This window comes from Janibacter terrae (assembly GCF_039636765.1).
GTDB lineage: Bacteria > Actinomycetota > Actinomycetes > Actinomycetales > Dermatophilaceae > Janibacter > Janibacter terrae.
In genome coordinates, this window is record NZ_CP144167.1 from 1,857,675 (window position 1) to 1,972,580 (window position 114,906).

The window sequence follows — 114,906 nt, forward strand, 5'->3', positions numbered from 1 at the left end:
TACCACGCGGAGCTGTCCATGGACTACGTCATGGCGAACCCTCCCTTCAACATCAAGGACTGGCACCGCGCCGAGCAGGACCCCCGCTGGGTCTACGGAGTGCCGCCGAAGAACAACGCCAACTACGCTTGGATCCAGCACATCCTGTCCAAGTTGGCACCGGGTGGGCAGGCCGGCGTGGTCATGGCCAACGGGTCGATGTCGTCCAACACTGGTGGCGAAGGGGAGATCCGCGCCCGGATCGTCGAGGCGGACATGGTCTCGTGCATGGTCGCGCTGCCGACCCAGCTCTTCCGATCCACCGGGATCCCGGTGTGCGTGTGGTTCTTCGCCAAGGACAAGAGCGCCGGGACGAAGGGGGCGACTGACCGCACCGGGCAGGTGCTCTTCATCGACGCCCGGGAGCTCGGGTTCATGGTCGACCGCGCCGAACGGTCGCTGGCGCCTGGGGACATTGCGCGGATTGCCGAGACCTTCCACGCGTGGCGGGGTTCGGCGTCAGCCGTCGCGAAGGGGCTGGAGTACGAGGACATCCCTGGGTTCTGCGCGACGAAGACTCTCGCGGAGATCAAGGCCTCGGACTATGCGCTCACGCCTGGGCGGTATGTCGGGGCGCCGGAGCTGGAGGACGACGGCGAGCCGGTGGAGGGCAAGATCGAGCGCCTAACAACTGAACTGTTTGCGCAGTTTGATGAGTCGACACGGCTGGAGCAGGTTGTGCGCGAGCAGTTGGGGAGGTTCTGATGGCGCGAGCAACGAAGACAGGAGGGCGCGACGCGACTCAAGGCGTCATCCTGGGCAGGTTCGCCATCAGCGTGGGGAAGCCTGATGGCGTCACGCCGGAGGGCTTCTCTTGGGTCCCTCTGTCCGACGTCGCTCGGTTGGAGAGTGGCCACACTCCTAGTCGCCGAGTGGAGGAGTACTGGGACGGCGGCGTGCCGTGGATCGGTATTCGTGACGCAACTGGCAATCACGGTCGAACGATCTACGACACCGAACAGCATGTGACTCAAGCCGGTCTGGACAATTCATCGGCGCGACTCCTTCCGGCTGGCACCGTGTGCCTGTCACGAACAGCGTCTGTTGGGTACGTCGTGTCCATGGGCGTGCCGATGGCGACCAGCCAAGACTTCGTGAACTGGGTGTGTGGATCGGAGCTCAACTCCAAGTACCTTCACTACGCCTTGGTTCTTGAGCAGGAAAGCATTCGTCGCTTCTCGCACGGGTCAACCCATCAGACGATGTATTACCCAGAAGCGAAGGCGCTCCACTTGTTGGCACCGGGACGGGCGAAGCAGGACGCGATCGTAGAGGTGCTGGAGGCGCTCGACGACAAGATCGCCGCTAATACCCGTCTCGTGACGACCCTTGGACAACTGGCGGATGCGTACTTTGTTGATGCCGGGGTGCAGTCGTCCGTCTCGGACCTGACGTTCGCTGACGTCGCTGACGTCGGTGGCGGGGGCACCCCGAAGACGAAGATTGCGGAGTACTGGGGCGGCGAGATCAACTGGGCAACGCCGACGGATGTGACGGCCCTACACGGGCCCTACCTCACGTCAACCAGTCGTCGGATCACGCAAGCAGGTCTCGACAACTGTCCATCGGTGCTGTACCCGACTGGGTCCATCCTCATGACATCCCGAGCGACGATCGGCGCGTTCGCAGTGGCGCAGAAACCGATGGCGGTCAACCAGGGATTCATCGTCGTGAACTCCAAGGGCGACGTGCCGCAGTGGTGGCTCTTCCACGAGATGCGACGACGGGTGCCCGAGTTCGTGAGCCACGCCAACGGTGCCACGTTCTTGGAGCTCAGTCGCGGCAAGTTCAAGAACTTCCACATTCACCTGGCTTCGAGCGACATCATGCAGAACTTCGCCGACACTGCCGACGCCTTGCACCGGCGGGCAGAGGCCGCAGAAAGGGAATCTGCATCGCTTGCGGATACGCGCGATGCGTTGCTCCCGCTCCTCATGTCGGGCAGGGTCACCGTCAATGATGCGGAATCAGTGGTCGAGGGGGTGGCGTGATGGTCCAAGTGGCCAGTTTCACGGAGGACGCGTGGGAGCAGCTCGCGCTGGAGGCGCTGGCCGAGCACGAGTGGCCGGCGCTGCCGGGCACGGCGGTCGCGCCGGGCTCGGGGGAGCGGGCCACGTGGGACGACCCGGTCATCCCTTCGCGCCTGATGGCCGCCCTGACCCGCCTCAACCCCACCGTGCCCACCGAGTACCTGCAGCAGGCGATGGCCGACGTCCTCGCGCCGAAGTCGCAGGACGCGATCACGGAGAACTTCCGCTTCCACCGCTACCTCGTCGACGGGTACCGCGGCGTGAGCTACCTCGACGCCGACGGCCAGGAGGAGAACCCGACGATCCGACTCGTCGGCGCACGGGTCGAGGACAACGACTACCTCGCCGTCAACCAGGTGACCGTCCGCTCGGGGGAGGTCCAGCGACGCTTCGACGTGGTGCTCTACCTCAACGGTCTGCCGGTCGCGGTCATCGAGCTCAAGCAGGCCGGCGCGGCCAACATCGACATCACCGCCGCCCACGCCCAGCTGACCACCTACGTGCGTGACCTGCCGATGGCCTTCCGCACCGTGGTGATGACAGTGGCCAGTGACGGGCTCTCGGCGAGGTACGGAACCCCCTTCACCCCGCTCAACCACTACTCACCGTGGAACGTCGACGACGACGGTGCGCCGATCACCCTCGGCGTCGTACATGAGGACAGTCACTATGGCACCGGTCTGGAGCACCTCATCGACGGGGTCTTCAACCTTGAGCGGTTCCTGCAGCTCATGCGGGACTTCACCGCCTTCGACTCCGACGCCAGTGGGCTGCTGAAGCGCATCGCGAAGCCGCACCAGTACTTCGCGGTGAGCAAGGCCGTCGGCACCACGGTGCAGGCGGTGCAGAGCAACGGCAAGGCGGGCGTCGTCTGGCACACCCAGGGCTCGGGCAAATCGATGGAGATGGAGATCTACGTCAACCGGGTGATGCGCCACCCAAAGCTGCTCAACCCGACAATCGTCGTCGTCACCGACCGCACCGAGCTCGACGGCCAGCTTTTCGAGACCTTCCAGCGCAGCCAGTTGCTGCCGGAGGCGCCGGTGCAGGTCACGCGCCGGGCGCAGCTGCGCGAGGAGCTCGCCTCGCGGATGACCGGAGGCATCTACTTCACGACGCTGCAGAAGTTCGGGCTGAGCAAGGCCGAGCGCGACTCCGGTGCCGACCACCCGATGCTCTCCGACCGGTCCAACATCATCGTCGTCGTCGATGAGGCCCACCGCAGCCACTACGACGACCTCGACGGGTACGCCCGACACCTCAAGGATGCTCTGCCCAAGGCGACCCTCATCGCCTTCACCGGCACCCCGATCTCCTTCACTGACCGCAACACCCGCGAGGTCTTCGGCGACTACATCGACATCTACGACCTGTCCCGCGCGGTGGAGGACGGGGCGACCGTCCCCGTCTACTTCGAGCCGCGACTGATCAAGGTCGGCCTCGCCGAGGGCGTCTCCGAGGACGACATCGACACGGCTGCGGACGAGGCCGCGATCGGGCTCGACCTCGCTGAGCGGGAGCGCATCGAGAAGTCCGTGGCCGTGATCAACGCCCTCTACGGCGCACCCGCACGACTGAAGGCCCTCGCCGCCGACATCGTCGAGCACTGGGAGAACCGCCGCTCCCAGCTGGTCAAGGCCATCGGCGCACCCGGCAAGGCGATGATCGTCGGGGGTACACGCGAGATCTGCGCCAACCTCTACGGCGAGATCATCTCCCTTCGCCCTGACTGGCACTCCGGCGACCTGGAGTCCGGTCGGATCAAGGTCGTCTACTCGGGCAACGCCACCGACCAGCCGCCGGTCTCCGACCACGTGCGCCGCGACTCGGACAACAAGGTCATCAAGCAGCGTCTGCGCGACGTCGACGACGAGCTGGAGATCGTCATCGTCAAGGACATGATGCTCACCGGCTACGACTCGCCGCCGCTTCACACCCTCTACCTTGACCGGCCGCTCAAGGGTGCGCTCCTCATGCAGACGCTTGCTCGGGTCAACCGCACGTACCGGGGCAAGCAGGACGGGCTGCTCGTCGCCTACGCCCCGCTGGCCGAGAACCTTAACGCCGCGCTCGCCGAGTACAGCGCTAGTGATCAGGCGGCCAAGCCGATGGGCCGCCACATCGACGAGGCAGTGACCCTGACCGAGACCCTCGTCGCCCAGGTCGGTGAGCTGTGCGCCGGGTACAACTGGAAGGCGGCGCTCGACGGCGGGCCCACGTCCTGGCTCAAGGCGGCCGTCGGCATGACGGAGCACCTGCGTTCGCCCGCCACGGCCGGAAACCACGATTTGGCCGAAGGGGAGGAGAGCCTGACCGATCGTTTCCGCAAGCTCAGCTCCCAGCTGTCGCGGGCCTGGGCGATCGCGTCCGGGTCGCAGACGCTGGACCACCTGCGTCCTGAGGTGCGCTTCTACGAGGAAGTGCGCGTCTACATGGGCAAATTCGACGCCCAGGAGCGTCAGGCCCGCGGTGAGCCTCTCCCGGATGACATCCAGCGTCTGCTCAGCCGGCTCGTGGCCGAGTCGACGGTGTCCGGCGAGATCATCGACATCTATGAGGCGGCCGGCCTCCCAAAACCGAGCCTGGCGGACCTGGGGCCGGATTTTGTCGAGCAGGCTACGTCCGCGACGAACCCGCACCTGGCCATCGAGGCGCTGCGCGCGATGCTGACCGAGGAGTCGGGCAAGGTGTCGCGGCACAACCTCGTGCGGCAGCGGGCCTTCTCCGAGCGGCTCACCGAGCTGATGAACAAGTACACCAACCAGCAGCTCACCTCCGCCGAGGTCATCGCCGAGCTGATCGAGATGGCCAAGGACATCGCCCACGAAGCGAAGCGTGGGGAGGAGTTCGACCCCGCTCTGGGTGAGGACGAGCTCGCGTTCTTCGACGCGGTGTCGCAGAACGAGTCCGCCGTCGAACTGATGGGTGACGAGGTCCTGGCGAGGATCGCCCGGGAGCTCGTGACGATCATGCAGCGGGACATCAAGACCGACTGGACCTCACGCGACGACGTGCGGGCGAAACTGCGGTCATCTATCAAGCGGTTGCTCGTGCTGAACAAGTACCCGCCGGACAAGCAGCCGGAGGCGATCCGGTTGGTGATCGAGCAGATGGAGGCGATGGCGCCGGGGTATGCAGCCGTGGGATAGGTCGCAGGGAGACGCGCTCCAAGGAGAGCAACTTGCGGGGCGACGCGTGGTGCGCCTAGCGCAGGCTTACAAGAGGCACAGGAGGGGTAGTGCCAGCAGCAAGATACGAACGCTTTCAAATCGAACGGCCAGCTTTTCTCGGAGACGATCATTGGGGTTGCATCGCGGCGGAGCTGGAACGCCTTCATCGCTCGCTGGAGGCGGACGACGACAGCCAAGCTCTTGGTGACGTGAAGTGCTTGGTGGAGTCAGTTGGGCGCGTGGCGTTCGACATTGCGGGAGATCCGGAAAAGCCTGAGGCCGACCTCAAAGGTATTGTCAGTGGAGCGCACCGCCTCCTTGCCGCACAACCTGGACGGGACCTCACTGAGGGGGGCGACTTTGCTCGAATGGCTTCTCAAGCGTCGAAGATGGCGCAAAACCTCGGCGTCATCCGGAACGAGTTCGGAGGCGGTCACGGCAGGGCGCGAAACCCCCGCATCCGTGACGAGATGGTCGACTTGGCGCTCGATGGGGGTTTGACATGGTCGCGGTGGGTTGTTCGTCGCTTGGGAATGTTCTCGGAGGGGAGGCCTGCGTCTCTTATCAGGGATCTCGTGGAGCAGCCAGCCACTTTCCAGGCGGGGGTGCTTCGGCGTCGCCTCGAGGCTGCGAATCTCCCCGCACTCGAGGAGCACCATCAACAGGAACTCGGGGTGGCTGTCGGACAGAGGGTGATGCGGGAGACCTTTGTAGTGAAGTGGGACGGTCTCGATCCGTGTTTGAAGTCCGATGACCTTAATACTTGGCCCGCTGGGTATCGAGTTGGGCTTCTCAGGGGGCTCTGGTTTTCTCCAGAAGGACACCCGACCGTGACAGATGCGTCCATCCGGAACGGGCTGACCGTGCTTGATCCCGTTCCGGACTGTGGGCAGGAGCTTGTTGAACAAGTGATCCGGCTCAGGACGTCTAGCCAGCCCTCCGCCTCACATCAGGAAAATGTGGATCTGGTTGAAACGGCCAGGTGGGTATCGCAGCGTAAGGCCGATCGCCCTAAAAGTGAACGGGCCGCGCTTGAGGAATTGGAGCGCTACCTAACAGATCGTCCCTCCAGCATCTGATCGTCCCCGAACTGACAGTCAGACCTCCAGCAGTCTTGACCAAACGCCTAAGGGGCGTGGCGATAGGACTGTAGGGCAGCCGGGAGGTCAGCCTCCCCAACGTGCCGGGTTCACCACTGACACGACGTCAGCGATCCTCTCCCGAGGCCTGGCACGCGCCATTAGGCGGCCGGCTTGCCGCTCCGAGACCGAGGGCCGTGGTGCGCGAGCACGCTCTTCGTCGAACATGTGCTATCCGCGTCTCGTCCGCCACTTCGTACCTCGCGCGGGGGACCGTGCCGAAGCCGTACCCCGGAGAGTTCCGCGATAATGTGCTTCGAGTCGCGAGGAACCGTGAGCCGGGCGTTCATCTGAAGCGGATCGCTGCCGACTTCGGCATCAGCGAGTCGCAGCTGACGAACTGGATGAAGACCGCCGATGTCGAGGATGGTGTGAAGCCGGGAACGACAGCGAATGAGAAGGCCGAGCTGCGTGAGGCGAAGAAACGGATGTGGCGCCTGAAGCAGGAGAACGCGGTCCTACGCCGCGCGGCGCTACCTGGAGATGCTGCGGGACATCGTCCCTGCGGTCGTCCTCGGTCGACGAGCTGCTGGACGAGACCGCCCGGCTGACCCCCGAGGCCCTGGACCTGCTGTCGATGCAGATCCCTGATGATCCGGCGTGAGTGTGATGCGGTCTCCGGGTACCTCCATCATGGGCGTAGATACGCCAGAGTCGTGGTTCTCCCCGGGCGTAAAGCCCTCTTCTCGCTTACAGCGCTCGCGGGTGTCGCGTAGCCGCCTTTCGCCACTGGAAAGAAGCAAAGAAACTGCAAGCCTCTCCGCTGATGCCTAGTGTCTACACAAACCAGAGGTCTCCTCGTGGTGGGCAAGGCGTTTTCAAACTAACCCTTCGAGAGGAAATCAAGGAATGCCTCGGGCAGTCTCTTGCCGTCGTTATGCAGAAGCCCAAGTTGACCACGGCCTTCAGAGGTTATTTCTACGAGGTCTGAACGACCAAGTGGGGTACGGATCAAGCCGTTCGCCTCTAGGTGTTTGACGAATGCCTTTGCATACTTTGTGTCTGCCGCAGCCGCACCCCTTTGCTCTAGACCTCTGCGCTGTCGATGGCCGCCCTCCAGAATCTTGCTCGAGATCTTCTCCAGGATGGGAAATTTAGGGTGGTGCATCCAGATAAAGTACGGTTCGACCGCATCGGTATTCGCCCCTAGGTAGGTGAGTAGCCCTAGAGCGGGGATTCCTTCGAATCTACGTATCCCATCAGTCGTTTCAGTTAAGATCGAGATGTCGTGGTTTACCCCAAGGAAACTTGCGTTGTCCAGGACTGCGCGCGAAAAATTGACATCGACGAGAACCGCCTCGTCAAAGGTAGCACCCTGCAAATTGGCGTCGTCAAAAGTCACGCTTTCGAGTAGCGATCCACTGAAATCCGATTCTCCCAACTGTCCAGCCTGAAAAGAAACATCAATAAGAACGCAATTACGGAAGATTGCTGAAGCGTAAGAATGCGCCTCGGATCCGCATGACAAGGACATTCCACTCAGCTGCACTCCATCCGCGTGAATGGGGGTGCCCGCAATCCTGTGCAGGCGAGATTCCCCCTGCTCGCCAACGGGAAGCACGTCCCAAACGAGGCTGAGATACGTCCCCACTGCAGGGTGACTAGTAGTGTCTGTCCAAGCCGCTGCTAGTGCGCTTAAGAATGACTCTCCACTGTAACCACTGGATGCGACGAATGCCCGCATAGCATCAGATACCACTGGAGAGGATGTGAGGGCGTGACCCTTACTCAGATCCTCGACCAGCGATTCAGCTACCAGGAATTCCTTGAGTGAATTGTGGGAGAACCGCCAACCGACACTCTCCGCATCCTCGCTTCGCGTAAGCGTGCCTGAGCGCCGAAGGTCCTCGAAAAGGCTGTCGATCTCGGTGACGCGGGCATTTCCTGAGGACCGCCGAATTTGGCGGTCGAATACACGCTCAATAAGCCTACGAAACGCCTCCTCGTCGACTTCCCGTTCGCGGCTCGTGGTCATGTGCACGGCCAGTTTCTGGAGGAATCGTCTACGTTCGTCCATGCCGACACGAGTCGTCTGTTCCAAGTCTCTTAATCCCAATTTATCAACGATAAGCGTATAGACGTGCCACTCGGTCAACTTCACGGCGTCGCTTTCTTGAAGGCTGGTCGCCACTTCAATCAAGTAACTGATAATCACTGGCTTACCCGAGAGGGCAATCTCTGCGCCCTCTCCGGTGGCGCGAAAAACTCGTTGCAGAACATTGTTTACCGTTTCGGCCGCATCTGGCCTGTCCTGTAAAATTCCATTTACGAGTGCTGTCGATTGCTGCGGCGAAAGGTCCTGGAGCGAGCGCTCAAAACGGTCGAGGATGCTGCGCTGAATAAGATTGTCAATTTCACCTTCTCGTGCCACGATCTCGTCGCGGACTTGAACGGCATAGCTCGAGCGAATAGACACCTCCCGATAGAGGTGATCGAAGAGTGACAGTTCCTCGGCCTCTGAGAAGTAGTTCGGACGACTCGTTAGGATGCCACGAACACCGTCTCTCGAGAGCTCGGCCAAGGCCTTCAACGTGCCGCGACGTTCGCGTTGAGAGAGGTACTGCGCCATTTCGTCGTACCCGTCGAGGATCAGCACTACTCTACCGGCCCGAATCAGGGACCAGAAGAATTCAATTGACACGTGGCTAAGGCCGTTGTGGTCTAGGAAATGGTGAAGCAGTCCCTGGGCGTCGAGTTGCTTGGTGAAGTTCCCCAATTCGATCCTGACTGGGATGGGTGCGCTCGGCACTTCCTTGTAATTCTCCAGCCAACGAAGTTGTAGCATACGAGTAAGGGCCGACTTGCCCGTGCCGTACTCACCTACCACTAGTAGCCAAGAACTCTCGACGCTTCCGTGATCGAGCCAATCCTCCATCCACTGCAGTGCATCGTGATCACCATGAGTGTCGGAGAATGTTGGTCGTTCGTACACGCTCGCTAACTGGCGAAGATCATTTGCATGTTTCGATTTCCCTAAGTACAACTCAACGTAAGGCTGGAACTTTTCGAATCGAGCGAAGAGTTCGTCGTATGTTAAAGTCTCAATGCGTGACTCAGACGCGCGCTCACGGACGTCTGCGGTGAAACCCTTGGAACTAATAATAAGACAACTGGCGCCCGGGTCCTTGGCATGGACGAGTGCCAATTTTGTAAGGTCCTTTCCGTACTTTTGGGCGCCAACATACTCGACCGTAACTTCGATATATACATTTGGGGCAAAGGGGTTTCCGATCGGAGTGGCTACCAGATCGATTTCCGCTCCGTGCAGCTTGATTGGTCCTTGGACCAAGTGGTGATTTAGTTCGAAGACCTTAGCGACGGCCAAGGGTAAGGACGTGGGCGTGAATTGAGCCATGTGCGAAGTCTTCCATACCTGTCCGCCCATATGGGTCTAGAGATCTGATCCGGTCTCTTGGTATCGGCGTGCCGCCGCCCGCGGTTCTCTTCATCAACGATGCCGGCCCGCCCAGTCTTCACAGCGGCAGTAGTCCTGTCTCGTCGAGGGCGTCTGCTTGTTCTCGCCCTCGTGCTTCATCGCCCAGAGAAGTTGCATTCTCGTCGCTCCTTGAGTGGGGTCCGATCGGTTAGGGGCTCCGCGGTGCGTCCCCATTCGCCGTGAGCTCAAGGGGCGCCGAGCGGGGACCTCGAGGTCGGCAGACTAGAGCAGCGCTTCTCGATCGGCACTGTGGGCCTATCGCGGAGGTGTCCCGATTGCGGATGGCCCTGTTCGTTTGCTGGCACATGGTCGGGGGAGTACCGCGCCCCGCTTTGGTCCCCGGACGTCGAGCTGTCCGAGGACCCCGTCACGCGGAGCTGGCAGCTGGCCGGGGTCGCCCCGCTGGGCGCCCTCGACCAGCTGGCCCTCCTGCGCTCGTCCTCCGTCGACGAGCTGCTGGAGTGCACAGCGCAGATGACCACCGAGGCGCTGGACCTGCTCCCCTCTGCAGTTCCCCGACGACCCCGTGTGAGCGCACCTCAGGGGTTGGGTGCGGCCCTTCGAGCGGTGGGGCGGGCTGCGCCCGCTCCGTGGGTGCAGGAGATGCGATTGATCTCCGTAACAGACGGTTGCTGCGCAACCTCCTCAGGGACCGTTCGGGGCGGCCCCTTCGAGACGTTGCTGCGCAACCTCCTCAGGGACCGTTGGGTGTGGTCCCTTCGAGACGGTTGCTGCGCAACCTCCTCAGGGACCGTTGGGTGTGGTCCCTTCGAGACGGTTGCTGCGCAACCTCCTCAGGGACCGTTGGGTGTGGTCCCTTCGAGACGGTTGCTGCGCAACCTCCTCAGGGACCGTTGGGTGTGGTCCCTTCGAGACGGCGCTGGCGCCTCCTCAGGGACCGTTGGGGGCATCATGACCCCATGACGACGCTGCCGGACACCCCCTTCGCCCGCGTGGACCGAGCCAAGGTGGCGCGCAACGTCACCCGTCTGCGGGCCCACCTCGGCGACCTGGGCGTGACCTGGCGCCCGCACGTCAAGACGAGCAAGGCGCTCGAGCCGACGGCGATGATCTTCGACGGCGGGACCGGGCCGATCACAGTCTCGACGCTGGCCGAGGCGGAGTTCTTCGCCGACGCGGGCTACACCGACATCCTCTACGCCGTCGGCATCGCGCCCGGCAAGCTCGAACGGGTCGCTCGGCTGCGCCGGCGCGGGGTCGACCTGATGATGCTCCTCGACACCGTGGCGCAAGCGGGGGCGGTCGCGGACTTCGTCGCCGGGCACGGGGAGTCGCTGCCGGTGCTCGTCGAGATCGACACAGACGGGCACCGCGGCGGGGTGCGCCCCGACGACCCGCAGCTCCTCGAGGTCGCCCGGGTCCTCGCCGACGGTGGCGCCGAGGTGCGCGGGGTCATGGCCCACGCGGGCGGGTCGTACTTCGCGACCACGCCGCAGGCCCAGCTTGACGCAGCAGAAGAGGAGCGGCGGGCCACCGTCGAGGCCGCGGAGTGGTTGCGCGCTGCCGGCCACGCCGCCCCCGTAGTGAGCGTCGGCTCGACCCCGACCGCCCACGCCGCGACCGACCTCACCGGGGTGACCGAGGTGCGCGCGGGCAATGTCGTCTTCTTCGACCTCGTCATGGCCGGCATCGGCGTCTGCGCGATCGAGGACCTCGCCCTGTCGGTCGTCGCGACCGTCATCGGCCGCGGGCCGGACGACGCGTCGATCCTCACCGACGCCGGGTGGATGGCCACCTCGAGCGACCGCGGCACCGCCACGCAGGCCGTCGACCAGCACCTCGGTCTCGTCACCACGGACGAAGGGGAGGTCCTGCCCGACCTGCTCATGGTCGGCGCGAGCCAGGAGCACGGCGTGCTCGCGATCCGACCCGGCGTCGAGCGCGACCTGCCCGACCTGCCCGTCGGCACGCGCGTGCGGATCCTGCCGATCCACGCCTGTGCCACCGCCTCCCAGCACGACCACTACGAGGTCGTCGCCGGCGAAGGGGAACCCTGCAGCGAGCGGTGGGAGCGGTGCCGCGGGTGGTGACGTCCGTTCGCTGAGGAGGTTGCGTCCCTTCGAGACGGTTGCTGCGCAACCTCCTCAGGGAGCGGGAGGGCCTCCTCAGCGGGCCGCGAGCGGGAGTCGGCGGGATGCCTCGCCGGAGGCGAGCAGGTCGCCCATCGTCCGCGTGGGGTCGGCGTCCGCGAGGGCGGCCATCTTCGCGTCGTCGACGAGGTGGGCGTCGACGAGCTCACCGACGGCGAACCGCAGCATCGTGCCGTGGGGCAGGCAGTAGTACTTCGCGAAGGTCGGGTCGCTGGCCTGCAGCTCACCGGCGTCGATGTTGCGGATGGCCACCTCCTCCTCGCTGCGCGCGCGGGGCGCGGTGATCCACCAGCCCGAGCGGCGGGTGCCGTCGGCCAGCACCTCGCGGCCGGGCGCGTGGCCCACCCGCTCCATGACGAGCGGCGAGGCGACACCCAGCACGATGTCCTCGAGCGCCGCAGCCTGGATGGCGACCGACTCGTCCGCGCGCGTCGTCTCGCCGGGCACCCCGGACTCCTTGACCGTGAAGGCCTGCAGCACCTGCGTCGCCAGCGGGACGGACAGGTCCGCGGTCGTGCCGCTGCGGTAGTCCTCCGGCGAGGAGAAGTCCGCGCACACGACACGGAGGGTCCCCCCTTCGCCCTGCTCCACGACGAAGGGGGTGTACCCGGACTCGACGCGCGAGCCCACGGCCACCGTCCCCTGCGCGGCGAACTCGTCGAGGACACCCTGCACGAGCGGGGCGAGGTGGGCGGCGGCCTGCGCGGTGAGCGTCACGCCACCGATGGTGGCCGTGAGGGTCTGCAGCGGCTCGGCCGCGCCCGGCACCTCCATCGCGAGGTGACGACCGTCGGCCACCCGCACGACAGAGCCGGTGGGGAGCGTGAGGTAGGGGAGCAGGTAGGGCGCGGTGCCGGCCACGACGCCGGCGATGATCTCGACCTCCTTGTTGCGCAGGAAGGAGCGCTCGGCTGTGCGCACGAGCCAGCCGGAGTCCGTGTCGTCCGCCGGCGGACGGCGCTCGAGGACGAGCTCGTCGGGGCGGCCCTTGTCGACCACGGTCAGCGCCGCCTTGGTGAACATGACCCGGGAGCTGAGGTCGAGGTCGTCGCCCCGCGCACCCGCGCGCTCGGTGGTGTCGGTCTGCGCTGCCTCGATCCACAGCGCGAAGGTCAGGTCATCGGTCGTGACGTCGACGATGTCGTCGCTGGCGTAGTCGGCCGCGGTGAGCCAGTACTCGCCCGGACCCGACTGCCGCAGCCGCCACATCGTGAAGCCGACCATCGTGCGCAGCCCGTCGAGCGGTTCGCCGGCCGCGTGGTACTGCCGGTAGCGCTCGATGACCGGGCGGGCGAAGGGGGCGACCTCGTCGGCGCACCGGTACCGCAGGAGCGCCCCGCCGAGGTCGGCCGCGGGCTGCTCCCCGCGGATGGCATCGGTCGCGGGCAGCGGCAGTGGGGTGCTCGTCATGGGGAGAGTCAAGCGGGGCGAAGGGAGCAGCGCCATGGGGAGCGCTGCCCCCTTCGCCGAGTCCGTCGGCTCAGCCGCGCCGACGACCACGGGCCGGCAGCGAGAACCGGTCCAGGTCCCAGCCGACGGTCACCTGACCGCTGTAACCACGCTGCGCGTCACGGCGCCACTTGCGGATGTCGACCTTGGCGGCGCCGAGGTCGGCGTAGTGCGAGACGACGAGGTGCTTGGCCTCGGCCTCCTGGGCGATCGGGCCCAGCTTGGTGATCTCGACGTGCGACTGGAGCATGTGGTCGAGCGAGGCCTCGCCGATCCCGGCGCCTTCGACCCCGATGGCCTCGTGCACGAGCAGGTCGGTGCCGTGGGCCATCTCGATGAGGTTGTCGGAGTGGCGGGTGTCGCCGCTGAAGGTCACCGACCCGTGCTCGGTGTCGAAGCGGTACGCGTACGCCGGGAAGACCGGGCCGTGCGGCACGAGGGTCGCGTACACCTCGACCTTGTCGTCCGCGAAGATCCGGAAGGGACGCATCCGCGGCGCGGTGTCCTCGTACGTCGCGCCCGTCCCCGCCGGCAGGCCGATCTCGTGCACGTCCATGAGGGTGCGGATGTCCGCGACGTTCATGTCCCGCAGGAAGACGTTCATGCTGTACGCGTACGCGTCGTGCAGCGACTGGGTCATCGCCGCGGTGCCCGGGGTCGGGTTCGCCGGGTTGAGGGTCGGGGCCTCGCCGCCACCGAACTTCGGCTGCAGGCCGCCGGCCGGGCCGGGACCGTAGATCGGGACGGGGCGCTCGATGTGGTCACCCGCCTGGTTCTTGATGTGCCCGCCGAGCATGAAGAAGTTGTAGTAGTCGGCGACGTGGTCCGCGTGCAGGTGGGTGAGGAAGACCCCGGCGATCGACTGGAACTTCAGGCCGGCGGCGGCGAACTGCGTGACCGACGCGCGACCGCAGTCGACGACGTAGGTGCGGCCGTCGACGACGAGGGCGCTGGAGGCGCCGACCTGGTGCAGGTCGACCGGGGGACCGGCGCGGGTGCCGAGGAGGACGAGCTCGACGCCCTTCCCGCGGGGCGGGCGTCCCCCCTTCGCCGTCGTGGCGGGCGCGGCCGCGGCGAGACCGGGGGTGAGGGCGAGCCCGGAGGCCGCCCCGATGCCGGCCATGATCGAGCGGCGCGAGATCCCGAGACCGCGTCGGGCCTCGTCGACGGCTTCCTCGCGCTCGGAGGTGACCGGCTCGTGGGGCAGGTGGTCGCACAGGCACTCGGGACCGTGCTCGGGCAGGTGGGACATGTGGAACTCCTTTGTTCGACGACGTCGCGCGTCAACGTAGGGAGGGCCCGGCGCGCCTGCCGGGGCGTTCGTGAGTGGGGAACGGTTGGGAGATCTACGCCGCCACGGGCACGGAGTCCACCGGCTCCCAGTCGGTCCTGACAGACTCGACGGGATGAGGACCGCCCCTGAGCCCGACGACCTGATGAGCGCCATCCGACAGGGACGTGTCCGGGTGACCGCACGCACCCGGGCGCTCGCGCTGATCCTCCACGGGGGCCGCGCCGTGACACCCCAGCCGCAGCGGCGACGCGACGTCTCCTACCTGCGGATGCTGCCCTTCGCGCCGACGGTCTGGCGCGTCTCCCGGGGGCGGGTGGCTCCGGTGCTCGTCCACAACAGCGACGGCGGGTGGATCGCGGCGTCCGGCAGCGGCGTGGAGCAGACCCGCCTGCTCGCGCGTCGGCTTGTCGAGCGGTACGACCGCCCCGTCGTGCTGCTCGGGCACTCCAGCGGCGGCTGGGCGGCGCTGCGAGCCGGGGGAGAGGACGCGGTCATCGGCAGCGTCGCCCTCGCGCCCTGGGTGGGCGAGCGCGAGCCCGTCGAGCACCTGCGCGACAAGGTCGTGCGCGTCATCCACGGCGAGGCCGATGCCGTGTGCTCCCCGCAGCGGTCGCGCCAGCTCGTCGAGCGCCTGCACGCCCTCGGTGGTGACGCTACCTACCTCGGGATCGAAGGGGGTGGGCACGCCCTGCTGGACGGGCCGTGGCGGTGGCACCAGCTCGCGGCCGGTGCCGTGCTGGAGGTCGTCGAGCGGGCGGAGGGGCTCGGCTGAGCCGGTCGCGCACCGGCGCCGGGCCGTGCTCCAGCGTCTGAGCTCGTTGACCGGGTGCCGGAGGAGGAGGACGCTGGTCGGGTGGCCACCATCACGGCCGACTACGTCGTCGTCGGCGCGGGGGCGATCGGCATGGCCTTCACCGACGCGCTCATCGCCGATGCCGACGTCTCGGTGGCCCTGGTCGACCGGCGCCACGCGCCCGGCGGGCACTGGTTGGAGGCCTACCCCTTCGTGCGGCTGCACCAGGCCTCGGCCTTCTACGGGGTGGCCTCCACGCTCCTCGGCGGGGGGCGGGTGCAGCAGCACGGTCCCGAGCGCGGGCTGCACGAGCGGGCAACCGCCGCCGAGATCCTGGCCTACTACGAGACCGTCCTCACCGAGCGCCTGCTCGCCAGCGGACGGGTCACCTACCTGCCGGGGTGCGAATGGACGGGTGATGGGCGGTGCGTCTCCCGCATCTCGGGGGAGTGGCACGAGCTGCGTGGCCCCGCCCGTATCGTCGACGCCCACTACCTCTCGCCCCGGATCCCGGCCGAGTCGATGCCCCCCTTCGCCGTGGACGTGGGCGCCAGGGTCATCCCCGTGGGTGAGCTCGGGCGGGTGGCGGATGCGCCGTCCGAGTACGTCGTCGTCGGCTCGGGCAAGACCGCGACCGATGCGTGCATCTGGCTGCTCCAGCGCGGGGTCGATCCGGACCGGATCTGCTGGGTGCGCCCCCGTGACCCGTGGATGCTCGACCGCGCCAGGATCCAGCCCGATCCGCAGGTCTTCATCGGGGCCGCCGCCGACGTCATGGAGGTCGCGGCCACCGCGGAGACCGTCGACGACGTCTTCCTCGGACTCGAGGAGCGCGGGGTCCTGCTGCGGATCGACACCAGGGTGATGCCGACGATGGCCAAGACACCGACCCTGGCCCGGTGGGAGCTGGAGCTGCTGCGCTCCGTCGAGCACGTGGTCCGGCTCGGGCACGTCCTCGCCGTCGAGCGGGGTCGCTTGGTGTGCACGGAAGGGACGGTGCCCATAGGCCCCGACGCGGTGGTCGTGCACTGTGCCGGAGCGGGACTCCCGCAGCGGCCGCTGGTACCCATATGGCGGCCCGAGGTGATCACCCTGCAGCCGATCCGCACCGGCTTCCCGTGCTTCGGTGCCGCGCTCGCAGGTCACGCCGAGGCGACGATCACCGAGGATGCGGAGAAGAACCGGCTGTGCCCCCCTTCGCCGTACTCCGACGACCCGACCGACTGGTTGGCGATGCAGGTCATCGGCGCACGGGCCGGGGCCGCCTTCACCAGCGACCCCGACCTGAAGGCGTGGGCGGACACCGTCGCGCTCAACCCGGCCCGCTCTCCCGCGGACTTGGCCGGCACCCCGGCGATGCAGGAGGTGCTGGGGCGGCTCCGCGCGCACGTCGGACCGGCCCTGACCCGGATGGCCGCGCTCTCCGGGGTGACCTGACGGGACCCTCGGGCCAGCGACGGCTGGTGGATCGCGCTGCCGTGCTGCTCAGCTGTAGCGCCACACCCCGTCGAGCGCGCTCTCCCGCACGCGCCCCTGGGCCGCCAGCACCTGCAGGTGCGCGAGGGTCTCGGTCGTCGCGAGCATCTGGTTGAAGGGGTCGAGGTCGTCCAGGTGCCGCTCGTGGCGGGTCCAGCGCAACGCCCGGGCCGCGTCGAAGCCGGTCGAGGCGCCGGCACGCACGACGGCCTCGGTCTGCGCCAGCCGCGTCTCGTGGTGGGACAGCAGCTCCTCGACCCGGCGGTGCAGGCTCCCGCCGGCGGGGCCGTGGGCGGGCAGGAGGACCCGGTCCGGCTCGGCGAGCATCGCCGCGAGTGAGTCGAGGTAGTCGGCGAGCGGCGTGGCCGCCGGCTTGGCCTGGAAGCCGATCGACGGCGTGATGTGGGGCAGCACGTGGTCGCCGGCGAAGACGAGGCCGGCGTCGTCGTCGAAGAAGACGACGTGCCCGCTCGTGTGTCCCGGCGTCGCCTTGACGCGCAGCGAGCGGCCCGCTGCAGCAACGGACTCGTCGTCGACGAGCCACCGATCGGGGTCGGTCCACAGGTCGAGGTCCACGGGCTCGTGCGGCGCCCGCTCGATCTCCTCGAGCACCGAGTCCGCGCCGGCGGCGACCAGCAGCGTGCGCGCCCCCTCCAGGCCGGGGGCCTGGCGGATCGCCTCCAGCTGCGGGGCCTCCCCTTCGCCCAGCGCGACGAGGACGCCCGCGCGCTGGCGCAGGCCCATCGCCATCGTCAGGTGGTCGCGGTGGTGGTGCGTCACGAGGCACTGCTCGACGTCCTGGGTGCTCAGACCCAGGGCGCCCAGGGCCTCGTCCAGCGCACGCTGCGCCACCTCGATCTCCCAGCCGCCGTCGACGAGGGTGGGCCGGTCGTCCCCGATGACCGCGTAGACGTTGACGGCCTTGAGCCCGTCCATGGGGAGGGGAAGGGGGATCCGGTGCACCCCGGGGGCGACCTCCTCGGGTCCCGCGATCGTCCAGTCCTGCTGCGTGGCGCGCTGACTCATGTGCCCCAGTCAAGCACGTCGACCTGATTCCGGATTCACCTATGGTGGAGGCATGATCAACGTCATCGCCCGCATCAGCGTCCAGCCCGAGTCCACCGACGAGTTCGAGACGGCCGTCGCGACAGCCCGTGCCTCCTTCCTCGCCGACGAGGGGTGCCTGCGCTACGACCTCCAGCGCGTCGCCCGCAGCGAGGGGGACTACGTCCTCCTCGAGGCCTACGACTCCAAGGACGCCCTGCGCCGGCACGGCGCGATGGACGAGTTTGCCGCCTTCGGTGAGGCCATCGGCACCCTCGTCCAGGGCCCGCCCGAGGTCACCGTGCTCTCGCCCGTGGGCGACCAGGTGGGCCTGGCGCTCTGAGCGCACCTCGCAGTGGACTCCGGCAGGAACGCCTTCGGCCCTGACTCGTACTGCGAGTCAGGGCCGAAGGGACCAGCAGAGCTGTGTCAGCTGGTGCGCAGGAAGTGCAGCACCTGGTCGGTGAACTCCTGGGCGTGCTCGGTCTGCAGCCAGTGGCCGCAGCCGTTGATGAGGTAGAGCCGGGAGTTGGGCACGAGCGAGGTCAGGCGCAGCGAGTGCTCGAAGTGCACGACGCGGTCGTCGCGGCCGTGGAAGAGCAGGGTCGGCACGCTGATCTCGCGCAGGCGGGCGTGGTCGAGCTCGACGACGGGCTTCTTGCCGGTGCCGTCGATGAAGTTCTGCGCGTGCTCAGGGTGCGCGAGCACGGTGTCGGCGCGGCCCTGGATGAGCTCGTCGGTCGCGTTGGCCGAGTCGAAGGTCATGACCTGCACGAGCTCCTTCATCGTCTCGAAGGAGGGCTGGCGGTAACCCTTCTGCAGGACCTTCAGCCCCTCGGTCAGGCCGGCCGCCCCCATGAGCGTCGGGGCGCCGGAGGAGGAGCCCATGGTGATGAGGCGGTGGACCCGCTCGGGGTGCTCGTAGCCGAAGCGCAGCGTCGTGCCGCCACCCATCGAGTTGCCGATGATCGTCGCCCGCTCGATCTCCAGGGCGTCCATGAGGTCGAGCAGCGCGGTCGAGTGGTCGCGCTCCTGCCAGGTCACGGGGTCCGACTCGCCCCAGCCGGGCATGTCGACGGCGATGACCCGGTAGTGCTCGGCGAGCGCGGGGATGTTCTGCGAGAAGTTGCTCCAGCCGGTCGCGCCCGGGCCGGAGCCGTGCAGCAGGAAGATCGCCTCGTCGTGCTGCGTGCCGGCCTCGTTGATGTGGATCGTCCAGCGGCGGGTGCTGACCATGCGGCTGGTGGACTCGTAGGTCAGCTCGGTGGTCTCGGTGGTGGCGGTCATGCGGTGATCTCCTTGGTGCGTGCGGTCATGACGCCGAAGCCGGCGATGAACTCGCGGATCGGTCGGTAGTACTCGAGCTCGACGGCGTAGTCGCCGACGGCGGACAGGGCGCTGAAGGCGGTGACCCAGGAGCGCACCTCGTGCGAGGAGTTGCCCGCGGTCGCGGCCATCTCGTCGGTGTCGTAGTCGTCGAAGGCGGCGACCTCCCCTTCGCGGCAGACCCGCAGGAACTGCGCGTCCCACTCCGGGTTGAGGTCGAGGATCGTCGCGGTCCCCGCGGCGAAGGCATGCGCCGTGTCGACGACGCGCTGCTCCCGGGCGGCGCGCGCCTGCGGGGTCGGGTTGCGCCCGTCGAGCAGACCCGCGCGCACCTCGGGGGTGGCCGTGGCCCACTGCGGCACCGGCGGGTCGTGGCTCAGGCCGCCGGAGGCGATGACGAGGATGCGCTCGGGACGACCCGCGGCCCAGCGGCCTATCGACTCGCCGAGCGCGCGGATCCGGCGCATCGGGACGAAGGGGGCGGCCACGCCGTTGACGAAGACGGGGATCGTCGGGACGGTGTCGATCGCCCCGAAGATCACCTCGAGCGGCTGCACCGCACCGTGGTCGACGCCCATGGCCCGCGAGATCGTCAGGTCGATGTCCTCGCCCTGGACGTGCCGGGCGAGGTCCTCAGCGATGTCGGCCGGCACGTCGAGCGCGCCCGACGCGGTGCCGTAGTCACCCAGGCCGTAGGCGCCGAGCCCCAGGCAGAAGGGCGGCATCGTGTCGTAGAAGAAGCCGTTGTAGTGGTCCGGCCCGATCGTGATGACCAGCTCCGGGTCGACCTCGGCGACGAAGGCGCGCACGGCCTCGAAGGCACCGTCGACCTCGGCCCGCACCTGCGGGTCCACCTCGACCCGGTGCAGCAGGGGTGTGTGCGACATCGCGACGAGGGAGAGGCTCATGCCGCGACCTCCGCCAGCTGCACCGCCGGGACCGCCGTCGCGCTCATCGCCGTGCGCAGCGCAGCAAGCGCCCGACCCGACTCCTGCGCCAGGCAGGTCGCGCCGACGAAGCGGTCGGGCCGCAGGAAGACGACACCGACGGCGTGCTTGTCGAACCAGCCCTTGAGCGCGCCGTCGACGTCACCGACGACGAGCGTGCCGGACCCCGCGTACTCGGCCTCGGCCCACGGCCGCTGCGTCTCGGACATGAAGGAGACGAAGCGGGCGCCCATGTGCCGCAGCTGTGCCCGCTCCTCGTCGGTGAACAGGCGCGCCGGGTCGTTGCCCCACGCGGCGACCGTCCACCACGTGCCCGTGACGTCGTCGAGACGGGCGCCGGTGTGCTCGGCCGTGTTGACCCGCGGCTGGGGGAACTGCTTGCCGACGGGCGTGGACTTCTCGACCGCGTTCTTCACGGTCATGAAGCCGGAGGTGCGCTTGCGGGGCTGCTCGCCCGCGACCAGCGTGTCCGGGGCGACGACGACCCCCTTCGCGTAGAACGGCATGGGCTTGAAGCGCATGTCGGCGAAGTAGTCCTTGACCCGTGGGCTGAGGTTGAGCGCCCGGGACGCGAGGTCACGCGCCCCGCAGACCACGCGGTTGGTCGGCTTGATGATGTTGCCGAAGGTCATCGACAGGTCGATCATCGCCTTGGCGTGGTCGTGCCGCTCGGTCTCGAAGGTGTCGAGGAGCGAGTCGTGCGCCTGACCGGCAAGGACGGTCGCGAGCTTCCACGAGAGGTTGGTGGCGTCGCGCATGCCGGAGTTCCACCCCTGGCCCATCCACACGGGCATGAGGTGGGCGGCGTCGCCGGCGATGAGGACGCGGCCCTGGCGGAACCGGCTCGCGATCCGGCCGTGGTGGGTGAAGACGCGGCGGCGGATGACGTCGAGCGTCGAGGAGTCCGGGACGTGGTCCTCGAGCAGCGCGGCGACGAACTCGTCGTCCTCGACGCGCTCGCTCGGCTCGTCGTCGAAGAGCATGAACTCCCACCGGCGGATGCCGTGCGGCAGGCCGATCGAGACGTACGGCCGGGCCGGGTCGGCGCCGAGGTAGACGTTGGGCAGGCCGAGCGGGTCGTTGCGCACGTCGATGACGACCCAGCGGGTCGACGGGGAGTGGCCGACGAACTCGACGTCCATGCGCTTGCGGGTCGGCGAGGAACCGCCCTCGCACCCGACGACGTACTGCGCGGTGATCGTCTCCTCGCGCGTCGTGCCGTCGGCGTCGGTGACGGTCGCGACGACCTCGACGTGGTCGCCGAGGTCGCGGGTGTCGGTGACCTGGTGACCGAAGCGCACGTCGATGTCGTCGAAGCGGGCCAGGCCCTCGAAGAGCTGGCGGTCGACGAGCGGCTGGATGAAGCCGAACTTGCGCGGCCAGCCGAAGGGCTCACCCTGCGGCGCGTTGGTGATCATCGTCTCGCCCTTGCCGTTGACGAGGCGCATCACGTGATGCGGGATCGTGTACGGGCGGACGCTCTCGACGAGGTCCATCGTCTGGATCGAACGCATCGACTCGTCGTCCAGGCCCACACCGCGCGGGTAGTCGATGAGGTCGCTGCGGGTCTCGAGCACGATCGCGCTGCGGCCGTAGCGGCCCAGCAGGTTGGCCAGGGCCAGGCCGGTCGGGCCGGCCCCGACGATCACTACTTCGGTCTGCATGTCACCACTCCTTCGGGGTCAATCGGCACACCGTCGCAGCGCGACGCGACCCGCCCCACCCGATGTGCCACCGAGTGGCACGTGCCCGAGATCCCCGACGCTCCCTGAGCCCGAGATCCCTGACGCTCCCTGAGGAGGTCGCGAAGCGACCGTCTCGAAGGGGCTACCGACGCATGGCGGCGCTCGCCCGGGCGCAGACGTCGAGCAGCAGCGGCTCGTAGCCGGCGCGGGCCACGCTCGTGGGCCCGGTGAGGGCGAGGGACGCGACGGCCCGACCGTCCGCGTCGGTGACGACGGAGGCGACGCTGCTCACCCCTTCGACGTACTCGTTGTCGTCCACGCCGATCCGTGAGCGGGCCACGCGGGCGAGCTCCACCCGCAGCTCGTCGCCGTCGGTGATCGTGCGGTCGGTGAAGGCGGTGAGCTCCGAAGCGCACACCAGGTCCGCCGCCTCCCGGTCGAAGGCGAGCAGGACCTTGCCGAGCGAGGTCGCGTGCGCGGGAGCGCGCCCGCCGATCCGCGAGGGGGAGTGGGCGCGGTGCACGCCGTGCAGCTTGTTGAGGAAGACCAGCTCGCCGTCCCGCAGCACACCGAGCTGGCAGGTCTCGCGCGTCTGCTCGTAGAGGACGGAGAGGAAGGGGGTGAGCCGCTCCTGGACCTTGGCGACCAGGGGTTCGTCCGGGAGGACCAGGTGAGAGCCGAAGAGCGGTCCGGTGCGGTAGTGCTCCCCGCGCCGCTCGACGGCACCGCTTGCCTCGAGTGTGTGGAGCAGGCGGAAAGCCGTCGACTTCGGGATGCCGGTGCGGCGCGCCAGCTCGCTGACGCCGAGCCCCTCGCCGCCGAAGTGGTCAACCATCGCCAGGAGCTGGACCGCGCGCTCGACCGAGCTGACCTGCTTGGGCATGCCCCCATCGTGCCACCACGTGGCACGGCCGTTGGTCGCCGGCCGGCGCCGTCCCGCCAATGTACCCAGTACCCCTGACTTGGAGGCCCCCTCTTGATCAACGATGATCTGACCACACCCGCGACGCCCGCGGCCCTCGTGACGACGACCCCGCGCGAGCGGCGCCGCGCGCAGGGTTCGAGCTTCATCGGTTCGGCCGTCGAGTACTACGACTTCCTGCTCTACGCGGCCGCGGCCGGTCTCGTCTTCCCGGAGCTCTTCTTCTCCGACCTGGACCACGGCACCGGGGTCCTGCTCAGCTACCTGACGCTCTTCACGGGCTACGTCTCCCGGCCCATCGGTGGCCTGCTGTTCGGCCACTTCGGCGACAAGATCGGCCGCAAGCGGATGCTCGTCATCACGCTGCTCGTCATGGGCATCGTCTCGATGGCCATCGGTGTCATGCCGACCGCCGCGAGCATCGGCCTGGCCGCGCCGATCCTCCTCGCCGTGCTGCGCCTCGTTCAGGGCCTGGCCGTCGGTGGTGAGTGGGCCGGCGCGATGCTCATGTCCGGCGAGCACAGCTCCTCGAGCACCAAGGGCTTCGGTGCCTCGCTCGCGATGGCCGGCGCCCCCTTCGGCGCCGTCATGGCCACCCTTGTCCTCGCGGTGACCTCCGGGGTGGCCGGCCCGGCCTTCACCGAGTGGGCCTGGCGCATCCCCTTCCTCCTGTCCGCCGTCGTCGTCGCGGTCGGCCTCTACATGCGCACCCGCGTCTCGGAGAGCCCGGAGTTCGAGGCGGCGCGCAAGCGCGGCGAGGTCCACACGGGCCTGCCGATGGCCGTGCTCTTCACGCAGTACCGCTCGACGATCGTGCTCGGCAGCCTCGCGGTCATGGCGCCGCTCTTCATGCAGGGCCTGCTCGCGGTCTTCATGGTCCCCTACGTCGTCGAGGGCGGCGCGATCTCGCGCGAGGCCGCGCTCTACATGCTGACGCTGAGCAACTTCGTGCACATCTTCACCATCCCGGCCTTCGCCGCGCTGAGCGACCGCCTCGGCCGCAAGCAGGTCATGGTCGGCGGTGCCGTCTTCTCCGCGGTCGCCGTGTGGCCGATGTTCATGCTCTTCAGCAGCGGGGACGCCACGCTCATCACCATCGCCTTCCTCGTCGGCAACCCCTTGATCCAGGCCACGATGTACGGCCCGGTCGGCGCGTACCTCTCCGAGCTCTTCGAGCCCACCGCCCGCTACTCCGGTGTGTCGCTGACCTACCAGCTCGGCTCGCTCCTCGGCGCCGGACTGGCCCCGCTCGTCGCGCAGCGCCTCGTGGGCGGGCACGGTGACACGGCCGGCCTGGCGTGGTACATCGGCGCGGCCTACGTCATCAGCGGGATCGCGGTCGTCCTGTCGCGCTCCGCGGCACGGCGCAGCGGGCGAAGGGTGGAGGTCCGGGAGGACGCGCTCGTCGGCTGATCCGCTCAGGCGAGCACGACGACCAGGCACAACGAGGTCCCGGCCGCGAGGAGCGTCGAGATCGTCGCGAGGACCAGCGCCTGTGCCGGCAACGGCCACAGCTCGCGCACCCGGATGCCCAGGCCCAGGCCGTACATCCCACCAGCGAGCAGCAGGGTCGTCACGAGGCTGCCGGCACCGAGCACCGGTGCCGGCAGCCAGCCCGTGGAGCGCACCGCCACGGCCGCGGCGAAGGCCAGGACGAACCACGGGACGAGCGGGGCGGGGGTGCCCGTCGCCCCCTTCGCCAGCAGCGCGGAGATCGGTGCGAGGAGCGCGACGCGACCGAGCTTGACGGTCGTCGCGAGGGCCACGGCGGGCGCCCCGATGAGCGACCCGGCGGCCACCACCTGCGCCACCTCGTGGATGCTGGCGCCGGCCCAGATCGCTGCCTGGTGATCGGTCAGGCCGATGACCCCGGACGCCCACGGGACGAGGACGATCATGCCGGAGCCGAAGATCGTCACGAGGGCCACGGCCAGCGCTACGTAGCGCTCCCGGCCGCGCACGGTGTCCTCGATCGCGGCGATGGCGGCCGCGCCGCAGATCGAGAACCCCGCCGAGAGCAGCACGACGAACCCCTCGTCGAGACCCAGCCGGCGGCCCGCGGCGAGCGTCCCGCGGAAGGTCACCGCGACCGTGACCGCGATGACCGTCAGCCCGGCCGGCCCGATCGCGAGGACCTCGCCGACGGGCAGGCCCAGCCCGAGCCCGGCCACGCCCAGCCGGAGGAGCAGCCGCGTCGCCCGCGCGTGCTGGGCGACGACGGGCACCTCGGCGAGGCGGGAGTTGGCGACGAGCATCCCCGCCGCGAGCGCGAGCAGCAGCGGGCTGAGCAGGGGCACGAAGGGGGAGACCAGCATCGCCAGCGCAGCCGCCACGAGAGGCGGGAGGGCGGTCGGGGTCGTCGTCACCCTCGCAGCGTGCCGCGCGACGGCGCCTGCCGGTAGACCCCGATCCGGTCCCTGGTCATAGGCTGGGTCTATGGCTGATCCTCCCGACGTCGACATCGAGACCCTCCGGCTCGTCGTGGCCGTCGACGACACCGGCAGCCTGAGCGCGGCGGCCCGCCGGCGAGCTCTCAGCCAGCCGTCGGCGAGCGCACGCGTGCGGGCCTTCGAGGCGCGGTGGCAGCTGACCCTCCTCGAGCGCACGCCGCGCGGCTCGACCCTGACCACGGACGGCCGGGCCGTCGTCGCCTGGGCGCGGCAGGTGCTCCACGAGGTGGACACGATGCGCGCGGGCCTGGCCTCGCTCACCGGCAGCAGGCGCGGCGAGGTGCTGGTCGCGGCGAGCCTCACGGTCGCCGAGCACGTCCTGCCGCGGTGGCTCGGCGAGCTGCGGGAGCGCATGGAGGTCCACCCGCAGCTGCACGTCGTCAACAGCGACCGGGTCGTCGACATGGTCCGCACCCGGCTCGCCGACATCGGGTTCATCGAGACCACCGACCGCGCCTCTGGCCTCGACCACCGGGTCGTCGGTACCGACCGGCTCGTCGTCGTGGTCCACCCCGACCACCCGTGGGCCCGGCGGCGGACCCCCCTTCGTCCTGAGGTGCTCGCGCGGGCGGAGTGGGTCCTGCGGGAGGAGGGGAGCGGGAGCCGCAGCACCTTCGAGCGGGCCCTCGGCGTGACGCCGACGATCGCCCTCCAGGCCGGCTCGACCGCCGCACTCCTCGGGGCGGTCCGTGCCGACCTCGGCCCCGCGGTCGTCTCGGAGCGGGCGGTCGCCACCGAGGTGGACGCCGGCCACCTCGTCGTCGTCCCGACGACCCTCGACCTGGCGCGACCGCTGACCGCGGTATGGCGCAGGGGAGCCCGGATGAGCGCGGCGACGTCCGCGCTGCTCCAGGTGGCGCAGGTCAGCCCCGCCGGGCCCGCTCCGCGAAGGAGTCGAGCGCAGCCGTGACCTCCGTGGCCGCCCAGGTCACGTAGCGCTGACGGCCCGTGGCCCGGGTGACGATCCCGGCCTCGCGGAGCCGCACGATGACCTGGTCGGCAGCGGGTTGCGAGAGGCCGAGCTCGTGCTGGAGGAGCGCGGACGTGATGACGGGATGACCCAGCAGCAGGGGAAGTGCCCGCCAGATCGCGGCGTCGCGTCGCGCGCGGATGCGCTCGGTCCACCCGACGTGGATCTCGAGGAGCTCGCGCGCGAGCGCGCGACCGTTGCCGATCGCGGCGAACGTCGCCTCGGTGAAGCGGTCGATGATCGGGTCCACGTCGCCCTCCCGATAGGAGGAGAGCGCGTCGAAGTAGGCCTGCGTGTCGGCGAGCAGGCCGGCGGAGACGGGCACGGTCGCCCGCGTCGTGGCCCCCCCGCGTTGCAGCATCGCGTGCACCAGGGCGCGACCCACGCGGCCGTTGCCGTCGTTGAAGGGGTGGATGGTCTCGAACTGCGCGTGGGCGATCGCGCACTGGGGCAGCAAGGGGATGTCCGGACGGACGACGAAGTCGCACAGGTCCTCGAGCGCCTGCTCGACCCGGGTGTGGGCGGGCGCGACGAAGGAGGCGCCGTGGGGAGATGCGCTGGATCCGCCGATCCACACCTGCTCGGTGCGCCAACGACCGGGAGCGGCATGGGGCTGGTCGTGCATCAGGGCATCGTGGATGGCCAGCAGGGACTGCGGTGTGACGTCCTCGGCGAGCCGGACCGCGCGCCTCATCGCCTTGACGTTGGCGGCCACGAGCTGGGCATTGCTCCCGGCCGGCGCCAGGTCGAGCTCGGCCATGGCCAGTGCGCGCGCGCCCGCGGTCACGTGCTCGATCTGCGACGACGAGGCCGACTCGGTGCGCAGCAGGACGGCGGGCAGCGGCGCCAGCTCCGTGCCCGGCAGCATGGACGAGAGCTCGGCATCGAAGCGAGAGATCTCCCCACGGGCGTCGTCAGCGGCCGCGAGGGTCGCTGGGGAGATGGTCGGCTCGAGCCGGGCGATGCGGGCCGGGACGGCAGCCTCGTAGGTGGAGGAGATCCGGGCGCGCTGACCGCGGGAGAGGGGCCGCCCGGTGTCACGCTCCCACGGCAGTGTCTCCCACGAGACCTGTGTCGTCGCGCGCTGATCCATGCTGCATCCTTACATAAGTCAACGTAGCTGAGCCTATGTCAGCTGTGGCGCCGCAACCTCCTCAGGGGGTCGTGGTGGACGTCCACGCTATGGTTCACCTACTCAACAAGTTGACCAACGGAGTTCGTGATGACCCAGCCCTTCCCGCACCTCCTCGAGCCGATCACGATCGGCTCCACGACCCTGCGCAACCGCGTCATCATGGGCTCGATGCACGTCGGCCTCGAGGAGGCGCCGGACGGCTTCGAGCGGATGGCCGCCTTCTACGCCGAGCGGGCGAAGGGGGGAGCCGGCCTCATCGTCACCGGCGGCATCGCCCCGAACGAGGAGGGCCGGCCGGCGAAGGGGGGCGCGGTCATGATGAGCGCGCGGGACGTCGCCGACCACCGGGTCGTCACCGACGCCGTCCACGCCGAGGGTGGTCGGATCGCCATGCAGATCCTGCACTTCGGGCGCTACGCGTACCACGCCGACCTCGTCGCGCCCTCGCCGCTCCAGGCGCCGATCAGTCCCCACGTGCCGCACGAGCTCACCGACGCCGAGGTCGAGCAGACGATCGAGGACTACGTCCGCTGCGCGCTCCTCGCGCAGGAGGCCGGCTACGACGGCGTCGAGATCATGGGCTCCGAGGGGTACCTCATCAACGAGTTCATCGTGACGCGCACCAACCAGCGCACCGATCGCTGGGGCGGCCCGTACGAGCAGCGGATCCGCTTCCCCCTCGAGATCGTCCGGCGCGTCCGCGCGGCCGTGGGCGAGGACTTCCTCCTGGTCTACCGGCTGTCGATGCTCGACCTCGTGCCGGACGGCTCGACGCTCGAGGAAGTCGTCCACCTCGCCAAGGAGGTGGAGGCGGCCGGCGCCGACGTCATCAACACCGGCATCGGGTGGCACGAGGCGCGCGTCCCCACGATCGCCACGCAGGTGCCGCGTGCTGCGTGGGCCGGGGTGACCCGGCGGGTCATGGGCGAGGTCTCGATCCCGCTCGTCGCCACCAACCGGATCAACACCCCCGAGGTCGCCGAGCAGCTCCTCGCCGACGGCTTCGCCGACATGGTCTCCATGGCGCGGCCCTTCCTCGCGGACCCCGACTTCGTCACCAAGGCGGCGAAGGGGGAGCCGGAGTCGATCAACACGTGCATCGGCTGCAACCAGGCCTGCCTCGACCACACCTTCAGCGGCAGGATCACCTCCTGCCTGGTCAACCCGCGCGCCTGCCACGAGACCGAGCTCGTCATCGGACCCACGCGACTGGCCAAGCGCCTCGCCGTCGTCGGTGCCGGGCCGGCGGGGCTGGCCTTCGCGACGACCGCGGCCGAGCGCGGCCACCACGTCACCCTCTTCGACGCCGCCGACGACATCGGCGGCCAGCTCGACGTCGCCCGGCGCGTCCCGGGCAAGGAGGAGTTCGAGGAGACCCTGCGCTACTTCCGCCACCGCCTCGCCGAGACCGGCGTCGACGTCAAGCTCGGGGCCCGCGTCGAGGCCGACGACCTCACCGGGTACGACGAGGTCGCCATCGCCACCGGCGTCACCCCGCGCATCCCCGAGCTGCCGGGCGTGGACCACCCGAGCGTCGTCGGCTACCTCGACGTGCTGCGCGGCGTGGCCCCGGTGGGGGAGCGGGTCGCGATCCTCGGCGCCGGTGGCATCGGATTCGACGTCGCGGCCTTCGTCACCGACCCGGGTGACGACGCGAGCCTCGACATCGCGGCCTTCCAGCGGACCTGGGGCATCGACGGTGACCTCGCCGCTCGAGGTGGGCTCGTGCCCCCTTCGCACCGGGCGGCGCCTCGTGAGGTGACGCTGCTGCAGCGCAAGGCGAGCAAGGTCGGCGCCGGGCTCGGCAAGACCACCGGCTGGATCCACCGGGCCGAGCTCGCGCAGCGCGGCGTGACGATGCTGCCGGGCGTGGGTTACGAGCGCATCGACGACGACGGCCTGCACATCACGGTCGACGGACGGGCGCAGGTCCTCGCCGTCGACACGGTCGTCCTGTGCACCGGGCAGGAGCCCAACCGCGGCCTGCACGACGAGCTGAGCGCGCGAGGGGTCAGCGTCCACCTCATCGGCGGTGCCGACGTCGCCGCCGAGCTCGACGCCAAGCGCGCCATCGACCAGGGCACCCGGTTGGCGTCGGTGGTGTGACGCTGCGCTACGTCGCGATCGGCGACAGCCTCTCCGAGGGGGTCGGCGACGACCCGTGGCCCGACGGCGCCCTCCGCGGGTGGGCCGACCGCCTCGCGGAGCTGCTCGCCGACCACCACGGCGAGGTGGGCTACGCCAACCTCGCCGTGCGCGGGCTGCGGGCCCAGGAGGTGCTCGACACCCAGGTCGAGGCCGCGCTGGCGATGGAGCCGGACGTGCTGACGCTCACCGCCGGCATGAACGACCTGCTGCGCCCCCGTCTCGACGTCCCGGGCCTGCGGCGCGCCCTGGTGGGCATCGTGGCGCCCTTCACCGCGAAGGGGGTCCGGGTCGCCGTCGTCCCCATCCCCGACATCCGCGCGGTGAGCCCCGCCGGTCGGCTGATCGCTCGTCGGCGGGTGCAGCTCAACGCGATCTACCAGCACCTCGCCGACGAGCACGGCATGCAGCCGCCTGCGAGGACGGCGGGCACGATCTTCGAGGACCGGCGGGCGTGGGCCGACGACCGGCTGCACCTGTCGGCGCTCGGTCACGAGCGGCTCGCCCTGGGCGCCGCCCACGCGCTCGGGCTGCCGGTGGGGGAGACCTGGAGCCAGGTGCCCGACGGGGCACCACCGCGACGGAGCCTGCGCACCGAGACCGACTGGGCTCGGCGGCACGTCGGCCCGTGGCTCGGTCGGCGGCTCACCGGTCGCTCTTCGGGGGACGGGCGGGTGGCCAAGCGGCCGACGCTCACTCCCTTCGAGACGGTCGCCGAGCGACCTCCTCAGGGAGCGGAGCAGCTCGCTGAGCGACCTCCTCAGGGAGCGGAGCAGCTCGCCGAGCGACCTCCTCAGGGAGCGGAGTAGCTCGCTGCCGCCTGCTGGATCTGCGGGAACCGCTCGGCCATCCGCGCCGCGAGGGCCTGGGAGGCCTTGAGCGGGCGGGTCATGACCATGAACTCCACGACCTTGCCCTCCTCGTCGAAGGTGAGGAAGTCGCAGCCGGTGATCTCCAGGCCGTCGACCTTCGCCTCGAAGAGGTAGGCCTCCTCGCGACCGTCCTGCAGCTGGCGCACGTAGCGGAAGTCGTCGAAGACCTCGGCGACCGAGCGCAGGATGGCGTTGGTGATCGCCTTGCCCGGGTACGGGGTGTGCGCCACGGGGCTGCGGAAGACGACGTCGTCGGCGAGGAGCGCCTCGACGGCGTCCATGTCATGGGCTTCGATCGCGGTCCGGAACATGGGTCGAACCTACTCAACTAGATGAGTAACCGCCAGAGGCGAACTACGATCGGCTCATGGCCCTCCAGGACGCGATCCTCACCGCCCTCGCCCACGACGAGTCGTCCGGGTACGACCTGGCCAAGGCCTTCGACGTCTCGGTGGCCAACTACTGGACCGCCAGCCCGCAGCAGCTGTACCGGGAGCTGGACAAGCTCGAGCAGGCCGGCCTGGTGCGCGCGCGGACGGTCGCCCAGTCAAAGCGCCCGGACAAGCGGGTCTTCCGCCTGACCGCCGCCGGACGCGAGGCGCTGCGGGCCCACACCGTGCGCTCGCCCAAGCCGCTCGCCGTGCGCGACGAGCTGCTCGTCCAGGTCGCGGCCCTGGAGTCCGGCGACCCGGCGGCGATCCGCGGGCACGTGCTCGAGCGGCTGGCGGCCTTCGAGGCCAAGCTCGCCACCTATCGGCTCGTGCAGGAGCGCACGCTCGCGGGCCGCAGCGAGGAGGACTACCTCGCGACGAGCGAGCGCGTGGGGCAGTACCTGACGCTACTGCGGGGGATCAGCTTCGAGGAGGAAAACGTCGCGTGGGCTCGTCGGGTCCTCGCGGTGCTCGAGGCGCGCGCCGGCTGAGCGGTCAGCCCTGCGTCTGCTCCCGCAGCGCCCGGGCGGCGCGCTCGGCGACCTCGTCGAGCTGGGCGGGCTGGGACGCCCGGCGCGACCCGCGGCGCGGGGCGGTGTCACCGGACTGGATCTGCGGCAGCAGCTGCGCCATGAGCAGCGTCGACAGCGCGGAGGAGTCGCCGGCGCCGGCGTCGGTGTGCACGATGACCGGCCGCGGGGCGTCCTCGGCGAGGGTCGCGCCCACGTCGAGACGGCGCCGTGCGAGCTCGTAGCCGAGCACCGCACGGTTGTCGCGGTAGGCCGTGGCCAGCTGCTCCTGCGCCTTGGCCTCACCCTGCGCGGCGACGAGGTTGGTGCGGGCACGGGTCTCGATCTCGTAGCGGATCTTCTGCGCCTCGGTCTCGCGCTCCTCGAGCATCTGGGCGACGTCCTTGCGGGCCTCGTTGAGCGACGCCTGGACCTCGACGACCTTGGCGTCACGCACCTTCTTCGACCGCTCGATCTCGAGCAGGAGGGTGTCGATGCGACGCTTGCGCGTCAGCTCCCACTCCTTCTCGTACGCGACGAGCTCCTTGGCGACCCGCTCGCGGGTGGCGAGGTGCTCGCGGTACTGGTCGGGCAGCTGCACGTCGGGGATGTTGCAGCCCATGATCTGCACGCCGTAGCGGGTCAGCTGACGGTTGAGCAGGTCCTGCATGTCCTTGACGTCGCTGCCGCGCAGGTCGTACGCCTGCTCGGTGCGCACCTGGCGGCTGCGCTGCCGAATGGCGTCCTGGACCGAGTTGGACAGCACGAGGTCGAAGTTGCCCGCGCCGATCGTCTGCACGAAGCGGATGGCGTCGACGATGCGGAAGCGCAGGAAGAACTCGATCGACTTCAGCGGCACGTTCTCGTGCGTAGGGGAGCTGAGCACCGGTGCGGTGTAGGGGATCTCGGTGGTCACGTCGACGACGTAGGCGACCCGCGCCCACGGGTGCCAGAGGTAGTGCCGGCCGGGTGAGAGGCCGGGGCCGGAGATGGCGCCGAACTTCGTCAGCACCCCGACCGTGCCCTCCTCGATCTCGACGATCGAGCTGCGCCACCACCACAGCGCCGAGAGCAGGAAGGAGATGATCGCGACGAAGATCGCCAGCCCGCCGAGTGCCCCGTGGTCGGAGGCGGCGAGGAAGACCCCGCTGAGGAGCGCCCACAGGCCGAACCAGATGAGCGCGGTCCAGCGCATGCCGCGCTTGTCCTTGGGGATGACGACGGGGACGAGCGAGCCGGAGTCGCCGCCACGCAGGTAGCGCGCGACATCGCCCCACCCGGAGACGACCTCCTTGATCGAGCTCATGCCCTGACCGCGCGCGGCACGGACCGCCTGCTCCATCATCTGGTCACTCATCGCTGCTCACCCTCGGTCGCGTCGGTCTGGATCATCGTCTCGGTCACCGGTGGCGGCGGGGTGGAGGGGCGGATGCCGCCGCTGCTCACCTCGCCGAGCGTTTCGGTGACGCTCTCGTCGGTGACGGACTGGCGGATCTCGTCGAGCCGTTGCTCGCCCTCGGGATCGGTCTCTGCCTCCGTGGCCGGCAGGATCTCGACGTCCGTTTTCTCGGGGGCCTGCAGCAGGTCGACGATGTCGGCCTCGCGTGCGCTGATGCGGGCGGCGATGTCGCCCTGCCGCGCCCGGATGTCCTCCATGTCCTGGGCGGAGAAGAGCTGCGCGTCCTGGCCGCCCACGAGCTGGCGGGCGATCTGCAGGTAGTCCACGCCCTCGGACTCCTCGCCGATGCGCACGAGCTGCGGGAGGGAGCCGGAGACGCCCTCCATCTTGTCGAGCATGTCCTGCTGGTAGCGGTAGTCGAGGATCTCCGGCGCCAGCGCCGCGCTCAGCGCACGGATGTCGAGGGCCTGGGCCTCGAGCAGGGCCGCGTTGGCGTTGGCATCGGACTCCGACTCGACGAAGCGCTGGCGGGCGACCGCCTCGGCGCGGTTGGTCTCCCGCTCCAGCGCCGTGTCCATCTGCGCCTGGTAGCGGGCGATGTCGGCCTGGATGCCGGAGAGGTTCTCCTTGAGCGAGGCGAGGTCCTTGTTGAGGTCGCCCTCGTTCTGCTCCTTCTTCAGCCCCAGCTCGTAGTCGTACGTGTAGGCCTCCTTGGCGACGCGGATCATCTCCGGGGCCGCGAGGTCCATCCGGTACTCCTGCGCGGACGGCTCGGCGTGCGTGATGTTGGCCGTCGTCAGCTCGACCGCCGGGGCGAACTGCGCGTTGAGCTGGTCGAGCAGCCGCGCGGTGCTTTCACCGACGAGGTCGTAGATGCCGGAGGCCTCCTGCTCGTAGATGAGCGAGCGCGTCGTCTCGGAGATCGCGTTGTTGAGCTTGTCCTGGAAGCCCTGCACCGCGCCGAGGACGAAGACGAACTCGCGGGCGCTGACGATGCGGAACTGGAGGAAGAGGTCGACCGACGCCTGCACGCCGGACTTCGTCGGTGCCGAGCGGATCGGCGCGTTGAAGGGGTACTCGCGCGTGGTGTTGACGATGTAGGAGACGCGCTTCCACGGGTTCCACAGCGTCACCCGGCCGGGGCCGACTTCGGCCTCGACCTTGCCGAAGCGGCTGATGAGGGCGGTGCAGCCCTCCGGGACCATGACCATGCCCTGCCGCCACCACATGAAGGCGGCGACGGCGACCACGAGGACCCAGTAGTGCGGCCCGAAGACCGCCAGGCTCATCCCGTCGAAGGGCAGCAGGAAGATCGATCCGACGACGCCGACGATGACGAGCAGGATGACCGGCAGCATCGCCCGCAGGCGGCGGCCCTTGGGCATGACCATCGGGGTGATGACGTGCACGGGGCCGGTCACGCCCATCTCGTAGCGGCTGCGGCTGAGGGCCTCCGCAGCGTCGTCGAGCGGGACGTGGTCGGCGTTGATCCGCGTGCCGGCGGACCCCCCTTCGCCCCGGGCTGCGGGGAAGTCCCGCGCGTTGAGGTCGAAGCCGGCCCCCTGCGCCTGCTGCATCACCTGGTCGACCGCCCCGCCCATGCCGGTCGCGTCCGCGACCTGCCTGGCCCTGTCCATGAACTGCTGCGCTGGGTTGCTCACCCGTGCCCCTTCGTTCGTTCCCTGAGTTGGCCGCAGTCTCCCACAGGGGAGTTCGGCCGGACACGGGGAGAACTCCCCGTCAGCGCTGCACTCTCGTCCACCGCTGGCTGAGGAGGTCGCTCAGCGACCGTCTCGACGCCGCACCCGCACCAGGGCCAGCGGCAGGGTCAGCACGGCGAAGGCGGCGGTCACGAGGAGCGCGGCCGGGAAGCCGTACCCGACCGCGATCGCGCCGACGACGACGGACCCGAGGGCCGAGCCGAGGTCGAAGCCGACATTCCAGATCGAGCTGGCGAGGCCGATGTGCCGGCGCGTCACGGCGGCGAAGGAGATGACGAGCGTGAGGTTCTGCAGGGCCCCGTAGGCGCTGCCGAGCAGGAGGGCACCGACGAGCAGCAAGGGCACGGACTGGTCGTGGACCGCCCAGGCGATGCCGCCCATGCCGAGCACGGTCAGGAGGACGAAGGGGGCGAGGAACCGCTCGGCGCCGTGACGGTCGGCGAGGTCGCCGATGCGCCACCGGAAGATCGCGGCCATGAGCTCCATGAGGGCGAGCGCAGGGATGACGACCGCTGGGTCGCGGACCATCTGCGGGCCGAAGGTGAGCACCGCGCCGCCGGCGATGGTCACGCCGACGAGCAGGACCATCGGCCGCAGCAGGGTGAGCGCCACCCGCGGCGTGCTAGGGCCGGGCTCGCTGCCGACCGGGGCCTCGTGCGCGGGGAAGGCCTCGAGCACCCGCCCCAGGGCCAGCGCGGCGGGCACGCCGAGCAGCGGCACGGCCCCGACGGCGAAGACGACGCCGAAGTCGAGCGTCTCGGCCACCCAGGAGCCCAGGGGGAGGAGTACCACCTGGGGACCGGCGATGGACAGGCCGTACGCGCCGACGGCCTTGCCGCGGGTCTCGGGCGTGGAGAGCTCGGCGACGGCCGCGCTCCCGGCGACGGTGAGGATGCCGAACCCGACGCCGCGCACCGCGGACAGCGCGAGGACGGCGGCGAGCGCGTCACTGGCGATGAACCCCAGCGACGGCGCGCCGAGCAGCACGAGTCCGGCGGCGAGCACGGGACCCCAGCCGAAGCGCCGCAGCAGCGCGGGGACGGTGAACTGGGTGAGGACGGTGACGGTGAGGAGGACCCCGTTGACGAGACCGGCGCCCCCTTCGTCCGCGCCACCGTGCACGGCCCAGAGCGGGGCGACCGGCATGAGGACCGCGAAGCCGCTGAAGCCCAGGAAGGTCGCCATCAGCAGCGCGGGCATCCCCCGCGCGGTCCACACACTGCTCACTGGCAGCAGTGTCTCACCCTTCACATGCTGCCTGTCTCCAGGAACCGCTCGTGCCAGCTGAGCGCCTCACCCAGGAGGTGCGGGGTGTGCACGGCATCGGGCCGGGCCGCCTGGGCCCGCTCGAAGTAGTCGAGCAGCGCGGGCCGGAAGGCCGGGTCGGCGCAGTTGTTGATGATCCGCCCCGCCCGGTGCCGGGGGGAGAGCCCACGCAGGTCGGCCAGCCCGTGCTCGCTGACGATGACCTGGACGTCGTGCTCGGTGTGGTCGACGTGGCTGGCCATCGGGACGAACGCCGAGACCGTGCCCCCCTTCGCCGTGGACGGGGTGAGGAAGAAGTTGAGGAAGGCGTTGCGGGTGAAGTCGCCGCTGCCGCCGATGCCGTTCATGATCTTGCTGCCGGCGATGTGGGTGGAGTTGACGTTGCCGTAGATGTCGGCCTCGATCATCCCGTTCATCGCGATGACGCCGAGCCGCCGGACCAGCTCGGGGTGGTTGGAGATCTCCTCGCTGCGCAGCAGGATCCGCCCCTTGTAGCTGCTGATGTTGTCGAGGAACCGCTCCACCCCGACGTCCGAGAGCCCGAAGGACGTCGCCGACGCCGCGCGCACCGTGCCGCTGTCGAGCAGGTCGAGCAGCCCGTCCTGGAGCACCTCGGTGAAGGCGACGAGGTCGGTGAACTCGCTGCCGTCCAGCCCCGCGAGGACGGCGTTGGCGACATTGCCGACCCCCGACTGCAGCGGCAGGAGCGAAGGGGGCATCCGCCCGGCCTTCACCTCGGCACGCAGGAAGTCCACGACGTGGCCGGCGATGGCCTGCGAGGTCGCGTCCGGGGGGCTGAAGGGGGAGTTGCGGTCCGGACGGTCGGTCTCGACGACGGCGACGACCTTCGCCGGGTCGACCCGCAGGTAGGGGTCGCCGATGCGCTGCATCGGGTCGGTGAGCTGGATCGGGCGGCGGTCCGGCGGCAGGGCGGCCCCGTAGTAGACGTCGTGGAAGCCCTCGAACTCGCGCGGCTGCCAGTGGTTGACCTCGAGGATGACCCGGTCGGCCTGCTCCAGCCAGGTCTTGTTGTTGCCCACGGAGCTGCCCGGCACGAGCAGGCCGTTGGGCAGGATCGCGGTGACCTCGACGATGGCCACGTCGAGGTTGCCGTAGAACCCGAACCACATGTGCGGCGCGGAGTGGCTCAGGTGGGCATCGACGTAGTCGACCTCGCCGGAGTTGATCAGCTGGCGCATCGTCGGGTCGGAGTTGTACGGCAGCCGGCTCGCCACGCCCCGCGCCTCCGCGAGCACGCCGTCCGCGTCGGGTGCCGTCGAGGCCCCGGTCCACAGACCGACGCGGAAGTCCTCCCCGCGGGCGTGCGCCGCGACCATCCGGTCGTGCAGGGCCGTGGGCAGCGCCTTGGGGTACCCGGCCCCGGTGAAACCGCTCATCCCGATGTTGTCCCCGGGGCGGACGTGCTCCGCCGCGGCCTCGGCGGTGGTGACGCGGGTGCTCAGGACGGGGCAGGTGATGCGGCTCATGCGCTCATGATCTCAGCCGCGCTCACGACCCCTTCGGCCAGTCGTCGGCGACCGTCTGCCCGCCCTCGACCACCGGTTCGTCGGCAGGTGCCTCATCGGACCACGAGTCCTGCGGTCGGTAGCCCAGGTCGAGCATCGTGTTGGTCATCGACCAGCGGCGGTTGGGGTTGTCCGAGATGGCGTAGTAGACACCGTGCTCGACCTTCGCCTCGATCGCGCAGCGCACGACCTGCGCGGCGTCGTCCTCGCTGAGCCACATGGCGTGCAGGACGTCCTCGTCGACGAGGGTCGGGTCACCGGAGACCCAGCCGATGCGCAGCGCGATGAAGGACAGGCCGTGCTCGTCGAAGTAGTACCGGCCGAGCGTCTCGCCGAAGATCTTGGACACGCCGTACAGCGAGTCGGCGCGGGGGAGCGTGTCGGGGTAGACCGGCCACTGCTCCAGGCGGTCGTACATGCCCATCGCGTGGTTGGACGAGGCGAAGACGACCCGCCGCACCCCGGCGACGCGGGCGGCTTCCAGGACATTGCGGGTGCCGATGATGTTGGCCTCGAGCACCGCGTCCCACCCGGACTCCGGTGAGGCGGCGCCGGCGAGGTGGACGACCGTGTCGATGCCGTCCATGAGAGCGAGGACGGCGTCGTAGTCGCCGAGGTCACCCCCCAGGACGAGCGGGTGGGCGGAGGGGTCGGCCTCGAGCCCGTGCCCGATGAGCTCGTACCGGTCGCCCAGTCGCTGCGTGAGGACGGTGCCCACGTTGCCCGTCGAGCCGGTGATGAGGATGCGTCGCTTCGTCATGGTCCCCACTGTGGCACCAGTGGAACGGGGCGTGCTCGCGCTGCCGTGCTGCGCGTCACACCGCCGGTGAATGCATCCAGGTCGGGGGGGGGTAGTGCCCACCTGAGGCGACGTGGCACCGAGAGGCGCTGCCCGTGCGCTCCCTGCGTCGCACGAGGAGGACCGAGTCCCATGGCACACACGCAGATGCTCGAGGCCTACCCGAAGGACCTGGGCGGGATCGACAAGGACACGTGGGCAGACTGCATCGCCGCGTGCTTCGAGTGCGCGCAGGTCTGCACGGCGTGCGCCGATGCCTGCCTGAGCGAGGACATGGTCGCTGATCTGGCGACGTGCATCCGCACCGATCTCGACTGCGCGGATGTCTGCGCCGCCACCGGCAATGTGCTGTCGCGTCATACGGGGTACGACGCGAACCTCACCCGCGCCGTCCTCGAGGCGTGTGCAGCCGCGTGCAAGGCCTGCGGCGACGAGTGCGCTCAGCACGCGCAGATGCACGAGCACTGCAGGATCTGCGCCGAGGCGTGCCGTCGGTGCGAAGCAGCCTGCCGTGCTGTGATCGCCTCTCTCTGACCTGTACTGCCTGTCTCGTGACGCGCCCGAGCAGGCACGTCGAACCACCGTGCAACGAGGAGAAGGGAAGATCCATGGCGCCGCACATCGATCGAATCGCACAACCCTGGGGCACACGGACACCGTACGGACCGGGTACGCACTGGCCGGTTCGCGTCGACAGCCACCTGGAGGGGGGACTCGACCCGGCAGGAGTGGACCGGTGGGTCCAGTCCGCCTCGATCCTGCACTCCAACGGGGACGCGCTGGACATCGCGGTGAAGGACGACCGCATCGTCGGCGTGCGAGGTCGCGCCGTCGACCGCGTCAACCACGGCCGGCTCGGCCCCAAGGACCTCTACGGCTGGCAGGCCAACCACTCCCCGGACCGGCTCACCACGCCCCTCATCCGCCGAGATGGCGAGCTCGTGGAGACCGACTGGGACACGGCCATGGCTGCGGTGGCCGACCGCACGAAGGAGCTCTTGGCCGAGCGCGGCCCGAGCTCCATCGCCTTCTACACCTCGGGCCAGCTCTTCCTGGAGGAGTACTACACCCTCGGGCTGATCGCCCACGGCGGCATCGGGACCAGCCACGTCGACGGCAACACCCGGCTGTGCACGGCAACCGCCGCGGCGGCGCTCAAGGAGTCCTTCGCCTCCGACGGCCAGCCCGGCTCCTACACCGACATCGACCACGCCGACGTGATCGCCCTCTACGGCCATAACATGGCCGAGACCCAGACCGTCCTGTGGACCCGGGTGCTGGACCGGCTCGCCGGCCCCAATCCGCCGGCTGTCATCTGCGTCGACCCACGTCCCACACCGGTCGCGCAGCATGCGAGGGTGCACCTCGCCCCCCGGCCGGGCACCAACGTGATGCTCATGAACGCCCTCCTGCACGAGATGCTCGAGCACGACTGGGTCGACCACGAGTACGTCGACGCCCACGCGGTCGGCTTCGAGGAGCTGACGAAGATGCTCGACGGCTACTCGGTCGAGCGGGCCGCGCAGGTGTGCGATGTCCCCGTCGAGGACCTGCGAGAGGCCGCGCGCCTGATCGGCACCTCCGAGCGCCTGATGTCGACGGTGCTGCAGGGCTTCTACCAGTCCCACCAGGCGACGGCTGCCGCGGTCCAGGTCAACAACATCCACATCCTTCGCGGGATGCTCGGCAGGCCGGGCTGCGGGATCCTGCAGATGAACGGCCAGCCCACGGCCCAGAACACCCGGGAGGCGGGCGCGGACGGCGACCTGCCGGCCTTCCGCAACTGGTCCAACGACGCCCACATCGAGGACCTGGCCAGGGTGTGGAACATCGATCCGATGGACATCCCGCACTACACCGCGCCCACGCACGCGATGCAGATCATGCGCTACATCGAGGACGGCTCGATCCGCTTCCTCTACGTCACGGCGACCAACCCGGCGGTGTCGATGCCGGAGCTGGGCCGGATGCGCAGCATCCTGTCGCAGGAGCGGCTCTTCCTCGTGGTGCAGGACATCTTTCTGTCCGAGACGGCCGAGCTGGCCGACGTCGTGCTGCCAGCGGCGACCTGGGGCGAGAAGACCGGCACCTTCACCAATGTCGATCGCACCGTGCACCTGTCCGACAAGGCGGTGGACCCGCCGGGCGAGGCGCGCAGCGACCTCGACATCCTCGTGGACTACGCGCGCCGCCTCGACCTGCGGGACAAGGACGGCGCCCCGTTGGTCAAGTGGACCACCCCCGAGGAGGCCTTCGAGGGGTGGAAGGAGTGCAGCCGTGGCCGCCCCTGCGACTACAGCGGCCTGACCTACGACAAGCTCCGCGGCGGCAGCGGCATCCAGTGGCCCTGCAACGACGAGCACCCTGACGGCACCGAACGCATCTACGCCGACGGTCAGTTCTGGTCCGACCCCTCGTACTGCGAGAGCTACGGGCGGGACATGGTGACGGGCGCGCCGGTCTCGCCGACGGAGTACAAGGCCCTCAACCCCGAGGGCAAGGCGGTGATCAAGGCGGCCGAGTACCTCCCGCCGCACGAGCTGCCCTCCGAGGACTTCCCCTTCCAGCTGATCACGGGGCGCACGCTCTACCACTTCCACACCCGGACCAAGACGGCTCGCGCGCCGCAGCTGCAGGCGGCGGCGCCCGAGGTGTGGGTGGAGGCCTCCGCCGACGATGCACGGGCTCAGGGCTGGGTCGAGGGCGACGTCCTGGAGATCACGACGCCGCGGGGCGGGGTGACCGCTCGGCTGCGGATCACCGGTATCCGGGCCGGCGTGCTGTTCCTGCCCTTCCACTACGGCTACTGGGACACCCCCGGTGGCGACCACCCCGACGACCACGGCCGTGCGGCCAACGAGCTGACCCTCACCGACTGGGACCCGGCCTCGAAGCAGCCGATCTTCAAGACCGCGGCCGCGGCCGCCACCCGCGTGCGGGCCGCCGACGGCAAGCAGGCTCCGGCCCCGACGACGACGGCGTCCCGCCCGGTCGACGGCGCCTCGGTCCCTCCGACGACGGGCGGACCCGATGCCCTCGCCGACGAGGAGCTGCAGGACGAGGAGGTCGGACGATGAACATCACCGCCACGCTCCGCTCCCTGAACGGCAACAAGGTCGCCGCAGCCATCGAGGAGCTCCACCGGTCCGAGAACCACCTGGCGGGGGCGCTGCTTGGGCTGTCCGACCAGCAGAAGGTCGACCACGAGGTGTTCTACGTCGCGCGCGACATCGCCCGGTGGTCCCAGGAGCACGTGCGCCGGCTGGCCGAGGTCGGGCAGGACTACGGCCTGGACCTCGATCCCAAGCCCGAGGACGAGGCCACGCTCACGGCCCGGCTGAAGCAGAAGGCCTCGGAGCTGACCGGCCGCTTCCACGAGCCGGGGCTCCTGCTCTTGGCCGACCTGCGCCGCCTGCACCAGATGGCGGCCGGGGTCTCCCTGGACTGGGAGGTCCTCGCGCAGACCGCCCAGGCGATGCGTGATCGCGAGCTGCTGTCCGTGGCGCAGGACTGCCATCCCGAGACCCTCCGCCAGCTGCGGTGGGCCAACGCGAAGGTCAAGGAGGCTGCGGCCCAGATCATGGTGACGGGGTGAGGCGCCGGCCCACGCCGCGTGACGCGTGCACAAGAGGTCGTCTCGGTGCGCGACCTGGCTGAATCCGCCACGAGATGCACCAGGACGACCTTTTGTGCACACACCGACGAAGGGCGGGGCCCCCGTGATCGGGGGTCCCGCCCTTCGTCTGCCGCGTGGCTTCGAGACGGTTGCCGCGCAACCTCCTCAGCCGGCGTGGGCTCTAGATGTCACGGAGTTCATATTTCGACATCTGACCCGGACCTCGCTGATGCTCGGTTCGATCAGATGTCGTAGTACTGACTGACTGACCCATGCTGACCTGCGCAAACTCCGATTCGTTCAGGCGATTTGTATCCCGTTTGTAACAGCCGAGCGATTGTCGGCCCTTCAGGGGCGTTCAACTACGAAGACGTCCTCGTCCTCAAACTACCGCCTCGGTGCCGTTGGGCGCGTTGGGGACGTCGCGGGTGCCTCGGCGAGGCGGGTCCGAGCTGCGATGACGTTAACGCTGTCTGGGTGTTGAAACTGTGCGTGAACTCGCGGAGGGTGGCGCGCACTTCGCTGGCGGCTCGGAGCGGGCACCTCTCGATGCTTGGCCGTCTTGTGCTGGCCGATGCGATCCGAAGAAGCGACGAGCTCAAACCCAGCTACACCCACCGAGCCAAGTCACATGTAGTAGGCGTATCGCGGCGCCGGGCGTTCATTCGGGCCGAGGTGCTTCAGGATCCGGCCGATCGAGTCAGCTGTGCGCAGCGTGATGGGCAACCGGCCGTCGAGTTGGGTGGCGTTCCAGTTCATCTTGGAGAGCGCGAGCAGCTCAGTCGCGATCTCGGCCGCGCTCGACTGCACGTCGGCAAGGCGGAAGGGGAGTGCCGACGGCACGTACATCCCTGGGTAAGTCCGGTAGAACGGAACGCTCCCACGGGTGTAGAGCAGGTGCCGGGTGTCAGTGAGCGACAGGAGCGTGCCTCGTAGGGTCGTCTGCTCGCCTTGCCGAAACAGCCGGGGGGAGTCCTCGCGTGGGATCCAGACGAGTTCGAGCATGGCCAGGCGCTCCGCCTCGGCGGCAGCCCGGAAGCCCTCCAACTCTTCAGGCGTGAACGAAGAGGTCTTGTGCAGCATGACGCGTGCGGGTGCCGTCTTGTGCTCGATGCGGTAACGGGCCAGCGACTGCTCAAGGAGGTCCTTGGCGTCGTCGCCGGTGAGGTGTGGCTGTCGGTCGTCCTTCGACTGAGTGGCCTGGGCGCCACGGACGATCACGCCGTCGCCGCGCTCGTTGAAAACCTGCGCCACGCTCGTCTGCAGTGTTTCGTTGTCGGTGCTCCGGTAGAAGGCGACGCCGACGTAGCAGGTCGTGAGGTCCCGGACATGGCGGGTCATCCGCCATGGCACGCCGCCGGCCTTGTAGTAGCAGGAGGTGCCGGCGGCGCCGGCGCGGCAGCTGGCGGCATCCCACCGGTTGCGGTGTAACCGATGCGTCGACCGCCCCACCTCGAGCACCGATCGACACCCACCGACCTCACTGACCAGAAGGGAAGCCGACGATGACCACCTACGCCGACTACCAGCGCGACCGCATCGGCTGGTTCTTCGGCCTCTCCGGAGGCCAGCTGATGTTCCTGGCGCTGGCCAGCCTGCCGGCGTTCTGGGCAATCAGCCGCGGAGCGTGGTTCTCCGCGCTTCTGTTCGCCCTGGTCTGGGTGTTCCTGCTGGCCATCACCGTGATCCCGGTGCGCGGCCGCTCGGCCACCGGCTGGGTGTTCGCCTCGACGATGTACGCCGTCGGCGGCCTGTTCGGCTGGACCTCGTTCCGCGCCAAGGCCACCCAGGGCCGCGGCGACGATCTCGACACCCCGGACCTGCCCGGGGTCCTCCAGGGCGTCCAGATCCACGACGGCCCGCCGCACGGCTCGCAGCTGCAGCGCGTAGCGATCATCGAGGACCACGCCATGAAGACCTGGGCGGTCACGGCCTCGATCGTGCACCCCGGTATCGGCATGAAGGACACCGAAGAGCGCGCCCGCTACGGCGAGGCGCTGGCCGGACTGCTCGACGTCGCCGGTCGCACAGAGAAGGTCGACGAGATCCTCTTCATGGTGCGCACCGTCCCCGAGGACGGCGCCGAGCGCGACCTGTGGGTCAACCGCCACCGCCGCCCCAACGCCCCGGAGCTGTCGGAGGTCGTCAACAGCGACCTGGCCCACGGCCTCACCCAGGCATCGGTGCGCACCGAGCAGTTCGTGACGATCGTGATCCCGGAGACCCGGATCGCGAGGTCGGCCAAAGAGTCCGGGGGCGGCTTCGAGGGCCGCTGCCGCGAGCTCTACCTGCTCATGGCCGAGATCGAGGCCCAGCTGCGCGGCCCGATGGGGATGACGACGGTGCGCTGGCTCACCAGCCCCGAGCTCGCGCTGGCCTGCCGGACCGGATTCGCCCCCGGCGACCGCGCCGGCATCGTCGAGGCCCTCTCGCTGCGGGAGAAGGACCCGAGCGTCAACGCCGACGTCCCGTGGGCGATGGCCGGCCCCTCGGGTGCCGACGCCACGGTGCGGCACTACAGCCACGACGCCTGGAACTCGGTCAGCGCCACCATCAAGCTGCCGACCCGCGGCGTCGCGATGGGTGCCCTGGCACCGATCCTCACCCCCAGCGAGTTCGGTGAGCGGCGATCGTTCGTCGTCGCGTACCCGATCGTTTCCCAGACCAAGGCAGACCGGCAGTCCGGCAACGCCGAGTGGGCCGCCGACCTGGCCGAGGGGATGAACGAGAAGCTCGGCCGCAAGACCCGCGCCAAGCAGCGCGACGAAGCCCACAAGGCCCGCGGCCTGGACGCCAAGCTGGCCCGCGGCAACTCGCTGACCCGGCCCTACGGCGTGTGCACGGTCACCGTCCCCAAGTCGATGCGGATCACCGAGTTCGGGCGCCGCCTGGACGCCTCGGTCCGACGCGCCGGGTTCGCACCGCTGCGCCTCGACCTCGCCCAGGACGTCGGGTTCGCCGCGTCCACCATCCCCCTCGGCACGAGCCTGACCCGGAGCGGAGACGCCTGATGACCACCACTCAACGGAACCGCCGTGGCGCCGATCGAGGCCGCGACATGGCTGCCCTGCTCTCCGACTTCGGGCACGACCTGCCCACGATCCCCACGCTCGCCCCGGAAGCCAAGGAGCCCCGGCTCTTCCGGTACGCGCCGCGCCGCGGTGCCGCCCGCCGCGGCCGAGGCTGGGCCGCCGCGACCGCCCCGGCGATGGCCTGGCGGATGACCAGCGACCAGGCCCCGGTGTTCTGGCCGTTCGTCTCCGCGCCCGGGCTGCCCCCGACGGGCGCGCAGATGGGCGTCGACCAGCTCTCCGGCGGCAGCTTCTACTGCGACCCGTTCGGCTGGGTGCTGCGCGACGACGTACCGGTGACCAACCCGAACATCTTCCAGTTCGCCAAGCCGGGCAGCGGCAAGTCCGGAACCACCAAGGGGTTCTGCACCCGGATGATGCCGTTCGGCTACCGCACCCTGGTCACTGGCGACGTCAAGGACGAGTACGAGTCGCTGTGCCGCGCGCTCGGTGTCGAACCCTTCGTGATCGCCCCCGGCTTCTGGGCCCGGGTCAACCCGCTGTCCATGGGGCCGCTCGGCGACGGGTGGGAGAAGCTCTCGGCCGAGGAGGCGCAGCGCCGCGCCACGATCATCTTCAAGCGGTGGCTCGTCCTGGTCCGAGGCCTGGTCGGCAGCATGAAGATCGACGACGAGCGCCGGGTGCCGTTCGGCCCCGACGAGTCCGACGTCGTGCGCAACGCTCTGGCGATCCTCACCGGCTACGCCGCCGGCAACAGCGTCCTGGCCGAGACGACCATCCCGCGGCTGTGGGACCTGCTGCGCAACCCCACCGAGGAGCTCGTCGAGGCTTGCGAGTACGCGAACACCCGCCAGTTCCTCGACGAGACCCGGTTGCTGCGCAACGCGCTCGGCGAGCTGGTCACCGGCACCCTCGCCGGCCTCTTCGACGACTTCACCAACATCGAGGTCGACTGGCGGGCCCCGATCCAGTCGTTCAGCCTCTCCCGGCTCGACGGCCTGGGCGATGAGGCCGTGGGCATCGCGCTGCTGTGCATGAACTCCTGGGGGCGTGGTCTGCGGGAGATCGCCGAGCCCGGTGACCTGCGCATCGTGGTGCGCGACGAGGTCTGGAAGCAGATGCGTCTCGGAACCGCCGCGGTGGCGAGCTTCGACGCCGACCTGCGGCTCTCACGCGGCATGGCCGGCAAGGGCGGCGACATCCAGTTCTGCAACCTCCACAAGCCCTCCGACCTGCTCTCGGTTGGCGACGCCGACTCCCAGGCCGCGATGATCGCCAAGGACCTCCTCGAGCTGGCCGACATCAAGATCCTCGGTGCCCAGAAGCCCCGTGTCGCCCGCGAGCTCGACTCCATGCTCGGGCTCGGCCCGATCGCCCAGGACCTCGTCTCCGGGTGGGCCATGCAGGACAAGGGCCGCGCCCTGTGGTGCATCGGCGACGCCACCTACAAGGTCCAGACGGTGCTCCACCCGCTGGAGAAGAAGCTCTACTACACCAACGAGGCCATCGAGTCCGCTCTTTAGAAGTTCGCGCGAATTTTGACGGTTCTGCGATGAACCTGAGCATACGCAACGGCCTCGACCCGAGGAGCGCACTCAGGTTCGGAGAGTGCGTGGGGGATGCGTGCCGCGTCCCGAATGGGCAGCCCGTCACCGGGAACCTCTCCGGGCGGGGCATCCGGGACGCATGAGGACCGGCGGGTGTGCCTGGACTGCGGCTTAACCGTTGCGGGTTCCCGCTGCGGTCATTCCATGCGTGGGTATGCGACGCCGGCAGCGCCGCGTTGGTCGACGTACCTCGAGGCGAGGATGGCTGGGCTACGAGTGGTCGATTGACCCGGGCGACGCGGTGGCGTGGATTGCAACTTGGCTCACGTCCATTTGACATGCGCGGTAGGATTCGCGTGATTTGCTACGCATTGGAAGTGAGTTCAACACTGTGCCATCATCATTCCGGCCAGCATCTCCGCCCGAGTGTTCCGCCTCGACCGATCGACGTCGGGAGGACCTTACGAGACCGTCAGGAGCAGTGTCGATGTCCTTTTCGATCCGGCCAGTCAGGCAGCGCCAGTTGCCTGCGAGGATGGCAGTACTCATCGGCACCCGGACAGAGCTTGCCGCGCCGCTGATCGCGGACCGCCATTGCCTATCAGCGGCCGGGCGCGCTCAGAGTCTTGCTCTCAGCCTGTGAGCGCAGTCGACGTCGCTCTTGTGGCGATCGGGCTGGTCATCTTGGTCGGTGGCGGTGAGCTTCTGGTGAGGGGGGCATCGGATCTCGCGGCTCGTGTCGGCCTCTCCTCGCTGGTCATCGGGTTGACGGTGGTGGCCTTCTCCACGTCGTCGCCAGAGATGGCCGTCACTGTCGGCGCGGTCTTGGAAGGGCAACCCGACCTGGCGGTCGGCAACGTTGTGGGCAGCAACATCGTGAACGTCCTACTGATCCTGGGTGCCTCCGCGCTGCTCCTACCGTTGACGGTGCGCGCACAGTTGATTCGTCTGGACGTGCCGGTGATGGTCGGGGTGTCAATGTGCTTGTTGCTGCTGTCGCTGGACGGCCGCCTGAGCCTTGCTGACGGGTTCTTTCTGGTCACGGTGATAGTCGTCTACACCGCGGTGTCGGTCGTTGTGGGGCGACGCAGTGCGCCGTATGTCCGCGAGTCAACAGTGGGCGAGAAGGAACGACCGGTGTGGCTGCTCCTCCTGGCGGTGCTCGGCGGGGTGGCGCTGTTGGTCGTCGGAGCGCAGCTGCTGGTCGAGGGTGCGGTCGGCATCGCTGAGGGGTTTGGGGTGAGTGGCCTGGTGGTCGGGCTCACGGTGGTTGCGGTAGGTACCTCGCTCCCTGAGCTGGCGACGTCCCTCATTGCTGTTCGACGCGGTGAGCGCGACCTGGCGGTCGGCAACATCGTCGGCAGCAACATCTTCAACATCGCTGCTGTGCTGGGCGTCGCCGCCTTGGTGGCCGATGACGGGGTACCGGTCGCAGACGCGGCCGTGGCCCTCGACATCCCGCTCATGATCGCCGCAGCGGTCGCGCTGCTGCCCGTGGCTTTCACCGGGATGGCTATCGCCCGTTGGGAGGGCGCGCTGTTCGTCGGGTTGTACGCCGCGTTCACCGCTTACGTGGTGCTGGCAGCCACCGAGCACGACGCGCTCGGGGGCTTCACGGCCGTGATGATCTGGTTCACCTTGCCGTTGGTCGCGATCACCTTGGTCGTCCTCGGGGCCTACGAGATTGGTCGGCGTCGCGCGGCTCGCGAGCCGCTGGCGCCGTCCTGAGGCTCCGGATGTCCGACGAGCGTCACGACCCGAGGAGGCCGACGTGCTGCTCGCCCTGAGCGCCTTGACGGTCTTGGCCGTCCTGGCTCCGCTCCTTGCCCGCTTGGGCTTGGGCCGGGAGCTCGGCTACGTGTTCGCCGCTGGTTTCGCGGGGGTCGCGATCCTGATCGCGTTCCACGTGCCGCAGATCCTTGACGGGGGCACGGTCGAGACCTCCATGGACTGGTTGCCGTCGTTGGGGGTCTCGTTCGCCCTGCGGCTCAACGGACTCTCGTCGCTGTTCGCGTTGATGGTGCTCGGCGTAGGCGCCTTGATCATGGCCTACTGCCCTCGCTACTTGAGCTCGCACGATCCCCATGGGGCCATCTACGGACTGCTCACGCTGTTCGCGGCCGCCATGCTGGGGCTGGTGCTTGCCGCCGATGTTGTGCTCCTCTTCGTGTTCTGGGAGGCCACCACCTACTGTTCCTTCCTGCTGCTCGGGCTGGCCGGGGGCCGGGCCACCCGGCCGGCCCGGCGGGCTCTGCTGATCACCGCAGCCGGCGGTCTGGCCCTGCTGGTAGCCGTGGTGCTCCTCACCGTGGTCACCGGGAGCACGGCAATCAGCGACATCCTGGCCGACCGCGAGGTGATCCTCGCGTCACCGCTGGCATTGCCGATCGGCGCCCTGATCGCGTTCGCCGCGTTTACCAAGTCGGCCCAGGTGCCGCTGCATTTCTGGCTACCCGGTGCGATGGTGGCGATGACCCCGGTCAGCGCCTTCCTGCATGCGGCGACGATGGTCAAGGCCGGTGTGTACCTGCTGATGCTGGTCTCGCCCATCTTCTCGGGCGTGCCCGCATGGTCGGCGCTCCTGGTCTCGATCGGATTGACCTCGGCGTTGTGGGGCGCCTTCATGGCCCTGCGCCAGCACGATCTGAAGGCCATCCTCGCCCACTCGACCGTCAGCCAGCTCGGGCTGCTGGTTGCCGCCATCGGCGTCGGCACCCCGATCGCTCTTGCCGCCGCTATGCTCCACACCATCGCCCACGCGCTGTTCAAGGCGACGTTGTTCATGCTCGTCGGAATCATCGACAAGGAGGCAGGTAGTCGCGACATCCGGGAGCTGTCCGGGCTGTGGCGGGTGATGCCGGTGACCGCGACGATGACAGCGCTGGCCGGACTCTCGATGGCCGGCATCGTGCCGATGCTCGGCTTCGTGAGCAAGGAATACCTCTTCCAAGGAATCTTCCAGGCCGACTTCGCCCCAGCGGCGGGGCTGGTCGCCGGCTCGATCGCAGTCGCCGCATCGGCGCTGACCACGGCCTACGGGCTGCGCATCGTCTACGGCGCTTTCGGCGGCAGCATTCACCAACCCGGCCTCTACGAGCCGTCGCCGGCGTTCCTGGCCCCTGCGGCGATCGCGGCGTTGGCCGGGTTGGTCCTGGGCGCCGGCATCGACTTGTTGAACCCGCTCGTGGCACGAGCCGGCGCCGATGTCGTGCCTGGCGAGCCATTGGGGGCGTTCCAGTTCTGGCACGGACTCAGTCCTGAGATCGTCATGTCCGTCATCGCATTCAGCTCTGGGCTGATGCTCTTCCTGCGTCGACACCAGGTGGACCGACTGCTCGACCGGGTCGTGGTTCCCGACGCCGGGGCAGCGTTCGACCGGGCCCACGCCGGACTGATTGCGTTCGGATACCGGGTCGGGCAGCCGGACCGCGCGGGCGGGACGATGAGCCACCTTGTCCGGCCCCTTGGTGGCGTCGTTTTTCTCGCGGCAGTCGGATTCGTGACGCTGCGCAACCTCCCGCCGGTGCGACCCGCCGACACGGTGGGTGACTGGGTGGTGGTCGGCTTGTTCGCTCTCGGCGTCGCGGCCGCCGTGGTCGCCCGTGACACCCTCGCGGCCGTTGCTGCGCTCGGGTTCGTCGGCTTGCTGATGGCGGCCCTGTTCGTGACCGCTGGCGCGCCGGACGTCGCGCTGACCCTCGTGCTGGTCGAGGTGTTGACCGCCGTCGTCGTGGTCTGGGTGCTGCGTCGGCTGCCGGCGCGGTTGCCCACCGGGGACGGGCCGCGAGTGCCGTGGTCGGTGCTGCTCGCGCTCGCCTGCGGGCTCGCCGCCGCATCGGCGACGTACGCCCTGACCGGGCGGCGAGGTCCGTCAACCGCCTCGTCGTTCTTTCTCGACAACGCCGAGGCGGCGACCGGAGGCACCAACGTGGTCAACACCATCCTGGTGGACTTCCGGGCGATGGACACCCTTGGCGAGGCAGTCGTTCTCGGCGCGGTCGCGCTCGGGCTGCTCGCTCTGCTCGGCTCCACCGCCGCAGATGATCACACCCCGGAGCCACCCGCCGACGCCGACCATCTCAGCGCCGCCGCATCGGTGTTCCTCCAAGTGAGCGCACGGCTGGTCGTGCCGGGCGCGGCGCTGGTGGCTGCCTACCTGCTCTACGTCGGCCACGACGCCCCCGGCGGAGGATTCATCGCCGCCCTCGTCGCAGGCGCCGCGGCCGCGACCCACCAGATCGCACACGGACGGCTACCGAGGTGGTCGCGACCTGAGCTGCTAGTCGGGAGTGGGATCTTGGTCTCCCTCGGCACCGGACTGCTGGCGAGCGCCAAGGGCGAGGCTGTGCTGGCGCCGTTCAAGCTGCCCGGACTGGACGCGGTCGGTGTCGGCTCGGCACTGCTGTTCGACATCGGTGTCATGCTCATGGTCCTCGGTATGCTGACGGCCGCCCTCGACCGCTTCGCGGCGCGCACCCACCGGCCCGAGTCGTCAAGGGTGCACCCGTGACCGCGGCGATCATCGTCGGCCTGCTGGTGGCCGGCGGGGTGTGGTTCCTCGCACAGCCCGGGCTCCTGCGCGTGATCCTCGGATTCGTGCTCCTGGGCCATGGCGTCAACGTGCTGTTGCTGGCGTCGGGTGGTCTCGATCGCCGCCGGGCGCCCTTCGTCGGCGATGGTGCCGGGGACCCCGCCGCCTTGGCGGACCCGCTGCCCCAGGCCTTCGTCCTGACCGCCGTGGTGATCACGTTCGGGGTCAGCGTCTATCTGCTGGCGATCCTGCGCGCGGAGTCCGTCGAAGACCCGGACGTGAGCGCAGCAGATGACATGGACGAGACGGACGAACCGAGCGCGGGCCGATGAGCCCGATGCTGCTGGCGCTGCCGGTCTTCGCTCCCTTGGCAGGCGTCGGAATGGTCCTGCTCCTGTCCCGACGCGGCGCGGGCTCGGCGGGTGCCCCGCCAAGGATCGCTCGAGCGGTCGGGTGGGGCGTCACGGTCGTTGTGCTGGTGGCGTCCATGGTGTTGCTGACCTCCGCCCTCGACGGGGACATAGCGACCCTGCGGCTCGGGGGCTGGCCGTCCGGCATCGCGATCGTGCTCGTCGCCGATGTCCTCGGCGCCCTCATGATGGCGGTCACGTCGCTGCTGGTGCTGCTGAGCCTCGTTTTCGCGGCTGCGACAGGCGAGGACGACGGCCACTTCGTCGCGTTGGCCCTGGTGCTCTCCACCGGTGTGTACGGCGCGATGCTCACCGGCGACCTGTTCTCGTTGTTCGTGTTCGTCGAGGTGATGCTGGTTCCGAGCTACGTGCTCCTGATCCGATCCGGAGGGCGGCGTCGGCTGGCGGCCGGACAACGCTACGTCAGCGTCAACCTGCTCGCCTCCACCCTGTTCCTGGCTGGCGTCGGCCTGCTCTACGGCGTCACAGGCACCGTCGACCTCGGCGAGCTGGCAGGTGCTGCCCGCAACCCGGCGGCTGCGCTCGCGACCGCAGTGGTGCTGTTGGCCCTGGGGATCAAGGCCGCGATCGTGCCCCTGCACAGCTGGCTCCCGAGCAGCTACGCCGTAGCCGGCCCCGCCGTGGTCGTACTCTTCTCCGGTCTTCTCACCAAGGTTGGTGTCTATGCGCTGTTCCGGATCTATGCCGTCGTGTTCGACGGCGACCGACGCTGGTTGTGGATCTTCCTCGTCCTCGGGCTGCTCACCATGGTGGTCGGCGTCCTCGCTGCACTGGGGGAGCGCTCCGTTCGATCTGTGTTGACCTTTCACATGGTCAGCCAGATCGGCTACATGCTGCTCGGCCTGGGGTTGTTCACCACCGCCGGGTTGGCGGCCGGCATCTTCTTCCTCGTCCAGTACGTCCTGGTCAAGGCAGCGCTACTGATGTGCGCCGGCGCCATCGAGGTCCGCCACGGCACCGACGAGCTGCGCCTCTTGGGCGGAATCGGCCGCACGGAACCCGTGCTCGCGGGGGCATTCGGGATCTCCGCACTGGCACTGGTCGGTGTCCCGCCGCTCTCCGGCTTCGTCGCCAAGCTGAAACTCGTGCAGGCAGCCGTCGCCGAGCACCAGTACGCCGCAGTGGCAGCGGTGGCGGCCGTCAGCCTGCTCACCTTGGTCTCGATGCTGAAGTTGTGGAACGCCATCTTCACCCAGCCCGAGCCCCAGCCCCAGCCCGAGTCCCAGCCCGTGACGAGACCGGGTGCTGGCCCGTCGACCGAAGCAACGATCACGGTGGTCCCGTCGCGCTCTGGTCCGATCCTGCCCGCGGCCGGTGCGATCGCGTCGCGGCCGCTGCTGCTGGCCCCCGCGGTCGTCCTGGCCGGGGTGGCGGTGTCGCTCGGCCTCGCTGCGGAGCCGCTGCTCGTTGTCTGCGAGCGGGCGGCCGATGGTCTGGTCGACGTCGGAACGTATGTCGAGGCGGTGACGTCGCCATGACCGGGGCCCGTGCTCCTCGTCCTGTCCGCCTGGCCCTGTTCGTGGTGGTCTACGGGTGGCACTACCTGAAGGCCAACGTGCAGGTCGCAGCGACCATCCTGACGGGCCGGCCGCGGCTCGCGCCGGCCCTGGTCGAGGTGCGGCTGCGGTGCCGGACCGACGCAGAGGTGGCCGCCTACATGGGCTTGATCACCCTGACTCCCGGCACTATGGCAGTCTCCCTCAGTCCTGACCGCACGCGGCTGATCGTGCACGGCATGCACGCCTCCGACACGACGGCATTTCGCGCAGACCTGGCGCGGCTCGAGGCGGAGCTGCTTGACGCCGTCCGCCGGCGGGAGCGGGGCGGCACGGCCCCGGACGAAAAGGAAAGAAGGTGAGTGGCGTGGAGCCGACTCTGGGCTCGGTGCTGGACCTCGCGCTGTTGGTGCTCGCGGGCACGCTCGTCGCGGCCATCGTGCGGATGGTGCGCGGCCCCACTGACGCCGACCGGGCACTGGTGGCCGACGTTGGCTTCGCGGTTCTCATCGCCGCCGTGGCACTCCTGGCGGCGCGACTCGACGAGCCGACCCTCTACAGCCTCGTCATGGTGGCAACCCTGGCCGGATTTCTCACCACCGTCGCCCTTGCGCGGCTGGTCGATCGGCGTTCGCCGTGAGTGCCCAGGAGCTGGCCGCTGGAGTGCTGGTGCTCGTGGGCGTCGCGCTGTTCGCGAGCGCCGCGGTAGGACTGCTGTGGCTGCCCGACGTGTACGCCCGGATCAACGCGGCCGCGAAGGCCGCCGGACTTGGCGTGGTCAGTGTGTTGCTCGGTGTCCTGATCCTCGACCCTAGTCCGGCCTCGGTGATCACTCTCAGCCTCGCGATCGTGCTACAGCTGCTCACCGTGCCTATTGCCGGCATCGCCATCGCCGAGGCGGCGTGGCTCTCGAGAGCCCCTCGGACACCAGGCACCCAGGACGAGCTCGAATCTCCACCCTGAAGGTCGTGCAGCCCATGAGGGGCGAGTTGGTTGTCGACGAGCGAGTGGGCCAGCGCGGGAACTGACGTAGCCACGCTCGCGGAGTGCCGTGATGACTTGGCCGTCAATCGCTGACCTGGGTCAGGTTGGGTACGACAGCCGAGTCCTTTCGGCGGCCAGGACGAGGAGCACGATTTTGAACGAACTAGAGTTCGTGATAACGTTGCCGCATGTGGGCTTGGGGGGGTCCATCGCTGGATGAGACGGTCCTGATGCGTTGAACGTGCCCGGCTCGGGCTTCACTCCGGTGGCGGCTCGACCCGTTGATCCGGTTCCCGGCCGGCGCCCGCGCCTACTGCGACGGTGGTGATCTGCATGGTTGACCTTCGTGTCCTCGGCTGGCGAGCGATCCGGTCTCGTCGGTGGTCTGCTCGTGTCCTTGGTGTTGGGCGGGGATGGACCTGACATGAGCACAGACGAAGTTCTGATGGTCGCCGTGGGCTGGGTGCTCTTCGGGCTCGCCGTCGGGCTGTGGATGGCTCGTCGCGGACACGACCCCAGGTGGGCGGTCATCGCGGTGGCGTTCGGTCCGATCTTCGTCCCGATCGCGTTCGAGCGGGTCGAACGGCGTCCCCGTCTGGTCGTGCCGGGCCCGGCGTCACCCGGACAGGAGGCTGAGGCCGCGGACGGGCCCCGGGTGCTAATCGGTCTGGATGGCTCGGTGGAGGCGCAAGCGGCTCTCGACCGGGCGAACGATCTCCTCGGGTCTCATCTCGGACTGCTCGTGCTGGCGGAGGTGGTGTGCCACGACGCGACCGAGGATGCCAGCTACGCAGACATCGATGCCGCAACGCATCGGTTGAGGTCGTCAGCCGCACGGGTCCGCGGCGTCGGTGGCCAGGTAGGTTTCGCGGTGTTGGCCGGTCCGCCTGGTGAAGCCCTGCTGTGGTTTGCCGAGGACCGGGGCATGGATCTGATCGTGGTGGGACGCCGGGGTCGTGGACTGTCCACACGCCTGCTCGGCAGCGTCTCGTCGTGGTTGGTTCGCCACTCCCGTCTGCCGGTCCTGGTGGTCGAGTCTCGCTCACAGGCAGGCCGCGCCCGCTGGCAACGGCAGCGGCCGGGGGGTGCTCGTCGAGGTCGCTTGGGGTAGGCCGCTTGGGATGGGGGTGCGACCGGTGACCCCCTGGATTGGCGCGTGGGCTGCGTCCCGAGGCCGGCGCGCGTCTCTCGACTTGATCTGTCCGTGCAGCGACGTCCCGCTGGCATGATGAGATTTCTCCGACCCACGACAAGCCGCCCGATACGCTGGCAGGCTTCTGGCGCCGCTCAGTGCTCTCGCGGCCCCTGTGGTCATTGAAGGCCTTTCGCCGATGATGCGGTGGCAAGTGCGTCGTCGCACGGCGGCACCGTCAAGGGTGACGTCCCGCTGAGTGGTGGAGTTCTCGACACCGTGCGGGTCAGTGCTCTGATCATGCCGTCATGAGTTCGGGCTTGGCCACCTCCTCGGTCGGCTTCTCAGCCAGCTGGGCCATGGAGTGTTCGGACAGGTAGCGGCGTTCGGCGGTGACTTGCCACTCGTCGTGGGCCTCGACGAGGACAGCGCCGGCCAGCCGCAGCAGGGCGGCGGGATTGGGGAAGACCCCGACGACGTCGGTGCGTCGTTTCACTTCCTTGTTGAGCCGCTCGAGCGGGTTCGTCGACCAGATCTTCTTCCAGTGGCTGACCGGGAAGCCGGTGAAGGCCAGCAGGTCGTCGCGGGCCTCGCGGAGCATCTGCTCGACCTTGGGAAGCTGCTTGCCGAGCATCGTGGCGATGACCTCGAACTGCTCGTGCACGTGCTCGGCGTCGGGCTGGGCGAAGATCGTGCGGATCGCCGCTGCGACCATCTCGGAGTTGCCTTTCGGGACGACCGCGAGGACGTTGCGCATGAAGTGCACCCGGCACCGTTGCCACGCGGCGCCGAGCAGGACCGAGGCGATCGCGGCCTTCAGGCCGGTGTGGGCGTCGCTGATCACCAGCTGCACCCCGCCCAGCCCGCGGGCCTTCAACGACCGGAGGAACGCGGTCCAGAATGCCCCGTCCTCGGAGTCGCCGACGTCGAACCCGAGCACCTCGCGGCGGCCGTCGGCGGTGACACCAGTGGCGATCACGACCGCCTGGGACACCACGCGCCGGTTCACCCGGGCCTTGCAGTAGGTGGCGTCGAGGAACACATACGGGTAGTCGATCCCGGCCAGCGACCGGTCCCGGAACGCGCCGACCTCCTCGTCGAGGTCCGCGCAGATCCGCGACACCTCGGACTTGCTGATCCCGCTCGCGCCGCCCAGCGCCTGGACCAGGTCGTCGACCTTCTGGGTCGACACCCCGTGCAGGTAGGCCTCCATGATCACCGCGAACAGCGCTTGATCGACCCGACGGCGCCGCTCGAGCAGCGAGGGGAAGAACGTCCCGGTTCGCAGCTTGGGGATCCGTAGCTCCAGGTCGCCGGCGGTGGTGGTCAGCGTCCGCGGCCGCGACCCGTTGCGCTGTGCCGTCCGCTCGGTAGTGCGTTCCCATGGGCCGGCGCCGATCACCGCGGTGAGCTCGGCGTCGATCAACGCTTGGTAGATCGTTTGCGCCGCGGTCCGGACCCGGTCCTCGACGCCAGCGGCCTGCATGGCTTCGAGCACCTCGAGTAGTGCAGCATTGTCCAAGGCCATCGTGCTTCGTGTCCTCTCGTGAGTGTCTGTCGCAAGTACTCACTGACCGTTGCACGGTGGCCGCCTACGTCGTGGTCAACACGACGATCAGCGGCCCGAACTACACCACCTCACGGGACGTCACCACCGTCAAGCCGATCCACGGCGCACCCCTTTGCAGCAGTCCGTATTCCGCCGCACCATCCTCAACCCCTGGTTTCGAGTCGTCCTCAGGTCGAATCCTTCCGTGCCGAACCCTTGAAAACGATGACGAAAGCATGAATACTGGTTCGTGCAATGGGGAGTATCCCCGTGGCGGGCTTCGTCAACACGGTGCCAACGGCTCCCGGAGCCCGGTCCCGCCAGGGACGGGAGAGACCATCCGCAGCGAGACGTAGGAACGGCTCGCCGAGATTCGGGTGGCGTCCATGATGTTCAAGATTCAGGTCTCCGGTCGGACCCAAGGGGCGTGGCCAACCTGGTTCGCCTCTCCAGGTGGTCGTCTCGTCAGTGCGGTCCGACGCATGGTCGTAGCGACCAAACCGCGGACGCCCCGCCAGCGGTGGATGTGACCGCCCCGGCGAGCGGCTCCGTCATCCTTGGCGTCACTGGCGGGCGAGGGCCGAGAGGGGGACTGCGATGGCCTGGACCCTGATGGCGTGGGCCGTCGTCCTCCTGCACCTGGCGTTCCTGGTCTTCCAGATGCTCGGCGCCCTGCTTGCCCTCGTGTCGCGGGTGTGGTTCGTCCCGCACCTCGCCGTGGTGTCGTGGGGGGTCGGCATCGTCATCACTCAGGGCAGCTGTCCCCTGACGGTGCTCGAGAAGGACCTGGTCGAACGCGCCGGTGGCACGCCGTACTCCGGTTCCTTCCTCGACCACTACGTCTTCGGGATCCTGCTCCCCGACGGCACCCAGACCTTCGTGTACGCGACCCACCTGGTGGTCATCCTCGCGACGTACGCCTACGTGGTGTTGCGGCTCCGACGGCGTGCGGAGCAGGGTGCCGGCGAACGAGCCGCGACGGCGAGCGCGAGCTCACCAGGAGCCGAGCCCGGGTGATGGACACCGCGCTGGCGGACCGCCCGGCAGCGCCCGGTCCCGCGAATCGGCCCGGTCGTTCGTACGACGAGCGCGTCACCACGCGTGTCCTGTGGCTGACCTGTGCGGCTGTAGTGGCGGTTCGCTCGGTCTTCGTGGCCCAGCCGATTCGTTCCGATGAGGGTGGGTACCTGCATGCTGCGCGCCACTGGGCGCCGGGCGAGGGCGAGTTCATCTACGGCGACTTCCACGTCGACCGGCCGCCGTTGCTGATGGCGTTCTTCCGCCTGGCGGCCCTGTGGGACACCGACGCGGCGATCCGGGTCATCACGATCCCGGTGGTCGTGGCGATCGTGCTGGCGACCGCTCGCGCCGCCGGCCTGCTGGCCGGCCCGGTCGCGGCGAGGTGGGCAGCGGTGGTGACGGCGGCTCTGATGTGCTCCCCGGCGCTGGCGGCCGATCAGGCCGACGGCGTGATGTTCGCGCTCCTCTTCGTCACGGGTAGCATCGCCGCGATTCTGCACGGTTGGCGAGCCGGTGACCTCCGCACGACCGTCGGCTGGGGGCTGGTCGCCGGTGTGCTCGCTGCCGCTGCGCCGTTGGCGAAGCAGAACTTCGTCGACGCGTTCGCCTTCGCCGGGGTGCTGATCGCGGTCTCGGCGCTGCGGCATCCGGGGTCTCGGACGCGGCTCGGCACGCTGGCCGCCGGCTTCGGTGCGGGCACCGTCGTCGTCGTCGCAGCGCTGGCGGCGTGGGCCCACCTCAAGGGGGTCGCGATGGACGTGATGTGGGAGGACGTGATCGCCTTCCGTGTCGAGGCGGGACAGGTGCTGGCCGCGTCCCACCACTCGGCACCGATGGAGCGCGCTCGGCTCCTCGTGCTCGCCGCCGTGGCCAGTGCGGCTGTGCCTGTCGTGATGACCTGGCTGGTTGGGTTGCTGCGTCGGCCTCGCCCTCTCGCGGCCGAGCAGTGGGCATTGCTCGCCCTGCTCGGGTGGAGCGCGATCGGCATCGTGGTCGGGGGGAGCTACTGGCTGGACTACCTGCAGGCGTTGGCTCCCGCTGCGGGCCTCGCGGCGGGTCTGGTGAGCGCCGGCCGTGGCGCCGGGCGGCGGCTGATGCGCGGCTTGGCGCTGTGGGCGGCGGTCGCGTCGCTGGGGGCAGTGGCCACCACCACGCTCGCCTACCAGGCCTCGCCGCGGCTGTGGTACCCCCAGCTCATCGGCGGGTGGGTGGCCGACTCCGCCGAGGAGGGCGACACGATGGTGGTCGCGTACGGGAACTCGCAGGTCGTGGAGGCGGCCGACCTGCCCACTCCCTACCCCTACCTCTGGAGCCTGCCGATGCGGACCCTCGACCCGGACCAGCAGCGCCTCGAGCGCCTGCTCGACGGACCCTCGCGGCCGACCTGGTTCGTCGTGTTGAACGGGGTGAACTCGTGGGACATCGATGACGACGGCCGACTCCGCTCCATGATCGAGGAGCACTACGAGCCGGCCGCCACGATCTGCGGGTACAACGTCCTGGTCCGCGCCGACGTCGAACGGCGACTCGCCGACGCTCCGAACTGCGGCAGCAGCCAGTGGTGAGCTCCAGTGGTGAGGTCAGCTGGCAAGGGTGCCGGCGAACACCTGCCAGGACAGCGCTGACTTCGCGACGAGGCTGAGCAGGATGTAGACCCGTTCGCCGAACAGGTAGTCGCGCCACCGTCCGAGGCCGCGGTACTGCAGCCATTGGTTGAGGGCGAAGACGTTGAAGAAGGCGAAGAGCGACACGAAGATGCCGTAGACGAAGGCGGGCGGCTCGGCCCCGGAGGTGGACTGCGGTGACACCAGGTAGACCGTGATCGCGAGCCACGGCACGATCCCGGCGGCACACCCGAAGATGAACGGCAGCCAGCCGCGCGAGCCCGGGTCCTCGTAGTGCTCTTGGAGCCACCCGAACAGGATCATCGAGGCGTTGACGCCGAACAGCGCCAGCAGGGCCGCGACGTCGGAGATCCCGACCAGCTGGGCGATCAGCACGATCATCAGCGACGAGGACACGGAGTACTCGATCCAGCGAGCCCGGTTGCGGCGTCGGGCGAGGTCGGCCCGGTAGCCGGCCCCCCAGGTGGTGGTGACGACGACGTGGGCCAGCGCGGACAACAGGAGGAACGCTGCCACCGCGGCACCGGTTGGGACGTCGAAGAGAACGACCTGCTCCTCCGGCGTCGTTCCGGGTGGGCCGGCGAGGTAGGTCCCGGTGACTGGGAGTGCGAAGCTGGTGGCCAGGGCGAGGACCGCGACGGCCTGGGCGAGGTGGAGCACGGCTGCTACCAGGTTGTCGCGTCGCAGTTTCGGAGCCAAGGCTTCCACCTCGGGAGCAAGCGGATCGGGAGATGGTTCGCGGTGCTGGCCGGACATGGTCGCTCCTCGTGTGCGGGACTTGACTTCCGAAGTGTGCTTCGTGAATACTGTAGCGCATGAGGGGAGTACCCCACCCTCGCTGACATCGACAGTTCGACCGGCCCTGCCCGGTCCGGTGCGGCGGTCGCCAGGTCCACGGACCGGGCGGCGGGGGAGACCTCCAACGTCACGCTCGGCTGTTGGTCGAGTGGTCACGCTGGAGGTATAGCTGTCATGGATGTTCCCTTCTGGGCCTGGGCGGCGGTGCTGGGCGTCATCGTCGTGATGCTGGCGATCGACCTGTTCGCCCACCGCACCGCTCACGTCGTCGGTGTCAAGGAGGCTGCCGCCTGGTCCGCGGTCTGGGTCAGCCTCGGCCTGACGTTCGGCGGCATCGTCTGGTGGGCCTACGGCGCCCAGGCCGGCGGCGAGTACTACGCCGGGTACCTGATCGAGAAGTCGCTGGCGGTCGACAACGTCTTCGTCTTCGCGCTGATCTTCACCTACTTCGCCGTGCCGCGGGAGTACCAGCACCGGGTCCTGTTCTACGGCGTCCTCGGGGCACTGGTCTTCCGGGCGATCTTCATCGCCGGTGGCGCGGTCCTGATCGAGAACTTCGCCTGGATCCTCTACCTCTTCGGCGCCTTCCTCGTATACACGGGCTGGAAGATGTTCCGCCACCGCGACGACCAGATGGACCTCTCGCGCAACAAGCTGCTGGCACTGGCCAAGAGGAAGATCCCCTCGACGGAGGAGTACCACGGGCAGAAGTTCTGGGTGAAGCAGGCGGGCAAGTGGGTGGCCACGCCGCTGTTCTTCGTCCTCATCATGGTCGAGACCACTGACATCATCTTCGCCGTCGACTCCATCCCCGCGATCTTCGCCGTCACCCAGGACCCGTTCCTGGTCTTCACCAGCAACGCCTTCGCCATCCTGGGCCTTCGAGCGATGTACTTCCTGCTCGCCGATCTCATCGACCGCTTCATCTACCTCAAGGCCGGCCTCGCCGCGATCTTGGTCTTCGTCGGCATCAAGATGCTGCTCCTCGACGTCTACAAGGTTCCGATCTGGCTCTCCCTCGGCGTGATCGCCAGCTGCATCGCCGTTGCGGTCATCGCCAGTCTCCGCGCGACTCGTGACCAGGCCACCGTCGCCCCCCACGCGACGCCGGCCCACGCGTCCGACGAGGACGAGGTGCTGCGATGAGCCCCCGCACGCGTCCCAAGGCGGGCGGTTCGCCGGTGGCGCTGAGGACCAGGGACATCGCCGACCTGGCGATCACCTCCGGCTTTCCGTGCATCTCGGTCCTCCTGCCGACGAAGCCGTCCCCGCGCATGACCAGGGAGGACCGGTCGAGGTTGGACGACCTGGTCCGAGACGTGGAACACACGCTCGCCGAGCGTGGCGTGATGAACCGGTCCGCGCTGCTGGACAAGCTGGCCGAGCAGGTCGACCGCGCGGGAGACCAGCCGACCGACCTGGGGCTGTGCATCTACGTGAACCGGGCCGTCGCCCGCTCGTTCCGGCTGCCACAGTCGGTGACCGCCCGGGCGGTGGTGGAGAGCACCTTCGCCACTCGGCCGCTCATCGCGGCCCTGCACCGCATGCCACCCCACGCCGTGCTGCTGCTACACCCCACGTGCGCCCACCTGTACGCCTCCGAGGACGGCGGACTGCGCCCAGTGGGACGGTCCGAGCCGTTTGGCTCGGGGCGGCCGATCCGGGTGCCGGGTGCCGGACAGCCGGGCGCCGCCGAGGCCCGAACGGAGCTGATGGCCAGGTTCCTGCGCAAGGTCGACCGGATGCTGGGCGACTACCGGGCCGACCACCCGAGCCCGCTCGTGCTGGTGGGTCCGCCGCGGTTGCTCGAGGAGTTCTGCTCCCTCAGTGCCAATCTGGAGCGGCTCGCCGGGCGGGTTGATGACCGCGACTGCGCCACGGCCCTCGACCTGGCCCTGGCCGGCATCACGTCCGTCGAGGCGTACCTGCGGACACGACGCGACGACGCACTCGCGCTGCTGCGCCAGGCAGAGTCGGATCGACCCACGGACGTGGCCTCGGGCATCGAGCAGTGCTGGCGGGCCCTCGGGCGACGCCTGCCCGCGATGCTGCTGGTCGAGGAGAACTTCATCAGTCCAGGCACGACGGCACCCGGACGCGGGGCTCCTGCGAACTCCTCAGGGAACGCCTCCGGGGATGCCTCCGGGGCCGGCGACGTGCATGACTTGGTGGACGACCTGATGGAGCAGGTGATCTTGATGGGCGGCCAGCTGGCGCTGGTGGCCGACGGCGACCTCGCGAACCATGACCGGATTGCGCTGGTCCTGCGGCGCTAGTGCCAACCTTGACACCGCAGCACGATTCACGTAATCTGATGCGTAAGAAACCCTTGAAGGGGAGTACCCCACCAACCGGCCATCGTCACTCCGGTCGTCCTGCGACCCGGTGGCCGACCACACCTCCCGGGGTGTGGCGGGGAAGACCTTCCGACCACTGTCGGGAGGCATTCTCCGTGAATACTCAGCTACTTCGTGACCGGCTGAAGGATCGGCGCCGTCCGCCCGGGCGGGTCGGCCCTGCGGGGTGGCGGCGATGACGGCCCTGACCGCGACCCGGACCGAGCTGCTGCGGCGTCGCTCGGCGATCGCCTTCGCGGCCCAGGGCCGTGACCTTCTGGTCGACAAGCGGATGGCCCTGGTGCGCGAGTTGCACCGTCTCGACGCAGACGTGTCCGCCCAGCGTGAGGCCGCCGCCGTCCTCGCCCGGGAGGCTCGCGCGCTGCTCGACGAGAGCACCGCCGACGAGGGCCCGGCCGCCGTCGCGGCGGTCGCGTCGGGTGCGGCCAACGGCGTCGTCGCCGAGCGCGAGGACCGCATGGTGGTCGGCGTGCGGGTCGTGACGGTGCAGGCCAACGACCTGCGACGGACGGCCGAGGAGCGCGGCGCGGCACCGGTGCTGGTGGCCCCGTCGATCGAGGCGGCGGCGGAGGCCTACGAGCGGTACCTCGAGCACGTCCTGCGCTTCGTGGCCCTCGAGGCCACGGTGCGCCGGCTCACCGAGGAAGTGGCCCGCACCACGCGCCAGGTCAACGCGCTCGAGAACGTCGTCATCCCCGGACTCGAGGAGGAGGCCGCCCACATCACCGCGGTCCTCGAGGAGCGCGAGCGTGAGGAGCACTCCCGCCTGAAGCGGGCGCGGGAGCGACGTCGCGTCCCGCAGGACCGACCGGCACCGGACCATCCTCCCGTGCCGCGACCCGACGAGGAGGAACGGCGATGACGCAGATGCAGGATCCGGCCGCGATGCGCCAGGTGCGCGAGCTAGAGCGGCTTATCGAGGCCCGTCTCGAGGAGGCGCGGCAGAGCAACGCCCGCGTTGTCGCGGCCCGGGAGCAGGCGGAGCTCCTCGTGGGGGAGTTCGCCGCGGAAGCCGCCGCGGAAGCCGACCGCCTGTCCGCGCGTATCTTGCAGGAGGCACGCGAATGGGTACAGGCCGACGAGGCCGAACAGCAGCGGATCGGCGTCGAGGTGACGCAGCGGGCCGTGCGCCTGCGGGAGGAGCTCGTCGCCGCCACCGTCGCCGCCGTCCTGACCGTCGCCCCGACCGTGACCCCGCCCGTGGCCCCGACCGTGGCCCCGACCGTGGCCCAGCGGGCCGACCGGACCCCGAAGGCGAGCCGATGATCCGCCGACTGCACCACGTCCAGCTCCTGGGCCGACGCGAGCAGCTGCTCGAGACGGTCGAGTCGCTCCAGCGAGCCGGGGTCGCCGAGGTGACGCCATCCGGGGCGCCGACCGGCAGTGCGGACAAGGCTGCGGACCCGGTTGCAGACCCGGCTGCGAACAAGGGTGAGGACCGTATGGCCAGGCGGGACCTGCTGGCCCGGGTGCAACGCCTGCTGGAGTGGGCGCCGTCAGATGCCTCGTTGGCACGCGAGTCGCCACGCCGGAGCGCGGACGCCGCACCGGTGGACCCGCGCGACGCCGACGTCAACATCGCGACGCTCGAGCTCGAGGTCGAGTCCCTGCGCGGGGCCCAGGCCTCGCTGGAGGAGGAGCGCGACGCGCTGGCGCGCTACGTGGACGTCCTCGCCCAGCTCGAGACCCTCGTGCCGGAGCTGACCTCGCTCTCCGATGCCGAGCTCGAGCTGCTGGGACTGGCGATGACCGCGCTGGTGCTCGACGACCCGGCCGGGGCCGTGGTCGGACTGCTCGAGACCCAGCTGCGGCAGCTCGCCGGCAACGGGTTCATGCTCCGCAGTACGGACGCCGGCCGCGCCCGCGGCTGCCTCCTGGTGGTGGCCCGCGACCGGCTGCCCGAGGTCCTCGGTCTCATGGGCGCGGATGAGATCAGCCGGGTCGAGGTACCCGAGGACTACGCCCACCTGTCCCTGCACACCACGCTCGTGCGGATGCGCGCCCGGCTCGTCGACCTCCAGGCCGACCTCGACGCCGTCCGCGCCGACCTCGACGCGCTCTGGCTCCGCGAGGCCCCCGGGCTGCGCGCCGCCGCGCGTGCGCTGCTCGTGCTGACCGAACGCGACGCCGCGGTCGCGGCCGCCGCGCTCTCCGAGCGCACCTTCCTCCTGCGCTGCTGGGTGCGGGCAGACCGTCGCCGCGAGGTGCGCGAGCAGCTCGACCGCGACGGCCTCGCCGACGTGGCCGTCGTCGACGCCCCGGCGGGCGAGGTCCCCGGCCCCTCCCCGGTGGAGCTGACCGGACGCGCCGCATGGTCCCCCTACCGCCGCCTGGTCGGGTTCCTCTCCTGGCCCTCCCCGAACGGGCTGGACCCGACCGGACTGATGGCGATCTTCTTGCCGTTCCTCTTCGGTGTCATGGTCGGCGACGTCGTCTACGGCGCCGCGCTCGCCGGCATCGGCTGGTGGCTGCGCCACCGGGCACGCACGCACGACCGCGGCGGTGTGGAAGGCGGGGTGATGGACGACGCCGGCCGCGTCCTGATCGCCGGCGGTGCGTGGGCGGTGCTGTGGGGCGTGATGTTCGGCGAGGCGCTCGGCAGCCTCGGCAACATGTGGGGGATGCCGGCGCTGTGGTTCTACCGCGGCGGACCCGAGGCCCTCGAGCCCCTCCTGCTCTTCGCCGTCGCCCTCGGCTGGTCCCACATCGTGCTCGGCCTGACCCTCGGCCTGGTGACCGCGCTGCGCCGTGGCGACCGGCACCGCACCCTCGAGGTGGGCGGCACCCTGGCCGTCCTGCTCGGCGCGACCGCGGCCATCGCGGCCACCATCCTGAACGCCCCCTCGTGGGTCACCCTCGCCGCGCTGGTCCCCGCCGTCGTGGGACTCGTGGCCACCAGCTCCGTGCACGGCCCCATCGGCGCCCTCCTCGGCCCACTCGAGCTCATCGGCACGGTCGGCAACGTCTTGTCCTACCTCCGGGTCGCCGCGGTGGGACTCGCCTCGGTCTACCTCGCCAACGTCGCCAACGAGCTCGCCACCGAGCTGCCCCTCCTCATCGGACTGTTCGTCGCCGTCCTGCTGCACCTGCTCAACCTGGGTCTGGCGGCGTTCAGCCCGATGGTCCAGGCCCTGCGACTGCACTACGTCGAGTTCTTCAGCAAGTTCCACGACGGCGAGGGCCAGGCCTTCCAACCCCTCGGCGCCCACGGGGCCCTCAACCCCCGCGCACTCCTGACCCCACCCCGCGACCGACCGCTCGGCCCACTCCTCACCCCAACCTTCGACCCGGTCGGCGTCCCGCCGCACGGCACCACCAACGGCGTCCGCATCGCCGACGCCACCCACGAAAGGTGACACACATGGAAACCGGACTCATCGCCCTCGGAGCAGGACTCGCCGTCGGCCTCGCCGCCCTCGCCACCGGCTACGCCCAGGCGCGGATCGGCGCGGCGGCCATGGGAGCCATCGCCGAGAAGCCCGAGCTCGCCGGTCGGGCCATCCTGCTCGTGGCCATCCCCGAGACGCTCGTCATCCTGGGCTTCGCGGTCGCGGCCATGATCGTGCTCCTGCTGGGCGGCTGACATGACCCTCCAGGCGCTGCTCGAGACCATGGAGCACGACGGTCGTCGCGACCTGGCCGACGTGCTCGCCCGGGACGAACATCGCGCCCGCGAGATCCTCCGGGAAGCCCACCAGGCGGCCGAGCGCGACCGCCTCGGCATCCTCACCCGAGCCGAGTCGACCGCCCGCGACCAGGCGCTCCGCGTCCGCTCCACCGGGGCAGCCGCGTCCCGCGCCCACGTTCGCGAGGTGGTCGACGCCGAGCTCGAACGGGTGCGCACGGCTGCCGGAAAGGAGCTGCAGGAACTGGTCGGCACAGGCCACGGGACTGCGGCCACGCTCGACCTCCTCGACGAGGCGATGGCTCTCCTGCCCTCGGCCACCTCCTGCACGGTCGATCCGGCCCACCTGGACGCCGTACGCCGCCACCGGCCCTGCCTCGTCGTGGAGACTGGACCCGTGGGGGTCGGCGTCGTGCTGCGCGACGCCCAGGGGCGAGCGGTGCACAACACCGCCGAAGGACGCCTTGACGCGGCGTGGCCGCTGCTGCGCCCGGTGCTGCGCGACGCGGTGTGCGAACCGCACCCGGAAGTGGACCCCGAAGCGGACGCGAAAGCTGACGCGGAAGTGGTCCCGGAGGTGGACCCGCGATGACGGCACCGCTGTACGTCGCCGGCTCGACGGCCCTGCGGGCCCGGATGTCGCGCCTGACCCCGGACGGAGCAGGCCAGGGTGATCGCGAGGAGAGCGAGGAGATGCGTCGGCTGCCGCAGCTGTTCGTGGGCGAGGCACGCGCGGTGGCACAGGTGCTGACGGGACGACACGACCTGCGCGACGCCCTCGCGCTGCTGCGCGGCGCGGCCTCGGGCCTCCCGCCTGAAGACCGGCTCCGGGGGGTGCGCGCGGTCGGTGCCATCACCCCCGAGCGGGCCGCCGAGCTCGCCCACACGCGGGACGAGGCGGGCGTCGTGGCCCTCCTCGAACGGCTGCGGCTGCCGACGCCGATCACGGCGGCGGCCCTGCCTCGGCTGTGGTCACGCTTCGAGCTGCACCGCGACGTCGAGGAGCTCGAGCTCGCAGTGACGGCCACGGCGCACGCCGAGTGGGGCGAACGCGCGGCCCACCCGCGTTCGCGTCCCGTCGCGGACCTCCTCGCCCGCGAGCGGGACCAGCGCAACCTGCTCATCGCGCTGGCCCGGTCGGACGTCGACCCCGGCCGGCTGATGCCGCTCGGGCGCCTCGGCGTCCGCGACCTGGAGCACGCGATCACTGGCCGCTGGGCTCCCGTTCTCGGCGTCTACCCACGCTGGCGGGCCGCCGCAGCGGCGTACGAGTTGCACGGGGATCTCGGCCATGTCGACCGGGACCTGCACGACGAGGCCACCGCCGGCGCCGCCGCGCGGCTGCGCCGCGGCGACGCCGAGAGCGCCGACCCGCTGGTGGGCTACGTGCTGCTGCTCGAGGAGCGCGCGCGCCGACACCGCCGAGCCGGACTGATCCTCGTCACCGGCGGAGCGGACCGGAGGACCCCGTGACGAACGCGCTTACCCCCTCAGCGCCACGGATGGACTCAGAAGTGGACTCGGAGGTCGTCGTGGTGGCTCCGCGAGACGTCGACGCGGGCTTCCGCCTCGCGGGCGCCGCGACGGTGGTGCCCGAGCCCGGCCCGGACGGGGAGATCGGAGCCGACGCCGTCAACAGAGCTGTCGAGACAGCTGTGCGCCTGCCCGGCGACGGCCGCGCGGTGGTCTTGGTGCACCACGACGCGTGGACTCGACTGCCACTCGCCGCCCGCGATGCCTGGGCCGAGCGCACCGACGTCCTCGTGGTCGGCCTCCCGCCCGACGCCCCGGCCGTGGACACCGAGCCCCACGACCAGCTCCAGCGACTGCTCGGACGAGCGGTCGGCTACGAGATCAGCTTCGTCCCCGAAGGAGACCACCCATGAGCACGACACCCACCACGATGCCGAGCACGACACACGGCGGCGCGCCGGCCGGTTCCGGCGACCAGGTCGGGACGGTGGTGCGGGTCTCGGGCCCAGTCCTCGAGGTCGCTGGCCTACCCGCGTGCCGGCTCTACGACGTGGTCAAGGTCGGCCCGCAGGACCTGCCCGGGGAGGTGATCCGCCTCGACGGCGCCCTGGCCACGGTACAGGTCTTCGAGGACACCTCGGGGCTGCGCGTCGGCGACCCCGTGACCGGCACCGGGGGACCGCTGACCATCGAACTCGGCCCCGGGCTGCTCGGCACCGTGTTCGACGGCACCCAGCGCCCGCTCGCCGCCCTGAACGCCGAACACGGCATCTACATCCCGCGCGGCGCCGACCTGCCCGGCCTCGACCGCTCCCGGACCTGGGAGTTCGTGCCGTCCGTGGTGGCGGGCGACCGCGTGGAGGCGGGCGACGAGCTCGGGACCGTGCAGGAGACCACAGCGCTGCGCCACCGCGTCCTGGTGCCGCCGGGCGTCCGCGGCGTGGTGGAGCACGTCGCGGAGGGGTCGCACCGCGTCGACGAGGTCATCGCCCGCGTCCAGGGCCACGACGTGCAAATGCTGCAACGCTGGCCGATCCGCAGGCCCCGTCCCGTGCGGGGACACCAGGCCCTGCACCGCCCGCTGCTCACCGGCCAGCGGGTCCTCGACAGCCTCTTCCCGATCGCCCTCGGCGGTGCCGGCATCATCCCCGGCGGATTCGGCACCGGCAAGACGGTGCTCGAGCAGGCGATCGCCAAGCACGCCGAGGCCGACGTGGTGGTCTACGTCGGCTGCGGCGAGCGGGGCAACGAGCTGACCGAGGTGCTCGAGGAGTTCCCACAGCTCTCTGACCCGCGCACCGGTCGCCCCCTGATGGAGCGGACCGTGCTCGTGGCCAACACCTCCAACATGCCGGTCGCGGCCCGGGAGGCCAGCGTCTACCTCGGCATCACGATGGCCGAGTACTACCGCGACCAAGGCCTGCACGCCGTCCTGCTCGCCGACTCCACCAGCCGCTGGGGCGAGGCACTGCGCGAGGTGTCGGGTCGTCTCGGCGAGATCCCGGCCGAGGACGGCTACCCCGCCTACCTCGCCACCCGCCTCGCGGCCTTCTATGAGCGCGCCGGGCTCGTCGACTGCCTCGGCTCCACCCCGCGTAGCGGGTCGGTCACCGTCGTCGGCGCCGTGTCGCCCGCAGGCGGGGACTTCTCCGAGCCGGTCACCCAGAACAGCCTGCGCGTGGCCGGATGCTTCTGGGCGCTCGATGCGAGCCTGGCCCGCAGCCGCCACTTCCCGTCGATCAACTGGACACGCAGCTACACCACCTACCGGCTGGGCGAGTGGTTCGACGAGCACGTCGCCGAGGACTGGTCGCGCCTCAGCGCCTGGGCCGTCCGCACGCTGCAGGAGGAAGGGAGCCTGCAGGAGGTGGTCAGCCTCCTGGGCGTGGAGGCGGTAGCGCCGCCCCAGCGAGTCACCCTGCGCGTGGGTCGCATGCTCCGCGAGGACTACCTGCAGCAGAACTCCTTCGACCCCGCCGACGCCAGCTGTCCGCCGGCCAAGCAGGTCACGATGCTGCGACTGATCAAGTCGGCCGAGGAGGCCATGACCGCTGCGGTCACCGCCGGGCGACCCGTCGCCGACGTCGTCGCCCACCCCGTCCTGCGCACGGTCGCCGCAGCACGTGGCTGGCCGGTCGACGACACGCTCGAGCGACACCTCGACGACGCCGTCTCGACCATGCACGCCGCACTCACCACCAAAGAGCGCGCTACTGAGGAGCGCGCGGCACTCACCACCGACGAGGAGGAGCAGCGATGACCACGCTGGACAGCTCCAAAGACAGCCCGGAAGACACCGCGGACACGATCACCCGCGCGCGGGACGCCGTCGCCGTCGCACCCGTGGGCATCCTGCCCACGATCGAGATGCGCGACGTACGCCGGGTGGCCGGGCCGCTGCTGCTGGTCGAGGGCGCCGAGGCCGTAGCGTTCGGCGACGTCGTCACCGTCGTCACCGACGACGGCACGGAACGCGACGGCCAGGTCCTCGAGGTGGACCGCTCCCGCGCGGTGGTTCAGGTGCTCGGCGGCACCGAGGGCATGGGCCGGGCCAACGTCGCCGTGCGCGCGCGGTTCCGCGCAGCGGTCACCGGCGTCGGGACCGACGTACTGGGACGCGTCCTCGACGGTGCCGGGCGTCCGCGGGACGGCCGGCCGGAGCCCACCGCCGAGGCGTACCGGCCGGTGAACGGGCTGCCGCTCAACCCCGTCGCGCGGATCCACCCCGACCAGTTCATCGAGACCGGCTTCTCGGCCATCGATGGCCTCAACACCCTGGTCCGTGGGCAGAAGCTGCCCGTCTTCACCGCGGCCGGGCTGCCCGCCGCTGAGGTGGCCGCCCGGATCGCCATCCAGGCCCGGGTGCCCGGCGAGGCCAGACACGACAACCAGGCCGACGGGACCGAGGGAGTAGTGGTCGTCTTCGCAGCGATGGGCGTCACGCGCCGCGAGGCCGACTTCTTCCGGGACCAGTTCGCCACCAGCGCATCAGGGCACCGCAATGTGCTGTTGCTCAACCTGGCCGACGACCCCACCATCGAGCGGTTGCTCACCCCCCGGGTGGCGCTGACGCTGGCCGAGTATCTCGCCTTCGAGAAGCACCTGCACGTCCTGGTGATCCTCACCGACATCACCGCGTACTGCGAGGCGCTGCGCGAGATCGCCGCGGCCCGCGAGGAGATGCCGGGGCGGCGCGGCTACCCCGGCTACATGTACACCGATCTGGCCTCCCTCTTCGAGCGGGCGGGACGGGTGCACGGCTCGACCGGCTCCTTGACCCAGCTGTCGCTGCTGACCATGCCCGACGGCGACATCACCCACCCGATCCCGGACCTCACCGGCTACATCACCGAGGGACAGGTGGTCCTCTCGCGCGACATGGCCGGACGCGGCGTCGACCCGCCCTTCGACGTCCTGCCGTCGCTGTCGCGGCTGATGAACGCCGGCGTCGGCGCGGGGCGTACGCGGGCCGACCACCGGGGTCTGGCCGACCAGCTCTACGCCTGCTACGCCCGCGGCGTCGAGGTACGGCGCCTGGTCTCGATCGTCGGCGAGAGCGGCCTGACGGCCGAGGACCGCCGCTACCTCGCGTTCGCCCGTCGCTTCGAGGAGGAGTTCGTCGGCCAGGGCGAGGCCCGGCGGACCATCACCCAGACCCTGGACCTGGGCTGGGAACTGCTCGGCGACTTCGAGCCCGACGAGCTAGGCCGGGTCGGGGCCGACCACGTCGCCCAGCACCACCGCACCACCACCACCCCCACCGAGCGCACCGAGAGCACCGCCAAGAGCACCACCTGGAGCCAGCCATGACCGCGGCACCCGTCCCCAGCACCACCCCGCACAGCACCCCACTCAGCAACCCGCACGCCGCCAGCGCCGAGGAAGTGGCCATGACACTGGAGGTCGACCCCGCCCAAGGCCTGAGCAGCGAGGAGGCCCGGACACGGCTCGACCGGTTCGGCCCCAACCAGCTGGCCGAGCCCGTACGCCGACCGGTGCTGCTGCGCTTCCTCGACCAGTTCCGCAGCGTCCTGATCCTGGTGCTCATCGGTGCCGCGGTCCTCGCGGGCCTCGTGGGTGAGATCAAGGACACCATCGTCATCGCCGTGGTGCTCCTCATCAACGCCAGCATCGGGTTCTTCCAAGAGCAGCGAGCCGAGAAGAGCCTCGAGGCGCTACGCAACATGCTGAGCCCCTCGGCGCGGATCCGGCGCGACGGGCGAACCCTCGTCGTCGACGCCGGCGACCTCGTGCCCGGCGACGTCGTCCTGCTCGAGGCGGGCGACCGGGTGCCCGCGGACGCGCGCCAATCCTCGCCTCCTCGGTGGAGGTCGACGAATCGGCCCTGACCGGTGAGTCCCAGCCCGTCCCCAAACGGGCCAACTCGACCGTAGAACACGACGCCCCCCTCGCAGATCGCGACGGCATGGTCCACATGAACACCGCGCTCACCCGCGGACGGGCCGAAGCGGTCGTGACCGCCACCGGCATGGAGACCTCCGTCGGCGCCATCGCCGAGATGCTCGCCACTGGCGAGGAGCCGCAGACCCCCCTGCAGCGGCAGCTCGACACCCTGGGCAAGCGGCTGGCCGTGATCGGGCTCGTCGCCGTGACGGTGTACGTCGCGCTGGCCCTGGCGCGGGGCGAGGCCCCCTCCGAGATCGCCCTGCGAGCCGTGGCGCTCGCGGTGGCGACCGTCCCGGAGGGCCTGCCGGCCGTACTGGCGCTGACGCTCGCGCTCGGCGTGCACCGGATGGCGGGCCGCAACGCGATCGTCAAGCGGCTGGCCTCGGTCGAGACACTGGGCTCGGCCACCGTCATCTGCAGCGACAAGACCGGCACCCTGACCCTCAACGAGATGACGGTCCGCGAGGTACGCGTGGGCGAGAACGTGCTCACGGTCCACGGCCAGGGATACGACACCGACGGCGAAATCCTCTACTCCGACGGCGCGCAAGCAAGCCTGCCGCCGCTGCTGCTCGACGCACTCGCCCTGTGCAGCGACGCCGAACTCAAGGCGGACGGCGACGGGGATGGGGATAGCGCCGGCATCATCGGCGACCCGACCGAGGGTGCGCTGGTCGTGCTGGCGGCCAAGGCGGGGCTCGACGTGACGGCGCGCCGTCAGGAGTGGTCGCGATCGGCGGAGATCCCCTTCGACGCCGACTACAAGTACATGGTCACCTACCACGACGAGGGTCCCGCTTCCCGCGTGCTGGCCAAGGGCGCGGCCGACGTGCTGCTGCGGCGTTGCGACTCGTGGCTGCTCGGCGGCGAGGAGGTTGCGCTCACCGCGTCCGACCGAGAGCGACTCGACGACGCCATCGCGGCAATGGGCGAGCGCGGACTGCGCGTGCTGGCCGTGGCCACCCGCCTGGTCGAGTCACCGTCATCCGAGCCACACTCCGACGTTGCGTCGCTGACCCTGCTCGGCCTGCTCGGGATCGCCGACCCACCGCGGCCCGAGGCGACCTCGGCGGTGGCCCTGTGCCACCGGGCCGGTGTGGGGGTGAAGATGATCACCGGCGACCACGTCGCGACCGCCGTCGCCATCGCCCGCGAGCTCGGCATCGAGGGCCGCGCGATGACCGGCGCCGAGCTCTCCGAGCTGTCGACCGAGGAGCTGGCCGACGTCGTCGACGAGGTGGCGGTGTTCGCCCGGGTGTCTCCCGAGCACAAGGTCGACATCGTGAAGGCGCTCACCGCGCGGGGCCATGTCGTGGCCATGACTGGTGATGGCGTCAACGACGCCGCGGCGCTGCGCTCGGCGCACATCGGCGTGGCCATGGGTCTGACGGGAACCGAGGTCACCAAGGAGGCGGGCGACCTCATCCTCACCGACGACAACTTCACCACCATTGTCGGCGCCGTCGAGGAGGGTCGCTCGATCTACGACAACGTGGTGAAGTTCGTGCGCTTCCAGCTCTCCACCAACATGGGCGCCATCTCGACCTTCCTCGGCGCCTCGGTGATGGGGCTACCGGCCCCGTTGACGGCCGTGCAGATCCTGTGGGTCAACATCATCATGGACGGCCCGCCCGCAATGGCGCTGGGCGTGGACCCGGCCCGGCCGGGGATCATGTCCGAGCCCCCGCGACGCAGCGGCGATCAGATCCTCTCCCCGGCGCGACTGATCAGGCTGGCCCGCGTGGGCCTGGTGATGGCGATCGGCACCCTCGCGGTCCTCATCCTCGCCCGCGAGGAGTGGGGCGAGGCCGTCAGCCTGACCATGGCCTTCACCACCTTCGTGCTCTTCCAGGTCGTCAACGCGCTCAACGCACGCGCGGAGCACGTCACCGTGTTCGCACCGCACACCTTCACCAACCGGTGGCTGTGGGTGTCCCTGACGACGGTGGCCCTGCTGCACATCGCAGCCGTGCACACGACGTGGGGCCAGGCGATCTTCGACACCGTCGCCCTCACACCCGAGCAGTGGGGAATCTGCATCGGAGTGGCGCTGTGCGTGCTGTTGGTCGAGGAGCTCGTCAAGCTCGGCCACCGCTGGGGCACGCGTCGACGAGAAGGCTGAGGACGACCCGGGACATACGAAACCAGAATCGCGTACCATGAGTCATCATGACCCGCGACGACTGGACCTTCCTGTCCAACCATGGCCATGTCCTGGTCGCCCTCGCGCGCGACCCGGACGCGCGGACCCGCGACGTCGCGGACGCCGTCGGCATCACCGAGCGGGCGGTGCAGCAGATCGTCGCGGACCTGGTGGAGCACGGCTACGTCGACAAGGACAAGGTCGGTCGGCGCAACCGATACCGGGTCACCCGCGACTCCCACTTCCGCCACGAGCTGGAATCCGGAGTCACCATCGGCGCGTTCGTCGACCTCGTCAACAAGTCCACCGCCACCCCTTGACATGCGAAGACAACTTCGTGATAAGGTCTGCGTACATCAGGGTTGGGGAGTACCCCACCTCCGGTCGCACGTCACCACGGCTGATCAGCCCGACTGATCGGCCCGGCGACCGGGTCCCATAACCGGGACGGGAGAGACCACTCCTGATCACCATCCGGGCAACGAGGCCCGGACCGACGACAACGGTGGTGATCAGCATGGACGACCTACTCATCCTCCTCGGACTGGCTCTCTGGCTCGGCCTCTGGGCGGCGCGTGAGCTCGGCTGGTGCGGTGTCAGGCGCGGGCAGGCGAGCGCAGCGGCACGGCGCAACCGGCGACACTCGTCCCACGGGTCCGTGCCCGAGGGTGGCTCCGACGGCCCGTACGTCGACGCGGCGGGGAGGCGTCCATGATGCTCCTCAGGCTGCCGGTTGCTGCGATGCCCGCGAGCGGCGACCCGTTCCACCCCCACGTGCGACTCCCTGTCTCGGGTGCCTGGTCGCGCACGGACCTCGACGAGGTCGTACGTCATCTCCAGGCAGGGTGCTGCGTGCACGTGACCCTGACGATCCCGCACCGCAGACTGCTCTCGTTCGTGCGACGGCGCAGCACTGCCACGACGGACGGCAACCTTCGCGACCGTCTCGAAGACCTCGCGGGGGTTGCGGGACCCCACGCGAGTCGCGTGACGGTCAGGTTCGAACACGAGCCGAGCTCGTTGAGGGGGGCCTGGGGGGCTTGGGGGGCTTGGGCATGGCGGCGCGGGATCGGAGGACCTGGACACCGGCTCTCGAGCCGATGTGCGCTCGACACGCTCCTTGCGCCGGCCCAGCCCCACCCCGCTGAAACGACGGCCCACCGGGCGAATCGACGCTGCGATGGCAGGCCCCACGTGCGTGCCGACGCTGGAATGCCGCTGTCGTGGGACGTCGTCGATGAGCTCCACCGCTGGGTGTCCGCCGGCGCCGAAGCCCACTTGATGCTGACGGTTCCCCGCTCCCCGGTCTCGCGCGACCCTGAACTGCACCTCCTGTGGGAACGACGCATGACACTCGACGTCGCCGACCGCGAAGGGGAGGTTGGCCAGCTGTGGCCGGGAACCCCGCTCGTGCGGATCGACGTCGTCAGGACTCACCCGACCGCGGGCCGCGTTCGATGGGCACGTCGGTTCGCCCGGCGGACGCCATGACGGTCAGCGAGCGGCGTACCGCCGCAGTGCAAGGTCCGGAAGGAGAAGGATCATGATCCATAGTGACCGGCGCGGCGCCTCAGTCCACGCTCCCGATATGGAGGATTCGCCCCTCCCCACGGCTGCCGACCACGTCGGCGGGGGTGGCCGAGCCATTCCCCGGGACCTCACACCGGAGGCTGCCGCGCATTTGACCGCGGCCGGTGGGTACCCCTGCATCTCCGTGCTGATGCCGACGACCCCGGCTGCACGGATGGCGATCGCGGACCGCGAACGCCTCGAAGGCCTGCTCCTCGACGCCGAGCGACGCCTCGACGACCAACCGTTGGGCGACCGCGAGCGGTTGATGTACGAGCTGCGGCGACAGGCCCGCATCGCCCAGGACTCGAGCACACGGAACGCTCTCGGGCTCTTTGTCAGCCACAGCGTGTCGCGAGCATGGACAAGGGACGATCGCCTGGGCCACGGCCGAGCGGCCGGACACGGTGCTGTTTGTTGCCTCAGGATTCTTCACCAACGGAGCGAAGGACTGGATCTCGAGCTTCAACCAGACGAGGCCGGCGTTCCGCGTGAGAACGTGGGAAATGCCGCAACTGCGGAGGCTGCTGGCTGACCGGATGGATCTCGCGTTCAGGCATCAGGTTGAGACGTCTGCGCTGCGTCGTGTCTCCGAAATCATGGCGGTCGAACACGAGCTGTTCGATCGGCTCTGGTACGGGCGCTCGGAGGCTTCGATTGGTGACGAGCGCCCCGAGGGCTATTCGGCGGAGATCTGGGCGACAGCACAGGCGGCCGCCCGCCGAATTGAGGAACAGTACGGAGTCGACCTGCTCCGCAAGGACACCAAGACTCAGTTCGACTGGGGGATGCTCTCCGGGAAGATCTCTGCGATCCGCTGGGTTCTCGGGGCCGAATGGGACTTCCTCGACAGCTAGTGACGGCGTTCGACCGTGCCAAGACCTCCTAGTGTTAGACATCGAGAGGGCCCATTCCCGCAGACCATGAGCGGGTCGACCTCTGTCGCTGCGGTAGTCAGTCAACTTGCGTTGCTTGACTGGCGCCCGCTAGCCCCGAGAGGGTTGCTCGAGTTCTGTGTCAGCCTCTTTGCCCGCGTGGCGCCCGGCTGCAAAGGCCGCATCCACTGCTGCACGGGTTCGCTCCGTGCTGCTGGGCATGAGATGGGTGTAGGTGCGCAAGGTGAACCCGGGGTCGCTGTGGCCGAGGTATTCGGACACGGCGCGAATCGATTCGCCGGCGTCTAGCAATACGGAGGCGTACCAGTGGCGTAGAGCGTGCATGCCGTTGTCACGCGATTGCTCGATGCCCACATGGGCTTGGCCGGGCTTCCAGAGCCGTGTGTTGAAGTAGTTGCGGTTGAGGGCAGAACGCTCGCGTGTGGTGAGTATGAGCCCTGCGCTCGACTTCTTGTCCGCCTGGGGCGTTCCCCACGGAAGCGTGATGCTCCGTCGCGGGTAGGTAGCGAGGTGGTTGCTGAGTTCCGTCGCGACGCTCTCGGGCAAGGGGACGGTTCGGGTCTTGTCGCCCTTCGGCAGGCCAAAGACCAGGCGGTTGCCTCCGAACACCTTGACTTGCCGCCTGACCTCCACAACTCCGCGGAGGAAGTCGACATCCTCGACCGCGAGCCCAAATACCTCGCCTTGGCGTAGTCCCAACCCCGATCCCAACGTGACTGCGATCCTGTACTGCGGCGGAAGCGCGTCGTGCATGGAGGAGACCCACGCGGTCGGCCAAGGCACCACCTTGCGGCGCGACGTTGCGGGCCTTGTCACTGAACTCGCTTTGCACGGATTCTTGGCAATCATGTCGTCGTCGACCGCAGCCGAGAAGATGGCAGACACATTAGAGAAGATGACGCGCCGGTAGGTCTCGGCCATCTCCATCGACCGTAGGAGCTTCTGGATGGTCGACGGCTTGATCTGTCGCAGCTCGAGGTGTCCTAGCGTCGGGAACACATGGAGCCTGAGTCGCAATTCGGTCGCCTCGTAGGTCAGCGGACTGAAGGTCCGACTGTCGAGCCACTCCTCGGCATAGGGGCGAAATGAGATCCTGCCTGCGTCGACATCAAGGTAGGTTCCACGAAGTTTGTCCGCCTCGACCGTGTTGCGGAACGCAACCGCCTCGGCCTTGCGTCGGAAGGTCTTACGACGCTGCCGCCCCTCGGGATCTCGGTAGTTGACGACGTAGCGAGGGCTGCCGTCGTCGGATGGTCTCCCAGAGCTAATGCTTGCCATGGCAGCCCTCGGCAGCGTCGGACCGGGTGACCAAACATGCTGATGAGCATCTGCTCGCTGGTGGCGATGGAGTCGATTCCGGGTCAGGCTGATGGCCTGTCGGGATCACTGATTCTCCTCGAGTCGCACCGTCCAATTGATCACGGTTGCTGCCCGCCAGCGCAGGTGCTTGCCGACACGGAAGCCGGCCGGGCCGTAACCTGTCGTCCGCCAGGAGTAGATGGTCTGCTTTGTCACGCCAAGGTAGGAAGCGACATCGTCGATGTCCCACAGTTCTTGGGCCTCGACCAGCCTGGGTGCCCGGCTTCCGCGGTCTCCGCGCCGCCGCGGCCCAAAGATTCCCGGTTCCATAGCCGGCACGTTCGAGTTCGTTGCCATCATCCAGCCCCTCCTCGCGGCGTTGACGGACAGTTGGTCTACGGGCACCTATGTCCGACGGCGGCATGGGAGCGATCACGTCGGCGGAAACGATGTGGCAGCAAGATGACTCGGGCATCGCGGCGGTGGTTGCCCAACTGTGCGATGCCAGGCTGGTGGCTCGGGCAACCGACCCGTGCCGCGACCTACCCGAAGAGTCCCCTGAGGACCGTGTGGCAGGAGATGGCGCTACCCAAATTTGTACCGGATTTGTAACAGACGAGCGGCTACCAACAGCAAACGCCGCCGAACGACCAAAAGGTCGCTCGGCGGCGTTTGTGCAGGTCAGCGGCTGTTCTTTGCGGTCGTTCGGCGTTGCTGAATGACCGCAGCCGGAGGCCCGGTTAGATGTCGAAGTACATCTCGAACTCGTGCGGGTGCGGGCGCACCTGCAGCGGGAGCACCTCGTTCTCGTACTTCCAGGTGATCCAGGTGTCGATGAGGTCCTGGGTGAAGACGTCGCCCTCGAGCAGGAACTCGTGGTCGGCCTCGAGAGCCTTGAGGACCTCGGGGAGAGAGGTCGGGACCTGCTCGATGGCCTCGTGCTCCTCCGGCGGCAGCTCGTACAGGTCCTTGTCGACCGGCTCCGGGGGCTCGATGCGGTTCTTGATGCCGTCGATGCCGGCCATCAGCTGGGCCGCGAAGCACAGGTACGGGTTGCTCGAGGGGTCCGGGATGCGGAACTCGACACGCTTGGCCTTCGGCGAGTTGCCCGCGATCGGGATGCGGATGCAGGCCGAGCGGTTGCGCGCGGAGTACACGAGGTTGATCGGGGCCTCGAAGCCCGGGACCAGGCGGTGGTAGCTGTTGGCCGTCGGGTTGGTGAAGGCGAGCAGCGCAGGGGCGTGCTTGAGCAGGCCACCGATGTACCAGCGGGCGAGGTCGGACAGGCCGCCGTAGCCCTGCTCGTCGTAGAAGAGCGGCTCGCCGTCCTTCCACAGGCTCTGGTGGGTGTGCATGCCGGACCCGTTGTCGCCGAAGATCGGCTTGGGCATGAAGGTCGCGGTGTGGCCGGCCTGCCAGGCGGTGCTCTTGACGACGTACTTGAACTTCATGATGTCGTCGCCGGACTGGAGCAGGGTGTTGAACTTGTAGTTGATCTCCTGCTGCCCCGCGGAACCGACCTCGTGGTGGCTGCGCTCGACCTCGAGACCGACGTCCTTCATCCTCAGGCAGATCTGGTCGCGCAGGTCGGCGAAGTGGTCCACCGGCGGCACGGGGAAGTAGCCGCCCTTCATGGCCGTCTTGTATCCCTTGTTGCCGCCCTCCTCCTTCCGACCGGAGTTCCACTTGGCCTCGATCGAGTCGAGGAAGTAGTAGGAGCCCTGCGGCTGGGTGTCGAAGCGGACGTCGTCGAAGACGTAGAACTCGGCCTCGGCACCGAAGTACGCGGTGTCGGCGATGCCGGTCGACTTCAGGTACGCCTCGGCCTTCGCCGCGACGTTGCGCGGGTCACGGCTGTACTGCTCGCCCGTGAAGGGGTCGACGATCGAGAAGTTGACGATGAGCGTCTTCTCGTCGCGGAAGGGGTCCAGGTACGCGGTCTTGATGTCCGGCACGAGCTTCATGTCGGACTCGTGGATGGCCTGGAAGCCGCGGATGGAGGAGCCGTCGAACATCTGGCCCTCGGTGAAGAAGTCCTCGTCGATCGACTCGGCCGGCACGTTGAAGTGCTGCATGATGCCCGGCAGGTCGCAGAACCGGATGTCGACGAACTTGACGTCCTCGGCCTTGATGAACTCAAGAACCTCGTCAGGGGAGCTGAACAAACCATCCTCCTGGGGTGGGGCGGCAGCCCACTCTGACCTGCCGCATCAACTTGTTGGCGTCACCGTAGGCCGGGCCGGTTTCCCGACCATGACCCGGATGTTTCGCCGGTGTTACACGAGACGGTGGTCCCACGCACTGAGATCGAGCCTACCGAGTGGCGGGCCCGGCCGGTGGTCGCGTCCATCGACGGGACGCATAGGCTGCCCCGGTGAGCAGCAGCGCCGGCCGTCGTGTCCCCACCCAGGACGAAGGGGGGAGCGCCGCCCCCTTCGGTCGTCGCGTCCTCGCCCTGCTCGTGGACTGGATCGCCTGCCTGGTCATCACCCACGGCCTGGTCGGCCGGGTCGTCGAGCTGAGCCCGGAGGGCTTCTCCTTCGTGCCGCTCGGTCTGCTCTTCGTGCTCAACACGCTCGGCGTGACGCTCGGCGGCGCGACCTTCGGCCACCGCCTGCTCGGCCTGCGGGTCGTGCCGGTGCACGGGCAGTGGGTCACCCCCCTTCGCTCCACCGTCCGGGCCGCGCTGCTGTGCCTCTTCATCCCGGCGATCATCATGCTCAAGGACGACGGGCGGGGACTGCACGACCTCGCCGCCGGCACGCGGGTCACGCGCCCCTGACGAGGACGTCGGCTCAGCGACCGCGCAGGGCGCGGCGGTCCATGCGCGCGCGCGTGGGGTCGACCCCGGCGGGGACGCCCTGGCGCAGGCCCGGGAGGGACTTCAGCCGCTTGTTGACGACGGCCATCTCCTCCTTGGACAGCTCGGGGCGCAGCTTGGTGAGCGTCATCCGGATCTTGCGGGGGGCGAGCTCGCCCTCGCCCGAGCCGACGCGGAAGGTGTGGACCGTGACGCCCGGGGCGACCCGGTTGATCTTCTTGGTCTCCTTGACGAAGAGTCGGTCGACGCGGTGCTTGGGGCCCTCGCCGAGGAGCACGACGCCCGGCCGGCCGAGCGCCCGGAAGACGACGGCCGCGGTGTTGATCTCGCTCGGCTTGGTCGCGTCGGCCGCGACCGGCTCCTGGTCGTAGTACCAGCCACGCCGCAGGGCGGACAGGCCACCGATCGAGGCGCCGCGCTGGCCCTCCATCTGCGCGAAGGCCGCCCGCTCACCCCGGCGGGACATCATGATCATCGCGGCCAGCGCGGCGAAGGGGAGCGCGACGAGCAGCGAGGCGAGGACGTGCCCCATGACCAGGCCGATGACGGCGCCCACGGCCAGCACCGCGACGAAGGCGAGCAGCATCCACAGACCGATCTGCGGGTCGATCTGCTTGATCGTCGTGTAGACGGTGCGGAGGCGCTTGAAGGGGTTCTCGCGCTTCGGCTTCTCGGGCTGCTCGTTCTTGCTGGCCATGGGGGTTGAGTCTAGTTCCTCGGGAAGGGGGTGGGGTTCAGCCGTCGGTGCCGGTGGCGGGCTGGTCGAGCAGGGCCTGGGCGCGGGACTTCGCGACGAGCGAGGAGGCCTCCTGGCGGGCCGGCTCGTCGATGGCCTGCTCGAGGTGCGACAGGTGCTCCGGGATGGCCCGGCCCCACTTGCGCATGGCCGTCGCGTAGAGGCGACCGGCGCGGTAGCTCGAGCGCACCAGCGGCCCCGCCATGACGCCCTTGAAGCCGATGTCCTCGGCGAGCTCGCTCCAGTGGACGAACTCCTCCGGCTTGACCCACCGGTCGATCGGGTGGTGCAGCTTGGAGGGGCGCAGGTACTGGGTGATCGTCAGGATGTCGCAGCCGGCCTCGTGCAGGTCGCGGATCGCCTCCTCGACCTCGTGGTCCTCCTCGCCCATGCCCAGGATGAGGTTGGACTTGGTGACGAGCCCCGCCTCGCGGGCCATCGACAGGACCCTGAGGGACTTGTCGTAGGTGAAGGCGGGGCGGATCTTCTTGAAGATGCGCGGCACGGTCTCGAGGTTGTGGGCGAAGACCTCGGGGCGGGCATCGAACACCTGCCCGACGAGCTCGGGCTTGGCGCCGAAGTCGGGCGGCAGGATCTCGACACCGGTGTGCGGGTTGAGCTCGTGGATCGCCCGGATCGTCTCCGCGTACAGGGCGGCGGCACCGTCGGGCTGGTCGTCGCGGGCGACGCCGGTCACGGTCGAGTAGCGCAGGCCCATCTCGCGCACGGACTCGGCCACGCGGCGCGGCTCGTCCATGTCGAGCGACGTGGGGCGGCCGGTCGCGATGTCGCAGAAGTCGCAGCGCCGGGTGCACACGTCACCACCGATGAGGAAGGTCGCCTCACGGTCCTCCCAGCACTCGAAGATGTTGGGGCAGCCGGCCTCCTGGCAGACGGTGTGCAGGCCCTGGCCGCTCACCCGCCCGCGGATGGCGTTGTACTCGGGGCCCATCTTCGCCGTGGTGCGGATCCACTCCGGCTTCCGCTCGATGGGTGTCTCGGCGTTGCGCGCCTCGACGCGCAGCAGACGACGTCCTTCGGGTGCGACGGTCACGCAGCTCTCCTGGCAATCTCGGTGGTCCCGGTGGTGTCCGGAAACCGCTCCAGCCTACGCCGCCCCCGCGGAGGGTCGAAGGGGGGCGACGGGCACCCCCTTCGTCACTAGGATCGAGGTGTCGGGCACACGGACCCGCACGGGGTCACAGGAGGTCGGAATGACGCAGTCACCCATCCACGGGATGAGCCGGGACGAGTGCTGGCAGGAGCTGCGCGGGCACGAGTTCGGGCGGCTCGCCTTCCACCTGGCGGGGGAGGTGCACATCGTCCCGATCAACTACGCGATCGACCGCGAGGTCCTGCTCTTCCGGACCGCCCAGGGCAACAAGCTGCTCGGCGTCGTCATGCAGTCGGACGTGGCCTTCGAGATCGACGGCTACGACTCCGCGCAGGCGTGGTCGGTCGTCGTGCGCGGCCGGGCGCGCGTGCTGGAGTCCACCGACGACCGCGAGCGCGCGGAGGCCTCCCGGCTGCGGTCGTGGGTGCCGACCGACAAGGACGTCTTCGTCGAGATCGCCCCCGAGGAGATCAGCGGGCGGCGCTTCGACCTCGACAAGCCGTGGGAGCACGCGATCCCGCTCCGGTGATCAGGCGGTGGCCGCGGCTCCGCGGGTGAGCGGGAGGTCCTCGGTCATGACCTCGAGCAGGTGGGCCCTGGCCGAAGGGAGGATGTCGGCCACGGTGAGGTCGCGCCCGGTCTCCAGGGCGAGGGTCGAGACGTCCGCGTCCGGGATGCCGCACGGCACGATCGTCTGCGTCCACGACAGGTCGCAGTCGACGTTGAGGCTGAACCCGTGCATGGCGACGTCCCGGGAGACGCGGATGCCGATCTGCCCGAGCTTGCGGTCGCGCGCACCGTCGGCGCCGGGCACCCAGATGCCGGAGCGTCCCGGCACGCGGGTCGCGGTGACGCCCACGTCGGCGGCGACGCGGATCATCATCTCCTCGAGCCGGCGCACGTGGGCGATGACGTCGCGGCGACCGGGCAGGTGGGCGATGGGGTAGCCGACGAGCTGCCCGGGGCCGTGCCAGGTGATCTTGCCGCCGCGGTCGACGTCGATGACCGGCGTGCCGTCGACCGGCCGCTCGTGCGGCTCGGTCCGCTTGCCGGCGGTGTAGACCGCCGTGTGCTCGAGGAGGAGCGTCGTGTCCTCGAGCTCGCCGGCCACGACCGCGGCGTGGACCCGCTTCTGGTGCTCCCAGGCGGTCAGGTAGTCGACGGTGTCGGGCGCGAAGCCCAGCTCCTCAAAACGCATCGGGCCAGCCTACGCCCGGCTCAGCGGGGGAGGCGGCGGGTCTCGACGGGGGTCTCGACCGCCCGGCCGTCCTCCCCCTTCGTCACGATGTACGCCCCCTTGCCGTCGACCTCGGTGACGGCCTCGACGAGCTGGGTGCCGCGGTAGACCAGGCCGACGCCGTCGTCCGTGCAGTGGGTCTCGCCGAGCGTGCCGTCGGCGACCAGACGGTGCACCGTCGGCCGGCGACGGGCCTCGTTGTCGTAGTGCACGCCGTTGTCGTACGGGAGGAGACCGAGCCCGTCGGTGACCGCCCGCAGCTCCGGCCCGAAGGAGTCAGTCGTGCCCCCGCGGAACCAGCAGATCGAGCCGGCGCTCACGCCGGCGAGGACGACGCCCGCCTCCCACACGCGGCGGAACACCTCGTCGAGCCCGTGCACCCGCCAGACCGCGAGCAGGTTGGCGACGGACCCGCCGTTGACCCAGACGACGTCCTGCGCGAGGAGGTGGGCCTCCATGTCCTCCACCGTCGGCATCGGGAAGAGGTTGAGGTGGGTGACGTCGTACCCGGCCGCCGCGCCGGCCTCGGAGAAGGCGGCGTTGAAGGTGCGCGGGTCACCCATGGCCGTGCCGAGCTGGCAGATCCGCGGGCGCGAGGTCGTGCCGGTCAGCTCGACGGCGTGGTGGACGAGCCCGGCGAAGACGAGGTCCCCCCGCTCCGGCCGGACGTAGCCACCGGAGGTGGCGAGGATCGTGGGCTGGTCTGCGGTCATGACCGCAGGTTAACCAGCGTCACCCGAAGAGGCGGCGCCACCACGGCCGGCGGGGCTCCTCGAGCGGCTGCCCGGCGACGCGTTCGGTGAAGGACCCGCTCGGCGTCGTCCCCGAGGCCATCGCCCGCTGGAGGTGCGCCCGCACGTCCGGCGGCAGCTCGTCGAGCGAGCTGTACTCGGTGCCGTCGACGGAGTACGTGGTGGTCACGACCGGCTCGGGCACGGGACCGCCCTGCAAGACGTCGGGGATCCCGTCGCCGTCCGTGTCGGGCATCCGCGTGCGGACCAGGTCCTGCACCTCGGGCGGGAGGTCCGCCCAGGAGTCGTAGACCGTGCCGTTGTACTCGATGCGCTCGGAGCGAGGGGCCATGCGCGTCAGGCTAACGAAGGGGGAGCAGGACCGACGGTGAGGTCCGCGGTCCGCTTCGTGCCTGTGGAGAACTCCGCGGCTGGATCGACGATCCGGGCCATGGTGGGGGCATGGACGAGATCCCGCCCCAGGTGCCCGGCTACCGGCTGACCCGCCTGCTCGGTCGCGGCTCGACGGCCACGGTGTGGCGGGCCCGGCGCGAGAGCGACGACGAGCTGGTCGCGGTCAAGATCGTGCGCGGTGGCCTGGACGACGAGAGCGTGCGCGAGTACGCGATGCTCCAGCACGCGGCCGGCGAGCACGTGGTCGGCCTGCACGAGACCCTCGAGGTCGAGACGGACGAAGGGGGGTCCACCGCCCTCGTCCTGGAGCTCCTCGCCGGCGGCTCGCTCGAGCGCGTGGTCGCCGAGCGCGGGCACCTCACGCCCGGGGAGACGGTCACGATCATCGCGCCGATCGCCGAGGCGCTCGCCGGCCTGCACGACCTCGGCATCGTCCACGGTGACCTCAGCCCCGGCAACATCCTGCTCGACTCCACCGGGCGGCCGGCGCTCGCGGACCTCGGTTACTCGCGCCTCACCGGCGAGGCACCGGGCGACGTGCACGGCACCGACGGGTTCGTCGCGCCGGAGGTCCTCGAGGGCGGGGACCCGGAGCGGGCCAGCGACGTCCACGCGGTCGGTGCGATCGCCTGGCTCTGCCTCGCCGGCTCGGCCCCGGGGCACATCGCCGCGCGCCCGGAGCTGGGCGACCTCGTGCCCGACGAGCCCGCCCTGGTCGAGGCCGTCGAGTCCTGCCTCGCGACCGACCCGGCGCTGCGGCCGGAGGCGGACGAGGTGGCGCGCGCCGTCTTCGACGCGGTGCCCGCGCAGCCGCTGCGGATGACCTCGACCGGCGACGTCGCGTCGGGCCTGACCCGACGCATCCGCGAGGCGGCGGCCGAGGACGAGCTGCGCACGCCCGCGTGGCAGCTGGAGCTGGCGGCGGCCCGCCCGGCGCAGCCACGTCGTCGGTGGTGGCAGCGTCGCCCCCAGCAGGCCGAGGGGGAGCGGGTACGGCGCGAGCCGCGCCGTGGAGGTCGTCACGCCGCGCCGCGCCGCAGGGACGAGCCCGTCGACCTCTCGCGCGACCCGGACGAGGTGAGCGAGCCGCGCGCGATCGCCCGGTCGGCCGTCGACACGCCTCTGCTCGGCCGGCGGGTCGGGACCGTCGTCGTGCTTGCCGTCGCCCTGCTCCTCGCCGTGATCGTCCCGTGGCGACAGATCGCGACCGCCGAGGACGAAGGGGGCGCCACCCCGAGCCCCGCGTCCGCCCGGACGTCATCGGCGCCCGGGCCGGCCACCTCACTCGCCACGGACCGCTCGGCGCCCAGGCAGGCGGTGAGGGGACTCGCGCAGGAGCTGACCACGCTGCGGCAGCAGCTCGTCCTCGACCTCGACCGAGAGGTCGTCGCCCGGCTCGACGAGCCGGGCTCGCCCGCGGCCGCGCGGGACGGCCGGCTCGTCACCTCGTTGCGGGAGAGCGGTCACCGCTACCGCGGGGTGGAGCTGACCGTGCGCTCCGCGCAGCTGCAACGGACGGCGGGGTCGACGGCCGTCCTGCGCACCGTCGTCGACGAGAGCGCCTACACGGTGGTCGGACCGGACGGCGGGCGACGCACCCGGCCCGCGCGCCCGGGGCAGCGGGTCGACCTCGTCCTCGTCTGGCACGACGGGGCCTGGCGCGTCCGGGACGTCCGCGCTGTCCCGGACGTCGCGTCGTCACCACGGCGGCCGGACGCACCTGAACCCGCATTCCCCTAGGGCAATGCAGGTCCAGGTCGAAGGGGGACTCAGTCGTCGAGCAGGTGGGCCAGGGCCGCGTCGAGGTCGGGGTGGCGGTGCTCGAAGCCGAGATCCTGCAGGCGCTGGGGGAGCACCCGGGCCGAGGCGAGGGCCTCGTCGGCGAACTCGCCGAGCACGACCCGGATCGCGGCACGCGGAGCCGGCAGGAGGGCCGGGCGGTGCAGCCGACGGCCGATGGCGCGGGCGACCTCGCGCTGGCGGGCCGGGTGCGGACCGGTGAGGTTGACGGCGCCGGTGACGGAGGGGTCCTCGACGAGCAGGGTGTAGGCGGCGACGACGTCGTCGATCGTGATCCACGGCATCCACTGGCGACCGGAGCCGAGCGGGCCGCCGAGCCCGAGCCGGCCCACTCGCAGCATCGGGGTCAGGGCGCCGCCGTGCGCCGACAGGACGATGCCGGTGCGGGCGTGGGCGACCGGTACGCCGGCTTCGCGGGCCGGGGTGGTCGCGGACTCCCAGTCGCGCACGACATCGGCGAGGAAGGTGTCCGCCTCGGCGGAGTCCTCGGTGAGGACCTCGTCGCCCCGGTCGCCGTAGATGCCGACCGCCGAGGCCGTGACGAGCCGGGTCGGACCCGCACCATCGGCGATCGCCCGCGCCACCAGGTCGGTGCCGTCGACCCGCGAGGAGTGGATCAGTGCCTTGTACTCAGGGGTCCACCGGCGGTCGCCTACCCCGGCGCCCGCGAGGTGCACCACGGTGTCGACGCCCGAGAGGGCCTGCGGCGGCAGGTGCTCCGCGGAGGGGTCCCACTGCCGCTCGTGCCCGGCCGAGGGCTCCCGGCGCACGAGGTGGACGACGTCGTGACCCCCTTCGCGCAGGGACGACGACAGCGCGCCGCCGATCAGTCCGGAGGCTCCGGTGATGGCGACGCGCTGTCGGGGTGAGGTCATGTCAGGCCTCGAAACGGCCTTCCTCGAGGCGTGCCTTGACGGTCCCGAGGAAGCGGGCCGCGTCGGCGCCGTCGACGACCCGGTGGTCGTAGCTGAGCGCCAGGTACATCATCGAGCGGATCGCCAGGGTCTCCCCGCCGTCGTCCGTCGTGATGACGACCGGGCGACGCACGATGGCACCGGTCCCGAGCATCGCGACCTGGGGCTGATTGAGGATCGGGGTGTCGAAGAGCGCACCCCGGCTGCCCGTGTTGGTGATGGTGAAGGTCCCGCCGGACAGGTCGTCCGGCGTGATCTTGTTGTTGCGCGTGCGATCGGCGACGTCCGCGATGGCGCGGGCGAGACCGGCGACGTTGAGGTCACCGGCGTTCTTGACGACCGGCGTGAAGAGGCCCTTCTCCGTGTCCACCGCGATGGAGAGGTTCTCCTGGCCGTGGTAGACGATCTCGTCACCCTCGACGCTCGCGTTGACACCCGGGTGCGCCTTGAGCGCCTCGGCCGTCGCGAGGGCGATGAAGGGGAGGAAGGAGAGCTTCGTGCCCTCACGGCTCACGAAGTCGGCCTTGGCGGCGTCGCGGACGCGGGCCACCTTGGTCATGTCGACCTCGACGACCGTCGTCAGCTGGGCGCTGACCTGCAGCGACTCGACCATGCGCTCGGCGATGACCTTGCGCAGGCGCGACATCTTCTCGCGGGTGCCACGCTTGGACGTCGGGACATTGGACTCCATGCCCGCCGGCACGCCGGAGGGAGCGGAGCCCACGGCGGGAGCTGACGGCGTCGCCGCGGCCGGGGCAGCGGGGGCCTCGGCCGGCTGGTTCTTGGCCTTGGCCGCGTCGAGGACGTCCTGCTTGCGGATCCGGCCACCGATGCCGGTGCCCGTCACCTGCGCGAGGTCGATGTCGTTGTCCGCAGCGAGCTTGCGCACGAGCGGCGTGACGTAGGCAGCGGCGTCGCCGGCGGCCGACTCCTGCTTGGGGGCCTCCTGCTTGGGGGCCTCCTGCTTGGGGGCCTCCTGCTTGGGCGCCTCCTGCTTGGGCGCCTCGGCCTTCGGGGCCTCCTGCTCGGGGGCCTCCTCTGCCTGGGCGGCCTCGGGCTCCTGCGCAGCGGCCTCGTCGGCGGTGGTGCCCGCGGTGGCCGGCTGCTCCTCGTCGGCCTGCGGCGCGGGCGACTCCTCGGCTGCGGGCGCGGAGCCCGAGCCGGAGCCGCCGACGATCGCCAGATCGGCGCCGACCTCGACGGTCTCGTCCTCCTGGACGAGGATCTTGGTCAGGGTGCCGGCGACCGGTGAGGGGATCTCGGTGTCGACCTTGTCCGTGGAGACCTCGAGCAGCGGCTCGTCGACCTCGACGGTGTCGCCCTCGGCCTTGAGCCAGCGGGAGACGGTGCCCTCGGTGACGGACTCGCCCAGGGCGGGCATCGCGACCTTGGTGCCCTCGCCACCCTCGGCGGGAGCGGTCTCGGCGGCAGGGGCCGCCTCGGCCTTCGGCTCCTCGGCGGGAGCCTCCTGCGCCTTCGGCTCCTCCGCGGGAGCCTCTTCTGCCTGGGGCTCCTCGGCAGGCGCCTCCTGCGCGGGCTCGGCCGCGTCACCGGAGTCGTCGGACGCCGGGGCGTCTCCGTCCCCGATGACCGCGAGGTCGGCTCCGACCTCGACGGTCTCGTCCTCCTCGACGAGGATCTCCTGGATCGTCCCTGCCACGGGGGACGGGATCTCGGTGTCGACCTTGTCGGTCGACACCTCGAGCAGTGGCTCGTCCACCTCGACCGTGTCGCCGACGTTCTTGAGCCAACGGGTCACGGTTCCTTCCGTGACGGACTCACCCAGCGCCGGCATGGTCACCCGCTCAGACATGCGCCTCTGCTCCTTCTATCGAGATGGGGTACGTCACAGACTCTCACGAGTCCGTGCGCTGTTGTCCACGGGGTTCATCACCTGATCAGTGGCGAGCGACGCCTCTCGGCGCCTCAGCTCGTCCTCGTGGCGGCGCCACGCGTCCTGGTAGGAGACGTACCCCTCGACCCACGGCTTCTGGCCGCCGGCCCAGTGGATGATCTTGGGGTCCACGACGTCTTCCTGCGACGGCCTGGCGTTCCAGCCGGGAGCGAGGGCCAGCCGGTCTGCGCCGACGTAGACGTTGAGGATGTGCTGGTCGTGCATGCCGAAGTTGTTGGCGTACGGCAGGAACCGCTCGCAGAAGTCGTCGGCGCGCATCCTGGCCAAGTCGAGGACCATGATCCCGGCGTTGAACCCGACGAAGTCGAAGGGGTGGCGCCGGGTCTCGCGCCGGATGAGCTCCGAGCCCATGCCCGGCTCGAGGTCCTTGAGCGAGGCCGGGTTGAAGATGTTGGTGTAGCCGCTCTGCATCGAGCTGGCCTCCGAGTCACGGGCTGCCAGCGGGTGCCCCTGCAGGTCGGTCTCGTAGAGCTCGGCGACGTCGGCCACGGGCAGCGCGTCGATGTCGTGGTAGACCACCCGGTCGACGTCGGTGAGCAGCTGCGGCAGCACCAGGCGGTCCATCGTCGAGACGGTGATGTGCGGGATCATCGCGTGGATGTCGCCGTAGGTCACCTCGTCGCACGGCCACCACGAGAAGGACACGGTCGGGAAGAGCGCCGCGGCCCGGTCGAAGTCGGCCTGCTCGTGCTCGCGCACGAGCACGTTGAGGTGGATCGGTCGGCTCGCGTGCTCCACGAGCCCGTCGACGACGACGAGGAACTGGTCCTTGAGGTTGCCGTCGAGGGCGAGGACGATCTCCATCTCCTCGCCAGCCGGACCGTCCTGCGTGCGCGGCACGTCGACGCGGCCGGAGCGGATCGTCGCGACCGCCTCGTCGACGTCCACGAGGGAAGGGAGGGTCACGTCCTGCTCGTTGCGGCGTCGGGCAGCTGCGACCCGGTCCGCGGTGACCTCGGCCCAGATCGCGCGCACGCTCCCTTCGTCCTCGCCGCGCAGGATCGCCGCGAAGACCGGCTCGAGGAGGTCGGCGATGCGGCGCCCCATCTCGAAGACCTCGTCGTCGGTGAGCGGGGCCAGGCCCGCGAAGCGGATGTCGGACGGGTTGCGCGGCGCGAAGTCGACGTCGCACCCGAGGGCGCGTGCGGGCAGGTACGCGTGCAGGCGACCGGTCACGACCTTGCCGATCGAGCCGGCGTACTCGTCGAGGCTGGCCAGGGCGGTGCGCAGGTTGGTCGCCATGTCGGCGCCGCGCACGTCCTCACGTTCGTTGTGGATGCGGCGAGCCCCCCGGGGTGCCGGCAGGTCGATCCACACGGTCGGTGCGTCCGCCGGCCGGGCCGGGGTGTCGTCGGGCCGCACGTATCGCACGGTCGTCGTCAGGCAGCCGGAGAAGAAGGCCGGGATGCCCTGCCCGAGGAGCAGGTCGACGGTCGAGTGGTCGCGGCAGCCGATCGGCGCGTGCGCCTTGAGGTGCTCGATCGTCTCGTCGGTGAGCAGCGCCCGCTTGTTGAGGTGGAAGGAGACGTAGAGGGGCTTGAGGTGCCCCGGGAAGGGGAAGTCGTGCCGGACGCCACCGAGCTTGTGGGCGTACCAGCCGAAGGCGAGCATCCACGTGCCCTCGGGCACCTGCGAGTACGTCGAGGCGTCCCGGTCGACCTGGTGGAGGGTCACCGGCACCTCCGGGGAGTCGACGCGCAGGTCGGCCGGGACCCGCGCGGCGAGGTCGGTGGCGAAGCGCCCGAGGTCACCGTCGTCGAACCGCGCGCCGGTGTGGCGCACGAGGTGCGAGAGCGAGGCGATGGTCTGCACGTAGTCGCCGATGTTGCTCGAGGTGTTGCGGGGGTCGGGCTGGTCGTAGCCGATGACGCCGATCGAGACCGTGCCCGGGGTCGCCGGCGTCGGCTCCGTCGGCCCGGCGGCGATGCGCGGCGCCCACCTGGACATCCACGTGCGGTCGCGGACCAGCGCCTCGGTCTGGGCCTCGTCGAGCTCGCCGCTCGCGAGGTCCGCCGCCGCCGCGGCGTCGAAGCGCTCGGCCAGCCGCGTGCACTGCGCTCCGAGGTCCAGGCCCATGGCGCGGCGGGTGAGGGTCAGCCAGGTGTGCGTGCTGAGCGGCCCCGGGTGCTCCAGTGCGCGCTCCACCGCGTGCTCCGCGAGTGCCCGGTCGTGCTCCCCGGCGAGCAGCACGTACTCGTTGGCGGCGTGACGCAGCCAGACCTCGTCGGGCAGGGTCGACAAGCGCTCCCAGGCGAACTTGGGCAGGCCCATCTGGTGGGCGATGAGACCGGTGGCGAGCGTGCCGGCCTGACGGGTCGAGTCGTTGTCGTACAGCCACTGGGCGATCTGCCGGGCGACCGTCACCTGCGGGGAACCCTTGGCCCCGCGCACGAGGTGCTCCATCGCACCCTCGAGCCCCTCACCGTGCGCGAGCGCCATCGTGAACTCGGCGCGGGTACGCAGCCACCTGACCCCCACCTCGAGCTCGCGGCGCTCGTCCGCGGAGGGCGCGTGGCCCGGCGCCGGGCCGAGCTCGCTCGGCAGGCGGTAGCCCTCGGCAGCGGCGCGCAGGCCTCGGTAGGCGTAGCCCAGGCCGGCGGCACGATCGGCTGCCTGGGCGCGCTTGGCCTCCAGCGCCTTGAGCGAGTCCTCGGCCGCAGCGAGCTTCGCCGCGGTCGCGTCGAGCTGCGCCCTGGCCTCGTCACGCTGCCGGCGAGCCCGGTCGCGCTGCTCGCGGGCCTTGCGCAGCTCCCCCTTCGCCGTGTCGAGGCGCGCGCGCACCTCGTCGACGCCGCCGATACGGGCGGCCGCGCGCTTGGTGACGCGCTTGGTGGCGCGGGGGAGTGAACGGGGGTCAGGACTCATGGTGCTCCGTGGTCAGGTCGGTGGGGACTGCAGGACAGCCTAGGACGATCACGACGAACGGTCTCAGGCGTGCGCGTGCAGCGGCCGGCCTGCGGCGAGCATCGCCGCCTCGCCGAGGGCCTCGCCCTGGGTGGGGTGGGCGTGCACGAGTGTCGCCACGTCCTCGGGGTGGGCCTCCCAGCCGACGACGAGCTGCGCCTCGCTGATGAGCTCGCTGACGCCGAGGCCGACCATGTGCACCCCGAGCACCGGGCCGTCCTTCGCCCGCACCAGGGTGACCGAGCCGGTCGTGCCGCGGATGATGCTGCGACCGTTGCCGCCCAGCGGGTAGGTGACGGTCTCGACGTCGTGGCCGGCTCCCTTCGCCGCCTCGGTGGACAGCCCGACCGAGGCGATCTCGGGGTCGCAGTAGGTGACCTTGGGGATCGTCACGTCGTCGACCGGGCGCGGGTCGAGGCCGGCGACGTCCTCGGCGACGAAGATGCCGTGGGCGAAGCCGCGGTGCGCCAGCTGCAGGCCCGGCACGAGGTCACCGACGGCACGCACGCCCTCGACATCGGTCCGCAGCCGCTCGTCGGTCGGGACGAACCCGCGCTCGAGCGTCACCCCGGCCTCCTCCAGGCCGATGCCCCCGCTGCGGGGCCCGCGACCCACGGCGACCATCACGAGGTCGACCTTGAGCGGGTCGGCGCCCTCGAGGTGGACGACCGCTCGGTGCTCGTCGGCCTCGACGGAGGCGACCAGGGTGGAGGTGAGGGTGGTGATCCCGCGCTTCTTGAACTCGCGCGTCAGGTGCTTCGAGATCGACGGCTCCTCGGCCGCGACGATCCGGTCGAGGGCCTCGACGACCGTCACCTCGGCGCCGAAGCTGCGCAGCATCGACGCGAACTCGACGCCGATGACGCCGCCGCCCAGCACCGCGACGCGCTGCGGGATCTCGGCGAGGTCCATCGCCCGGTCGCTCGTCATCACCCGCGGCCCGAGCTCCACGCCCGGGATGGTCCGGGCGTACGAACCGGTCGCCAGGACGACGGTCCGCCCGCTCAGGCGCGTCGTGCCCCCTTCGCCCTCCACCTCGACGGTGCTCGTGTCGACCAGCCGCCCGCGACCCCTCACGACCTCGATCCCGGCCTGTCCGATGAGCCCGGTCAGGCCCCTGTGGAGCTGGGCGACGACCTTGTCCTTGCGCGCGTGCAGCGCGGCCGTGTCGATGCCCTCGAAGCTCGTGAGCACCCCGTGCGACGCCGCCACCCGCGCCCCGTCGGCCAGCTCGGCCGCGTGCAGCAGCGCCTTGGTCGGGATGCATCCGCGGTGCAGGCAGGTCCCCCCGATCTTGTCCTCCTCGACGAGCGCGACCGTCAGGCCCAGCTGCGAGGCCCGCAGCGCGCAGGCGTAGCCGCCGCTCCCCGCTCCGAGGATGACGAGGTCGAAGGGGGACGAGGTCGTGGGGTCGGCCACGGCGAGGCTCCTTTGCGCGTTGGTGTGTCCGGGGTCACGGACCGGCCCAGCGTACGGCCTCGCTCCTTTGGTCACTCCGCGTGTGGTCGCCTGAGCGGCCGTAGGGCTGGGGGTGGCCCTAAGGACGAAGCCGGCGGACTCTCCCTTCGACTCCCGTCGACCGGACGTGCCGGCTTCGCCCATGAGTCGGGCCGACCCCCACCCTGCGTCCGCTCCGCGTGCGGCGCGGGCTCAAGAGGCGGGGTCCAGCGCCACCCCGTGCCCTGGGCCACGCCGGGACGAGGGCGCGAGGACTCAGCCCAGGCTGGTCAGGTGCTCCAGGAGGGTGCCGACGGCGACGCCGGTGCCGCCCTTGGGGACGTGGCCCCAGGGGGAGCCCTCGTTGAAGGAGGGGCCGGCGATGTCGAGGTGGGCCCAGGGGATCTGCTCGCCGGAGGAGTCCTTGGCGAACTCCTGGAGGAACAGGCCGGCGGTGAGGGCGCCGCCCCAGCGGTCGCCCTTGTGGGCGATGTCGGCGACGGCGGAGTCGAGGCCGGAGCGCAGGTCGGCGGGCAGCGGGAGCGGCCAGCTCGCCTCGTCGGCCCGCTCTGAGGCCACGGTGATGGCGGTGCGCAGGGCGTCGTCGTTGCCCATGACGCCGAAGATCTTCGGGCCGAGGGCGACGACGCAGGCACCGGTGAGGGTGGCGACGTCGACGATCTGGTCGGGTCCGGCCTCGGCGGCCAGGGCCATGCCGTCGGCGAGGACCATGCGGCCCTCGGCGTCGGTGTCGATGATCTCGACGGTCGTGCCGTTGCGCATGGTGACGACGTCGCCGGGGCGCTGGGCGTTGCCGCCGGGCATGTTCTCGGCGAGGCAGAGGTAGCCGGTGACGGCGATGGGCAGGCCGAGCTCGGCGGCGGCGACGACGGTCGCGGCGACGGCGGCGGCGCCGGCCATGTCGGACTTCATCGTCGTCATGCCGGCGGAGGGCTTGATGCACACGCCGCCGGTGTCGAAGGTGATGCCCTTGCCGACGAGGGCGATGTGGGGGACCTTCTTGCTGCGCGGGGCGTAGGAGAGGGTGACGATGCGCGGCGGGCGGCTGCTGCCCTGACCGACACCGACGATGCCGCCGAAGCCGCCAGCGACGAGCGCCTCGTCGTCGAGCACCTCGACGGTGAGCTTGCCGGAGGACGCCTTGGCGACCTGCTGCACCTGCTCGGTGAAGGACTGAGGGTAGAGCAGGTTGGGCGCGGTGTTGACGAGGTCACGGGCCCAGGCGACGTTGCGCGCGACCGTCTCGGCACGGGCGATGACGTCCTTGGGGGAGTCCTTGCGGCCGAGCCCGGAGAAGACGGTGATCTCCCGGTCCTCGGCGGTCGGGGCCGCGGACTTGTGCGCGGTGAAGGCGTAGGCGCCGGAGAAGGCCCCCTCGGCGATCGCGGCCAGCCCGGCCTCGTCGGTGTGCGGGAGGGACAGGGCGACGGAGCCCTTGCCGGCGGCGCGCACGGCGGCACCGGCGGCACGACGAAGGGGGTCGCTGCCCCCTTCGCCCTCACCGAGACCCACGAGCACGACCTTGTCCGCGGAGACGCCCGGGACGGCCGCGAGGGTCGTCGTGTCCCCGACCTTCGTGCTGACCTCGAGGACCGGGACGACGCTCGCGAGGTGCTTGGCCGTGGCCCTGGGCAGGTCCGCGCCGGCGACGACGGTGGCGTCGCCCGCGTCGGTGACCCCGAGCACGAGGGTGCGACCGGACCACGCGGAGAAGGATCGGGAACCATGGATCAGCGAGGGCACGTCGGGGGCACCTTTCGGTTGGGGAAACGGTGGGTGTACCTCCCGCAGGCTATCCCGGATGACGAGACGGTAGCGTCTGGCGCATGACCGACAGCGACGCCCTGCGCACCTCCCCGATCCATGAGCGCCACGTGGCGCTGCAGGCCAAGATGGCCGACTTCGGCGGCTGGGAGATGCCGATCGAGTACCCGGGCGGTGGAGTCGTCGCCGAGCACACCGCGGTCCGCGAACGAGTGGGCCTGTTCGACGTGAGCCACCTGGGCAAGGCGCGGGTCGCCGGGGCCGGGGCCGCCGAGCTCGTCAACTCCACCCTGACCAACGACCTCGGGCGCATCGCCCCCGGGCAGGCCCAGTACACGATGTGCTGCAACGAGTCCGGCGGCGTCGTGGACGACCTCATCGCCTACCTGCGCAGCGACGACGACGTCTTCCTCATCCCCAACGCGGCCAACACCGCGACCGTCGTGCAGATGCTCCGGGACGCCGCGCCCGAGGGCGTCGAGGTGAGCGACCTGCACGAGGACTACGTCGTCCTCGCCGTGCAGGGCCCCAAGAGCGACGAGGTGCTCACCGCCCTCGGCCTGCCCGTCGACCACGACTACATGTCCTACGACGACGCGCAGTGGCAGGGCCACGACATCACCGTCTGCCGCACCGGCTACACGGGGGAGCGCGGCTACGAGCTGGTCGCCCCGGCCGCGGCCGGCCTCGAGCTGTGGGACGCGATCGTCGAGGCGATGGCCCCCTTCGACGGGCTGCCGTGCGGTCTCGGTGCCCGCGACACGCTGCGCACCGAGATGGGCTACCCGCTGCACGGCAACGACCTGTCGCCGGAGATCACCCCGGTCATGGCGCGCTCCGCCTGGGCGGTCGGCTGGGACAAGGAGACCTTCTGGGGCAAGGACGCGCTCGTCGCCCAGCGGGTGGCCAAGTCCTCCAGGCTCCTGCGGGGCCTGCTCGTCACCGGCCGCGGCATCCCGCGCAGCCACTGCGCGGTCCTCGTCGACGGCGTCGAGGTCGGTGAGGTCACCTCCGGCACCTTCAGCCCCACCCTCAAGCAGGGCATCGCCCTCGCGCTCCTCGACCGCTCGGTCACCGACGGCGACGAGGTCGTCATCGACGTCCGCGGCCGCGAGGTCGCGGCCACGGTGACCAAGCCCCCCTTCGTGCAGGTGCAGGTGAGGCAGGCATGAGCGACTCCTACCGCTGGCGGCTCGAGGACTCCTCGGGCGCGCCGTTGGTCAACGGCCCGGGCCACACCGTGCCCTTCCCGACGCAGGCGGACGCTGAGGCGTGGTTCGCCGAGTCGTGGGAGGACCTCGCCGACGCCGGCGTCGCGCAGGTCAGCCTCCTGCACGAGTCGGAGGTCGTGTACGGCCCGATGTCGTTGACGCAGGCCTGAGCCCTCAGCGGGGGGTGCCGCCGCGCTCGACCATCGGCTTGGGCATGCGCGTGCGCCGGATCTGGAAGCAGCGCATCACGGTGTACATGGCCAGGCCACGGGTCGGGGTGTCGGCGCCGAAGCGCTCGTGGATCCTGACCTTGGTCCGGCGCCACAGCAGCACGGCGTCGATGACCGCGATGATGATCAGCAGGTAGACGGCGAGGAAGACGTAGGTCGCCCACTCCGCGGCGAAGAGGCTGAGCACGAGGACCGCCAGCATGAGCGGCAGCAGCCACTCGCCGAGGTTGAACCGTGCGTCGACGCTGTCGCGCACGAAGCGGCGCACCGGGCCCTTGTCGCGCGGCGGCAGGTGCTGCTCGTCGCCGGTCATCATCGCCTGACGCGTCTTCTGCGCGTGCTCGCGGCGGGCGGCGCGGTCCGCGGCCTTGGCGGCCTTGCGGTCGGTCTGCACGAGGGGACGCCTGCGCGCGGCCTCCTGGTCGCGGCGCTTGGGGGTCGGGCGGTTCTTGGCGCCCTCCCGCTGGGGGCGGTCGCCGGGAGCGCGGTCGGCAGAGACCGCCTGGGCATTGTCCTTCTTGCGTCCGAACACGAGGAGAACTCTAGGTGGTGCGGGTGGACGTCCCGGACCCGCCCGGTCGCGATAGCGTCGGGCCCGTGACCGACACCACCCTCACCGCAGACCAGATCGAGGCCATCCGCGGGCGCGTCCGTGAGCTCATGCCGCAGGTGCGCGCCGACCTCGAGGACCTCACCCGGATCCCGAGCGTCAGCCTCGACTCCTTCGACCAGGCCCACGTGCAGGCCTCCGCCGAGCGCACGGCGCAGCTGCTGCGCGCCGAGGGCCTGGACGTCGAGATCGTCAGCGAAGGGGGTCGCCCCGCCGTCATCGGGCACGTCGACGGGCCCGAGGGCGCACCGACCGTCCTGCTCTACGCGCACCACGACGTGCAGCCCCCGGGTGACCTCGACGACTGGGACAGCGACCCCTTCGAGCCGACGGAGCGCGACGGTCGCCTCTACGGCCGCGGGGCGGCAGACGACAAGGCCGGCGTCATGGCGCACGTCGCCGCCCTGCGGGCGCACTCCGGCGACCTGCCGGTGTGCGTGACGATCTTCGTCGAGGGCGAGGAGGAGATCGCGAGCGAGTCGCTGCCGCGGCTGCTCGAGCGGCACGGCGACAAGCTGACCTCGGACGCGATCGTCCTCGCCGACTCGCTCAACTGGGCCATCGGCACGCCCGCGCTCACGACGACGCTGCGTGGCTCCCTTCGGGCCGTCGTCACGGTGCGCACCCTCGACCACGGGGTCCACTCCGGCATGTTCGGCGGTGCCTGCCCCGACGCGATCACCACCTTGTGCCGCCTCCTGGCCACGCTCCACGACGACCAGGGCGATGTCGCGATCGAGGGCCTGGTCCACGGCGACGCCCCCGAGATCGACTACGACGAGGCGCGGCTGCGCGAGGAGTCGGGCCTGCTCGGGGCGACCGAGCTCATCGGCACCGGCACGATCCCGTCGCGCCTGTGGACCAAGCCGGCCGCGGTCGTCATCGGCATCGACGCCCCGGCCGTCGACGAGGCGGGCAATGTCCTCGCCGCGAGCGCGCGGGCCAAGATCAACCTGCGGCTCAACCCGACCCAGGACCCGCAGGAGGCCTGGGCCGCCCTGCAGCGCCACCTCACCGAGTACGCGCCGTGGGGTGCGACGGTCGAGGTCGAGCTCGACGAGCAGGGCTGGGGCTTCGCCGCGGACGCGACCGGACCGGTCTACGACGAGGCGCGGGCCGCCTTCGCCGACGCGTGGGGCAACGACCCGGTCGACGTGGGCATCGGTGGGTCCATCCCCTTCGTCCAGGCCTTCGCCGAGAAGTTCCCCGACGCGGCGATCCTCGTCACCGGCGTCGAGGACCCCGACACGCGCGCCCACGGGGCCAACGAGTCGCTGCACCTGGGCGAGTTCGAGAAGGTGTGCGTCGCCGAGGCGCTGCTGCTCGCCCGGCTCGGTGCGATGCCGCGGAGCTGAGCGATGCCGTCCCTCGTCGCGGTCCACGGTGACATCACGACCCAGCGGGTCGACGCGATCGTCAACGCCGCCAGCTCCGCCGTGCGCGGCGGCGGGGGAGTCGACGGTGCGATCCACCGGGCCGGGGGGCCTGCGGTGCTCGAGGACTGCATCGCCCGCTTCCCGCAGGGGTTGGCGACGGGGGACGCGGGCTGGACGACGGCGGGGGACCTCCCTTCGCGCTGGGTGATCCACACCGTCGGGCCCAACCATGCCGCGGGACAACGCGATCGCTCGCTGCTGGTCTCCTGCTACACGCGCTCGCTCGCCGTCGCCGACGAGCTCGGCGCCCGCAGCGTGGCCTTCCCGCTCATCAGCGCGGGGATCTACGGCTGGCCCAAGGACGACGCGATCGACGCGGCCGTCGAGACGATCTCGGGGGCGTCGACGGCGGTCGAGGAGGTGCGGATCGTCGCCCTCGACGCGGCGACCTTCGCGCAGGTCGGCGCGAGGCTGGATTAAAGTTCAAATTTCAACTAATATGGCTCTCATGGCACAGGGCACATACGTCGAGAAGGACTTCAACCGCGACACCACGTACATCGAGGACCGGATCACCTCGGACGGCAGCAGCGAGTGGCCGGTCGAGCCGGGCCGCTACCGGCTCGTGGTCTCGCGCGCGTGCCCGTGGGCCAACCGCGCGATCATCGTGCGCCGCCTGCTCGGTCTCGAGGACGTCATCTCCATGGGCGTCACCGGCCCGACGCACGACGCCGACTCCTGGACCTTCGACCTCGACGAGGGCCACCTCGACCCGGTGCTGCAGATCCCGCGGATCAAGGACGCCTACCTCCGGCGCTTCCCCGACTACCCGAAGGGGATCACCGTCCCCGTCATGGTCGACGTGCCGAGCGGGCAGGTCGTGACCAACAACTTCCCGCAGATCACGGAGGACCTCACGACGCAGTGGCGCGAGTACCACCGCGAGGGTGCTCCCGACCTGTGGCCCGAGCACCTCCGCGAGGAGATGGCCGAGATCAACAAGCGCGTCTACACCGAGGTCAACAACGGCGTGTACCGGTGCGGGTTCTCCGGCGACCAGGCCGCGTACGACGCGGCGTACGAGCGGCTGTGGACGGCGATGGACTGGCTCGAGGAGCGCCTCGCGACGCGCCGGTACCTCATGGGCGACCACATCACCGAGGCCGACGTCCGGCTGTTCACGACGCTCGCGCGGTTCGACGCGGTCTACCACGGGCACTTCAAGGCCAACCGGTCCAAGCTCACCGAGATGCCCGTGCTGTGGGCATACGCGCGTGACCTCTTCACCACGCCCGGCTTCGGTGACACGACGGACTTCGTGCACATCAAGAGCCACTACTACGAGGTCCACACGGACATCAACCCCACCGGCATCGTCCCCGCGGGGCCGGACTACTCCAGCTGGCTGCAGCCGCACGGCCGCGAGTCGCTCGGGGGGTCCCCCTTCGGTCCCGGTGGCACCGCCCCCGGCGCGCCGAGCGAAGGGGAGCGCGTCCCCGTCGCGCACAACCCGCTCCTCGACGAGACGGGCATGGTCCGCACGGCCTGACCCTCGTGCGGGGAGCCGTTCGGGAGACGTTCACGCGGGGTCAGCGGGGGGCGACACCTGCTGTCGGCAGGCTCGCGGGTGCCATCTCGCCCCCCCTTCCCGAGGAGCTCCCATGACCCCCGCAACCCGCGCCCTCGCGGCCACCGTCGGCGCACTGGCCCTGACCATGCCCGTGGGCGCGGCCACCGCTGCCCCCGTCGAGCTCGGCACGCCGCTGGCTCAGGCGCACGCGCACAACGACTACGAGCACGAGCGACCGCTCCTGGACGCGTTGGAGCACGGCTTCACCTCGGTCGAGGCCGACGTCTGGCTCGTCGACGGTGAGCTCCGCGTCGCGCACGACTCGTGGGAGCTCGCGGACGCCCCGACCCTCGAGGAGGCCTACCTCGACCCGCTCAGCGAGATCGCCGGCCGGGGCGGCCAGGAGATCTACCCGGGCTACGACGGGGACTTCCAGCTGCTCATCGACATCAAGAGCGAGGGACCGACGACCTGGGCGGCGGTCGAGGACGAGCTCGAGGAGCACCAGCAGGTCTTCACCCGCGTGCACAGGGGCAAGGTCAAGGACCGCGCCGTGGAGGCCGTCATCAGCGGCAACCGCCCGCGGGCGGAGATGGCCGCCGCCACGACGCGGTACTCCTTCTACGACGGTCGCTCGAGCGACCTCGGCTCCGGCGCCGACGAGACCTTCATGCCACTCGTCAGCGAGAACTGGACCAAGCTCTTCACCTGGCAGGGCGTCGGAGAGATGCCCGCCGCGGAGCGCGAGCGCCTGCACACGTACGTGCAGCAGGCCCACTCCGACGGGTACCGGGTCCGGTTCTGGGCGACCAACGACCTGGACGGCCAGGCGCGCGAGAACCTGTGGCGTGAGCTGCAGGAGGCCGGTGTCGACCACATCAACACCGACGACCTCGACGGGCTGCAGGAGTTCCTGACCCGGCAGTGACCGCCCCTCGGCGAGGACCCCGCAGGCTGAGCAAGAGTTACCTCGCCTTCGCAGGAGTTTCAAACTCTTGCGAAGGCGAGGTTTATCGGGTGACCCGAGAATCGTGGGGCAGGTGAGGCGCCGCCCGTCAGTCCTTCGAGGTCTCGCCCGGCAGCGCCAGCATCTGGTCGAGCGCCACCTTGGCCCAGTGGGCGACGTCGGGGTCGACGGAGATCTGGTTGACCACGCGCCCCTCGACGAGGGACTCGAGCGCCCAGACGAGGTGGGGCAGGTCGATGCGGTTCATCGTCGAGCAGTAGCAGACGTTCTTCTCGAGGAAGCTGATCTGCTGCTCGGGGAACATCTGCCCCAGCCGCTGCACGAGGTTGAGCTCGGTGCCGACGACCCACTTCGTGCCGTCGGGCGCTGCGGCGACGGTCTTGATGATCTTCTCCGTCGAGCCGACCTCGTCGGCCAGCTCGACGACCTCGTGGCGGCACTCGGGGTGGACGATGACGCGGACGCCGGGGATCTCCCTTCGCGCCGTCTCGACCGCGTCGACGGTGAAGCGGCCGTGCACGGAGCAGTGCCCGCGCCACAGGATCATCCGCGCGTCACGGATCTGCGCCGGCGTGAGGCCCCCCATGGGCCGGTGGGGGTTCCACACGACGCAGTCGTCGAGGTCGCGTCCGAGGTCGCGCGCCCAGGTGTTGCGGCCGAGGTGCTGGTCGGGGAGGAAGAGGACCTTGCCGCCCCCGTCGATGCCACCGGTCTGGTCGAAGGCCCACGTGAGAGCGGTCTCGGCGTTGGACGACGTGCAGACCGTCCCGCCGTGGCGGCCGGTGAAGGCCTTGATCGCCGCGGAGGAGTTCATGTACGTCACGGGGACCGTCGACCCGGCGACTCCGGCCTCGACGAGCTCGTCCCAGCACTCCTGCACCTGGTGCAGCGCGGCCATGTCGGCCATCGAGCAGCCGGCGGCGAGGTCGGGCAGGACGACCGCCTGCTCGTCGCTGGTGAGGATGTCCGCGGACTCGGCCATGAAGTGCACGCCGCAGAAGACGATGTAGGGCGCGTCCGGACGGGCCGCCGCCTCCTTGGCCAGCTTGAAGGAGTCACCGGTGGTGTCGGCGAACTCGATGACCTCGTCGCGCTGGTAGTGGTGACCCAGGACGAAGACCGAGTCGCCGAGCGCCGCCTTGGCCGCGCGGGCCCGGGCGACGAGGTCGGGGTCGGACGGCGCGGGCAGGTCGCCCGGGCACTCCACACCCCGCTCGGAGTGCGGGTCGGTGCCCTGCCCGAGGACGAGCAGGGACAGCGGGGTCGGCGAGGACTGCGTCGGGGCGCTCACGGCAGGCATGATCCCACAGCGCCCACCCGCTCCTCGGTACAGTCCATGGGTGCACGTGATCATCGCTCCTGACTGCTTCACCGGCACCCTCACGGCCACGCAGGCCGCGGAGGCCATGGCCGCCGGCTGGCGCCGCAAGGCCCCCGAGGACCTGCTGACGCTGGTGCCCCTCTCCGACGGCGGCCCCGGCTTCCTCGACGTCATCACCAGAAGCGTGCCGGGGGAGTCCTCGATCGTCACCGTCACCGGGCCGGGCGGCATGCCCGTCCCGGCCGCCGTCCACATCACGACGGACGAAGGGGGGCGCCGCACGGCCTGGGTGGAGTCCGCCCAGGCGATCGGGCTGCACCTGCTGGACGCGCCCGAGCGGGACCCCGGGGTGACGACCACGTGGGGCCTCGGCGAGCTGCTCGCCGCCGTCCTCGAGCACGACGTGCAGCGCATCGTCGTCGGGCTCGGCGGCTCCGGCACCAACGACGCCGGCGCGGGCATGCTGGGGGCACTCGGTGCGGGTCCGCGCGAGGTCCTCGGGGGCGGGGGAGCGGGGCTCATCGCGACGCGGGAGCACGACCTCGCCGGCCTGGCCGCGACGCGGGAGCGCTTCGCCGGGATCGAGCTCGTCGCCGCGACCGACGTCGCCTCGCCGCTCCTCGGGCTGCAGGGCGCGAGCGCCGTCTTCTCCCCGCAGAAGGGCGCCACCCCCGAGCAGGCGCAGGTGCTCGAGGGGTCGCTCGGCCACTTCGCCGACCAGGTGCGCCGCGTGCTGCCGCCCGGCACCGACCTGCTCACCGGCCGCGAGCGCCGGCTGGACCGCGAGCCGGGAGCCGGTGCGGCCGGGGGCGTGGGCTACGCCCTCATGCTCCTCGGCGCACGTCGTGTCAGCGGCGTCGACACCGTGCTCGAGGCCGTGGGCCTCGGCAGCCTGGTCGCCGCGGCGGACCTCGTCCTCACGGGGGAGGGCTGCCTCGACTGGCAGAGCCTGCAGGGCAAGGTCGTCGCCGGCGTCGCCGAGCTGGCCCAGGGCCACGGGACACCGGCCGTCGCCCTCGCCGGGCAGGTCCTCATCGGCCGCCGGGAGGCGATGGCGCTCGGTCTGGGCGGCAGCTACGCCGTCGCCGAGCGACCCGAGGAGCTCGAGACCGCGATGGCCGACCCGGTCGGCACGCTCGAGGCCCGGGCGGCGCGGGTGGCCGCGACGTGGTCACCGCGACGGTGACCCACTTCGCCGCCTGACGTATGGTGGACGGACGGGAACAACCCGCGCACACCACGTGTTGACCCCGTCGTGGCGGACACCGTCACCCCACAGACCCCGAGCCGTGAGGACATCGCATGAGCGTCCAGGACACCCAGGCCACCACCCCCGAGACCACTGACGCGGCCACCGAGGCCCACGGCGTCGTCCTCACCGACGTCGCCGCCGGCAAGGTCAAGTCGCTGCTCGAGCAGGAGGGTCGCGACGACCTGCGCCTGCGCATCGGCGTCCAGCCGGGCGGCTGCTCCGGCCTGATCTACCAGCTGTACTTCGACGAGCGCTCGCTCGACGGTGACCTCGTGCGCGACTTCGACGGTGTCGGGGTCGTCGTCGACCGGATGAGCGCCCCGTACCTCACCGGCGCGACGATCGACTTCGCCGACACCATCGAGAAGCAGGGCTTCACCATCGACAACCCCAACGCGGGCAGCTCCTGCGCCTGCGGCGACAGCTTCAGCTGAGCCGACCCGCGTCCACGAGGCCCCCACCGTTCGACGGTGGGGGCCTCGTCGCGCTCTGTAGGGTGTCGGCGTGCCCATCGCCATCGCCGGATCCATCGCCACCGACCACCTGATGACCTTCTCGGGTCGCTTCGCCGACTCCCTCGTCGTCGAGCAGCTCGACAAGATCTCCGTGAGCTTCCTGGCCCACGCGCTCGAGATCCGCCGCGGGGGAGTGGCCGCCAACATCTCCTTCGGCATGGCCAACCTCGGGCAGCGTCCCGTGCTCGTCGGCGCGGTCGGCGAGGACTTCGCCGACTACCGCAGCTGGCTCGAGCGCCACGGCGTCGACTGCGAGTCGGTCAAGGTCTCCGAGACGCTGCACACCGCGCGCTTCGTCTGCACCACCGACGACGACATGGCCCAGATCGCGACCTTCTACGCCGGGGCGATGAGCGAGGCGCGCGAGATCGAGCTGGCCCCCATCGCCGCCCGCGTCGGCGGCCTCGAGCTCGTCCTCGTCGGTCCCGACGACCCGGAGGCCATGCGCCGGCACACCCGGGAGTGCCGCACGCGCGGCATCCCCTTCGTCGCCGACCCGAGCCAGCAGCTCGCCTTCGGCGACGGCGAGCTCATCCGCGACCTCATCGACGGTGCCGAGTACCTCATCACCAACGAGTACGAGTCGCACCTCACGGAGCAGAAGACCGGCTGGAGCCAGGACGAGATCAACTCCCGCGTCCGCTACCGCGTCGTCACGCTCGGCAAGGACGGCGTGCGCATCACGGGGAAGGACCTCGACGAGGAGATCGTCGTCGGCGTGGCCCGCGAGGTCACCAAGGCCGACCCGACCGGCGTCGGTGACGCCTTCCGGGCCGGCTTCATCACCGGTGTCGCCGAGGGCCTGCCGCTGCGCGAGTCGGCCGAGCTCGGCTCGATGCTCGCGACGTACGTCATCGAGACGGTCGGTACCCAGGAGTACGAGCTCGACACCGGGCGCTTCCTCGAGCGCCTCGCCGAGGCGTACGGCCGGGAGAGCGCCGACCTCATCGCCGAGCACATCTCCTGCCCGCGCCCCTGACCCGCCCGGCGATGCCTCCCTTCCCGCCCATCGAGCCCGCGGGCGGGTCCGCGCTGTGGGCCGGCTACCTGCGGGCCGGGCTGGAGGCGGCCGACGCCGCCCCCGGTGAGGTCGGCGAGGTCGTGGGTGTCGGTGGTCGCCTCGACCCGTCGTCGCTGCTCACCGCCTACCGCCTCGGGATCTTCCCCATGGGCCTCGGCGAAGGGGGTTCCCCGCCGATGGGGTGGTGGTGCCCGACGTGGCGCGGCGTCCTGCTCCCGGGCACCGCGCACGTGAGCCGCTCCCTGCGCCGCTCCCTGCGGGGCTTCGAGGTGAGCGTCGACGAGGACTTCGCCGGGGTCGTCGCCGCGTGCGCCGACCCCCGGCGTGACGGGTCCTGGATCACCGACGACGTCGCCCTCGCCTACGTCGAGCTGCACGCGCTCGGGTGGGCGCACAGCGTCGAGGTGCGGGACGCGGACGGGACGCTCGTCGGCGGGCTCTACGGCGTCGCGATCGGTGGGCTCTTCGCGGGGGAGTCGATGTTCCACCACGCGACCGACGCGTCCAAGGCGGCGTTCGTGCACCTCGACCGGATGGTCGGTGCCGACGGCGACCCCCGGCGGATCATCGACGTCCAGTGGCGCACGCCGCACCTCGGCTCGCTCGGTGTCCGGGAGATCCACCGTCGCGAGTACCTCGCGCGCCTGCAGCAGGCGGTGCAGGCGCCGCAGCTCGACCTCGCCGGGCTCGTCGGCGGGTCGGGCGACACGCCCTAGGCCCCGAGCCGGGCCCGGCAGGTCGCGACGACGTCGCCCAGCTCGGTGACGAGGCGCTCGACGGAGGTCGCGCGGTCCGGTGCGACGGCGGCCAGCGGCAGGGTGAGGCGCACATTGCCCTGGGTGAGCGCGCCCATCGCGGCGAGCACGTGGCTCGGCTCGAGGGTGTCAGCGGTGCACGCCGAGCCCGAGGCGACGGCCAGGCCCCGCCGGGCGAGCTCGTCGACGACGGTCTCGCCGTCGACGTAGAGGACCGAGAAGGTGCACACGTGCGGCAGCCGGTCCTCCGGGTCGCCGACGACGTCCACCTCGGGCAGCGACGCGGCGGCGGCGCGGACACGGGCGACCAGCCGGCGGGCCTGGGCCTCCTCGTCGGCGTGCTGAGCGGCCGTGTGCTGCCAGGCCTCGGCCGCCGCGAGGACCGTCGGGACGTCGACGGGGTCCAGGGCGTAGCCCCCTTCGTGCGGGCTCGGTGGGTGGTGCGGCGCCACCCGGGTGCCGGTCCGCACGACGAGCACCCCGAGCCGCGGACCGCCCCAGCCGGTCGCGTCGGCGACGAGCACGTCGTGCTCGCCGGGCACCTCGTCGCGGCCGGCGGACGCGCGGGCGTCGACGAGCAGCGGGACGCCGCGGGCGGAGGTGACGCGTCGGGCGGCCGCGAGGGGTTGGCGGGTCCCGACCTCCGGGTTGGCGGACTGCAGGACGGCGAAGGGGGTCTCCTCGCCGACCGCCTCCTCCCAGGCCGCGAGGTCGACGGCTCCGAGGGCGTCGACGGGCACGAGGGTCGGTTCCCGCTCCCCGGCGGCCAGGTGCCGCAGGAGCACGGAGTGCTCGACGGCGGAGGCGACCGGGGCAGTGGTGCGGCGGCGCCGACCCCGGCCGAGGGCGAGGAGGGCCGTGCGGGCCGCCTGGTCGCCGCTGGCGTGCAGGGTGACCTCGTCGGGACGGGCGCCGAGACCGTCCGCGATGACCGCCCGGGCGTGGTCGAGCAGGGCGCGGGCGTGACGCCCGGCGGCGTGCCGTGCAGTGGGGTCGGCCCACGCCACCGACAGTGCCGAGGAGAGCATCTCGCGGGCCTCGGGGCGCAGCGGCCCGGGAGATGCGTCGAGGAGGCCGACGACCCCCTTCGTCGTCGAGGTCCCGAGGGACGAATCGCTCTGTCTCTCCACGTGTCGAGGCTAGTGCCCCCCTCCGCCGGGGTGCGTCCGGGCTGGGGTAACGTTGGCTACGTCTTCTGCAAACCTTCGGATCAGTAGTAGGTGCCCCTTGCCTCAGTCTTCGAGCGCGAACTCCCGGCGGTCTCGCCGCGGGATCGGTGCCATCGGACTTGTCATCGCCGTCGTGGCGCTCTCGGCGTGCAGCGCGGTTGGTGTCCACACCAGCCCCAGCAACGGGTACCTCCCCGAGGGGGTGACCGAGGAGTCCGCCATCGTCGAGAACCTGTGGATCGGTGCGTGGATCGCGGCGCTCGCCGTGGGTGTGCTCGTGTGGGGCCTGATCCTCTGGTGCATGGTCGCCTACCGGCGCCGCACGAACGACGACGGCTCGCTGCCCATCCAGCTGCAGTACAACGTGCCGCTGGAGATCCTCTACACGGTCGTGCCCATGCTCATGGTCGGTGCGCTCTTCTACTACACGGAGGACGCCCAGTCGAAGCTGCACGACGTCACCCAGGAGCCGGACACGACGATCAACGTCGTCGGCAAGCAGTGGAGCTGGGACTTCAACTACGTCGACGAGGACGTGCACGAGGCCGGCCAGATGGCCAAGCTCGACGGCAAGGAGGGGGCGGAGGCCGAGCTGCCGACCCTGTACCTGCCCGTGGGCGAGCGCGTGGAGTTCGTGCTCACCTCGCGTGACGTCATCCACTCCTTCTGGGTGCCGGCCTTCCTCGAGAAGCTCGACGTCAACCCGGGCCTGGTCAACCGCTTCCAGGTGACGCCCAACCAGACGGGCACCTTCCGGGGCAAGTGCGCCGAGCTCTGCGGCGCCTACCACTCCCAGATGCTCTTCAACGTCAAGGTCGTCGAGCGCGAGGAGTACGACGCGCACATGGAAGAGCTGAAGAAGAAGGGTCAGACCGGTCTGCTCGACAACGGTCTGAACCGCGAGGCGGTCTCCGACCGGGACCAGCACCTCATCGACGAGATCGAGGGGACCAACTGATGTCCACTGCATCCGGCGCACTCGCCAGGAACACCTCCGAGACCGAGATCCCGGAGCGGACCATCGCCCGGCGTGAGAAGGCGGGGTCGCAGTTCTTCCGCCACGTCACGACGACCGACCACAAGGTCATCGGCAACCTGTACATGATCACCAGCTTCGTGTGGTTCCTCATCGGAGGACTCATGGCGCTGGTCATCCGGCTCGAGCTGTGGGCCCCCGGGCTGCAGGTGGTGGACAACCCCGAGCAGTTCAACGAGATGTTCACCATGCACGGCACGATCATGCTGCTGCTCTTCGCGACGCCGGCCTTCGCGGCCTTCGCCAACGCGTTGATGCCGCTGCAGATCGGCGCCCCCGACGTCGCCTTCCCGCGGCTGAACATGTTCGCCTACTGGCTCTACCTCTTCGGTGGCATCATCGCTGCGGCGGGCCTGTTCACCCCGGGTGGCGCGGCCTCCTTCGGCTGGACTGCCTACACCCCGCTGTCCGACCCGACCTACAGCCCCGGCCTCGGCGGCGACCTGTGGGTCTGGGGCCTCGCCCTCAGCGGTTTCGGCACCATCCTCGGCGCGGTCAACTTCATCACCACGATCATCTGCATGCGCGCGCCCGGCATGACGATGTTCCGGATGCCGCTGTTCACCTGGACCGTCCTGATCACCTCGGTGCTGATCCTCATGGCCTTCCCGGTCCTCGCGGCCGCCCTGATCGCCCTGGGTGTCGACCGACGCTTCGGCGGGCAGATCTTCGACGCGGCGAGTGGCGGGGCGCTGCTGTGGCAGCACCTCTTCTGGTTCTTCGGTCACCCCGAGGTCTACGTCCTGGCGCTGCCCTTCTTCGGCGTGATCTCCGAGATCCTCCCGGTCTTCTCCCGCAAGCCGATCTTCGGCTACAAGGGCCTGGTCTTCGCGACCATCGCCATCGCGGCGCTGTCCGTCTCCGTGTGGGCCCACCACATGTACGGCACGGGCCAGGTCTTCCTGCCCTTCTTCGCGATCATGACGATGGCGATCTCGGTCCCGACCGGTGTGAAGTTCTTCAACTGGATCGGCACCATGTGGGGCGGCAAGCTCGTCTTCGACACCCCGATGTACTGGGCGATCGGCTTCCTCGTGACCTTCCTCTTCGGTGGGCTCACGGGCGTGATCATGGCCAGCCCCGCGCTGGACTTCCACATCACCGACACCTACTTCATCGTCGCGCACTTCCACTACGTCCTCTTCGGCACGATCGTCTTCTCCTTCTTCGGCGGCCTGTACTTCTGGTGGCCGAAGCTCACGGGCAAGATGCTCGACGAGGGCCTGGGCAAGCTGCACTTCTGGCTGCTGTTCGTCGGCTTCCACACGACCTTCCTCATCCAGCACTGGCTGGGTGTCGAGGGCATGCCGCGCCGTTACGCGGACTACATGCCGGAGGACAACTTCCAGCTGGCCAACCAGATCTCCACGGTCGGCTCGCTCATCCTGGCCATCAGCTTCCTGCCCTTCTTCTACAACGTGTGGAAGACCCAGGCCAGCGCGCCGCTGGTCGAGGTCGACGACCCGTGGGGCTACGGCGGCAGCCTCGAGTGGGCCACCTCGTGCCCGCCCCCGCGGCACAACTTCACGTCGATCCCGCCGATCCGTTCGGAGCGGCCGACCTTCGACATGAACCACCCCGAGTACGCCCCGGCCGCGATCCGCTCGCGCTTCGCGCAGGCCCAGGTCGCGTCCTCCGCCACGACCGACGGTGAGGGAACCCGATGAAGGACGAGGTCAAGTTTTTCGCCCAGATCGGCGTCTTCTTCGTCGCCGTCGCCACCGGCTACGGGTTCTGGACGGAGTGGGTCGAGCCGGTCGGCTGGGTCGCCCTGTACCTGTGTGGTGGGCTGGGTCTGATGGTCGCCTTCTTCCTGTGGAACACGGCGCGCCACCTGCCGCCGCGCCCGGACGACGACCCGGACGGTGACATCGAGCAGATCGAGGGGCCCTACGGCTCGTTCTCGCCGTACTCCTGGTGGCCGCTCTGGCTCTCCCTGTCCGCCGCGCTGGTCTTCCTGGGCGTGGCCGTGGGCTTCTGGGTCGCCGCCCTCGGCGCCATCCTCGGCGTCTGGGCGGTCTGCGGCTGGGTCTTCGAGTACTTCAAGGGTGAGCACGCCCACTGAGCGCACGTACACTCGGCTGAAGGGGCCACGGACTGGTCAGGTCCGGGCCCCTTCAGCGCGTCCGGGAGCAGGGGTTCCACGGACGCACGATCCACACCAAGGGGTGCTCCTCACGTGATGTCCGTCGTCCGTCGGGTGCGAGCGATCGCACTGACCGTCGTCCTGCTCCTCGTCGCCACGGCATGTGCCGGGGGATCGAGCTCGTCGACCGGCACGGTCACCACCTCCCAGCACCCGCAGAGCGTGAGCACGACCCGTGAGCTGCCGCCCGCGCAGGTCAAGGTCAACCCTGGCAAGGGCACCACGGGCGTCATGCCGGACGACCCCATCAGCGTCCAGGTGATGCGCGGTGACCTCTCGGCGGTCACCGTCACGGGGGCCGGGGGCGGGAAGGTCGACGGCAAGGTCACGGGGCAGACGTGGACCTCCACGTCCAGGATGCGGCCGGCGACGACGTACACCGTCGCGGTGACGGCCGAGGGCCCCGAGGGCGGGACGACGACCCAGAGGTCGACCTTCACCACCCACGAGCCGCAGGTCACGGCCACCTACGGCGTCGTCTACGACGGGCAGACCGTGGGCGTGGCCATGCCGGTCAGCCTCCAGTTCGACTCCGTGGTCACCGACGCGAGGTACCGCCGGGCCATCGAGCAAGCCGTCTCCGTGAGGACCGAACCCGTCACGGAAGGCTCGTGGGGGTGGCTGGACAACCGACAGCTGATGTGGCGACCCAAGGACTTCTGGGTGCCGGGGACCGAGGTCACCGTCGACGCGCCCCTCACCGGCTTCCAGACCGGCGAGGACAAGTGGATCGCCGAGGACGTCTCGGGGTCGATGACCATCGGCCGCGAGCAGCTGGCCCGGGTCGACATCGACCGGCACCGCATGGTCGTCACCCGCGGCGGGAAGCAGGTCAAGGCCTTCCCCGTGAGCAGCGGCAAGCCGGGCAAGGAGACCGAGACCCGCTCGGGCATGAAGGTCGTCATCGGGAGGCAGCGCGAGATGACCATGGACTCGGCGACCGTGGGGATCGACAAGGGCGAGCCCGGGTACTACAAGGTCGACACCAACTTCAACGTGCGCGTCACGTGGACGGGGGAGTTCGTCCATTCCGCGCCATGGTCCGTGGGGTCCCAGGGCAGCAGCAATGTCTCGCACGGCTGCGTCAACATGGCTCCGGAGGACGCGAAGTGGTTCTACCACAACTCGCTGCCGGGTGACCCCGTCGACTTCCGCGGCTCGGACCGTGAGTTCCTCCCGACGGAGGGCATCGGGGTCTGGCAGTACGACTACGCGCACTGGCAGCAGCTGAGCGCCTCGGCCTGACGCGGGTCGCTGCGGCCTAGCCCCAGCCGAGCTCGTGGAGACGCTCCTCGTCGATCCCGACGTGGTGCCCCGCCTCGTGCACGATCGTGATCGCGATCTCCTCGCGCAGCTCCTCCAGGTCCGCACACATGCGGGACAGCGGTCCGCGGAAGAGCACGATGCGGTCCGGCAGCGCGCCGGCCGCCCACCCGAGGTCCCGCTCCGTGAGCGGTGTGCCGAGGTAGATCCCGAGCAGCTCGGCGTTGTCCTGCGGCGTGAGTCCCGGGTCGGCGTGGTCGGGCCCCGGCTCGTCCTCGACGAAGAAGGCGACGTTGTCGAGCATGGCGAGCAGGTCCTGGGGTACGCGGTCCAGCGCCTCGCTCACCGCCGCCTCGAAGTCCTCGACACTGATCTCGACCATGGTCAGACCACCTCCGGTGGGATGGGTCGTCGGGAGGGTGGACGCCGGGCGCGTCCCCGGTGCAGGTGGAACAGGGCGATGCCGATGGCGAGCAGACCCAGCGAGGTTGCCGCGAGCCGCGCCAGGGAGGCCGCCGCGATCGGCACCACGGCGCTGGTGAGCACCGAGTTGAGCAGGAGCATCAGGAAGGTCGACACGGACGCCGCCGTACCCCTGGCGTGGGGCACGGCGTCGAGCAGCGCCAGCTGGTAAACGGGCAAGGAGATGCCCGTGCCGAAGGCGATGGCCGAAGGGCCGACGACCGCCCACGGCAGGGTGGCGGTCGAGGGAGCGATCGCGAGCCCGAGGCCGGCGACCGCACCAGTGAGGGCGACCGCCTGGCCGCCGATGATGAGGTGGTCGCCGCTGACCCGCCCGGCGAGCCGGGCGCCGGTGAAGGAGCCGAGGACCATGGCTGCGACCATCGGGACGAAGAAGACCCAGAAGTCCTGGGGTCCCTGACCCAGCAGCGTCACGACGAAGATCGGGGCGGCGGCGATGTAGAGGAACTGGCCGGCGAAGGAGAACGCGCTGGCGGCCGAGAGGACCTGGAAGCTGCGCATCCGACCCACGGTGCGCACGCCGCGCACGATCGCCCCCAGGTCCAGGGGCGTGCGCTGCTCCGGCGGGTGGCTCTCGGGCAGCAGCACGAGGACGGCGACGGCCAGGACCCCGCCGAAGAGGGCGAGGAACCAGAAGATCAGCGGCCACGGGCCGACGAGGAGCAGCAAGCCCCCGATGATCGGCGCCAACGCCGGACCGATGCCGAAGATCATGGCGATCGTGCTCATCAGCCGCTGCGCCCGGGCCCCCTCGAAGAGGTCACGCACGACGGTGCGCGAGACGATGGTCCCGGCACCGGCCGACATGCCCTGCAGCACGCGGAAGGCGAGCAGGACCGGCAGGGAGGGGGCGAGGGCGCACCCGATGGACGCGAGGGCGTAGACGGCGGCCCCGGTGACCATGACGGGCTTGCGGCCGACGGCGTCGCTGAGCGGCCCGTGGATGAGGCTCATCAGGGCGAAGGCCCCGAGGTAGGCGCTGACGACGAGCTGCATCGCCGCCTCGCCGACGACGAGGTCGCGACCCATCTGCTGGAAGGCGGGGAACGGGGTGTCGATCGAGAAGGGTCCGAACATGCCGAGCAGCGCCAGGAGCAGCGTGGTGACGGCCAGGGGAGCGGTCGTCGGTGGCGCAGGAGTGGGTCTGTCTCGGATCATGTCGCGCTCATCCTCGCACCGTGCCCCAGCAGGGACGCCGCAGGCCCCGGAGGGCGAACCTCCGGGGCCTGCGGACGATCTCTGACCGGGGTCAGTGGGTGGAGACCTTCTCACCCGACTCGATGGCCTCGTGGCCGTGGTCGTGGTGCGCGGCCTCGAGCTCGGCCGGGGTGACCGGCTCGACGGCGCCGCCGAAGTAGAAGTCGTGCAGCTTCGCGCGCAGCTTGTTGCGGCGGGCTGCCTTCTTGTCCTCGACGCCGTTCTCGTCGACGGCCGGGGCCAGCTCGAGCTGCGGCGTGGCCTCGTGCTGGACGAGGTTCCAGCGCGTGTACTCGTCGAGCGGCTCGTGGATCTCGTGGAAGGAGCCGGATGCACCGCGCTGGATGCGACCCGTCTCGCGTCCGTGGAGGACGAGGTCACGGTCGTGACGCTGCAGGCTCAGGCAGATCCGCTTCGTCGCCCAGAAGGCGAGGACCGGGCCGAGGAAGACGAGCACCCGCAGGATCAGCGTGATGTCGTTGATCGACATCCCGAACTTGATCGCGATGATGTCGTTGGCCGCGGCGAACATGAGCACGCCGTAGAGCGTCAGACCGGCCATGCCGATGGCGGTGCGGGTCGGGGCGTTGCGCGGACGCTGCAGGAGGTGGTGCTCCCGCTTGTCACCCGTCACCCAGTTCTCGATGAACGGGTAGGCGATCATCGCGCCGTAGAAGGCGGGGATGACCCCCAGGGCGCCGATGATGACCGGCCAGGCCCACGTGTACCCGAAGGTCGTGAACTCCATCCAGCCCGGGAGCAGACGCAGGGCGCCGTCGGGGAAGCCCATGTACCAGTCCGGCTGGGCGCCGGCCGTGGTCGCGTTGGGTTCGTAGGGACCGTGCACCCACACCGCGTTGATCTGGATCAGCGAGGAGATCAGGGCGATGCCGCCGAAGACGATGAAGAAGAAGCCACCGGCCTTGGCCGCGTAGACCGGCATGACGGGGAAGCCGACGACGTTGTCGTTGGTCTTGCCCGGGCCGGGGTACTGGGTGTGCTTCTGCAGGGCCACGAGCACGATGTGCACGGTGAACAGCGCGATGAGGATGCCCGGCAGCAGCAGGATGTGCACCGAGTACAGGCGGGGCATGATGTCGTCGCCGGGGAAGGTGCCGCCGAAGACGGCGTAGCTCAGGTAGCTGCCGATGACCGGGGCGGCCACCATGAAGCCCTGCGCGGCGCGCAGGCCCGTACCGGAGAGCAGGTCGTCGGGGAGGGAGTAGCCGGCGAAGCCCTCGACGAGCGCCAGCAGGGACAGCACGCAGCCGATGACCCAGTTGATCTCGCGCGGCTTGCGGTACGCGCCGGTGAAGAACACGCGCAGCATGTGCACCGACAGCGCGACGATGAAGAGCAGCG

101 protein-coding genes (2 of these 101 running past the window's edge) are annotated in these 114,906 nt (G+C 70.1%); 63 read left to right on the plus strand and 38 right to left on the minus strand.

Features of this window, described 5'->3' with window-relative positions; all coding sequences use genetic code 11:
• The 5 genes from V3C34_RS09110 to V3C34_RS17740 all read left to right on the plus strand — a co-directional run.
• Window positions 1-744: the end of a class I SAM-dependent DNA methyltransferase gene (locus V3C34_RS09110; protein WP_346006813.1), read on the plus strand. 876 nt of this gene lie to the left of the window's left edge; only the last 744 of its 1,620 coding nucleotides appear in the window; its start codon lies beyond the left edge, outside the window; the stop codon is at window positions 742-744.
• On the plus strand, window positions 744-2,030 hold the full coding sequence (locus V3C34_RS09115) for a restriction endonuclease subunit S (protein ID WP_346006814.1): 1,287 nt from the start codon (window positions 744-746) through the stop codon (window positions 2,028-2,030). The genes V3C34_RS09110 and V3C34_RS09115 overlap by 1 nt, the downstream gene beginning before the upstream one ends.
• A complete protein-coding gene (locus tag V3C34_RS09120; protein WP_346006815.1) occupies window positions 2,030-5,218 on the plus strand; it encodes a type I restriction endonuclease subunit R in 3,189 nt (1,062 codons plus the stop codon). Before V3C34_RS09115 ends, V3C34_RS09120 begins: the two co-directional genes overlap by 1 nt.
• An 89-nt stretch (window positions 5,219-5,307) precedes the next feature.
• Window positions 5,308-6,318, plus strand: coding sequence for a hypothetical protein (locus tag V3C34_RS09125; RefSeq protein WP_346006816.1), 1,011 nt, complete (start codon window positions 5,308-5,310; stop codon window positions 6,316-6,318).
• Window positions 6,319-6,593: 275 nt separating this feature from the next.
• The gene (locus tag V3C34_RS17740) at window positions 6,594-6,929 is read left to right on the plus strand and encodes a transposase (RefSeq protein WP_428832159.1); all 336 of its coding nucleotides are present in this window, start codon (window positions 6,594-6,596) and stop codon (window positions 6,927-6,929) included.
• Window positions 6,930-7,201: 272 nt separating this feature from the next.
• On the opposite strand, the gene V3C34_RS09130 is transcribed toward V3C34_RS17740, so the two are convergent.
• Window positions 7,202-9,733, minus strand: coding sequence for an NACHT domain-containing protein (locus V3C34_RS09130; protein WP_346006817.1), 2,532 nt, complete (start codon window positions 9,731-9,733; stop codon window positions 7,202-7,204).
• Between the two features lie 1,001 nt (window positions 9,734-10,734).
• On the opposite strand from V3C34_RS09130, the gene V3C34_RS09135 reads away from it, so the two are divergent.
• On the plus strand, window positions 10,735-11,865 hold the full coding sequence (locus tag V3C34_RS09135) for an alanine racemase (RefSeq protein ID WP_346006818.1): 1,131 nt from the start codon (window positions 10,735-10,737) through the stop codon (window positions 11,863-11,865).
• A 75-nt stretch (window positions 11,866-11,940) separates the two neighbouring features.
• On the opposite strand, the gene V3C34_RS09140 is transcribed toward V3C34_RS09135, so the two are convergent.
• Together V3C34_RS09140 and V3C34_RS09145 are read right to left on the minus strand one after the other, a co-directional pair.
• Entirely contained in the window at window positions 11,941-13,335 is a 1,395-nt protein-coding gene (locus V3C34_RS09140; RefSeq protein ID WP_346006819.1) for a hypothetical protein, read from the minus strand.
• 70 nt (window positions 13,336-13,405) lie between these two features.
• Window positions 13,406-14,626 carry an MBL fold metallo-hydrolase gene (locus V3C34_RS09145; protein WP_346006820.1) on the minus strand — a complete coding sequence of 407 codons (1,221 nt, stop codon included), beginning with the start codon at window positions 14,624-14,626 and terminating at the stop codon, window positions 13,406-13,408.
• Window positions 14,627-14,780: 154 nt separating this feature from the next.
• Here V3C34_RS09145 and V3C34_RS09150 point away from each other — a divergent pair, with 154 nt between their 5' ends.
• Complete coding sequence (locus V3C34_RS09150; RefSeq protein WP_346006821.1) at window positions 14,781-15,440, plus strand: hypothetical protein; 660 nt, start codon at window positions 14,781-14,783, stop codon at window positions 15,438-15,440.
• An 81-nt stretch (window positions 15,441-15,521) separates the two neighbouring features.
• Entirely contained in the window at window positions 15,522-16,898 is a 1,377-nt protein-coding gene (locus tag V3C34_RS09155) for an FAD/NAD(P)-binding protein (protein ID WP_346006822.1), read from the plus strand.
• 48 nt (window positions 16,899-16,946) lie between these two features.
• On the opposite strand, the gene V3C34_RS09160 is transcribed toward V3C34_RS09155, so the two are convergent.
• Window positions 16,947-17,963 (minus strand): MBL fold metallo-hydrolase, encoded by a 1,017-nt coding sequence (locus tag V3C34_RS09160; RefSeq protein ID WP_346006823.1) that lies wholly within the window; start codon window positions 17,961-17,963, stop codon window positions 16,947-16,949.
• Between the two features lie 52 nt (window positions 17,964-18,015).
• Between V3C34_RS09160 and V3C34_RS09165 the strand changes: the two genes are divergently transcribed.
• On the plus strand, window positions 18,016-18,324 hold the full coding sequence (locus V3C34_RS09165) for a putative quinol monooxygenase (protein ID WP_346006824.1): 309 nt from the start codon (window positions 18,016-18,018) through the stop codon (window positions 18,322-18,324).
• Window positions 18,325-18,410: 86 nt separating this feature from the next.
• Here the strand turns inward: V3C34_RS09165 and V3C34_RS09170 are convergent, their stop codons facing one another.
• The 4 genes from V3C34_RS09170 to V3C34_RS09185 all read right to left on the minus strand — a co-directional run bounded on the left by V3C34_RS09170 (window position 18,411) and on the right by V3C34_RS09185 (window position 22,822).
• The gene (locus tag V3C34_RS09170; protein ID WP_346006825.1) at window positions 18,411-19,268 is read right to left on the minus strand and encodes an alpha/beta hydrolase; all 858 of its coding nucleotides are present in this window, start codon (window positions 19,266-19,268) and stop codon (window positions 18,411-18,413) included.
• A complete protein-coding gene (locus tag V3C34_RS09175) occupies window positions 19,265-20,215 on the minus strand; it encodes a 3-carboxyethylcatechol 2,3-dioxygenase (RefSeq protein ID WP_346006826.1) in 951 nt (316 codons plus the stop codon). The genes V3C34_RS09170 and V3C34_RS09175 overlap by 4 nt, the downstream gene beginning before the upstream one ends.
• Complete coding sequence (locus V3C34_RS09180; RefSeq protein ID WP_346006827.1) at window positions 20,212-21,918, minus strand: bifunctional 3-(3-hydroxy-phenyl)propionate/3-hydroxycinnamic acid hydroxylase; 1,707 nt, start codon at window positions 21,916-21,918, stop codon at window positions 20,212-20,214. The genes V3C34_RS09175 and V3C34_RS09180 overlap by 4 nt, the downstream gene beginning before the upstream one ends.
• A gap of 163 nt (window positions 21,919-22,081) precedes the next feature.
• Window positions 22,082-22,822: an IclR family transcriptional regulator gene (locus V3C34_RS09185; RefSeq protein ID WP_346006828.1), complete on the minus strand. Its 741-nt coding sequence runs from the start codon at window positions 22,820-22,822 to the stop codon at window positions 22,082-22,084.
• Window positions 22,823-22,915: 93 nt separating this feature from the next.
• Here V3C34_RS09185 and V3C34_RS09190 point away from each other — a divergent pair, with 93 nt between their 5' ends.
• Window positions 22,916-24,274, plus strand: coding sequence for an MFS transporter (locus V3C34_RS09190; RefSeq protein ID WP_346006829.1), 1,359 nt, complete (start codon window positions 22,916-22,918; stop codon window positions 24,272-24,274).
• A 5-nt stretch (window positions 24,275-24,279) separates the two neighbouring features.
• Here V3C34_RS09190 and V3C34_RS09195 read toward each other — a convergent pair whose 3' ends face one another.
• Window positions 24,280-25,227 (minus strand): YeiH family protein, encoded by a 948-nt coding sequence (locus V3C34_RS09195; RefSeq protein ID WP_346006830.1) that lies wholly within the window; start codon window positions 25,225-25,227, stop codon window positions 24,280-24,282.
• 70 nt (window positions 25,228-25,297) lie between these two features.
• Between V3C34_RS09195 and V3C34_RS09200 the strand changes: the two genes are divergently transcribed.
• A complete protein-coding gene (locus V3C34_RS09200) occupies window positions 25,298-26,221 on the plus strand; it encodes a LysR family transcriptional regulator (protein WP_338538272.1) in 924 nt (307 codons plus the stop codon).
• Here the strand turns inward: V3C34_RS09200 and V3C34_RS09205 are convergent.
• Window positions 26,175-27,374, minus strand: coding sequence for a Fic family protein (locus V3C34_RS09205; RefSeq protein WP_346006831.1), 1,200 nt, complete (start codon window positions 27,372-27,374; stop codon window positions 26,175-26,177). The two genes, V3C34_RS09200 and V3C34_RS09205, sit on opposite strands and share 47 nt — an antisense overlap.
• 129 nt (window positions 27,375-27,503) lie before the next feature.
• Between V3C34_RS09205 and V3C34_RS09210 the strand changes: the two genes are divergently transcribed.
• Window positions 27,504-29,522, plus strand: coding sequence for an NADPH-dependent 2,4-dienoyl-CoA reductase (locus V3C34_RS09210; protein WP_346006832.1), 2,019 nt, complete (start codon window positions 27,504-27,506; stop codon window positions 29,520-29,522).
• Window positions 29,519-30,370 (plus strand): SGNH/GDSL hydrolase family protein, encoded by an 852-nt coding sequence (locus V3C34_RS09215; protein ID WP_346006833.1) that lies wholly within the window; start codon window positions 29,519-29,521, stop codon window positions 30,368-30,370. Before V3C34_RS09210 ends, V3C34_RS09215 begins: the two co-directional genes overlap by 4 nt.
• Here the strand turns inward: V3C34_RS09215 and V3C34_RS09220 are convergent.
• Entirely contained in the window at window positions 30,355-30,744 is a 390-nt protein-coding gene (locus V3C34_RS09220) for a nuclear transport factor 2 family protein (protein ID WP_338538268.1), read from the minus strand. The genes V3C34_RS09215 and V3C34_RS09220 overlap by 16 nt on opposite strands.
• 56 nt (window positions 30,745-30,800) lie before the next feature.
• On the opposite strand from V3C34_RS09220, the gene V3C34_RS09225 reads away from it, so the two are divergent.
• A complete protein-coding gene (locus V3C34_RS09225) occupies window positions 30,801-31,355 on the plus strand; it encodes a PadR family transcriptional regulator (protein WP_068324871.1) in 555 nt (184 codons plus the stop codon).
• 4 nt (window positions 31,356-31,359) lie between these two features.
• On the opposite strand, the gene V3C34_RS09230 is transcribed toward V3C34_RS09225, so the two are convergent.
• The 5 genes from V3C34_RS09230 to V3C34_RS09250 form a co-directional block, all read right to left on the minus strand.
• Window positions 31,360-32,730, minus strand: a complete 1,371-nt coding sequence (locus V3C34_RS09230; protein WP_218005561.1) for an SPFH domain-containing protein — start codon at window positions 32,728-32,730, stop codon at window positions 31,360-31,362.
• Complete coding sequence (locus V3C34_RS09235) at window positions 32,727-34,433, minus strand: SPFH domain-containing protein (RefSeq protein ID WP_245634698.1); 1,707 nt, start codon at window positions 34,431-34,433, stop codon at window positions 32,727-32,729. The genes V3C34_RS09230 and V3C34_RS09235 overlap by 4 nt, the downstream gene beginning before the upstream one ends.
• A gap of 120 nt (window positions 34,434-34,553) precedes the next feature.
• Window positions 34,554-35,720 carry an MFS transporter gene (locus V3C34_RS09240; protein ID WP_346006834.1) on the minus strand — a complete coding sequence of 389 codons (1,167 nt, stop codon included), beginning with the start codon at window positions 35,718-35,720 and terminating at the stop codon, window positions 34,554-34,556.
• A 20-nt stretch (window positions 35,721-35,740) separates the two neighbouring features.
• A complete protein-coding gene (locus V3C34_RS09245; protein ID WP_346006835.1) occupies window positions 35,741-37,246 on the minus strand; it encodes an acetyl-CoA hydrolase/transferase family protein in 1,506 nt (501 codons plus the stop codon).
• Window positions 37,247-37,268: 22 nt separating this feature from the next.
• Window positions 37,269-38,045 carry an NAD-dependent epimerase/dehydratase family protein gene (locus V3C34_RS09250; RefSeq protein WP_068423102.1) on the minus strand — a complete coding sequence of 259 codons (777 nt, stop codon included), beginning with the start codon at window positions 38,043-38,045 and terminating at the stop codon, window positions 37,269-37,271.
• A gap of 171 nt (window positions 38,046-38,216) precedes the next feature.
• Here V3C34_RS09250 and V3C34_RS09255 point away from each other — a divergent pair, with 171 nt between their 5' ends.
• The 3 genes from V3C34_RS09255 to V3C34_RS09265 all read left to right on the plus strand — a co-directional run bounded on the left by V3C34_RS09255 (window position 38,217) and on the right by V3C34_RS09265 (window position 41,679).
• Complete coding sequence (locus V3C34_RS09255; protein ID WP_338538261.1) at window positions 38,217-38,618, plus strand: four-helix bundle copper-binding protein; 402 nt, start codon at window positions 38,217-38,219, stop codon at window positions 38,616-38,618.
• 74 nt (window positions 38,619-38,692) lie between these two features.
• Window positions 38,693-41,161, plus strand: a complete 2,469-nt coding sequence (locus V3C34_RS09260) for a nitrate reductase (protein WP_346006836.1) — start codon at window positions 38,693-38,695, stop codon at window positions 41,159-41,161.
• Window positions 41,158-41,679 carry a hypothetical protein gene (locus V3C34_RS09265; protein WP_346006837.1) on the plus strand — a complete coding sequence of 174 codons (522 nt, stop codon included), beginning with the start codon at window positions 41,158-41,160 and terminating at the stop codon, window positions 41,677-41,679. The genes V3C34_RS09260 and V3C34_RS09265 overlap by 4 nt, the downstream gene beginning before the upstream one ends.
• Window positions 41,680-42,327: 648 nt before the next feature.
• Here V3C34_RS09265 and V3C34_RS09270 read toward each other — a convergent pair.
• Complete coding sequence (locus V3C34_RS09270; RefSeq protein WP_346006838.1) at window positions 42,328-43,161, minus strand: hypothetical protein; 834 nt, start codon at window positions 43,159-43,161, stop codon at window positions 42,328-42,330.
• A gap of 44 nt (window positions 43,162-43,205) precedes the next feature.
• On the opposite strand from V3C34_RS09270, the gene V3C34_RS09275 reads away from it, so the two are divergent.
• The 10 genes from V3C34_RS09275 (at window position 43,206) to V3C34_RS09320 (ending at window position 54,832) form a co-directional block, all read left to right on the plus strand.
• Window positions 43,206-44,711 (plus strand): SCO6880 family protein, encoded by a 1,506-nt coding sequence (locus V3C34_RS09275; RefSeq protein ID WP_346006839.1) that lies wholly within the window; start codon window positions 43,206-43,208, stop codon window positions 44,709-44,711.
• 47 nt (window positions 44,712-44,758) lie between these two features.
• Complete coding sequence (locus tag V3C34_RS09280) at window positions 44,759-46,255, plus strand: ATP-binding protein (RefSeq protein WP_255218274.1); 1,497 nt, start codon at window positions 44,759-44,761, stop codon at window positions 46,253-46,255.
• A gap of 663 nt (window positions 46,256-46,918) precedes the next feature.
• The gene (locus V3C34_RS09285; protein WP_068324862.1) at window positions 46,919-48,007 is read left to right on the plus strand and encodes a calcium/sodium antiporter; all 1,089 of its coding nucleotides are present in this window, start codon (window positions 46,919-46,921) and stop codon (window positions 48,005-48,007) included.
• Window positions 48,008-48,050: 43 nt separating this feature from the next.
• Window positions 48,051-50,789, plus strand: coding sequence for a hydrogen gas-evolving membrane-bound hydrogenase subunit E (gene mbhE, locus V3C34_RS09290; RefSeq protein ID WP_068324861.1), 2,739 nt, complete (start codon window positions 48,051-48,053; stop codon window positions 50,787-50,789).
• Window positions 50,786-51,142: a sodium:proton antiporter gene (locus V3C34_RS09295; protein ID WP_068324860.1), complete on the plus strand. Its 357-nt coding sequence runs from the start codon at window positions 50,786-50,788 to the stop codon at window positions 51,140-51,142. Before mbhE ends, V3C34_RS09295 begins: the two co-directional genes overlap by 4 nt.
• The gene (locus V3C34_RS09300; protein ID WP_346006840.1) at window positions 51,139-52,719 is read left to right on the plus strand and encodes a monovalent cation/H+ antiporter subunit D family protein; all 1,581 of its coding nucleotides are present in this window, start codon (window positions 51,139-51,141) and stop codon (window positions 52,717-52,719) included. Before V3C34_RS09295 ends, V3C34_RS09300 begins: the two co-directional genes overlap by 4 nt.
• Window positions 52,716-53,099: a Na+/H+ antiporter subunit E gene (locus tag V3C34_RS09305; RefSeq protein ID WP_056885377.1), complete on the plus strand. Its 384-nt coding sequence runs from the start codon at window positions 52,716-52,718 to the stop codon at window positions 53,097-53,099. The genes V3C34_RS09300 and V3C34_RS09305 overlap by 4 nt, the downstream gene beginning before the upstream one ends.
• 5 nt (window positions 53,100-53,104) lie before the next feature.
• The gene (locus V3C34_RS09310) at window positions 53,105-53,377 is read left to right on the plus strand and encodes a monovalent cation/H+ antiporter complex subunit F (protein ID WP_207081791.1); all 273 of its coding nucleotides are present in this window, start codon (window positions 53,105-53,107) and stop codon (window positions 53,375-53,377) included.
• Entirely contained in the window at window positions 53,374-53,700 is a 327-nt protein-coding gene (gene mnhG / locus V3C34_RS09315; RefSeq protein WP_056885376.1) for a monovalent cation/H(+) antiporter subunit G, read from the plus strand. The genes V3C34_RS09310 and mnhG overlap by 4 nt, the downstream gene beginning before the upstream one ends.
• 445 nt (window positions 53,701-54,145) lie before the next feature.
• Window positions 54,146-54,832 carry a universal stress protein gene (locus V3C34_RS09320; protein ID WP_068324856.1) on the plus strand — a complete coding sequence of 229 codons (687 nt, stop codon included), beginning with the start codon at window positions 54,146-54,148 and terminating at the stop codon, window positions 54,830-54,832.
• A gap of 319 nt (window positions 54,833-55,151) precedes the next feature.
• Here V3C34_RS09320 and V3C34_RS09325 read toward each other — a convergent pair whose 3' ends face one another.
• On the minus strand, window positions 55,152-56,381 hold the full coding sequence (locus V3C34_RS09325; RefSeq protein WP_346006842.1) for an IS256 family transposase: 1,230 nt from the start codon (window positions 56,379-56,381) through the stop codon (window positions 55,152-55,154).
• Between the two features lie 618 nt (window positions 56,382-56,999).
• On the opposite strand from V3C34_RS09325, the gene V3C34_RS09330 reads away from it, so the two are divergent.
• A complete protein-coding gene (locus V3C34_RS09330) occupies window positions 57,000-57,419 on the plus strand; it encodes a DUF2784 domain-containing protein (protein WP_068324855.1) in 420 nt (139 codons plus the stop codon).
• Window positions 57,419-58,987 carry a hypothetical protein gene (locus tag V3C34_RS09335; protein WP_191279126.1) on the plus strand — a complete coding sequence of 523 codons (1,569 nt, stop codon included), beginning with the start codon at window positions 57,419-57,421 and terminating at the stop codon, window positions 58,985-58,987. Before V3C34_RS09330 ends, V3C34_RS09335 begins: the two co-directional genes overlap by 1 nt.
• Before the next feature lie 15 nt (window positions 58,988-59,002).
• On the opposite strand, the gene heR is transcribed toward V3C34_RS09335, so the two are convergent.
• On the minus strand, window positions 59,003-59,803 hold the full coding sequence (gene heR / locus V3C34_RS09340; RefSeq protein ID WP_169701888.1) for a heliorhodopsin HeR: 801 nt from the start codon (window positions 59,801-59,803) through the stop codon (window positions 59,003-59,005).
• Window positions 59,804-60,019: 216 nt separating this feature from the next.
• Here heR and V3C34_RS09345 point away from each other — a divergent pair, with 216 nt between their 5' ends.
• The 16 genes from V3C34_RS09345 to V3C34_RS09420 all read left to right on the plus strand — a co-directional run bounded on the left by V3C34_RS09345 (window position 60,020) and on the right by V3C34_RS09420 (window position 76,276).
• Window positions 60,020-60,991 (plus strand): TerC family protein, encoded by a 972-nt coding sequence (locus tag V3C34_RS09345; protein ID WP_068324852.1) that lies wholly within the window; start codon window positions 60,020-60,022, stop codon window positions 60,989-60,991.
• Complete coding sequence (locus V3C34_RS09350; protein ID WP_169701887.1) at window positions 60,988-62,121, plus strand: hypothetical protein; 1,134 nt, start codon at window positions 60,988-60,990, stop codon at window positions 62,119-62,121. The genes V3C34_RS09345 and V3C34_RS09350 overlap by 4 nt, the downstream gene beginning before the upstream one ends.
• 256 nt (window positions 62,122-62,377) lie before the next feature.
• A complete protein-coding gene (locus V3C34_RS09355) occupies window positions 62,378-63,064 on the plus strand; it encodes a V-type ATP synthase subunit D (RefSeq protein WP_068324850.1) in 687 nt (228 codons plus the stop codon).
• Window positions 63,061-63,468 carry a hypothetical protein gene (locus V3C34_RS09360; RefSeq protein WP_068324849.1) on the plus strand — a complete coding sequence of 136 codons (408 nt, stop codon included), beginning with the start codon at window positions 63,061-63,063 and terminating at the stop codon, window positions 63,466-63,468. The genes V3C34_RS09355 and V3C34_RS09360 overlap by 4 nt, the downstream gene beginning before the upstream one ends.
• A complete protein-coding gene (locus V3C34_RS09365) occupies window positions 63,465-65,558 on the plus strand; it encodes a V-type ATP synthase subunit I (RefSeq protein WP_068324848.1) in 2,094 nt (697 codons plus the stop codon). The genes V3C34_RS09360 and V3C34_RS09365 overlap by 4 nt, the downstream gene beginning before the upstream one ends.
• 5 nt (window positions 65,559-65,563) lie before the next feature.
• Window positions 65,564-65,785, plus strand: coding sequence for an ATPase (locus tag V3C34_RS09370; RefSeq protein WP_053208071.1), 222 nt, complete (start codon window positions 65,564-65,566; stop codon window positions 65,783-65,785).
• 1 nt (window position 65,786) lies between these two features.
• On the plus strand, window positions 65,787-66,419 hold the full coding sequence (locus V3C34_RS09375; RefSeq protein WP_056886718.1) for a hypothetical protein: 633 nt from the start codon (window positions 65,787-65,789) through the stop codon (window positions 66,417-66,419).
• A complete protein-coding gene (locus tag V3C34_RS09380) occupies window positions 66,416-67,300 on the plus strand; it encodes a V-type ATPase subunit (RefSeq protein WP_068324847.1) in 885 nt (294 codons plus the stop codon). Before V3C34_RS09375 ends, V3C34_RS09380 begins: the two co-directional genes overlap by 4 nt.
• 62 nt (window positions 67,301-67,362) lie before the next feature.
• Entirely contained in the window at window positions 67,363-67,713 is a 351-nt protein-coding gene (locus V3C34_RS09385) for a hypothetical protein (protein WP_169701886.1), read from the plus strand.
• A complete protein-coding gene (locus V3C34_RS09390) occupies window positions 67,710-69,560 on the plus strand; it encodes a V-type ATP synthase subunit A (protein WP_169701885.1) in 1,851 nt (616 codons plus the stop codon). Before V3C34_RS09385 ends, V3C34_RS09390 begins: the two co-directional genes overlap by 4 nt.
• The gene (locus tag V3C34_RS09395; RefSeq protein ID WP_082807515.1) at window positions 69,557-71,110 is read left to right on the plus strand and encodes a V-type ATP synthase subunit B; all 1,554 of its coding nucleotides are present in this window, start codon (window positions 69,557-69,559) and stop codon (window positions 71,108-71,110) included. Before V3C34_RS09390 ends, V3C34_RS09395 begins: the two co-directional genes overlap by 4 nt.
• Window positions 71,111-71,190: 80 nt before the next feature.
• On the plus strand, window positions 71,191-71,649 hold the full coding sequence (locus V3C34_RS09400) for a cation-transporting P-type ATPase (RefSeq protein WP_428832161.1): 459 nt from the start codon (window positions 71,191-71,193) through the stop codon (window positions 71,647-71,649).
• Window positions 71,625-73,829 carry an HAD-IC family P-type ATPase gene (locus V3C34_RS09405; RefSeq protein WP_346006848.1) on the plus strand — a complete coding sequence of 735 codons (2,205 nt, stop codon included), beginning with the start codon at window positions 71,625-71,627 and terminating at the stop codon, window positions 73,827-73,829. The genes V3C34_RS09400 and V3C34_RS09405 overlap by 25 nt, the downstream gene beginning before the upstream one ends.
• A gap of 47 nt (window positions 73,830-73,876) precedes the next feature.
• Window positions 73,877-74,170 carry a helix-turn-helix transcriptional regulator gene (locus tag V3C34_RS09410; protein ID WP_068324845.1) on the plus strand — a complete coding sequence of 98 codons (294 nt, stop codon included), beginning with the start codon at window positions 73,877-73,879 and terminating at the stop codon, window positions 74,168-74,170.
• 197 nt (window positions 74,171-74,367) lie between these two features.
• Window positions 74,368-74,565 carry a hypothetical protein gene (locus V3C34_RS09415; protein ID WP_191279121.1) on the plus strand — a complete coding sequence of 66 codons (198 nt, stop codon included), beginning with the start codon at window positions 74,368-74,370 and terminating at the stop codon, window positions 74,563-74,565.
• A 1,189-nt stretch (window positions 74,566-75,754) separates the two neighbouring features.
• Complete coding sequence (locus V3C34_RS09420; protein ID WP_169701883.1) at window positions 75,755-76,276, plus strand: hypothetical protein; 522 nt, start codon at window positions 75,755-75,757, stop codon at window positions 76,274-76,276.
• A gap of 129 nt (window positions 76,277-76,405) precedes the next feature.
• On the opposite strand, the gene V3C34_RS09425 is transcribed toward V3C34_RS09420, so the two are convergent.
• Entirely contained in the window at window positions 76,406-77,593 is a 1,188-nt protein-coding gene (locus tag V3C34_RS09425; RefSeq protein WP_346006851.1) for a site-specific integrase, read from the minus strand.
• Between the two features lie 105 nt (window positions 77,594-77,698).
• Window positions 77,699-77,974, minus strand: a complete 276-nt coding sequence (locus V3C34_RS09430) for a helix-turn-helix transcriptional regulator (RefSeq protein ID WP_082807513.1) — start codon at window positions 77,972-77,974, stop codon at window positions 77,699-77,701.
• Window positions 77,975-78,021: 47 nt separating this feature from the next.
• On the opposite strand from V3C34_RS09430, the gene V3C34_RS09435 reads away from it, so the two are divergent.
• Complete coding sequence (locus V3C34_RS09435; RefSeq protein ID WP_155993199.1) at window positions 78,022-78,336, plus strand: hypothetical protein; 315 nt, start codon at window positions 78,022-78,024, stop codon at window positions 78,334-78,336.
• A gap of 18 nt (window positions 78,337-78,354) precedes the next feature.
• Here V3C34_RS09435 and glnA read toward each other — a convergent pair whose 3' ends face one another.
• On the minus strand, window positions 78,355-79,779 hold the full coding sequence (gene glnA / locus V3C34_RS09440) for a type I glutamate--ammonia ligase (RefSeq protein WP_068324840.1): 1,425 nt from the start codon (window positions 79,777-79,779) through the stop codon (window positions 78,355-78,357).
• 209 nt (window positions 79,780-79,988) lie between these two features.
• On the opposite strand from glnA, the gene V3C34_RS09445 reads away from it, so the two are divergent.
• Window positions 79,989-80,396, plus strand: a complete 408-nt coding sequence (locus V3C34_RS09445; protein ID WP_346006853.1) for an RDD family protein — start codon at window positions 79,989-79,991, stop codon at window positions 80,394-80,396.
• Window positions 80,397-80,409: 13 nt separating this feature from the next.
• Here the strand turns inward: V3C34_RS09445 and V3C34_RS09450 are convergent, their stop codons facing one another.
• Both V3C34_RS09450 and lipA read right to left on the minus strand, forming a co-directional pair.
• Window positions 80,410-81,132: a DUF4191 domain-containing protein gene (locus V3C34_RS09450; RefSeq protein ID WP_338538258.1), complete on the minus strand. Its 723-nt coding sequence runs from the start codon at window positions 81,130-81,132 to the stop codon at window positions 80,410-80,412.
• A gap of 37 nt (window positions 81,133-81,169) precedes the next feature.
• The gene (gene lipA, locus V3C34_RS09455; protein WP_346006855.1) at window positions 81,170-82,225 is read right to left on the minus strand and encodes a lipoyl synthase; all 1,056 of its coding nucleotides are present in this window, start codon (window positions 82,223-82,225) and stop codon (window positions 81,170-81,172) included.
• A gap of 160 nt (window positions 82,226-82,385) precedes the next feature.
• Between lipA and V3C34_RS09460 the strand changes: the two genes are divergently transcribed.
• Window positions 82,386-82,814: a pyridoxamine 5'-phosphate oxidase family protein gene (locus V3C34_RS09460; RefSeq protein WP_068324833.1), complete on the plus strand. Its 429-nt coding sequence runs from the start codon at window positions 82,386-82,388 to the stop codon at window positions 82,812-82,814.
• Here the strand turns inward: V3C34_RS09460 and lipB are convergent, their stop codons facing one another.
• Genes lipB through V3C34_RS09475 form a run of 3 tightly spaced genes read right to left on the minus strand, consistent with a single transcriptional unit; the run spans window position 82,815 to window position 84,605 of the window.
• The gene (lipB, locus tag V3C34_RS09465; RefSeq protein ID WP_068324831.1) at window positions 82,815-83,483 is read right to left on the minus strand and encodes a lipoyl(octanoyl) transferase LipB; all 669 of its coding nucleotides are present in this window, start codon (window positions 83,481-83,483) and stop codon (window positions 82,815-82,817) included.
• Window positions 83,484-83,503: 20 nt separating this feature from the next.
• Window positions 83,504-84,235: a peptidase E gene (locus tag V3C34_RS09470; RefSeq protein WP_346006856.1), complete on the minus strand. Its 732-nt coding sequence runs from the start codon at window positions 84,233-84,235 to the stop codon at window positions 83,504-83,506.
• A 19-nt stretch (window positions 84,236-84,254) separates the two neighbouring features.
• Window positions 84,255-84,605: a hypothetical protein gene (locus tag V3C34_RS09475; RefSeq protein ID WP_068421954.1), complete on the minus strand. Its 351-nt coding sequence runs from the start codon at window positions 84,603-84,605 to the stop codon at window positions 84,255-84,257.
• A 110-nt stretch (window positions 84,606-84,715) separates the two neighbouring features.
• On the opposite strand from V3C34_RS09475, the gene V3C34_RS09480 reads away from it, so the two are divergent.
• Window positions 84,716-86,407, plus strand: coding sequence for a serine/threonine-protein kinase (locus V3C34_RS09480; RefSeq protein ID WP_346006858.1), 1,692 nt, complete (start codon window positions 84,716-84,718; stop codon window positions 86,405-86,407).
• A gap of 29 nt (window positions 86,408-86,436) precedes the next feature.
• Here the strand turns inward: V3C34_RS09480 and V3C34_RS09485 are convergent, their stop codons facing one another.
• From V3C34_RS09485 to V3C34_RS09505, 5 genes are all read right to left on the minus strand, one after another.
• Window positions 86,437-87,342, minus strand: a complete 906-nt coding sequence (locus tag V3C34_RS09485) for a TIGR01777 family oxidoreductase (RefSeq protein ID WP_346006860.1) — start codon at window positions 87,340-87,342, stop codon at window positions 86,437-86,439.
• 1 nt (window position 87,343) lies between these two features.
• Entirely contained in the window at window positions 87,344-89,194 is a 1,851-nt protein-coding gene (sucB, locus tag V3C34_RS09490) for a 2-oxoglutarate dehydrogenase, E2 component, dihydrolipoamide succinyltransferase (protein ID WP_346006862.1), read from the minus strand.
• 33 nt (window positions 89,195-89,227) lie between these two features.
• A complete protein-coding gene (locus tag V3C34_RS09495; protein WP_346006863.1) occupies window positions 89,228-92,161 on the minus strand; it encodes a glycosyltransferase in 2,934 nt (977 codons plus the stop codon).
• Between the two features lie 63 nt (window positions 92,162-92,224).
• Window positions 92,225-93,619 (minus strand): dihydrolipoyl dehydrogenase, encoded by a 1,395-nt coding sequence (gene lpdA / locus V3C34_RS09500; RefSeq protein ID WP_346006865.1) that lies wholly within the window; start codon window positions 93,617-93,619, stop codon window positions 92,225-92,227.
• Between the two features lie 294 nt (window positions 93,620-93,913).
• A complete protein-coding gene (locus V3C34_RS09505) occupies window positions 93,914-95,401 on the minus strand; it encodes a leucyl aminopeptidase (RefSeq protein ID WP_346006867.1) in 1,488 nt (495 codons plus the stop codon).
• Window positions 95,402-95,484: 83 nt separating this feature from the next.
• Between V3C34_RS09505 and gcvT the strand changes: the two genes are divergently transcribed.
• A complete protein-coding gene (gene gcvT / locus V3C34_RS09510) occupies window positions 95,485-96,594 on the plus strand; it encodes a glycine cleavage system aminomethyltransferase GcvT (protein WP_346006868.1) in 1,110 nt (369 codons plus the stop codon).
• Window positions 96,591-96,803: a hypothetical protein gene (locus V3C34_RS09515; protein ID WP_068324798.1), complete on the plus strand. Its 213-nt coding sequence runs from the start codon at window positions 96,591-96,593 to the stop codon at window positions 96,801-96,803. Before gcvT ends, V3C34_RS09515 begins: the two co-directional genes overlap by 4 nt.
• A 4-nt stretch (window positions 96,804-96,807) precedes the next feature.
• Here V3C34_RS09515 and V3C34_RS09520 read toward each other — a convergent pair whose 3' ends face one another.
• Window positions 96,808-97,395: a DUF3043 domain-containing protein gene (locus tag V3C34_RS09520; RefSeq protein WP_346006870.1), complete on the minus strand. Its 588-nt coding sequence runs from the start codon at window positions 97,393-97,395 to the stop codon at window positions 96,808-96,810.
• A 65-nt stretch (window positions 97,396-97,460) separates the two neighbouring features.
• Between V3C34_RS09520 and V3C34_RS09525 the strand changes: the two genes are divergently transcribed.
• From V3C34_RS09525 to V3C34_RS09540, 4 genes are all read left to right on the plus strand, one after another.
• Complete coding sequence (locus tag V3C34_RS09525) at window positions 97,461-98,828, plus strand: dipeptidase (protein WP_346006871.1); 1,368 nt, start codon at window positions 97,461-97,463, stop codon at window positions 98,826-98,828.
• Window positions 98,829-98,831: 3 nt separating this feature from the next.
• Window positions 98,832-99,329 (plus strand): O-acetyl-ADP-ribose deacetylase, encoded by a 498-nt coding sequence (locus V3C34_RS09530; RefSeq protein WP_346006872.1) that lies wholly within the window; start codon window positions 98,832-98,834, stop codon window positions 99,327-99,329.
• Window positions 99,330-99,357: 28 nt separating this feature from the next.
• Window positions 99,358-100,398 carry a glutathione S-transferase family protein gene (locus tag V3C34_RS09535; protein WP_338538246.1) on the plus strand — a complete coding sequence of 347 codons (1,041 nt, stop codon included), beginning with the start codon at window positions 99,358-99,360 and terminating at the stop codon, window positions 100,396-100,398.
• Window positions 100,399-100,510: 112 nt separating this feature from the next.
• Entirely contained in the window at window positions 100,511-101,347 is an 837-nt protein-coding gene (locus tag V3C34_RS09540) for a phosphatidylinositol-specific phospholipase C/glycerophosphodiester phosphodiesterase family protein (protein WP_338538245.1), read from the plus strand.
• A gap of 127 nt (window positions 101,348-101,474) precedes the next feature.
• Here V3C34_RS09540 and nadA read toward each other — a convergent pair whose 3' ends face one another.
• Window positions 101,475-102,686, minus strand: coding sequence for a quinolinate synthase NadA (nadA, locus tag V3C34_RS09545; protein WP_346006874.1), 1,212 nt, complete (start codon window positions 102,684-102,686; stop codon window positions 101,475-101,477).
• 40 nt (window positions 102,687-102,726) lie between these two features.
• On the opposite strand from nadA, the gene V3C34_RS09550 reads away from it, so the two are divergent.
• The 4 genes from V3C34_RS09550 to aat all read left to right on the plus strand — a co-directional run bounded on the left by V3C34_RS09550 (window position 102,727) and on the right by aat (window position 106,211).
• Window positions 102,727-103,893 carry a glycerate kinase gene (locus tag V3C34_RS09550; RefSeq protein WP_346006876.1) on the plus strand — a complete coding sequence of 389 codons (1,167 nt, stop codon included), beginning with the start codon at window positions 102,727-102,729 and terminating at the stop codon, window positions 103,891-103,893.
• Between the two features lie 116 nt (window positions 103,894-104,009).
• Window positions 104,010-104,393, plus strand: coding sequence for a HesB/IscA family protein (locus V3C34_RS09555; protein WP_068324782.1), 384 nt, complete (start codon window positions 104,010-104,012; stop codon window positions 104,391-104,393).
• Window positions 104,394-104,463: 70 nt separating this feature from the next.
• Window positions 104,464-105,453 carry a carbohydrate kinase family protein gene (locus V3C34_RS09560; RefSeq protein ID WP_346006878.1) on the plus strand — a complete coding sequence of 330 codons (990 nt, stop codon included), beginning with the start codon at window positions 104,464-104,466 and terminating at the stop codon, window positions 105,451-105,453.
• An 11-nt stretch (window positions 105,454-105,464) separates the two neighbouring features.
• Complete coding sequence (aat, locus tag V3C34_RS09565) at window positions 105,465-106,211, plus strand: leucyl/phenylalanyl-tRNA--protein transferase (protein WP_346006880.1); 747 nt, start codon at window positions 105,465-105,467, stop codon at window positions 106,209-106,211.
• Here aat and V3C34_RS09570 read toward each other — a convergent pair.
• Window positions 106,208-107,380 carry an aminotransferase class V-fold PLP-dependent enzyme gene (locus V3C34_RS09570; RefSeq protein ID WP_346006882.1) on the minus strand — a complete coding sequence of 391 codons (1,173 nt, stop codon included), beginning with the start codon at window positions 107,378-107,380 and terminating at the stop codon, window positions 106,208-106,210. The genes aat and V3C34_RS09570 overlap by 4 nt on opposite strands.
• 97 nt (window positions 107,381-107,477) lie before the next feature.
• Between V3C34_RS09570 and ctaC the strand changes: the two genes are divergently transcribed.
• From ctaC to V3C34_RS09590, 4 genes are all read left to right on the plus strand, one after another.
• Window positions 107,478-108,377, plus strand: coding sequence for an aa3-type cytochrome oxidase subunit II (ctaC, locus tag V3C34_RS09575; RefSeq protein ID WP_428832162.1), 900 nt, complete (start codon window positions 107,478-107,480; stop codon window positions 108,375-108,377).
• Window positions 108,377-110,122 (plus strand): aa3-type cytochrome oxidase subunit I, encoded by a 1,746-nt coding sequence (ctaD, locus tag V3C34_RS09580; protein ID WP_428832163.1) that lies wholly within the window; start codon window positions 108,377-108,379, stop codon window positions 110,120-110,122. Before ctaC ends, ctaD begins: the two co-directional genes overlap by 1 nt.
• The gene (locus V3C34_RS09585; RefSeq protein WP_068324774.1) at window positions 110,119-110,520 is read left to right on the plus strand and encodes a cytochrome c oxidase subunit 4; all 402 of its coding nucleotides are present in this window, start codon (window positions 110,119-110,121) and stop codon (window positions 110,518-110,520) included. The genes ctaD and V3C34_RS09585 overlap by 4 nt, the downstream gene beginning before the upstream one ends.
• A 117-nt stretch (window positions 110,521-110,637) precedes the next feature.
• Entirely contained in the window at window positions 110,638-111,846 is a 1,209-nt protein-coding gene (locus tag V3C34_RS09590) for a L,D-transpeptidase (protein WP_346008555.1), read from the plus strand.
• 16 nt (window positions 111,847-111,862) lie between these two features.
• Here V3C34_RS09590 and V3C34_RS09595 read toward each other — a convergent pair whose 3' ends face one another.
• From V3C34_RS09595 to qcrB, 3 genes are all read right to left on the minus strand, one after another.
• Complete coding sequence (locus V3C34_RS09595) at window positions 111,863-112,246, minus strand: metallopeptidase family protein (protein WP_068324770.1); 384 nt, start codon at window positions 112,244-112,246, stop codon at window positions 111,863-111,865.
• A gap of 2 nt (window positions 112,247-112,248) precedes the next feature.
• The gene (locus V3C34_RS09600) at window positions 112,249-113,505 is read right to left on the minus strand and encodes a multidrug effflux MFS transporter (protein WP_346006886.1); all 1,257 of its coding nucleotides are present in this window, start codon (window positions 113,503-113,505) and stop codon (window positions 112,249-112,251) included.
• Between the two features lie 91 nt (window positions 113,506-113,596).
• A protein-coding gene (qcrB, locus tag V3C34_RS09605; protein ID WP_068324768.1) for a cytochrome bc1 complex cytochrome b subunit crosses the window boundary here: on the minus strand, window positions 113,597-114,906 show its 3' portion. It continues 394 nt past the right edge of the window; 1,310 of the gene's 1,704 nt are visible here — the last part of the coding sequence; its start codon lies beyond the right edge, outside the window; its stop codon occupies window positions 113,597-113,599.

Coding starts and splice junctions, on each gene's coding strand:
- V3C34_RS09115 (WP_346006814.1), top strand. CDS start 744: ATGGCGCGAGCAACGAAGACAGGAGGGCGCGACGCGACTCAAGGCGTC.
- V3C34_RS09120 (WP_346006815.1), top strand. CDS start 2,030: ATGGTCCAAGTGGCCAGTTTCACGGAGGACGCGTGGGAGCAGCTCGCG.
- V3C34_RS09130 (WP_346006817.1), bottom strand. CDS start 9,733: ATGGCTCAATTCACGCCCACGTCCTTACCCTTGGCCGTCGCTAAGGTC.
- V3C34_RS09135 (WP_346006818.1), top strand. CDS start 10,735: ATGACGACGCTGCCGGACACCCCCTTCGCCCGCGTGGACCGAGCCAAG.
- V3C34_RS09140 (WP_346006819.1), bottom strand. CDS start 13,335: ATGACGAGCACCCCACTGCCGCTGCCCGCGACCGATGCCATCCGCGGG.
- V3C34_RS09145 (WP_346006820.1), bottom strand. CDS start 14,626: ATGTCCCACCTGCCCGAGCACGGTCCCGAGTGCCTGTGCGACCACCTG.
- V3C34_RS09150 (WP_346006821.1), top strand. CDS start 14,781: ATGAGGACCGCCCCTGAGCCCGACGACCTGATGAGCGCCATCCGACAG.
- V3C34_RS09160 (WP_346006823.1), bottom strand. CDS start 17,963: ATGAGTCAGCGCGCCACGCAGCAGGACTGGACGATCGCGGGACCCGAG.
- V3C34_RS09165 (WP_346006824.1), top strand. CDS start 18,016: ATGATCAACGTCATCGCCCGCATCAGCGTCCAGCCCGAGTCCACCGAC.
- V3C34_RS09170 (WP_346006825.1), bottom strand. CDS start 19,268: ATGACCGCCACCACCGAGACCACCGAGCTGACCTACGAGTCCACCAGC.
- V3C34_RS09175 (WP_346006826.1), bottom strand. CDS start 20,215: ATGAGCCTCTCCCTCGTCGCGATGTCGCACACACCCCTGCTGCACCGG.
- V3C34_RS09180 (WP_346006827.1), bottom strand. CDS start 21,918: ATGCAGACCGAAGTAGTGATCGTCGGGGCCGGCCCGACCGGCCTGGCC.
- V3C34_RS09185 (WP_346006828.1), bottom strand. CDS start 22,822: ATGCCCAAGCAGGTCAGCTCGGTCGAGCGCGCGGTCCAGCTCCTGGCG.
- V3C34_RS09200 (WP_338538272.1), top strand. CDS start 25,298: ATGGCTGATCCTCCCGACGTCGACATCGAGACCCTCCGGCTCGTCGTG.
- V3C34_RS09205 (WP_346006831.1), bottom strand. CDS start 27,374: ATGGATCAGCGCGCGACGACACAGGTCTCGTGGGAGACACTGCCGTGG.
- V3C34_RS09210 (WP_346006832.1), top strand. CDS start 27,504: ATGACCCAGCCCTTCCCGCACCTCCTCGAGCCGATCACGATCGGCTCC.
- V3C34_RS09220 (WP_338538268.1), bottom strand. CDS start 30,744: ATGTTCCGGACCGCGATCGAAGCCCATGACATGGACGCCGTCGAGGCG.
- V3C34_RS09225 (WP_068324871.1), top strand. CDS start 30,801: ATGGCCCTCCAGGACGCGATCCTCACCGCCCTCGCCCACGACGAGTCG.
- V3C34_RS09230 (WP_218005561.1), bottom strand. CDS start 32,730: ATGAGTGACCAGATGATGGAGCAGGCGGTCCGTGCCGCGCGCGGTCAG.
- V3C34_RS09245 (WP_346006835.1), bottom strand. CDS start 37,246: ATGAGCCGCATCACCTGCCCCGTCCTGAGCACCCGCGTCACCACCGCC.
- V3C34_RS09250 (WP_068423102.1), bottom strand. CDS start 38,045: ATGACGAAGCGACGCATCCTCATCACCGGCTCGACGGGCAACGTGGGC.
- V3C34_RS09255 (WP_338538261.1), top strand. CDS start 38,217: ATGGCACACACGCAGATGCTCGAGGCCTACCCGAAGGACCTGGGCGGG.
- V3C34_RS09260 (WP_346006836.1), top strand. CDS start 38,693: ATGGCGCCGCACATCGATCGAATCGCACAACCCTGGGGCACACGGACA.
- V3C34_RS09265 (WP_346006837.1), top strand. CDS start 41,158: ATGAACATCACCGCCACGCTCCGCTCCCTGAACGGCAACAAGGTCGCC.
- V3C34_RS09275 (WP_346006839.1), top strand. CDS start 43,206: ATGACCACCTACGCCGACTACCAGCGCGACCGCATCGGCTGGTTCTTC.
- V3C34_RS09280 (WP_255218274.1), top strand. CDS start 44,759: ATGGCTGCCCTGCTCTCCGACTTCGGGCACGACCTGCCCACGATCCCC.
- V3C34_RS09300 (WP_346006840.1), top strand. CDS start 51,139: ATGAGCCCGATGCTGCTGGCGCTGCCGGTCTTCGCTCCCTTGGCAGGC.
- V3C34_RS09305 (WP_056885377.1), top strand. CDS start 52,716: ATGACCGGGGCCCGTGCTCCTCGTCCTGTCCGCCTGGCCCTGTTCGTG.
- V3C34_RS09320 (WP_068324856.1), top strand. CDS start 54,146: ATGAGCACAGACGAAGTTCTGATGGTCGCCGTGGGCTGGGTGCTCTTC.
- V3C34_RS09325 (WP_346006842.1), bottom strand. CDS start 56,381: ATGGCCTTGGACAATGCTGCACTACTCGAGGTGCTCGAAGCCATGCAG.
- V3C34_RS09330 (WP_068324855.1), top strand. CDS start 57,000: ATGGCCTGGACCCTGATGGCGTGGGCCGTCGTCCTCCTGCACCTGGCG.
- V3C34_RS09335 (WP_191279126.1), top strand. CDS start 57,419: ATGGACACCGCGCTGGCGGACCGCCCGGCAGCGCCCGGTCCCGCGAAT.
- heR (WP_169701888.1), bottom strand. CDS start 59,803: ATGTCCGGCCAGCACCGCGAACCATCTCCCGATCCGCTTGCTCCCGAG.
- V3C34_RS09345 (WP_068324852.1), top strand. CDS start 60,020: ATGGATGTTCCCTTCTGGGCCTGGGCGGCGGTGCTGGGCGTCATCGTC.
- V3C34_RS09350 (WP_169701887.1), top strand. CDS start 60,988: ATGAGCCCCCGCACGCGTCCCAAGGCGGGCGGTTCGCCGGTGGCGCTG.
- V3C34_RS09355 (WP_068324850.1), top strand. CDS start 62,378: ATGACGGCCCTGACCGCGACCCGGACCGAGCTGCTGCGGCGTCGCTCG.
- V3C34_RS09360 (WP_068324849.1), top strand. CDS start 63,061: ATGACGCAGATGCAGGATCCGGCCGCGATGCGCCAGGTGCGCGAGCTA.
- V3C34_RS09365 (WP_068324848.1), top strand. CDS start 63,465: ATGATCCGCCGACTGCACCACGTCCAGCTCCTGGGCCGACGCGAGCAG.
- V3C34_RS09370 (WP_053208071.1), top strand. CDS start 65,564: ATGGAAACCGGACTCATCGCCCTCGGAGCAGGACTCGCCGTCGGCCTC.
- V3C34_RS09375 (WP_056886718.1), top strand. CDS start 65,787: ATGACCCTCCAGGCGCTGCTCGAGACCATGGAGCACGACGGTCGTCGC.
- V3C34_RS09380 (WP_068324847.1), top strand. CDS start 66,416: ATGACGGCACCGCTGTACGTCGCCGGCTCGACGGCCCTGCGGGCCCGG.
- V3C34_RS09390 (WP_169701885.1), top strand. CDS start 67,710: ATGAGCACGACACCCACCACGATGCCGAGCACGACACACGGCGGCGCG.
- V3C34_RS09395 (WP_082807515.1), top strand. CDS start 69,557: ATGACCACGCTGGACAGCTCCAAAGACAGCCCGGAAGACACCGCGGAC.
- V3C34_RS09400 (WP_428832161.1), top strand. CDS start 71,191: ATGACACTGGAGGTCGACCCCGCCCAAGGCCTGAGCAGCGAGGAGGCC.
- V3C34_RS09410 (WP_068324845.1), top strand. CDS start 73,877: ATGACCCGCGACGACTGGACCTTCCTGTCCAACCATGGCCATGTCCTG.
- V3C34_RS09415 (WP_191279121.1), top strand. CDS start 74,368: ATGGACGACCTACTCATCCTCCTCGGACTGGCTCTCTGGCTCGGCCTC.
- V3C34_RS09425 (WP_346006851.1), bottom strand. CDS start 77,593: ATGGCAAGCATTAGCTCTGGGAGACCATCCGACGACGGCAGCCCTCGC.
- V3C34_RS09430 (WP_082807513.1), bottom strand. CDS start 77,974: ATGATGGCAACGAACTCGAACGTGCCGGCTATGGAACCGGGAATCTTT.
- V3C34_RS09435 (WP_155993199.1), top strand. CDS start 78,022: ATGTCCGACGGCGGCATGGGAGCGATCACGTCGGCGGAAACGATGTGG.
- V3C34_RS09450 (WP_338538258.1), bottom strand. CDS start 81,132: ATGGCCAGCAAGAACGAGCAGCCCGAGAAGCCGAAGCGCGAGAACCCC.
- V3C34_RS09460 (WP_068324833.1), top strand. CDS start 82,386: ATGACGCAGTCACCCATCCACGGGATGAGCCGGGACGAGTGCTGGCAG.
- lipB (WP_068324831.1), bottom strand. CDS start 83,483: ATGCGTTTTGAGGAGCTGGGCTTCGCGCCCGACACCGTCGACTACCTG.
- V3C34_RS09470 (WP_346006856.1), bottom strand. CDS start 84,235: ATGACCGCAGACCAGCCCACGATCCTCGCCACCTCCGGTGGCTACGTC.
- V3C34_RS09475 (WP_068421954.1), bottom strand. CDS start 84,605: ATGGCCCCTCGCTCCGAGCGCATCGAGTACAACGGCACGGTCTACGAC.
- V3C34_RS09480 (WP_346006858.1), top strand. CDS start 84,716: ATGGACGAGATCCCGCCCCAGGTGCCCGGCTACCGGCTGACCCGCCTG.
- V3C34_RS09485 (WP_346006860.1), bottom strand. CDS start 87,342: ATGACCTCACCCCGACAGCGCGTCGCCATCACCGGAGCCTCCGGACTG.
- sucB (WP_346006862.1), bottom strand. CDS start 89,194: ATGTCTGAGCGGGTGACCATGCCGGCGCTGGGTGAGTCCGTCACGGAA.
- V3C34_RS09495 (WP_346006863.1), bottom strand. CDS start 92,161: ATGAGTCCTGACCCCCGTTCACTCCCCCGCGCCACCAAGCGCGTCACC.
- gcvT (WP_346006868.1), top strand. CDS start 95,485: ATGACCGACAGCGACGCCCTGCGCACCTCCCCGATCCATGAGCGCCAC.
- V3C34_RS09515 (WP_068324798.1), top strand. CDS start 96,591: ATGAGCGACTCCTACCGCTGGCGGCTCGAGGACTCCTCGGGCGCGCCG.
- V3C34_RS09530 (WP_346006872.1), top strand. CDS start 98,832: ATGCCGTCCCTCGTCGCGGTCCACGGTGACATCACGACCCAGCGGGTC.
- V3C34_RS09535 (WP_338538246.1), top strand. CDS start 99,358: ATGGCACAGGGCACATACGTCGAGAAGGACTTCAACCGCGACACCACG.
- V3C34_RS09540 (WP_338538245.1), top strand. CDS start 100,511: ATGACCCCCGCAACCCGCGCCCTCGCGGCCACCGTCGGCGCACTGGCC.
- nadA (WP_346006874.1), bottom strand. CDS start 102,686: ATGCCTGCCGTGAGCGCCCCGACGCAGTCCTCGCCGACCCCGCTGTCC.
- V3C34_RS09555 (WP_068324782.1), top strand. CDS start 104,010: ATGAGCGTCCAGGACACCCAGGCCACCACCCCCGAGACCACTGACGCG.
- aat (WP_346006880.1), top strand. CDS start 105,465: ATGCCTCCCTTCCCGCCCATCGAGCCCGCGGGCGGGTCCGCGCTGTGG.
- ctaD (WP_428832163.1), top strand. CDS start 108,377: ATGTCCACTGCATCCGGCGCACTCGCCAGGAACACCTCCGAGACCGAG.
- V3C34_RS09585 (WP_068324774.1), top strand. CDS start 110,119: ATGAAGGACGAGGTCAAGTTTTTCGCCCAGATCGGCGTCTTCTTCGTC.
- V3C34_RS09590 (WP_346008555.1), top strand. CDS start 110,638: ATGTCCGTCGTCCGTCGGGTGCGAGCGATCGCACTGACCGTCGTCCTG.
- V3C34_RS09595 (WP_068324770.1), bottom strand. CDS start 112,246: ATGGTCGAGATCAGTGTCGAGGACTTCGAGGCGGCGGTGAGCGAGGCG.
- V3C34_RS09600 (WP_346006886.1), bottom strand. CDS start 113,505: ATGATCCGAGACAGACCCACTCCTGCGCCACCGACGACCGCTCCCCTG.